The organism is Pseudomonas sp. JL2 (assembly GCF_031570495.1).
GTDB classification, from domain to species: Bacteria; Pseudomonadota; Gammaproteobacteria; order Pseudomonadales; family Pseudomonadaceae; genus Aquipseudomonas; species Aquipseudomonas rhizophila.
In genome coordinates, this window is record NZ_JAKUDH010000023.1 from 1 (window position 1) to 105,896 (window position 105,896).

The 105,896-nt window shown below is 60.7% G+C and carries 96 protein-coding genes, 4 tRNA genes and 1 pseudogene; 53 read left to right on the plus strand and 48 right to left on the minus strand.

Annotated features, from left to right (window positions below; all coding sequences use genetic code 11):
• Positions 1-223 precede the first annotated feature (223 nt).
• Positions 224-1,192 carry a GTPase gene (yjiA, locus tag MKS85_RS23430; protein ID WP_047230146.1) on the plus strand — a complete coding sequence of 323 codons (969 nt, stop codon included), beginning with the start codon at positions 224-226 and terminating at the stop codon, positions 1,190-1,192.
• Here the strand turns inward: yjiA and MKS85_RS23435 are convergent.
• From MKS85_RS23435 to MKS85_RS23460, 6 genes are all read right to left on the minus strand, one after another.
• Positions 1,184-1,903, minus strand: coding sequence for a GntR family transcriptional regulator (locus MKS85_RS23435; protein WP_188252351.1), 720 nt, complete (start codon positions 1,901-1,903; stop codon positions 1,184-1,186). The two genes, yjiA and MKS85_RS23435, sit on opposite strands and share 9 nt — an antisense overlap.
• A gap of 22 nt (positions 1,904-1,925) precedes the next feature.
• Positions 1,926-2,630, minus strand: a complete 705-nt coding sequence (locus MKS85_RS23440) for a FadR/GntR family transcriptional regulator (protein WP_047230147.1) — start codon at positions 2,628-2,630, stop codon at positions 1,926-1,928.
• 59 nt (positions 2,631-2,689) lie between these two features.
• Positions 2,690-4,003: a C4-dicarboxylate transporter DctA gene (locus MKS85_RS23445; protein WP_076386402.1), complete on the minus strand. Its 1,314-nt coding sequence runs from the start codon at positions 4,001-4,003 to the stop codon at positions 2,690-2,692.
• 292 nt (positions 4,004-4,295) lie between these two features.
• Complete coding sequence (locus tag MKS85_RS23450) at positions 4,296-4,826, minus strand: hypothetical protein (RefSeq protein ID WP_188252350.1); 531 nt, start codon at positions 4,824-4,826, stop codon at positions 4,296-4,298.
• A gap of 200 nt (positions 4,827-5,026) precedes the next feature.
• On the minus strand, positions 5,027-6,280 hold the full coding sequence (gene glyA, locus MKS85_RS23455) for a serine hydroxymethyltransferase (RefSeq protein ID WP_047230150.1): 1,254 nt from the start codon (positions 6,278-6,280) through the stop codon (positions 5,027-5,029).
• A 340-nt stretch (positions 6,281-6,620) separates the two neighbouring features.
• On the minus strand, positions 6,621-10,469 hold the full coding sequence (locus MKS85_RS23460; protein ID WP_188252349.1) for an EAL domain-containing protein: 3,849 nt from the start codon (positions 10,467-10,469) through the stop codon (positions 6,621-6,623).
• Positions 10,470-10,739: 270 nt separating this feature from the next.
• Between MKS85_RS23460 and ettA the strand changes: the two genes are divergently transcribed.
• Entirely contained in the window at positions 10,740-12,404 is a 1,665-nt protein-coding gene (gene ettA, locus MKS85_RS23465; RefSeq protein ID WP_188252348.1) for an energy-dependent translational throttle protein EttA, read from the plus strand.
• Positions 12,405-12,646: 242 nt separating this feature from the next.
• Here ettA and MKS85_RS23470 read toward each other — a convergent pair whose 3' ends face one another.
• From MKS85_RS23470 to MKS85_RS23485, 4 genes are all read right to left on the minus strand, one after another.
• Positions 12,647-13,138, minus strand: coding sequence for a GreA/GreB family elongation factor (locus MKS85_RS23470; protein WP_188252347.1), 492 nt, complete (start codon positions 13,136-13,138; stop codon positions 12,647-12,649).
• A 70-nt stretch (positions 13,139-13,208) separates the two neighbouring features.
• Entirely contained in the window at positions 13,209-13,562 is a 354-nt protein-coding gene (locus MKS85_RS23475) for a hypothetical protein (protein WP_047230154.1), read from the minus strand.
• A 118-nt stretch (positions 13,563-13,680) separates the two neighbouring features.
• The gene (locus MKS85_RS23480; protein WP_160893605.1) at positions 13,681-15,534 is read right to left on the minus strand and encodes a DUF4105 domain-containing protein; all 1,854 of its coding nucleotides are present in this window, start codon (positions 15,532-15,534) and stop codon (positions 13,681-13,683) included.
• An 89-nt stretch (positions 15,535-15,623) separates the two neighbouring features.
• Positions 15,624-16,112, minus strand: coding sequence for a DUF3015 domain-containing protein (locus MKS85_RS23485; RefSeq protein WP_047230156.1), 489 nt, complete (start codon positions 16,110-16,112; stop codon positions 15,624-15,626).
• A 272-nt stretch (positions 16,113-16,384) separates the two neighbouring features.
• Here MKS85_RS23485 and MKS85_RS23490 point away from each other — a divergent pair, with 272 nt between their 5' ends.
• The 4 genes from MKS85_RS23490 to MKS85_RS23505 all read left to right on the plus strand — a co-directional run bounded on the left by MKS85_RS23490 (position 16,385) and on the right by MKS85_RS23505 (position 20,955).
• Positions 16,385-18,823, plus strand: a complete 2,439-nt coding sequence (locus tag MKS85_RS23490) for a Lon protease family protein (RefSeq protein ID WP_047230157.1) — start codon at positions 16,385-16,387, stop codon at positions 18,821-18,823.
• A 346-nt stretch (positions 18,824-19,169) separates the two neighbouring features.
• Positions 19,170-19,511, plus strand: a complete 342-nt coding sequence (locus MKS85_RS23495; protein ID WP_047230158.1) for a hypothetical protein — start codon at positions 19,170-19,172, stop codon at positions 19,509-19,511.
• A gap of 132 nt (positions 19,512-19,643) precedes the next feature.
• Positions 19,644-20,132 (plus strand): TIGR00645 family protein, encoded by a 489-nt coding sequence (locus MKS85_RS23500; RefSeq protein WP_047230159.1) that lies wholly within the window; start codon positions 19,644-19,646, stop codon positions 20,130-20,132.
• Between the two features lie 205 nt (positions 20,133-20,337).
• Positions 20,338-20,955, plus strand: coding sequence for an FKBP-type peptidyl-prolyl cis-trans isomerase (locus tag MKS85_RS23505; RefSeq protein WP_025215564.1), 618 nt, complete (start codon positions 20,338-20,340; stop codon positions 20,953-20,955).
• A 127-nt stretch (positions 20,956-21,082) separates the two neighbouring features.
• Here MKS85_RS23505 and MKS85_RS23510 read toward each other — a convergent pair whose 3' ends face one another.
• The 3 genes from MKS85_RS23510 to MKS85_RS23520 all read right to left on the minus strand — a co-directional run bounded on the left by MKS85_RS23510 (position 21,083) and on the right by MKS85_RS23520 (position 23,041).
• Positions 21,083-21,340 carry a hypothetical protein gene (locus tag MKS85_RS23510; protein ID WP_047230160.1) on the minus strand — a complete coding sequence of 86 codons (258 nt, stop codon included), beginning with the start codon at positions 21,338-21,340 and terminating at the stop codon, positions 21,083-21,085.
• Between the two features lie 202 nt (positions 21,341-21,542).
• On the minus strand, positions 21,543-21,884 hold the full coding sequence (locus MKS85_RS23515; protein WP_076386396.1) for a zinc ribbon domain-containing protein YjdM: 342 nt from the start codon (positions 21,882-21,884) through the stop codon (positions 21,543-21,545).
• A gap of 188 nt (positions 21,885-22,072) precedes the next feature.
• Positions 22,073-23,041, minus strand: coding sequence for a polyprenyl synthetase family protein (locus MKS85_RS23520; RefSeq protein WP_076386394.1), 969 nt, complete (start codon positions 23,039-23,041; stop codon positions 22,073-22,075).
• A 239-nt stretch (positions 23,042-23,280) separates the two neighbouring features.
• On the opposite strand from MKS85_RS23520, the gene rplU reads away from it, so the two are divergent.
• The 5 genes from rplU (at position 23,281) to MKS85_RS23545 (ending at position 27,173) form a co-directional block, all read left to right on the plus strand.
• The gene (rplU, locus tag MKS85_RS23525; protein WP_003176051.1) at positions 23,281-23,595 is read left to right on the plus strand and encodes a 50S ribosomal protein L21; all 315 of its coding nucleotides are present in this window, start codon (positions 23,281-23,283) and stop codon (positions 23,593-23,595) included.
• Between the two features lie 35 nt (positions 23,596-23,630).
• Positions 23,631-23,888, plus strand: coding sequence for a 50S ribosomal protein L27 (gene rpmA / locus MKS85_RS23530; RefSeq protein WP_003205738.1), 258 nt, complete (start codon positions 23,631-23,633; stop codon positions 23,886-23,888).
• Positions 23,889-24,078: 190 nt separating this feature from the next.
• Complete coding sequence (gene cgtA, locus MKS85_RS23535; protein WP_047230163.1) at positions 24,079-25,302, plus strand: Obg family GTPase CgtA; 1,224 nt, start codon at positions 24,079-24,081, stop codon at positions 25,300-25,302.
• A 278-nt stretch (positions 25,303-25,580) separates the two neighbouring features.
• Positions 25,581-26,699, plus strand: coding sequence for a glutamate 5-kinase (proB, locus tag MKS85_RS23540; protein WP_047230164.1), 1,119 nt, complete (start codon positions 25,581-25,583; stop codon positions 26,697-26,699).
• A gap of 9 nt (positions 26,700-26,708) precedes the next feature.
• Positions 26,709-27,173 (plus strand): CreA family protein, encoded by a 465-nt coding sequence (locus MKS85_RS23545; protein WP_076386392.1) that lies wholly within the window; start codon positions 26,709-26,711, stop codon positions 27,171-27,173.
• Between the two features lie 182 nt (positions 27,174-27,355).
• Here MKS85_RS23545 and rpsT read toward each other — a convergent pair whose 3' ends face one another.
• Positions 27,356-27,634, minus strand: a complete 279-nt coding sequence (gene rpsT / locus MKS85_RS23550) for a 30S ribosomal protein S20 (RefSeq protein WP_003185593.1) — start codon at positions 27,632-27,634, stop codon at positions 27,356-27,358.
• Between the two features lie 254 nt (positions 27,635-27,888).
• On the opposite strand from rpsT, the gene murJ reads away from it, so the two are divergent.
• The 6 genes from murJ (at position 27,889) to ispH (ending at position 35,367) form a co-directional block, all read left to right on the plus strand.
• Positions 27,889-29,427 (plus strand): murein biosynthesis integral membrane protein MurJ, encoded by a 1,539-nt coding sequence (murJ, locus tag MKS85_RS23555; RefSeq protein WP_076386390.1) that lies wholly within the window; start codon positions 27,889-27,891, stop codon positions 29,425-29,427.
• Positions 29,428-29,557: 130 nt separating this feature from the next.
• On the plus strand, positions 29,558-30,496 hold the full coding sequence (gene ribF, locus MKS85_RS23560) for a bifunctional riboflavin kinase/FAD synthetase (RefSeq protein WP_047230167.1): 939 nt from the start codon (positions 29,558-29,560) through the stop codon (positions 30,494-30,496).
• A 13-nt stretch (positions 30,497-30,509) separates the two neighbouring features.
• On the plus strand, positions 30,510-33,341 hold the full coding sequence (gene ileS, locus MKS85_RS23565; protein WP_188252345.1) for an isoleucine--tRNA ligase: 2,832 nt from the start codon (positions 30,510-30,512) through the stop codon (positions 33,339-33,341).
• Complete coding sequence (gene lspA / locus MKS85_RS23570; RefSeq protein WP_047230169.1) at positions 33,334-33,855, plus strand: signal peptidase II; 522 nt, start codon at positions 33,334-33,336, stop codon at positions 33,853-33,855. The genes ileS and lspA overlap by 8 nt, the downstream gene beginning before the upstream one ends.
• Positions 33,848-34,291 carry an FKBP-type peptidyl-prolyl cis-trans isomerase gene (fkpB, locus tag MKS85_RS23575; RefSeq protein ID WP_173407395.1) on the plus strand — a complete coding sequence of 148 codons (444 nt, stop codon included), beginning with the start codon at positions 33,848-33,850 and terminating at the stop codon, positions 34,289-34,291. Before lspA ends, fkpB begins: the two co-directional genes overlap by 8 nt.
• Before the next feature lie 128 nt (positions 34,292-34,419).
• On the plus strand, positions 34,420-35,367 hold the full coding sequence (gene ispH / locus MKS85_RS23580; RefSeq protein WP_047230171.1) for a 4-hydroxy-3-methylbut-2-enyl diphosphate reductase: 948 nt from the start codon (positions 34,420-34,422) through the stop codon (positions 35,365-35,367).
• On the opposite strand, the gene MKS85_RS23585 is transcribed toward ispH, so the two are convergent.
• Complete coding sequence (locus tag MKS85_RS23585; RefSeq protein ID WP_047230172.1) at positions 35,344-35,859, minus strand: GspH/FimT family pseudopilin; 516 nt, start codon at positions 35,857-35,859, stop codon at positions 35,344-35,346. The genes ispH and MKS85_RS23585 overlap by 24 nt on opposite strands.
• A gap of 114 nt (positions 35,860-35,973) precedes the next feature.
• Between MKS85_RS23585 and MKS85_RS23590 the strand changes: the two genes are divergently transcribed.
• The 8 genes from MKS85_RS23590 to MKS85_RS23625 all read left to right on the plus strand — a co-directional run bounded on the left by MKS85_RS23590 (position 35,974) and on the right by MKS85_RS23625 (position 44,558).
• On the plus strand, positions 35,974-36,447 hold the full coding sequence (locus MKS85_RS23590; protein ID WP_188252344.1) for a GspH/FimT family protein: 474 nt from the start codon (positions 35,974-35,976) through the stop codon (positions 36,445-36,447).
• Positions 36,444-36,905 (plus strand): type IV pilus modification protein PilV, encoded by a 462-nt coding sequence (pilV, locus tag MKS85_RS23595; RefSeq protein ID WP_047230174.1) that lies wholly within the window; start codon positions 36,444-36,446, stop codon positions 36,903-36,905. Before MKS85_RS23590 ends, pilV begins: the two co-directional genes overlap by 4 nt.
• Positions 36,902-37,615 (plus strand): PilW family protein, encoded by a 714-nt coding sequence (locus MKS85_RS23600; RefSeq protein WP_160893358.1) that lies wholly within the window; start codon positions 36,902-36,904, stop codon positions 37,613-37,615. Before pilV ends, MKS85_RS23600 begins: the two co-directional genes overlap by 4 nt.
• A 9-nt stretch (positions 37,616-37,624) precedes the next feature.
• On the plus strand, positions 37,625-38,104 hold the full coding sequence (locus MKS85_RS23605; protein WP_076386379.1) for a PilX N-terminal domain-containing pilus assembly protein: 480 nt from the start codon (positions 37,625-37,627) through the stop codon (positions 38,102-38,104).
• Complete coding sequence (locus MKS85_RS23610) at positions 38,091-41,192, plus strand: pilus assembly protein (RefSeq protein ID WP_160893360.1); 3,102 nt, start codon at positions 38,091-38,093, stop codon at positions 41,190-41,192. Before MKS85_RS23605 ends, MKS85_RS23610 begins: the two co-directional genes overlap by 14 nt.
• 10 nt (positions 41,193-41,202) lie before the next feature.
• The gene (locus MKS85_RS23615; RefSeq protein ID WP_076386375.1) at positions 41,203-41,604 is read left to right on the plus strand and encodes a type IV pilin protein; all 402 of its coding nucleotides are present in this window, start codon (positions 41,203-41,205) and stop codon (positions 41,602-41,604) included.
• Positions 41,605-41,659: 55 nt separating this feature from the next.
• Positions 41,660-42,760 (plus strand): glycine oxidase ThiO, encoded by a 1,101-nt coding sequence (gene thiO / locus MKS85_RS23620; protein ID WP_047230179.1) that lies wholly within the window; start codon positions 41,660-41,662, stop codon positions 42,758-42,760.
• A 1,432-nt stretch (positions 42,761-44,192) separates the two neighbouring features.
• Positions 44,193-44,558, plus strand: coding sequence for a DUF6124 family protein (locus MKS85_RS23625; protein WP_188252343.1), 366 nt, complete (start codon positions 44,193-44,195; stop codon positions 44,556-44,558).
• Positions 44,559-44,654: 96 nt separating this feature from the next.
• Here the strand turns inward: MKS85_RS23625 and MKS85_RS23630 are convergent, their stop codons facing one another.
• The 4 genes from MKS85_RS23630 to MKS85_RS23645 form a co-directional block, all read right to left on the minus strand.
• Positions 44,655-46,001: a sigma-54 dependent transcriptional regulator gene (locus tag MKS85_RS23630; RefSeq protein ID WP_076386371.1), complete on the minus strand. Its 1,347-nt coding sequence runs from the start codon at positions 45,999-46,001 to the stop codon at positions 44,655-44,657.
• Complete coding sequence (locus MKS85_RS23635; protein ID WP_188252342.1) at positions 45,998-47,590, minus strand: nitrogen regulation protein NR(II); 1,593 nt, start codon at positions 47,588-47,590, stop codon at positions 45,998-46,000. The genes MKS85_RS23630 and MKS85_RS23635 overlap by 4 nt, the downstream gene beginning before the upstream one ends.
• Entirely contained in the window at positions 47,580-47,813 is a 234-nt protein-coding gene (locus MKS85_RS23640; protein ID WP_047229875.1) for a PP0621 family protein, read from the minus strand. Before MKS85_RS23640 ends, MKS85_RS23635 begins: the two co-directional genes overlap by 11 nt.
• Before the next feature lie 123 nt (positions 47,814-47,936).
• Complete coding sequence (locus MKS85_RS23645; RefSeq protein ID WP_047229874.1) at positions 47,937-48,953, minus strand: outer membrane protein assembly factor BamD; 1,017 nt, start codon at positions 48,951-48,953, stop codon at positions 47,937-47,939.
• 151 nt (positions 48,954-49,104) lie between these two features.
• Between MKS85_RS23645 and rluD the strand changes: the two genes are divergently transcribed.
• The 9 genes and pseudogenes from rluD to MKS85_RS29050 all read left to right on the plus strand — a co-directional run bounded on the left by rluD (position 49,105) and on the right by MKS85_RS29050 (position 55,982).
• Positions 49,105-50,067, plus strand: a complete 963-nt coding sequence (rluD, locus tag MKS85_RS23650; RefSeq protein ID WP_047229873.1) for a 23S rRNA pseudouridine(1911/1915/1917) synthase RluD — start codon at positions 49,105-49,107, stop codon at positions 50,065-50,067.
• Positions 50,064-50,789, plus strand: coding sequence for a peptidoglycan editing factor PgeF (gene pgeF, locus MKS85_RS23655; RefSeq protein ID WP_107322956.1), 726 nt, complete (start codon positions 50,064-50,066; stop codon positions 50,787-50,789). Before rluD ends, pgeF begins: the two co-directional genes overlap by 4 nt.
• 130 nt (positions 50,790-50,919) lie before the next feature.
• Positions 50,920-53,484 carry an ATP-dependent chaperone ClpB gene (gene clpB, locus MKS85_RS23660; RefSeq protein ID WP_047229871.1) on the plus strand — a complete coding sequence of 855 codons (2,565 nt, stop codon included), beginning with the start codon at positions 50,920-50,922 and terminating at the stop codon, positions 53,482-53,484.
• 316 nt (positions 53,485-53,800) lie between these two features.
• Positions 53,801-53,876: transfer RNA gene (locus tag MKS85_RS23665), tRNA-Asn, on the plus strand.
• A gap of 7 nt (positions 53,877-53,883) precedes the next feature.
• Positions 53,884-53,960: transfer RNA gene (locus tag MKS85_RS23670), tRNA-Pro, on the plus strand.
• A 5-nt stretch (positions 53,961-53,965) separates the two neighbouring features.
• Positions 53,966-54,041 (plus strand) — tRNA-Lys (locus MKS85_RS23675).
• A gap of 94 nt (positions 54,042-54,135) precedes the next feature.
• A tRNA-Pro gene (locus MKS85_RS23680) sits at positions 54,136-54,212 on the plus strand.
• Positions 54,213-54,356: 144 nt separating this feature from the next.
• Positions 54,357-55,127 (plus strand): annotated as a pseudogene (locus MKS85_RS29045) (MCP four helix bundle domain-containing protein); the annotation flags it as partial.
• Positions 55,119-55,982: a methyl-accepting chemotaxis protein gene (locus MKS85_RS29050; protein ID WP_409078026.1), complete on the plus strand. Its 864-nt coding sequence runs from the start codon at positions 55,119-55,121 to the stop codon at positions 55,980-55,982. The pseudogene MKS85_RS29045 and the gene MKS85_RS29050, both read left to right, overlap by 9 nt.
• Before the next feature lie 157 nt (positions 55,983-56,139).
• On the opposite strand, the gene MKS85_RS23690 is transcribed toward MKS85_RS29050, so the two are convergent.
• The 4 genes from MKS85_RS23690 to MKS85_RS23705 are packed head-to-tail and all read right to left on the minus strand — an operon-like array spanning position 56,140 to position 58,875.
• Positions 56,140-57,438 carry an NAD(P)/FAD-dependent oxidoreductase gene (locus tag MKS85_RS23690; protein ID WP_107322955.1) on the minus strand — a complete coding sequence of 433 codons (1,299 nt, stop codon included), beginning with the start codon at positions 57,436-57,438 and terminating at the stop codon, positions 56,140-56,142.
• Between the two features lie 60 nt (positions 57,439-57,498).
• A complete protein-coding gene (locus MKS85_RS23695; protein ID WP_188252340.1) occupies positions 57,499-57,672 on the minus strand; it encodes a DUF3094 family protein in 174 nt (57 codons plus the stop codon).
• Positions 57,673-57,724: 52 nt separating this feature from the next.
• Positions 57,725-58,252, minus strand: coding sequence for an MOSC domain-containing protein (locus MKS85_RS23700; protein ID WP_107322954.1), 528 nt, complete (start codon positions 58,250-58,252; stop codon positions 57,725-57,727).
• Positions 58,249-58,875 carry a DUF1780 domain-containing protein gene (locus MKS85_RS23705; RefSeq protein ID WP_047229866.1) on the minus strand — a complete coding sequence of 209 codons (627 nt, stop codon included), beginning with the start codon at positions 58,873-58,875 and terminating at the stop codon, positions 58,249-58,251. The genes MKS85_RS23700 and MKS85_RS23705 overlap by 4 nt, the downstream gene beginning before the upstream one ends.
• A gap of 145 nt (positions 58,876-59,020) precedes the next feature.
• Here MKS85_RS23705 and MKS85_RS23710 point away from each other — a divergent pair, with 145 nt between their 5' ends.
• Both MKS85_RS23710 and MKS85_RS23715 read left to right on the plus strand, forming a co-directional pair.
• Entirely contained in the window at positions 59,021-59,707 is a 687-nt protein-coding gene (locus tag MKS85_RS23710) for an energy-coupling factor ABC transporter permease (RefSeq protein ID WP_188252339.1), read from the plus strand.
• Positions 59,708-59,770: 63 nt separating this feature from the next.
• On the plus strand, positions 59,771-59,986 hold the full coding sequence (locus tag MKS85_RS23715; RefSeq protein ID WP_076386357.1) for a hypothetical protein: 216 nt from the start codon (positions 59,771-59,773) through the stop codon (positions 59,984-59,986).
• 32 nt (positions 59,987-60,018) lie between these two features.
• Here MKS85_RS23715 and yacG read toward each other — a convergent pair whose 3' ends face one another.
• Genes yacG through pilB form a run of 5 tightly spaced genes read right to left on the minus strand, consistent with a single transcriptional unit; the run spans position 60,019 to position 64,642 of the window.
• Positions 60,019-60,219, minus strand: a complete 201-nt coding sequence (gene yacG / locus MKS85_RS23720) for a DNA gyrase inhibitor YacG (RefSeq protein WP_047229863.1) — start codon at positions 60,217-60,219, stop codon at positions 60,019-60,021.
• Complete coding sequence (coaE, locus tag MKS85_RS23725) at positions 60,216-60,839, minus strand: dephospho-CoA kinase (protein WP_139051186.1); 624 nt, start codon at positions 60,837-60,839, stop codon at positions 60,216-60,218. Before coaE ends, yacG begins: the two co-directional genes overlap by 4 nt.
• 11 nt (positions 60,840-60,850) lie before the next feature.
• Positions 60,851-61,720: an A24 family peptidase gene (locus MKS85_RS23730; protein ID WP_047229861.1), complete on the minus strand. Its 870-nt coding sequence runs from the start codon at positions 61,718-61,720 to the stop codon at positions 60,851-60,853.
• 1 nt (position 61,721) lies between these two features.
• A complete protein-coding gene (locus MKS85_RS23735) occupies positions 61,722-62,939 on the minus strand; it encodes a type II secretion system F family protein (RefSeq protein WP_076386354.1) in 1,218 nt (405 codons plus the stop codon).
• 2 nt (positions 62,940-62,941) lie between these two features.
• Positions 62,942-64,642, minus strand: coding sequence for a type IV-A pilus assembly ATPase PilB (gene pilB / locus MKS85_RS23740; RefSeq protein WP_310663140.1), 1,701 nt, complete (start codon positions 64,640-64,642; stop codon positions 62,942-62,944).
• 225 nt (positions 64,643-64,867) lie between these two features.
• Here pilB and MKS85_RS23745 point away from each other — a divergent pair, with 225 nt between their 5' ends.
• A complete protein-coding gene (locus MKS85_RS23745; protein WP_047229858.1) occupies positions 64,868-65,287 on the plus strand; it encodes a pilin in 420 nt (139 codons plus the stop codon).
• 280 nt (positions 65,288-65,567) lie between these two features.
• Positions 65,568-65,921, plus strand: coding sequence for a BON domain-containing protein (locus tag MKS85_RS23750; protein ID WP_047229857.1), 354 nt, complete (start codon positions 65,568-65,570; stop codon positions 65,919-65,921).
• Between the two features lie 322 nt (positions 65,922-66,243).
• Here MKS85_RS23750 and MKS85_RS23755 read toward each other — a convergent pair whose 3' ends face one another.
• The 15 genes from MKS85_RS23755 to dksA all read right to left on the minus strand — a co-directional run bounded on the left by MKS85_RS23755 (position 66,244) and on the right by dksA (position 86,476).
• Positions 66,244-66,540, minus strand: a complete 297-nt coding sequence (locus MKS85_RS23755; RefSeq protein WP_047229856.1) for a DUF2845 domain-containing protein — start codon at positions 66,538-66,540, stop codon at positions 66,244-66,246.
• A 1-nt stretch (position 66,541) separates the two neighbouring features.
• Positions 66,542-69,475, minus strand: coding sequence for a DUF748 domain-containing protein (locus MKS85_RS23760; RefSeq protein WP_310663141.1), 2,934 nt, complete (start codon positions 69,473-69,475; stop codon positions 66,542-66,544).
• 119 nt (positions 69,476-69,594) lie between these two features.
• Positions 69,595-70,611 carry a class I SAM-dependent rRNA methyltransferase gene (locus MKS85_RS23765; protein ID WP_188252337.1) on the minus strand — a complete coding sequence of 339 codons (1,017 nt, stop codon included), beginning with the start codon at positions 70,609-70,611 and terminating at the stop codon, positions 69,595-69,597.
• A gap of 134 nt (positions 70,612-70,745) precedes the next feature.
• Positions 70,746-72,683 carry an acetate--CoA ligase gene (gene acs, locus MKS85_RS23770; RefSeq protein WP_047229853.1) on the minus strand — a complete coding sequence of 646 codons (1,938 nt, stop codon included), beginning with the start codon at positions 72,681-72,683 and terminating at the stop codon, positions 70,746-70,748.
• A gap of 205 nt (positions 72,684-72,888) precedes the next feature.
• Complete coding sequence (gene pgi / locus MKS85_RS23775) at positions 72,889-74,553, minus strand: glucose-6-phosphate isomerase (RefSeq protein ID WP_047229852.1); 1,665 nt, start codon at positions 74,551-74,553, stop codon at positions 72,889-72,891.
• A 316-nt stretch (positions 74,554-74,869) separates the two neighbouring features.
• Entirely contained in the window at positions 74,870-75,250 is a 381-nt protein-coding gene (gene panD, locus MKS85_RS23780) for an aspartate 1-decarboxylase (RefSeq protein WP_047229851.1), read from the minus strand.
• Between the two features lie 240 nt (positions 75,251-75,490).
• Complete coding sequence (gene panC / locus MKS85_RS23785; RefSeq protein WP_047229850.1) at positions 75,491-76,351, minus strand: pantoate--beta-alanine ligase; 861 nt, start codon at positions 76,349-76,351, stop codon at positions 75,491-75,493.
• Positions 76,348-77,148, minus strand: a complete 801-nt coding sequence (panB, locus tag MKS85_RS23790; RefSeq protein WP_188252336.1) for a 3-methyl-2-oxobutanoate hydroxymethyltransferase — start codon at positions 77,146-77,148, stop codon at positions 76,348-76,350. The genes panC and panB overlap by 4 nt, the downstream gene beginning before the upstream one ends.
• A 402-nt stretch (positions 77,149-77,550) precedes the next feature.
• Positions 77,551-78,036 carry a 2-amino-4-hydroxy-6-hydroxymethyldihydropteridine diphosphokinase gene (gene folK, locus MKS85_RS23795; protein ID WP_173407392.1) on the minus strand — a complete coding sequence of 162 codons (486 nt, stop codon included), beginning with the start codon at positions 78,034-78,036 and terminating at the stop codon, positions 77,551-77,553.
• Positions 78,037-78,039: 3 nt separating this feature from the next.
• Entirely contained in the window at positions 78,040-79,437 is a 1,398-nt protein-coding gene (locus MKS85_RS23800; RefSeq protein ID WP_047229847.1) for a polynucleotide adenylyltransferase PcnB, read from the minus strand.
• 715 nt (positions 79,438-80,152) lie between these two features.
• Complete coding sequence (locus MKS85_RS23805; RefSeq protein WP_047229846.1) at positions 80,153-81,583, minus strand: sigma-54 dependent transcriptional regulator; 1,431 nt, start codon at positions 81,581-81,583, stop codon at positions 80,153-80,155.
• Between the two features lie 22 nt (positions 81,584-81,605).
• Entirely contained in the window at positions 81,606-84,560 is a 2,955-nt protein-coding gene (locus MKS85_RS23810) for a sensor histidine kinase (RefSeq protein WP_160893587.1), read from the minus strand.
• Positions 84,544-84,720 (minus strand): hypothetical protein, encoded by a 177-nt coding sequence (locus MKS85_RS23815; protein WP_003176118.1) that lies wholly within the window; start codon positions 84,718-84,720, stop codon positions 84,544-84,546. The genes MKS85_RS23810 and MKS85_RS23815 overlap by 17 nt, the downstream gene beginning before the upstream one ends.
• Positions 84,721-84,797: 77 nt before the next feature.
• The gene (gene gluQRS, locus MKS85_RS23820; protein WP_047229881.1) at positions 84,798-85,688 is read right to left on the minus strand and encodes a tRNA glutamyl-Q(34) synthetase GluQRS; all 891 of its coding nucleotides are present in this window, start codon (positions 85,686-85,688) and stop codon (positions 84,798-84,800) included.
• Positions 85,689-86,032: 344 nt separating this feature from the next.
• Complete coding sequence (gene dksA, locus MKS85_RS23825) at positions 86,033-86,476, minus strand: RNA polymerase-binding protein DksA (RefSeq protein WP_047229844.1); 444 nt, start codon at positions 86,474-86,476, stop codon at positions 86,033-86,035.
• Between the two features lie 342 nt (positions 86,477-86,818).
• Between dksA and MKS85_RS23830 the strand changes: the two genes are divergently transcribed.
• Positions 86,819-87,991, plus strand: a complete 1,173-nt coding sequence (locus MKS85_RS23830; protein ID WP_139051179.1) for a pyridoxal phosphate-dependent aminotransferase — start codon at positions 86,819-86,821, stop codon at positions 87,989-87,991.
• On the plus strand, positions 87,991-88,731 hold the full coding sequence (sfsA, locus tag MKS85_RS23835) for a DNA/RNA nuclease SfsA (RefSeq protein WP_107322945.1): 741 nt from the start codon (positions 87,991-87,993) through the stop codon (positions 88,729-88,731). The genes MKS85_RS23830 and sfsA overlap by 1 nt, the downstream gene beginning before the upstream one ends.
• On the opposite strand, the gene MKS85_RS23840 is transcribed toward sfsA, so the two are convergent.
• On the minus strand, positions 88,681-89,004 hold the full coding sequence (locus tag MKS85_RS23840) for a Rieske (2Fe-2S) protein (protein ID WP_047229841.1): 324 nt from the start codon (positions 89,002-89,004) through the stop codon (positions 88,681-88,683). The two genes, sfsA and MKS85_RS23840, sit on opposite strands and share 51 nt — an antisense overlap.
• A 264-nt stretch (positions 89,005-89,268) precedes the next feature.
• Here MKS85_RS23840 and MKS85_RS23845 point away from each other — a divergent pair, with 264 nt between their 5' ends.
• From MKS85_RS23845 to MKS85_RS23860, 4 genes are read left to right on the plus strand one after another with little or no spacing between them, the layout of a single operon-like run.
• Positions 89,269-90,147 (plus strand): hemin ABC transporter substrate-binding protein, encoded by an 879-nt coding sequence (locus MKS85_RS23845; RefSeq protein ID WP_188252335.1) that lies wholly within the window; start codon positions 89,269-89,271, stop codon positions 90,145-90,147.
• Positions 90,148-90,197: 50 nt separating this feature from the next.
• A complete protein-coding gene (locus tag MKS85_RS23850; RefSeq protein ID WP_171061425.1) occupies positions 90,198-91,181 on the plus strand; it encodes an iron ABC transporter permease in 984 nt (327 codons plus the stop codon).
• The gene (locus tag MKS85_RS23855) at positions 91,181-91,948 is read left to right on the plus strand and encodes a heme ABC transporter ATP-binding protein (protein WP_139051177.1); all 768 of its coding nucleotides are present in this window, start codon (positions 91,181-91,183) and stop codon (positions 91,946-91,948) included. Before MKS85_RS23850 ends, MKS85_RS23855 begins: the two co-directional genes overlap by 1 nt.
• Before the next feature lie 21 nt (positions 91,949-91,969).
• Positions 91,970-92,857: a ChaN family lipoprotein gene (locus tag MKS85_RS23860; protein ID WP_188252334.1), complete on the plus strand. Its 888-nt coding sequence runs from the start codon at positions 91,970-91,972 to the stop codon at positions 92,855-92,857.
• Between the two features lie 182 nt (positions 92,858-93,039).
• On the opposite strand, the gene MKS85_RS23865 is transcribed toward MKS85_RS23860, so the two are convergent.
• The 3 genes from MKS85_RS23865 to MKS85_RS23875 form a co-directional block, all read right to left on the minus strand.
• The gene (locus MKS85_RS23865) at positions 93,040-93,312 is read right to left on the minus strand and encodes a TfoX/Sxy family protein (RefSeq protein WP_047229837.1); all 273 of its coding nucleotides are present in this window, start codon (positions 93,310-93,312) and stop codon (positions 93,040-93,042) included.
• 209 nt (positions 93,313-93,521) lie between these two features.
• Complete coding sequence (locus MKS85_RS23870) at positions 93,522-93,863, minus strand: pentapeptide repeat-containing protein (RefSeq protein ID WP_047229836.1); 342 nt, start codon at positions 93,861-93,863, stop codon at positions 93,522-93,524.
• A gap of 91 nt (positions 93,864-93,954) precedes the next feature.
• Positions 93,955-95,511: a bifunctional aminoglycoside phosphotransferase/ATP-binding protein gene (locus MKS85_RS23875; protein WP_076386338.1), complete on the minus strand. Its 1,557-nt coding sequence runs from the start codon at positions 95,509-95,511 to the stop codon at positions 93,955-93,957.
• A gap of 127 nt (positions 95,512-95,638) precedes the next feature.
• On the opposite strand from MKS85_RS23875, the gene mrcB reads away from it, so the two are divergent.
• From mrcB to MKS85_RS23890, 3 genes are read left to right on the plus strand one after another with little or no spacing between them, the layout of a single operon-like run.
• Positions 95,639-97,957, plus strand: a complete 2,319-nt coding sequence (mrcB, locus tag MKS85_RS23880) for a penicillin-binding protein 1B (protein ID WP_047229834.1) — start codon at positions 95,639-95,641, stop codon at positions 97,955-97,957.
• 16 nt (positions 97,958-97,973) lie between these two features.
• Positions 97,974-98,693, plus strand: a complete 720-nt coding sequence (locus MKS85_RS23885; RefSeq protein ID WP_047229833.1) for a M48 family metallopeptidase — start codon at positions 97,974-97,976, stop codon at positions 98,691-98,693.
• Entirely contained in the window at positions 98,693-99,022 is a 330-nt protein-coding gene (locus MKS85_RS23890; RefSeq protein WP_047229832.1) for a YqcC family protein, read from the plus strand. Before MKS85_RS23885 ends, MKS85_RS23890 begins: the two co-directional genes overlap by 1 nt.
• A gap of 7 nt (positions 99,023-99,029) precedes the next feature.
• On the opposite strand, the gene MKS85_RS23895 is transcribed toward MKS85_RS23890, so the two are convergent.
• Entirely contained in the window at positions 99,030-99,452 is a 423-nt protein-coding gene (locus MKS85_RS23895) for a DUF4124 domain-containing protein (protein ID WP_409078025.1), read from the minus strand.
• Between the two features lie 400 nt (positions 99,453-99,852).
• Between MKS85_RS23895 and MKS85_RS23900 the strand changes: the two genes are divergently transcribed.
• The 6 genes from MKS85_RS23900 to msrQ all read left to right on the plus strand — a co-directional run bounded on the left by MKS85_RS23900 (position 99,853) and on the right by msrQ (position 105,831).
• The gene (locus MKS85_RS23900) at positions 99,853-101,577 is read left to right on the plus strand and encodes an acetolactate synthase 3 large subunit (RefSeq protein ID WP_047229879.1); all 1,725 of its coding nucleotides are present in this window, start codon (positions 99,853-99,855) and stop codon (positions 101,575-101,577) included.
• A gap of 2 nt (positions 101,578-101,579) precedes the next feature.
• Positions 101,580-102,071, plus strand: coding sequence for an acetolactate synthase small subunit (gene ilvN / locus MKS85_RS23905; protein ID WP_003205610.1), 492 nt, complete (start codon positions 101,580-101,582; stop codon positions 102,069-102,071).
• Between the two features lie 45 nt (positions 102,072-102,116).
• A complete protein-coding gene (gene ilvC, locus MKS85_RS23910; RefSeq protein WP_003228216.1) occupies positions 102,117-103,133 on the plus strand; it encodes a ketol-acid reductoisomerase in 1,017 nt (338 codons plus the stop codon).
• A 143-nt stretch (positions 103,134-103,276) separates the two neighbouring features.
• Positions 103,277-104,134, plus strand: a complete 858-nt coding sequence (pssA, locus tag MKS85_RS23915) for a CDP-diacylglycerol--serine O-phosphatidyltransferase (protein ID WP_076386334.1) — start codon at positions 103,277-103,279, stop codon at positions 104,132-104,134.
• A gap of 63 nt (positions 104,135-104,197) precedes the next feature.
• A complete protein-coding gene (gene msrP / locus MKS85_RS23920; protein ID WP_188252333.1) occupies positions 104,198-105,211 on the plus strand; it encodes a protein-methionine-sulfoxide reductase catalytic subunit MsrP in 1,014 nt (337 codons plus the stop codon).
• Complete coding sequence (gene msrQ, locus MKS85_RS23925) at positions 105,211-105,831, plus strand: protein-methionine-sulfoxide reductase heme-binding subunit MsrQ (RefSeq protein WP_047229828.1); 621 nt, start codon at positions 105,211-105,213, stop codon at positions 105,829-105,831. Before msrP ends, msrQ begins: the two co-directional genes overlap by 1 nt.
• The last annotated feature ends 65 nt before the right edge of the window (positions 105,832-105,896 follow it).

The window sequence follows — 105,896 nt, forward strand, 5'->3', positions numbered from 1 at the left end:
CCACCGCCATCGCGAGCAGGCTCGCTCCCACAGTTGTTTTAGGATGGCCTCGGGATTTGCATATGCCACCGCTCCCACAGTTGTTTTGGGGGGATCTCAACATTTGCATACACCACCGATCCCCTTGTGGGAGCGAGCCTGCTCGCGATGGCGTCGCAACAGTTTGCCTCGCCTCCACATGGGTTCGGTGCTCTTCTTTTAATTTCGCAACAGGAGAATCACGTTGTCCTCTCCCATCCCGGTCACCATCCTCAGCGGCTTCCTCGGCGCCGGCAAGACCACGCTTTTGCGTCATTTGCTCAAGGCCGAGCACGGCCTGAAAATCGCCGTGATCGAGAATGAATTCAGCGATGCCGGCATCGACACCCAGCTGTTGGGCGATGAGCCGGTGCAAGTCATGACCCTGGCCAATGGCTGCGTGTGTTGCACCATTCACACTGACCTGACCAAAGCCCTGTACCTGCTACTCGAACGGCTGGACAGCGGCGAAATTGCCTTTGATCGCCTGGTGATCGAATGCACCGGTCTGGCCGATCCGGCCCCTGTGGCCCAGACATTTTTTATCGATGAGGACCTGCGCGAGCGCTACATCCTCGACGGTATCCTGACCCTGGTGGACGCCGCTCACGCCGAGATCCACCTGACCCAGGCCATTGCCCAGGCCCAGGTCGGATTTGCCGACCGTCTGCTGCTGAGCAAGACCGATCTGGTGGACGCAGCCCATGTCCAAGCCCTTGGCGAACGACTGACGCGGATCAACCGACGGGCGCCGATCAGGGTGGTGGAACACGGCAAGATCGATCTGGCCGAATTGCTCGACATCCGCGGCTTCAATCTCAACGCAGACCTGGGGGCGGGGTTCAGCCTGCGACCGGTGGGCAAGGCAAGCACCGGGGACCGCATCAGCAGCCTCGTGCTTCGCACCGATAAACCGCTGGATATCGACAAGCTCAGCGAGTTCATGAACCAGTTGCTGGAAGAGCACGGCAAGCAGTTGCTGCGCTACAAGGGGGTACTGAGCATCGCTGGCGAATCCCGTCGACTGGTGTTCCAGGGCGTACTCAAACTGTACGGTTTTGACTGGGACACCGAATGGGCGCCAGGCGAAGCACGGGAGAGCGTCATTGTGTTCATCGCCGACGAGTTGCCCGAAGAGAAGATCCGCGCAGGCTTCGAAGCCGCGCTACTTTGACGTCCCGGTGCCTGCGGCCATCAGCAGCTTTTGCTCAAGATGGTCCAGGTGCTCGCTCATCAGTTGCAACGCTTGATCAGCGTTGCCACGTTCTATCGCGTCTACGATCGCCAAATGCTCCTGCCAGGCGCAATGCCTGCGGGACTTGATCTCATGCCGCGCCAGGGCCAGCGAGGTTAATGGCACAAGGCTGCCGAGAAACTGCGCCAACGGCGCATTCCCGGCCATGGTCGCCAATTGCAGGTGAAACTCGCCGGACAGGCGAATCGCCGGGCCGCGTTCGCCGCGATCCAGGCACTGGCGCTCGCGCTCTATCAGATCGCGTAGGCGCTGCAGGTCCTTGGGCTGCGGCGCCTTGCAGGCCAGGCGCACCAGGGTCTGTTCGGCCAGGCGCCGGGCATGCAGGATTTGCCGGGTCTGTTCCAGGTCCGGTGCCGCCACCTGGGGCCGATGGTTGGGCCGCAGGATCACCACTTGCTGGTGGGACAGGCGCGCCAGGACACGGCGAATGATGCTGCGACTGACACCGAACACATCCCCCAGGCTTTCCTCGGTGAAACGGCTGGCCGGAGCAATGCGTTGTTCGAGGATGGCGTCGAAGATCCGCGGGTAGATATCGTCCACCGACGGTTTGCCGACCCGACCGGGCAGCGACAGGGACGCGAGCACGTTGCGCTCAGGCTGATCCGGGTGGGGCATGAGGTTGTTCATGGCGGTCTCCGCAGGGTGTGGCTCAAGTGCCGAGGTTGTCGTCCGGAATGTTCAGTTCGATGCCCATGCGCTGGCCTTCCCTGAGGATATGCCGGCGCATTTCGGTACTGGCCTGGGCGCTGTTCTTGGCGCGGATGGCGCGCACCACGGCTTCGTTTTCCTCCAGGCGTTCGGCCAGATGCTGGGGTGAATTGCGCAACACATCGGCGCTTTGCTTGAGCGCGTTGCTGGTCTGCTGGACCACGTTTTGAAAAATCGGGTTGGACGTCAAGGCAAACAGCTCTTCATGGAAGGCAATGTAGGCGTTGGCGCAAGCGTCGCTGTCGTTGGCCTCCAACGCTTCGCGCATGTCCATGAGGGTCAGGCGCAACTGGCCGACCTCCTTGCTGCTGATGGATTGCGCCACAAGACCGACGATGAAAGGCTCCAGGGTGTAGCGCAGTTGCAGCACGTCCTCCAGGCTGGCGCCGGCCATGGCGCTGCCTTCATTGGCGGTGTCGGTGAAGTTGGCCTCCAGCACCACGACGCCCTTGCCGGGCATCGAACGCACCAGCCCCAGGGTTTCCAGGACAATCACCGCTTCGCGCAGGCTTGGTCGGCTGATGCCCAATTGCTCGGCCAGCTCGCGTTGGCCGGGCAGCATGTCGCCCGAGCGCCATTGGCCCCGAGCGAGGGCGGCACGTAGTTTCTCCACCACGGAATTGACGACGGTTGATGAACTGATCACTGGTGACTCCTCGAAAATCAATCAGGCGGTACCGGTTCGCGGGCCGGCACCGCAGTCTTTCAGAATTGCTGCTGATGGGCAGTGCCCACCGGTTTCCTGGATTGGAAGGTATAACCGTGTTGGCCGGACAGTACCTTGCGCGCCCGAGGGACATCGATGTCTTTTTCCCAGCGGGCAATCGCCACGGTGGCCACGCAGTTGCCAATCAGGTTGGTCAGGGCCCGGCCGATGCCCATGAACCAATCCACCGCCAGTACCAGCACCAGGCCAACCACCGGGATCGCCGGGACGGCCGTCAACGTGGCAGCCAGGATCACCAGCGCCGAGCCGGGAATCCCGTGGGCGCCCTTGGAGGTGATCAGTGACACCAGCAGGATGGTCAGCAAATCACTCATGGCCAGAGGTGTGCCGGTGGCGTTGGCAATGAACACAATCGCCAGGGTCAGATAGATCGAAAAACCGTCCAGATTGAACGAGTAGCCGGTCGGAATCACCAGGCCGACGGTGGAACTGCCGATCCCCAGGTGCTCAAGCTTGCGCATGATCTGTGGCAGCACGGCGTCGGAAGAGGCCGTACCGAGCACGATAAGCAGCTCTTCACGCAGGTATTTGAGAAACGGCAACATCGGCAGGCCCGAGACACGCATCACCAAGCCGAGGATCAGTGCAACGAAGGCGATGCAGGTCAGGTAGAACAGGCCCACCAGGCTGCCCAGGTGTTGCAGCGAGTCCAGGCCATATTTGCTGGTAGTGAAGGCGATGGCCCCGAAGACCCCAATGGGGGCCAGACGCACGATCATACCCATGATGCGGAAGATCACGTGGCTCAGTTCGTTGATCAACCGCGAGATGCCGGACGCTGCATCGCCCACCAGGTTCAGGGCGCTGCCAAACAGCACGGAGAACAACAGCACTTGCAGAATGTTGTTTTCAGCGAAGGCCCCGAGCACCGAGGTTGGGATCAGGTTCATGAGGAACTGGGTGGTGGTGACCAGGTGCTCGCCACGCTGGGCGATATCCCCCATGTCCGCGCTGGAGAGTTGTTCCAGGTGGATGTTCGCACCACTGCCGATACCGGTGCTGAAGGCAAGCACCAGACCGATGACCAAGGCGATGGTGGTCAATACTTCGAAGTAGATGACCGACTTGAGGCCAATGCGCCCGACCTTCTTGAGGTCTCCGGCACCCGAGATGCCGCTGACTACCACACAGAACACGATCAGGCCGATGAGCATCTTGATCAGCTTGATAAAGCCGTCGCCGAGGGGTTTGAGCTGTGCGGAGTATTCGGGAAGGGTCAGTCCACAGACGATGCCGAGCACCAATCCGAGGACAACTTGAAGGAAGATCGAACGCGAGCACCATTTGAGCATGGGAGGGATTCCTGGTTCGGTGTCCTTTTCGCCGTCAATAGAGCTGTTGGCGTCAGGACTTCATTATTGTGGTCTTACCGGTTTGTCCAGTGCAGGCGCAGTCTAGGCCCTGTTTTCGCTGCTGCGCAAGCTGATCTGTAGAGATTTGGCATGACCGGTCTTACCAGTTAGGCCGGAACCCTTGTGCTTGAGCCGTTTGTTGCAGTGAAAAAAATGTGGGTGGCAAGCAGTGCGCCACAGCTCCCTGTGGCGAGGGATCAGCCCACTCGCCACAAAGATATCGACATGTTCTTTAAAGAACACTCAGGATGAATGTCACTTTCGATTTTTCTTCTGTCTCGGCGAGATAAATATAAGGCGAGCCTCGAACTTTCAATCCGCCGATATATTTTTTATTTTTTGTCATGAACGAGACAGGTAAATGCGGCGTGGAAATATTCTGCCGGGTGATGGCGTTGTTCTGATGATCAACGAGGGTAAAGAGCATCGGATCATCCGTGCCGGAGTCCTGTGCGCCGAGAACCTCAAGCCAGCGTTTACCGATAAGTTTGTTTTCATGTTCCCCCGTGTTTTTAATGACCAGGTTGTAGCCGTTCGGGGTGTGTCGTAAATGCAATTTCAATGGGTTGCTGAATTGACCCTGATTTTTGGGGCGCATGCCGAGCAGGCTGGAGTGGTCGTGGGTTTGCGGGCGGCCGGTAAAGAAGCCGCCGCTGAATAAACTCACGGTGGCCATCGCGGGTTTGCCATGAAGTATTTCAAGCAGGTTGACGTGGTTGTCAAACATTCGAAGTGTGGCGTTAAAAGATTGATCACGGTCCATGTGATTCGACTCCTCGTTGGGTTTATGAAGTGTGCAGTTATGGAGCGATATTATTGATTTATTAGCTGTCGGTGGTGGTGTGTGTATTGCAAGACATTAGATAAGCGTGGGGGTTAATTATTTGGGGTAATTGTTTGCGCCCATGAAAAAGGCCCCCATCTTTCAATGGAGGCCTTTCTTACTGAGGTGTAACGGGCTGATTAAGCGCCGTATACCGGCAGCTTTTTGCAGATCGCCTTGACCTTCTCGCGAACGGCGTCGATCACCGCTTCGTTGTTCAGGTCCGCCAGGATGTCGCAGATCCAGCCAGCCAGCTCCTTGCACTCGGCTTCTTTGAAACCACGAGTGGTCACGGCCGGGGTGCCAAAGCGCAGGCCGGAGGTGACGAACGGGGAGCGTGGGTCATTGGGCACCGAGTTCTTGTTCACGGTGATGAACGCCTTGCCCAGCGCTGCGTCGGCGTCTTTGCCGGAGATGTCCTGCTTGATCAGCGACAGCAGGAACAGGTGGTTCTCGGTCCCGCCGGACACTACGTCGAAGCCACGCTCGATGAATACGCCGGCCATGGCCTTGGCGTTTTTCACCACTTGTTGCTGGTAAGCCTTGAACTCAGGCTGCAGCGCTTCCTTGAAGCAGATCGCCTTGGCGGCGATCACGTGTTCCAGCGGACCACCCTGGGCGCCGGGGAATACGGCGGAGTTGAGCTTTTTCTCGATGTCGGCGTTGGCACGAGCCAGGATCAGGCCACCACGTGGACCGCGCAGGGTCTTGTGGGTGGTGGTGGTGACGACGTCGGCGAATGGCACCGGGTTCGGGTAGACGCCAGCGGCAACCAGGCCCGCAACGTGCGCCATGTCCACGAACAGGTAGGCACCGACCTTGTCGGCGATTTCGCGGAAACGTGGGAAGTCGAGGATCTGCGAGTAGGCGGAGAAACCGGCCACGATCATTTTCGGCTTGTGCTCGAGTGCCAGGCGCTCGACTTCGTCGTAGTCGATCAGGCCATTGCCGTCGATGCCGTACTGGATGGCGTTGTACAGCTTGCCCGAAGACGAAACGCTGGCGCCGTGGGTCAGGTGACCGCCGTGGGCCAGGCTCATGCCCAGAATGGTGTCACCGGCCGACAGCAGCGCCAGGTAGACAGCGGCGTTGGCCTGGGAACCGGCGTGAGGCTGGACGTTGGCATAGTCGGCACCGAACAGTTCCTTGGCGCGGTCGATGGCCAGTTGCTCGACCACGTCGACGAACTCGCAACCACCGTAGTAGCGCTTGCCTGGATAGCCTTCGGCGTACTTGTTGGTCAGTACCGAGCCTTGAGCTTCCATCACCGCGGGGCTGGTGTAGTTTTCCGAAGCGATCAGCTCAATGTGCTCTTCCTGGCGCTGAGCTTCTTGCTCCATGGCGGCAAAGAGATCGGCGTCGTACTTGGCAATAGTCAAATCACGGCTGAACATGGCGGTCCTCAAGGATCGGGGGCAGAAAAGGGGGGCATTCTAACCCAACCGGTTTTGGAAGGCATATGAAAGGACGTCATGTCGCGGACGAATGGGATTCACGCTGCCTGTACTGGCCTCATCGCGAGCAGGCTCGCTCCCACAGGGGGGCTGTGGCGTATGTCTATTCCAAGGACAGCCAAAAACAATTGTGGGAGCGAGCCTGCTCGCGATGAGGCCGGGATTCAGCGATGCCCGGACTGGCCCCTTCGCGAGCAAGCCCGCTCCCACATTTTGAAATGCGTTCCCCCTGTGGGAGCGAGCCTGCTCGCGATGAGGCCCGCCCGGCCAGCACAAGCTTTCAGTCGAGCATGAACAGCGCATCATTGCTGAACTGCGCCTCAAACCGGTTGGCCGGCATCGGCCGGCCGAACAGGTAGCCCTGGACTTCATCGCAGCCGTGCTCGCGCAGAAAGTCCAGTTGCTCGTGGGTTTCGACCCCTTCGGCAATCACCGCCAGGTTGAGGCTGTGGGCCATGGCGATGATCGCCCGGGCGATCTGGGCGTCCTGTTCGCCGGATGGCAGGCCATCGACAAAGGTGCGGTCGATTTTCAACACGTCGATGGGGAATTGCTTGAGGTAGTTGAGGGACGAATAACCGGTGCCGAAGTCATCCACGGCGATGCTCAGGCCCAGGTTTTTCAGCCCGGCCAGGATCTGCATCGCCTCGCTGACTTCACGCATCAGGATGCTTTCGGTCAGTTCCAGTTCCAGACAGGCCGGCGGCAGGCCGGTGCTACGCAGGATGTTGGCGATGCGCGTGCCGAGCTGGCCATCGGAGAACTGCCGGGCCGAAATGTTGACCGAGACTTTCGGCACCCGGACCTTGGCCTGGTGCCAGGTCTTGAGCTGCCGAGAGGCTTCGCTGATCACCCAGTCACCGACGTCCACCACCAACCCGAGCTCTTCGAGGACCGGGATGAAGTCCCCTGGCGGCACCAGCCCGCGTCGTGGATGGCGCCAGCGCAGCAAGGCCTCGGCGCCGGTCAGGCGTTTGCCGTCGCCGCTGAACTGTGGCTGGTAATACAGCACGAACTCGTTCTGCTCCAGGGCGTGGCGCAGGTCGCTTTCCAGCTCCAGTCGTTCCAGGGCGCTGGCGTTCATGTCGGCCTGGTAGAACTGGAAGTTGTTCTTGCCGCGCTCCTTGGCGTGATACATGGCCGTGTCGGCGTTCTTCATCAGCTGACTCAGCTCGTTGCCGTCCTGAGGGCTCAGGGCGATACCGATGCTGGCGGTGACGAAGAACTCCCGACCTTCCAGTACGAACGGTCGGACCAGGCTGGCGAGGATCTGCTCGGCCACGTTGATCGCCCGGTTGAGCGCCATTTCGCGGCTGGAACGCGGTTGCAGCAGCAGGGTGAATTCGTCGCCGCCCATGCGCGCCACGGTGTCGTCGTCGGCCACGCAGCCGAGCAGCCGCGTGGCCATTTCCTTGAGCATCCGGTCGCCGGCGGCGTGGCCCAGGGAGTCGTTGATCGGCTTGAAGCGGTCCAGGTCGAGGAACATCAGCACGACCCAGTTTTTCTGGCGCTCGGCCGATTGCAGCGCGGTGTGCAGGCGATCCTGAAACAGCGTGCGGTTGGGCAGGTGGGTCAACGCGTCGTAGTAGGCCAGGCGATGGATGCGCTGTTCGCTGGCCTTGCGTTCGCTGATGTCGCTGAAGAAGCACACGTAGCTGGCCAGGTCGCCTTCATCGTCCAGCACCGCCGTGATGCCGACCCAGGCCGGATAGTGCTCGCCATTGCGGCGCTTGAGCCAGACCTCGCCTTCCCACGTGCTGTGTTGCTGCAACTGCTTGAGCACGTAGCGCAGGTGGGCTTCCTGCTGCTCGTCCACGGTCAGCATGTTGGGCAACTGGTCCAGCACCTGCGACACCGCATACCCGCTGACGCGGCTGAAGGCTTCGTTGGCCTGGACAATGTAACCGGCCGGGTCGGTGATCAGGATCGCCGAGGTCGAATGCTCGAATACCGTGGCGGCCATGCGCAGGTCTTTTTCGGCGCGTCTTTGCTGGCTGATATCGCGGCCCACGCCCAGCACGCCTTCGAACGCGCCGTGCTCATCCCACACCAGTACCAGCCGCAGCTCGATGGGGATCTTGCGCCCGTCGGCGCGCAGGCAGTCGAACAGAAACAGCTGGGTCTGCATCTGGTTACGCAATTCGGCCAGTTGCTCAGGCTTGTCGAGGGCTTTGCTGACTCGATCCATCAAGGTGTAGATGCCGGTCAGTTGTTGCGGGTTGGCGATGGTCGATTGCCAGCCGTTCTGGAATATCCAGTCAGCGCTGTAGCCCAGCACTGCTTGCACCGAGGGGCTGACGTAGTTGAGCGAAAGCTTGCTGTTGGTGGAGAAAATCACGTCGCTGATGCTTTCGGCGAGCATCCGGTAGCGTTGTTCGCTGTCGCGCAGCGATTCGCTGGCTTCGATCTGTTCGGTGATGTCCTTGGCTACGCCGATGATGCGTGTCACCTGATCGTGCCGGTCCCGGGCCAGGGCTTGTTCGCGAATGTCGAAGCGCCGCCATTTGCCATTGCGATGGCGAAAGCGCAGCTGGCATTGCAGCAGTTGCGCATACCCGGCCTGGCGTTGTGCCTGGCGCAAGTTGTGATAGTGGTCGGCGTCTTCGCTGTGCAGCAGGATTTCCCAGAAGTATTCGCCCATCTGGTGCAGTTCGGTGCGGTCGTACCCCAGGGTCTGTCCCAGGTGATGGTTGCTGAAGATCATCCGCTGGCTGATCACGTCTTGCACATAGAGATGGTCCGGTACGGTGCGCACCACGTCGGACCAGAAGCCTTCGCGTTCGAGCAGCGACAGTTCGATCAGCTTGCGGCTGGTAATGTCGCTGATGCTCAGGATGACGGCGTTGTAGTCCTGTTGTTTTTCCGGCAGACGCAGCACCAGCCATAGGTGCTGATCACGGCCATGAGCGTCCTGCAGCTTGATTTCCAGCTCCAACTGCTTGTGCTGGTCGAGCAGCGCTTCGAGCAGCTTCGAACCCACCGGGTTGTTGTCCTGGGCAGCATTGCCGACCAGCAGTTGCCAGGCCCGTTCGCAGGAATTGACGTTGAGCAGCTTCAACGCCATCTGATTGACCTCGGTGACGTGAACTTCCTGCTGCAGTTGTTCAAGCTGGTGAGGGACTGCCAACCAGGCGCGCAACTGGTCGCCGTTGCGCAGGCCGGTCCTTTCAAAAAACGCCTTGAGGCTCGACAGGTCAAGCACGCAGAGCGCGACGCCGGTGCCTTCGAAAATATCCTGGTAGCGTCGGCGGCCCTCGTGCAACTGACGCTGGCGGCGGCGCATGCTCAAGAGCGCGATTACCGGCAGCATTGAAAACGCCAGGCCTAGCAGGCATTTGCCAATGAAGGCCGGCAGCAATTGCTCCAGCACCTGGCGCCGGTCGAACAGTCCACGCAACTGCCAGTCGCTGCTGCTCAGGGGCACGGTCAGCACGGTGTTGCTCAGATCATCCGGGGACAGCCGGGTAGGGCTGGCCGAGGGCAGGCTTTCGTCCCGGCTGATGATTTGCTGGTTGAGGCGGTTTTCCACCAGCCACAGTGGGCGCATGCCTGTATCGGCCTGCTTGGTCAGGGTCGAAAAGAAGGTTGGGGTCAGGCGCAGCGCCCAATAGCTGCGGCTGCTGCCGCTGGCCTGGTGCAACAACAGATGCACCACGGAGCCGTCATCGGCATTGCTGAAATAGTGCGCCTGGGCCCGACTGCGCCGTACCAGCTCTGCCAGGTAATCGGCATCGTGGCTGGCAGGATCACTGTCGCTGAGCACCCGGCCGGAAGGGCTCAGCAACGCCAGGCTGTGTAGCTCGGGCAACGATTGCTGGAGTTTGCGCAACAGGGCCTGCTGTTCGTCGGCGCTCTGCGGTTGTTCGACGATCGGTAGCAGGTTGAGGGCGATCTGCGCATTCAAGGCCATGTTCAGGCTGACTTGCGCGGCCAGGTCGGCGGTGTAATCGATGGTGTACTGGCGCTGTTGCTGCTGGGTTTCGCGCAATTGATCAAGCAACTGCCAGAAGAGCAACCCAAGCAGCAAGAGCACCAGTGTGGCCAGCGCGCCCTTCAATGTCCCGCGCAGGGGCGAGCCGCTCGCAGCAGTCGGTGCGCGTGGGGACAGGGTCGGCGTGACGTTGGACAAGCTGTAATCCTGCAGTTTGCTGGACTGGCGCGACGTGCACTATAAGCCGGACGCCCAAAGGGCGGCTAGCATGCCTTGACTTGTGGCAAAGTGCCAGCCCCTGGTGGCTGGACCTTGACCGATGGTTGAGGTAGCTTTGCCGGTCAAACAAGAGCGCGCAAGCTCCGATTCCCAGGCTTTATCTGCCCGCCGGCATTGATGACCGTCAAGCGCCGGCGCCGCGCATGGCCTGGCTCGTTCTTTTCACCTGTCACTGACGCTAGGTTCACCATGGCTCAATACGTCTTCACCATGCATCGGCTGAGCAAAGTTGTTCCGCCGAAGCGGGAAATCCTGAAAAACATTTCACTGTCGTTCTTCCCCGGGGCCAAGATCGGCGTACTGGGCCTCAACGGTTCGGGTAAGTCCACGCTGCTGAAAATCATGGCCGGTGTCGACAACGAGTTCGACGGTGAAGCCCGTCCGATGCCCGACTTGAACATCGGTTACCTGCCTCAAGAGCCTCAGCTGGATCCGACCAAGACCGTACGGGAAGTGGTCGAGGAGGCGGTCAGCGTGATCAAGGATGCCCAGACGCGCCTGGACGAGGTCTACGCGGCCTACGCCGAACCGGATGCCGACTTCGACAAGCTGGCCGCCGAACAGGCCAAGCTCGAAGCGATCCTGCAGGCCAGCGATGGCCATAACCTGGATCGCCAGCTGGAAGTCGCCGCCGATGCGCTGCGCCTGCCGGCCTGGGATGCCAAGGTTGAACACCTCTCTGGTGGTGAAAAGCGTCGTGTGGCTCTGTGCCGCCTGCTGCTGTCGGCGCCGGACATGCTGTTGCTCGACGAGCCGACCAACCACCTGGACGCCGATTCCGTCGCCTGGCTCGAACACTTCCTGCACGATTTCCCGGGCACTGTGGTCGCGATCACGCACGACCGTTACTTCCTGGACAACGTCGCCGGCTGGATCCTGGAACTGGACCGCGGCGCGGGTATTCCTTACGAAGGCAACTACTCGGGCTGGCTCGAAGCCAAGTCCGATCGTCTGGCCCAGGAATCCAAGCAGCAGTCGGCCCATGAAAAAGCCATGAAGGAAGAACTGGAGTGGGTGCGCAAAGGCGCCAAGGCCCGCCAGTCCAAATCCAAGGCACGTCTGCAACGCTTCGAGGAAATGCAGTCTCAGGAATTCCAGAAGCGCAGTGAAACCAACGAGATCTACATCCCGGCCGGTCCGCGCCTGGGCGACAAGGTCATCGAATTCAAGAACGTCACCAAGGGCTACGGCGACCGCGTGCTGATCGACAACCTGTCGTTCGCCATGCCCAAAGGCGCCATTGTCGGTGTGATCGGTGGTAACGGTGCGGGTAAATCCACACTGTTCCGCATGCTGATGGGCAAGGAAACACCGGATTCGGGCACCATCGAAATCGGCGAAACCGTGCAGCTGGCCTGTGTCGACCAGAGCCGTGAAGACCTGGACGGCAGCAAGACCGTGTTCCAGCAGATCTCCGACGGTTCCGACCAGATCCGCATCGGCAACTATGAAATTCCGTCGCGCACCTACGTGGGCCGCTTCAACTTCAAGGGCGGCGACCAGCAGAAGTTCGTCAAGGACCTGTCCGGTGGTGAACGCGGTCGCTTGCACCTGGCGTTGACCTTGAAGGAGGGCGGCAACGTCCTGCTACTCGACGAACCGTCCAACGACCTCGACGTCGAAACCCTGCGTTCCCTGGAAGAAGCCCTGCTGGACTTCCCGGGCGCAGCGATTGTGATCTCCCACGACCGGTGGTTCCTCGACCGTGTGGCGACCCACATCCTGGCGTACGAAGACGACTCGCAAGCGGTGTTCTTCGAAGGCAACTACACCGAGTATGAGGCCGATCGCAAGAAACGCCTGGGCGAAGCCGCTGCCCAGCCGCACCGCGTAAGGCACAAGAAGTTGGCCTGATTCGGCCGGCGACCGAGCGACAAACCCTGTGGGAGCGAGCCTGCTCGCGATAGCGGTGGATCAGCCAGCGTAAGTTGCCTGACCCGCCGCCATCGCGAGCAGGCTCGCTCCCACACTGGTTTGGGTCAGTCACAAGCTGCACGGTGGGGCTCGCTCCCACAGTGGTTTTGGGTCAGCCACAAGCTGCACGGTGAGGCGCGATTCCTGTGGGAGCGAGCCTGCTCGCGATGAGGCCGGCAAGATCACCCCGGTTCTATCGCCACCACTTCAATGGTCAAATCCCCCACCGGCCGTTTCCAGATCACTTCATCGCCAACTTTCGTCCCCAGCAACGCCCGCCCCAGCGGCGAGCCCCAATTGACCAGTCCGCTGGCCGCATCGGCCTGATCTTCACCCACCAACTGCACTCGCTGCTCGTGGTCATGCTCATCGACAAAGGTCACCCAATGCCCGATCCGCACCTGATCCAATGAGGTTGGCGTAACGACCTGCGCGCTTTGCAAACGCTGATTGAAATACCGCAGATCCCGTTCGATATCCGCGATTCGCTGCTTGTCCGCCAGTTCTCCCTTGGCCACCTGCTGGCTGTGCAGCGCCTGCAGCTCAGCGACCCGGGCCTGTAATTGGGCGAGTCCGGCGGGCGTGACGTAATTGGGTTGCGCGCTGACCTGGCGTTCGACCGGCTGATCTGCCTGGGCAGCGGCGTTGTCCTCATTGACGAAGGCGCGACTCATGATGTTCTCCTCTATTGGAGTTTGGGCCATGGTCGCAGGCTTTTGGTTTCAGCGGATGTCTGTACGCGACTCACTGTGAGCGATAAGCCCGGGCTGCGTCCTGGTCCTTCTGCTGCTGCCAGGCCCGTTCTCGCTCGTCCCAATGGCGTTCGCGGTAAGCGTTACGCTCCTCACTTTCGCGCATGGCCTGGCATTGACGGAAACCGTCGCTCCAGCCTTCGGCATAGGGAGCGTCCTTGAGATACCGTGGCACGTCCTTCCTGAACTGGCCGGTGATCACGCCGGCTGCCTGCCGGCCGCTGCTGCAACCGTCATCAAAGCCGTCGGCGAATGCCGGAGGGTAACCCCGGGCGATCAGGTTTTCGTGGGTGGTTTCGCAGCCACCGAGCAACATCACCACACTCAGCACCACCGCGCGCCTCATTTTTTTTGCATTCCTGCCTGATCCACTCATAAGAGAAGTTTAGAAGTGGATACGTCAGGCCGATGTGAAAGCGCTGTGATGAATCTGTTCGCTTAGGTGAGTGCGGGGTATGCCCCGGTCAATAGTGATACCACTTCACCTCCAGCATCACTTCGTTCTCCGGTGACGCCAGATGGCTGAATTCGCGCTGGGCACTCAGGCGCAGACCGAGGTTGCGTGACAGTTCCCATTGCTGGTTCAGGCTCACGCTACGGCGCACTTCGCCGTTGATGAAATAGTCGCCTTTGGCCTCCAGGCTCAAGTTGCCCAGCGGGTTTTTCCACAGCACGCCAGTGTTGAAGCCTGCGGCCGGAGCGATGAACTGGGCGAAGTCGTTGTTGTGTTCGACCCGCACCGTGCCCAAGGCAAACCCCAGCATGTCGTCACCCAGTGCCCAGGTGCCGCCGGCTCCGCCATTGACGTGGCTGACCAGGGTTTCGTCGTCGTGCTTGCCCGGCACCCGCTCCAGGCCGCCGGTGACTTGCCAGGACAGCGGCTGCAGCAGTTCGTTGCGCGGAGTCAGGGAGCGAATGGTTGCAAGGTCCAGCTGTTGCACCTGCCAGTCATTGCCTTCGTACTGGCGCAGCTTCAGTTGCAGGATCTCGATCTGTGCGCCCAACGGGAAACTCTCGGCGTTGTCGTTGAGGTCGTGATAGGCCATGCGCAGGCCATATTCGCCGAACGCCCGGTCGCCACGAGTGCCGAGGCCAGCCTGCCAGGTGCGCGACTCGTGGCCATCCTCGGGCAGGCCCGGTTGCGGGATGTCGAGTTCCGGCGCGGGGTTCTGGTTGATCGCCCGCAACAGTTCGAAACTGCGCTGGGCGCGCTGTGGGTCGCGTTCCTGGCCGTTGGCGCGGTAGCGCTCCAGGCGATAGGCGGCGTCGATGATCAGCGCCTGGCGAGCGCGAGGCAATGCCTTGAATGCTGAAGTCTGCAGTTGTTTCTGGTCGGCGCTGACTTTCAGCACCCATTGCTGCTCGTCGTCGGTGAGTGGTTCGGCGCGGCTGAGCAGTTCCCGCTCACGGGAGGGCCGGTATTCGATGCTTTCCACCAGCCCGGCTTCTTTCACCGCCTTCACGGTGTCGGTGGGAATCGCCGTCAACGGGAACTGTTCGGTCAGCCGCAGGCTGGGACGGGCCACTTGCAGCAGTTCGAGCAGGCGATAGGAGCAGTTTTCGTCGAAGAAAAAATAGTCGAACTCAATCTGCTTGAGTTCCCACACATGCTCGACCATGCGCTCGGTTTCCACCTGGCTCAGATTGAGGCGGTATTCCCACAGGTCGCGGTTTTCCAGGCTGCGGTACTCGGAGAGTTTTTCCTGATAGGGCACCAGGGCGAACAGGCCCGGGTAACCGCCCATCAGGCCTTTCCAGGCATACAGAATGCTGTTGTCCGAGCCTTCGATGTAGGCACCGAAGTTGATCGCATAGCTGAGCAGCGCGGTCTTGTCGCTTTGCACATCGGCCTGGTCGATGCGCAGCAGGGTGTGGCCAAACATCGAAGATGGGCTGTTCAGGTAGGCGGCCGGAAAAATCATCACCGCGCTGTGGGGCGCGACATCCTTGAACCATTGGGTGAATTCGCTGCAGTCAACCGTCGGCAGATCCGTCAGGTTGAGCTGCGCCTTCAGCCAGCGTGTTCGCGCCGGGTACACACATTGGGCGTGTTGCTGACCAGCACTGGCCGGGCCGTACAGCGCTTGCACCGTGGCGGCCAGTTCGTGGTCGGGATGTTCGTTGCCGTCGGGAGCGAGGAAAAACTCTTTGTCGCTGATATAGCTGCGCCAGCCACCGAGCTTGGCGGTTTCGTAGTGGCCCAGGGAAATCCAGAAACGGTCGTTGGCCAGTTGCTGCAAGCGTTGAGGGTCGACATGAGGTGCGGCGGACAACGGGGCGCACACACAGAGCGCCAGCCAGGCAAGGCGTTTGAGCATAGTTGGCTACTTGGACAATCGAAAAATAAAGACCGGAAGGGGCCCCAAAAAGAAAACCCGCTCCCCGAGAGGAGCGAGTGGTGTCGAGCTTAAGCTGGAGTGGCGTACTTGGCCAGGCGTGGGTCGCTTTTCAGCACGGCCAGGGTGTTGGTATGCACGTCTTCTGCGGTCACATCAGCCTTGCTGAAGATCTGCTGGAAGTGCTCGTGAGTGACAGCGGAGAAATGCGCACGGTCTTCCGGTGCCACGCCCAGTACTACGGCGTAGGTGGTGAGCGCTTCGCCTTGGCCCTTGGCCATGTCTTCGGACAGCTCGTTCATCATGCCATTCATGGCCAGCCAGGACTTGCCACCGTAGGTCAGTGCCGCGTTGGTCGAGCAACCGTTGGTGCCGGATGTCATGCCGAAGGTGGCGTTGCCCGAGGTGCCGTTGGTGGTGGATGCCAGGAAGTGAGCTGGGGTGCCACGCTGACCTTCGAACAGCATGTTGCCCCAGCCGCAATCCGGACCGCCTGGCGCCTGAGCCATGGCGTTGAGGGATACAGCGGTGAAGAGAGTACCGAGAAGAATCCGTTTCATAGCTATGTTCTCTTTTATGTGCATACCAATGGACAGGGTCTGACCCTACAGGCCAGTGGGCCGGTTATTGTTCCAGCCGCGCAATTTGGAGTTTAGGCACGATCCTGGGGTTCCGTGACATTTTGCAAAAAGTAACAGCAGTGTCATGAATTTACGGGCTCGGGCTCAGGGGATGCCCCTGGACTATGCTTTGGCCTGAGGCGCTTCTTGCCAGTCAGGTGCAGGCAGCGCCAGAATGCCGCTATCTGCCCCGCCTGATGTAAGGAAGCCCGATGCCTGATCCTGTTGCTGCCAGCTTGCGTCTAGCGCCCGAAGCGCTGACCCGCCCGTTTTCCGCTGAACAGTTCAGCTTCTCTACCACCAATGATCTGGAACCCTTCCGCGGTGTGCTTGGCCAGGAGCGTGCGGTCGAAGCATTGCAGTTCGGCGTGGCCATGCCGCGCCCCGGTTACAACGTATTTGTCATGGGAGAGCCCGGCACTGGCCGGTTTTCGTTCGTAAAGCGTTATCTCAAGGCCGAAGGCAAGCGTATGCAGACCCCGGCGGACTGGGTCTACGTCAATAATTTCGATGAGCCCCGCGAACCCCGCGCCCTGGAGCTGCCATCGGGTACGGCGGGGGCTTTCATCGCCGACATCAACGGCCTGATCGACAACCTCCTGGCGACTTTCCCGGCAGTGTTCGAGCATCCGTCCTATCAACAGAAGAAAAGCGCCATCGACCGTGCTTTCAACCAGCGCTACGACCGCGCCCTGGATGTCATCGAGCGCCTGGCGCTGGAGAAGGATGTCGCCCTGTACCGTGACAGCAGCAACATCGCCTTCACGCCGATGAGCGAGGGCAAGGCCCTGGACGAAGCGGAATTCGCCCAGTTGCCGGAGTCCGAGCGCGAGCGTTTTCATGACGACATCTCGGGCCTGGAAGAACGCCTGAACGAAGAGCTCGCCAGCCTGCCGCAGTGGAAGCGCGAGTCCAGCAACCAGTTGCGTCAACTTAACGAAGAAACCATCACCCTGGCCCTGCAACCGTTGCTGGCGCCGCTGTCGGAAAAGTACGCAGAGAACGCCGCGGTCTGCGGCTACTTGCAAGCCATGCAGGTCTACTTGCTCAAAACGGTGGTCGAGCAGTTGGTGGACGACAGCAAGACCGACGCCATTGCCCGCAAGCTCCTGGAGGAGCAATACGCCCCGAGCCTGATGGTAGGGCACCCAACCAGCGGTGGCGCGCCGGTGGTGTTTGAACCGCACCCGACCTACGACAACCTGTTTGGGCGCATTGAATACAGCACTGACCAGGGCGCGCTCTACACCACCTATCGACAACTGCGCCCGGGGGCGTTGCACCGGGCCAACGGTGGTTTCCTGATCCTTGAAGCAGAAAAAATGCTTGGCGAGCCGTTCGTGTGGGATGCACTAAAACGTGCCCTGCAATCGCGCAAACTGAAAATGGAGTCGCCACTGGGCGAGCTGGGGCGTCTGGCCACGGTCACCCTGACCCCGCAGCACATTCCACTGCAAGTCAAAGTGGTGATCATCGGCGCCCGCCAGCTCTACTACGCCTTGCAGGACCTGGATTCGGACTTCCAGGAAATGTTTCGCGTGCTGGTGGATTTCGACGAAGACATTCCGATGGGGGATGAAAGCCTGGAGCAGTTCGCCCAGTTGCTCAAGACCCGTACTTCGGAGGAGGGCATGGCCCCGTTGACCGCCGATGCGGTGGCGCGCCTGGCCACCTACAGTGCGCGCCTGGCCGAACATCAGGGGCGTTTGTCGGCGCGGATTGGCGATCTGTTCCAGCTGGTCAGCGAGGCGGATTTCATTCGTCAGTTGGCCGGTGACGAGATGACTGATGCCGGTCACATCGAACGCGCCCTCAAGGCCAAGGCCACCCGCACCGGGCGCGTCTCGGCGCGGATCCTCGACGACATGCTGGCGGGAATCATCCTGATCGACACCGACGGCGCGGCCGTAGGCAAGTGCAACGGCTTGACGGTGCTGGAGGTGGGGGATTCGGCGTTCGGCGTGCCGGCGCGGATTTCCGCCACGGTCTACCCCGGCGGCAGCGGCATCGTCGACATCGAGCGAGAGGTCAACCTCGGCCAGCCGATCCACTCCAAGGGCGTGATGATCCTCACCGGTTACCTAGGCAGCCGGTACGCTCAGGAGTTTCCTCTGGCGATCTCGGCCAGCATCGCCCTGGAGCAATCCTACGGCTACGTGGACGGCGACAGCGCGTCCTTGGGTGAGGCGTGCACGCTGATTTCTGCCTTGTCGAAGACGCCGCTCAAGCAGTGTTTCGCTATCACCGGCTCGATCAACCAGTTCGGTGAAGTGCAGGCGGTGGGCGGGGTCAACGAGAAGATCGAAGGCTTCTTCCGCCTCTGCGAAGCCCGTGGGCTGACCGGCGAGCAGGGGGCGATCATCCCCCAGGCCAACGTCGCCACCCTGATGCTCGACGAGAAGGTGCTCGCCGCCGTGCGCGCCGGGCAGTTCCACGTTTATGCGGTGCGCCAGGCCGACGAAGCCCTGAGCCTGCTGGTGGGTGAGCCGGCCGGCGAGCCGGATGAAAACGGTGAGTTCCCCGAAGGGAGCGTCAATGCCCGGGTGGTGGAACGGCTGCGGGTGATCGCGGAGATGATCAGCGAAGACGACATCAAGGAAGCGGAAAAGGAACTGGCGCAACAGGCGCTGGCGGAGGCCAAGCCGGCTTGATGCGTTCCAGGTCGGAGTAAGTCAATGTGGGAGCGAGCTTTGTGGGAGCAAAGCTTGCTCGCGATAGCGGTATTACAGCCAACAGAGGTGTTGTCTGTGACGACGTCATCGCGAGCAAGCTTTGCTCCCACAGGCTCGCTCCCACAATTGTTTGTGGTGATGGCTAAAAAGTGCCACCACTTTGGCGTCAATATTCACACTATGACCATTCGGCGCATTCTGGTCTCGGCGGGACTTGCGGCCGGAACTTTTCTTCTATCCTCAGTTCAAGGATAACGAGAGCCATCATCGGATCGAAACAGCCTTGTCCTGAGGCTGAATACCGGATCTATCGAGGGGCGCCGCCATGTCGCGCAACCTTTGCCTCACTCGTCAATGCCTGGGCCTTGTGACCCGTATCGAATGCGCCATCCGTCCGCTGGCGGGAGATACCGGTATGTGGACCTTGCTCTTCGCCGCCGGAATGGCTGGCGAACAACCTTCGGCCATCAAGGCCCAAGGCCCTTTTCCCGGCCCGAATGCCGCTGAGTCCATTCTCGACACCATTGTGCAAAGCCTGACAACGCATGGTTATGAGCTGGCCGACGACCCGCAGATCTGGTGCCTGCACATGCAGGCCCAATTGCGGGAAATCAATGGAGGCCGTTGTCGCAGCGTTGACGGCTTCGAGTTTCGCCCGTTGCATTGAAAGCCGTCATCGTGCGGGCGCTGGCAGTACGGTTTAGCTCCAAGGGCTGAAGTCGCGGATGGGCCTGGCGTTTATGACCCAGGTCGTGACTGATATACTCGCCGCGATTTTTCAGCCCTGGTGTGAGACTCAATGGAACGCTTTATCGAAAATGCAATGTACGCCTCCCGTTGGCTGCTGGCGCCGATCTATTTCGGGCTGTCCCTCGGCTTGCTGGCCCTGGCCCTGAAGTTCTTCCAGGAAGTCTTTCACATCATTCCCAATGTGTTTGCCATGGCCGAATCCGAGCTGATTCTGGTGCTGCTGTCGCTGATCGACATGGCGCTGGTGGGCGGCCTGTTGGTGATGGTGATGATTTCCGGCTACGAGAACTTCGTCTCGCAACTGGACATCGATTCCGACAAGGAAAAGCTCAACTGGCTCGGGACCATGGATTCGTCCTCGCTGAAGATGAAGGTCGCGGCCTCGATCGTTGCCATTTCCTCGATTCACCTGCTGCGCATCTTCATGGACGCCAAGAACGTCGATCCCGAGCACCTGATGTGGTACGTGATCATTCACATGACCTTCGTGGTTTCGGCGTTTGCCATGGGTTATCTGGATAAACTGACCAAGCACTGAGGTCCGTTCATCGCTGCGGCGCACCGCCCGTCTGTTGCAAAGCAGGCGGGCGTTGTCGTTTCTGGTGGCGGCGCTTTGATCAGGGGGCTCGTCACCCGCCGCGGCATCTGTGCTAGTCTGCTCGCCCTTTTGGTTCCGGGCGCTCCGGGAGGCGCTGTGTCAAGCACGGCAAATTCCCGAGCCGTCCGCACAGCGGAGCAGCATCATGTCCGAAGTTAACCTGTCCACCGACGAAACCCGCGTCAGCTACGGCATTGGCCGTCAGTTGGGTGACCAACTGCGCGACAACCCGCCACCGGGCGTGAGCCTGGACGCAATCCTGGCTGGCCTGACCGACGCTTTCGCCGGCAAGCCGAGCCGTGTGGGCCAGGACGAGATGTCCGCCAGCTTCAAAGTCATTCGCGAAATCATGCAGGCCGAAGCTGCCGCCAAGGCAGAAGCCGCCGCTGGCGAAGGTCGTGCATTCCTGGCTGAAAACGCCAAGCGCGAAGGCATCACCACCCTGGCCTCGGGCCTGCAATTTGAAGTGCTGACTCAGGGCGAAGGCGCCAAGCCGAGCCGTGAAGACCAGGTGCGTACCCATTACCATGGGACCCTGATCGATGGCACTGTGTTCGACAGCTCCTACGATCGTGGCCAGCCTGCCGAATTCCCGGTGGGTGGCGTGATCCCAGGCTGGACCGAAGCCTTGCAATTGATGAACGCCGGCAGCAAATGGCGTTTGTACGTGCCAAGCGAACTGGCTTACGGCGCTCAAGGCGTTGGCAGCATTCCGCCGCACAGCGTACTGGTGTTTGACGTCGAGCTGTTGGACGTTCTGTAAGGCATCAACGCTTAAGCAGGCTTTTGTGGGAGCGAGCCTGCTCGCGATGACGGTCGGTCAGTCAATATTGATGTTGAATGTCACACCGCTATCGCGAGCAGGCTCGCTCCCACAGGGTTTGCGCGCTTCATCCATGAAACCTGCCATTGAAATCCGCCGTAGGGCGCAACGCCCGGGCGTAACAGAACAGGAACAGATTGCGCACCAGTTCCTTGAGCACCAGCGGCTCGCTGGAATTGAGGCTGTTGAGGTCCAGATCCCCCTGGTCCTGCAGTTCGTTCAGGGCTTCTTCTTCAAGCACCGCACAGACTTCCCCGGTTTCCCGATGCAGGATTCTCAGGTAAGGGTGTGGGCGGTCCAGCCAGGCATCGATCAAATAAGTCATGGTTCTCATCTCCTTGATGGGCGTTATGAGAATAATTCTTATTCGCTAAATAGCAAGGCTCTATTGGTTTTCGAATTGTTTTTCTGACGGTGGGTTGCGGCAGCTCAATCGGCTCGCGCTTGGCTCGGAGGCGTAAATGGGGGGTGGAGCGGGGAGGGTGAAGCACCATCCCACGCGGGGCGTGGGATGGAATACGCACGGCTCAGACTTTTCTGACGAACTCGGACTTGAGCTTCATCGGGCCGATGCCGTCGATCTTGCAGTCGATGTCGTGATCACCATCGCACAAACGGATGTTCTTGACCTTGGTGCCCACCTTGACCACCAGCGACGTGCCTTTGACCTTCAGGTCCTTGATCACAGTGATGGTGTCGCCGTCCTGCAGGACATTGCCGACCGAATCCTTCTTCACCGTCTCATCGGACGCCGTTTCAGCTTCACCGCTGGCAGACCATTCGTGGGCACACTCCGGGCAGACCAGTTGAGTACCGTCTTCGTAGGTGTATTCGGAATTGCATTTCGGGCAGGGAGGCAACGTGCTCACTAAGGTTCCTTGGGTATCAGGAGGGTAAAAGGGCGCACATTATATAGGGTTTTAGGCCGCGAAGGGCAGGGCAGTGAAATACCCTTGTGGGAGCGAGCTTGCTCGCGATAGCGGTCTGCCAATCAGCATCAAGCTTACTGACCCAACGCTATCGCGAGCAAGCTCGCTCCCACAGGGGCTTCATGCCATCAATGGGTGCGAGCCACCGCAAACTCGCTCAGTTCCACCAACGCATCGCGGTATTCGCTGGCCGGCAGGGCGTCGAGGCATTTGATTGCGCGGGCGACGTAGTCGCGGGCCAGTTTTGCGGTGTAGTCCAGCGAGCCGGAGGCTTCAACCGCTTCCCGGATGCTCTCCAGGTCTTCGATCCCGCCTTTCTGGATCGCCTGGCGTACCAGTGCCGCCTGCTCAGGAGTGCCTTCGCGCATGGTGTAGATCAGCGGCAGGGTCGGCTTGCCTTCGGCCAGGTCGTCCCCGACGTTCTTGCCCAAAGTCTCGGCGTCGCCCTTGTAGTCCAGCAGGTCGTCCACCAACTGGAAGGCCACGCCCAGGTGATCGCCAAAGGTGCGCAACGCTTCGCTTTGCTCGGCGCTGGCGCCGGCCAGGGCGGCGGCGCTGTGGGTCGAGGCTTCGAAGAGCATCGCCGTCTTGCCGCGGATGACTTCCATATAGGTTTCTTCCGTGGTGCTGGCGTCGCGCACCTTGGACAGCTGCAGCACTTCGCCTTCGGCGATGATGCGCGTGGCCTGGGACAGGATCTTCATCACCGGCATCGAGCCCAGCTCGACCATCATTTCGAACGAGCGCGAATACAGGAAGTCGCCCACCAGCACGCTTGGGGCGTTGCCCCACATGGCGTTGGCGGTCGAGCGGCCGCGGCGCATGCCGGACATGTCGACCACGTCGTCATGCAGCAGGGTCGCGGTGTGCAGGAATTCGATGGTGGCGGCCAGCAGGCGCATGTCGTCGCCTTCGCGGCCCAAGGCCTTGCCACACAACAGCACCAACAAAGGACGCAGGCGTTTGCCCCCGGCCGAAGTAATGTAATCGCCGATTTTCGATACCAGCGGCACTCGGGAAGTCAGCTGCTTCTTGATGATGCCGTCGACGGCGCTAAAATCGTCCGCCACCGCGCGGTAGAAAGCTTGGGGTTGCATCAGCGACAGGTGCTCCAGAAGGGTTGCGCGGCATGCTAGGACCCACGCCTGGGCCTGTCAAGGCGCGATGGACGGCCTCTTGCAAGGCGCTTGCGGCTTGCGTACAATCGCGCACCCTGAACTTCCTGGGCAGCACCTGCCTTACGCAATTGCATCCGGGCCTTCCAGCCCATGCAGCCATGCCAGCCAATACCTCTTCTTATAAAGCGCTGGGTGAGCAGGATTATCGGAGAAATACCATGTCGTACGCAGTAATTGTTACTGGTGGCAAGCAATACAAGGTCGCCCCAGGTGAATACCTGAAGATCGAAAAACTGGAAATCGCTACTGGCGAATCCGTGACTTTTGATCGCGTTCTGTTGGTCGCCAATGGCGATGACGTGAATATCGGCGCTCCAGTCGTTGCTGGCGCTACCGTTGTGGCTGAAGTGATCTCCCAAGGTCGTCACGATAAAGTCCGCATCATCAAGTTCCGTCGCCGTAAGCACCACATGAAGCGTATGGGCCACCGCCAGTGGTACACCGAGATCAAAATCACCGGTATTCAGGCTTAATTTCAGCCTAATTCCTCACTAGGAGAATTGAACTCATGGCACACAAAAAAGCTGGTGGTAGTACCCGTAACGGTCGCGACTCAGAAGCCAAACGCCTTGGCGTCAAGATGTATGGCGGCCAGGCTATCAAAGCGGGCAACATCATCGTGCGTCAGCGCGGCACCCAATTCCACGCTGGCTACGGCGTAGGCATGGGTAAGGATCACACCCTCTTCGCTAAAGTCGAAGGCGTGATCAAGTTCGAAGTAAAAGGCGCCTTCGGTCGTCGTTACGTAAGCGTTATCGCAGCTTAATTGCGAGACCGCTGGAAAAGCCCTGTCTTGCGACGGGGCTTTTTCGTTTGTGGGGTGAGTCTCTTGCAAAACTGTTTGTATGGGCTGTCGGCGCTGCGGTTGGGGCGTGTCATCAGGTCGCTGCGCTCATTTTTGCAAGAGTCTTATGTCTTGTTTTTTTGGCTCGTCCGTATGGCGAGAGGCGTGTGTCATGAAGTTTGTTGATGAAGTATCGATTCGAGTAAAGGCCGGCGACGGCGGCAATGGTTGCATGAGTTTCCGTCGAGAAAAATTCATTGAGAACGGTGGTCCGAACGGTGGTGACGGCGGCGATGGCGGCTCGATCTACATGCTCGCCGACGAAAACCTCAACACCCTGGTGGACTACCGTTACACCCGTCACTTCGATGCTGAGCGTGGCTCCAATGGCGGCAGCACCGACTGCACCGGCAAAAAGGGCGAAGACCTGATCCTGCGCGTGCCGGTCGGCACCACGGTGATCGACTCCGCCACCCAGGAAGTCATTGGCGACCTGACCAAGGCTGGCCAGCGTCTGCTGGTGGCCCATGGTGGCTGGCACGGTCTGGGTAACACCCGTTTCAAGTCCAGTACCAACCGTGCGCCGCGCCAGACCACGCCAGGCAAGCCAGGCGAGCAGCGTGACCTGAAGCTGGAAATGAAAGTGCTGGCCGACGTGGGCCTGCTGGGTCTGCCGAACGCCGGCAAGAGCACCTTCATTCGCTCGGTATCGGCAGCCAAGCCGAAAGTCGCCGATTACCCGTTCACCACCCTGGTGCCGAACCTGGGCGTGGTCAGTGTCGACCGCTGGAAGAGCTTTGTGGTTGCGGACATTCCGGGGCTGATCGAAGGTGCGTCCGATGGCGCCGGCCTGGGGATTCGCTTCCTCAAGCACTTGTCCCGTACCCGGCTGTTGCTGCACCTCGTGGACATGGCGCCGCTGGATGAAACCAGTGCTGCTGATGCGGCCGAAGTCATTGTCAGCGAGCTGACCAAGTTCAGCCCGGCCCTGGCAGAGCGTGATCGCTGGTTGGTGCTGAACAAGTGCGACCAGATCCTCGAAGAAGAGCACGAGGAGCGGGTCAAGGAAATCGTCGATCGCCTGGAGTGGGAAGGTCCGGTCTACGTGATCTCGGCCATTGCCAAAGAAGGCACCGAGCGCCTGTGCCACGACATCATGCGTTACATGGAAGATCGTGCCGATCGCCTGGCCAATGACCCTGCCTACAAGGAAGAACTGGCCGAGCTCGATCAGCGTATCGAAGACGAGGCGCGTGCTCAGTTGCAGGCGCTGGATGATCAGCGTGCCCTGCGTCGCAGCGGCGTGAAGTCGGTCCATGACATCGGTGACGACGATTGGGACGAAGAAGACGTGGATGACGAAGACGGTCCGGAAATCATCTACGTTCGCGACTGATCGTGTGCTGATGTCACTCAGTTGAAGCCAGGACCTGTGGGAGCGAGCTTGCTCGCGATAGCGGTGTGACAGCCGGTATCAATATTGCTGACCCAATGCAATCGCGAGCAAGCTCGCTCCCACAGGTTTAAGTGTTTCAGCGCGGTGTTATCATCGCAACCAGCCAGTTTCCAAGGCGCCGCTCATTCGAGCGGCGTTTTGGTATCTGTAAAACGCAAATACGAATAATCCCATGGGCGGTGCTGGGTCGCGCCGTTCGCTGGCAAAGGTTGAAGATGATGCGGAGCAAGGTGACGGGTGCGCAGCGCTGGGTCGTGAAGATCGGCAGCGCATTGCTGACGGCGGATGGCAAGGGCCTGGATCGCAAGGCAATGGCGGTGTGGGTCGAGCAGATGGTGGCTTTGCATGAGGCTGGCGTCGAACTGGTCTTGGTCTCTTCGGGGGCTGTAGCCGCTGGCATGAGCCGGTTGGGCTGGACATCGCGACCCAGCGCGATGCACGAGTTGCAGGCCGCTGCCGCCATCGGTCAGATGGGGCTGGTGCAGGCCTGGGAGTCGAGCTTTGCCGAGCACGGTCGCCATACGGCGCAGATCCTGCTGACCCATGACGACCTGTCCGACCGCAAGCGCTACCTCAATGCCCGCAGTACCTTGCGGGCGCTGGTCGAGCTGAAAGTCATCCCGGTGATCAACGAAAACGACACTGTGGTTACCGACGAGATTCGTTTCGGCGACAACGACACCCTGGCCGCGTTAGTGGCGAACCTGGTGGAAGCGGACCTGCTGGTGATTCTCACGGATCGCGACGGCATGTTCGACGCCGACCCGCGCAACAATCCTGATGCCAAGCTGATCTACGAAGCCCGTGCCGATGATCCGGCGCTGGACGCGGTGGCAGGCGGTACCGGTGGTGCGCTGGGGCGTGGCGGCATGCAGACCAAGCTGCGCGCCGCCCGTCTGGCTGCTCGCTCCGGGGCTCACACCATCATTGTCGGTGGTCGGCTGGAGCGAGTGCTGGATCGCCTGAAGGCGGGCGAGCGCATCGGCACATTGTTGTCCCCTGAGCGCGGCATGCTGGCGGCGCGCAAGCAATGGCTGGCCGGGCATCTGCAAACCCGTGGCACGCTGGTGCTGGATGCGGGGGCGGTGTCGGCGCTGTCCCAAGGCAATAAAAGTCTGCTGCCGGTGGGCGTGAAGCTGGTCCAGGGCAGTTTTCGTCGCGGCGAAATGGTGGTGTGCGTGGCGCCGGATGGTCGCGAAATCGCTCGCGGCCTGGCCAACTACAGCGCGCTCGAAGCACAAAAAATCATCGGTCAATCGTCTGATGCGATTGTTGGTCTGTTGGGTTACATGGCCGAGCCAGAGCTGGTTCACCGTGACAACCTGATTCTCGTCTAAGGAAAAATCATGGGTTTGGCAAAAGGATTGATCGGCTTGCTGGTGGCATTGCCGCTGCTGGCCTCGGCTGAGGAAATTGGCCAAGTGTCGACGGTGTTCAAGTTTGTCGGGCCGAATGACCGGATCGTCGTTGAGGCCTTCGATGATCCGAAGGTGGACGGGGTGACGTGTTATCTGTCCCGGGCCAAGACCGGTGGTGTGAAGGGCGGCCTGGGCCTGGCCGAGGATCGCGCCGAGGCATCCATTGCCTGCCGCCAGGTCGGCCCCATCAGCTTCAAGGGGGAGCTCAAGGACGGCGAGGAGGTGTTCAGGGAGCGCACATCGCTGGTATTCAAGACCATGCAGGTGGTGCGCTTCCTCGACAAGAAGCGTAATACGCTGGTGTACCTGGTCTACAGCGACCGTGTGATCGAAGGCAGTCCGCAGAATGCGGTGACGGCGATCCCGATCCTGCCGTGGGCTCGTACCCAATAACCTGAGGCAAATCCCAGTGTGGGAGCGAGCCTGCTCGCGATAGCTATATAACAGTCAACTTGTATTGAGTGTTAGTCAGCTATCGCGAGCAGGCTCGCTCCCAAATTTTTTTGCGGTATGTGTGGTAAATCCCAGGCAATAAAAAACCGACCCTAAGGTCGGTTTTTTAACGAGCGCGTCGCTTAGGCAGCAGCGGCAACGTTCAGGGCCTTTACGTGGCCATTCAGGCGGCTCTTATGGCGAGCAGCCTTGTTCTTGTGGATGATGCCTTTATCGGCCATACGGTCGATAACTGGCACAGCCAGAACGTAAGCAGCTTGTGCTTTTTCAGCGTCTTTTGCGTCGATGGCCTTAACTACGTTTTTGATGTAGGTACGGACCATGGAACGCAGGCTGGCGTTGTGGCTGCGACGCTTCTCAGCCTGTTTTGCACGTTTTTTGGCGGAAGGTGTGTTGGCCACCGTCGAGCTCCTCGAAAGACTTTTTAGGAAATAGCAAACAAAATAGGCCGCGAATCATGCCGATGAGTTGATGTCTTGTCAAGGGCGGGTGACGCGTTCCGCTGAATGGCAGGTACAACGCACCGGATGATTTCTTTCCGGCGTGCGACCTGTAAACTCGCGGGCTTTGGCTCTGCACTGTTTAGCGGCGCGGAGTATCGCATAAGTGGGCGCGTTGTTCGCCTGCTGTTTATCGACAGGCAAAAACTCTTTTCATGAATCTGCTCAAATCGTTGGCTGCCGTCAGCTCTATCACGATGCTTTCACGCGTCCTGGGGTTCGTTCGTGACACGCTGATCGCTCGGATATTCGGTGCCGGGATGGCCACCGACGCCTTCTTCATCGCCTTCAAGTTGCCCAATCTGTTGCGGCGAATCTTCGCCGAAGGGGCGTTTTCCCAGGCATTCGTACCGATCCTGGCGGAATATAAAAGCCAGAAAGGCGACGAAGCGACCCGCACGTTCATTGCCTACGTCACGGGTTTGCTGACGCTGGTGCTGGCGCTGGTTACGGTCGCCGGCATGCTCGCGGCGCCCTGGGTGATCTGGGCCACGGCACCGGGTTTTACCGATACCCCGGAAAAATTCCAGCTCACCTCGGACCTGTTGCGGGTGACCTTTCCTTATATATTGCTGATTTCCCTGTCGTCCCTGGCCGGGGCGATCCTCAATACCTGGAACCGTTTCTCGGTGCCAGCCTTCGTGCCGACCCTGCTCAACGTCAGCATGATCGTCTTTGCGGTGTTCCTGACACCGTACTTCGACCCGCCGGTGATGGCACTTGGTTGGGCGGTGCTGGTGGGTGGCCTGGCGCAGTTGCTGTATCAGCTGCCTCACCTGAAGAAAATCGGCATGCTGGTGCTGCCGCGCCTGAATCTGCGCGACAGCGGCGTGTGGCGGGTGATGAAGCAGATGTTGCCGGCGATCCTCGGGGTTTCGGTGAGTCAGATTTCCCTGATCATCAACACCATTTTCGCCTCGTTCCTGGTGGCCGGCTCGGTGTCGTGGATGTACTACGCCGACCGCCTCATGGAGTTGCCGTCCGGTGTGTTGGGCGTGGCCCTGGGCACGATCCTGTTGCCGACCCTGGCCAAGACCTACGCCAGCCAGGACCGCCAGGAATACTCGCGCATCCTCGACTGGGGCCTGCGCCTGTGCTTCGTGCTGGTGTTGCCTTGTGCCCTGGCGCTGGGCATCCTGGCTGAGCCGTTGACCGTCTCGTTGTTCCAGTACGGCCAGTTCAACGCTTTTGACGCGCTGATGACCCAGCGTGCGCTGATCGCTTACTCGGTGGGCTTGCTCGGGATCATTGTGATCAAGGTGCTGGCGCCAGGCTTCTACGCCCAGCAGAACATTCGCACGCCGGTGAAAATCGCCATTTTTACCCTGGTGATGACCCAATTGTTCAACCTGTTGCTGATCGGCCCGCTGGCCCACGCTGGCCTGGCCCTGGCGATCAGTGCCGGCGCGTGCCTCAACGCCGGGCTGCTGTTTTACCAACTGCGCAAGCAGAAGATGTATCAGCCGCAGCCGGGCTGGGGCAAGTTCGGCCTCAAGCTGCTGGTGGCCGTGGGGGTGATGTCGGCGGTGCTGCTGGGGGCGATGCATTTCATGCCAGCCTGGGGTGAAGGACAGATGCTCGAGCGTTTCCTGCGCCTGGGTGTACTGGTCGCGGCGGGTGTGGTGGCGTATTTCGGCATGCTGCTGCTGATGGGCTTTCGCCTGCGCGACTTCAACCGCAAGGGCTTGAGCTGAGGGGTTTACCCTCGATAATCCCGGGCCGGGCAGTGGTTTTGTCGGCTCGATCACTTTGGGTTACGGTGTTGCCTGTCGTCGGCCGCCGGGTGTGGTTATAATCGGCCACTTTATGAGCAAGAAGCGCGTTATGCAGCTGGTTCGAGGCCTCCACAACCTGCGCCCCCAGCATCGGGGCTGTGTCGCCACTATTGGCAACTTTGACGGTGTTCACCGTGGCCACCAGGCTATCCTGGCGCGGTTGCGCGAGCGTGCCCAGGAATTGGGCGTGCCCAGTTGCGTGGTGATCTTCGAGCCGCAACCCCGGGAATTTTTCGCCCCGGACACCGCGCCGGCCCGTCTGGCCCGGCTGCGGGACAAGCTGCATCTGCTGGCCGCCGAAGGCGTCGACCGGGTCTTGTGCCTGGCCTTCAATCAGCGCCTGAGCAAGCTCAGTGCCGCCGAATTCGTCGAGACCATCCTGGTGGGCGGTCTGGACATAAAACATCTGGAAGTCGGTGATGATTTCCGTTTCGGCTGCGACCGGGCAGGGGATTTCGATTACCTGCAACAGGCCGGCAAGGCCCGGGGCTTTACCGTCGAAGCGGCGCAGACCGTCGAGATGGATGGCATGCGCGTCAGCAGTACCCAGGTCCGCAATGCCCTGGCGGCTGCCGACTTCGAATTGGCCGAGCGTTTGCTCGGCCGGCCGTACCGGATTGCCGGACGGATCCTGCACGGGCAGAAACTGGCGCGCCAACTGGGCACGCCGACGGCCAACGTGCAACTCAAGCGTCGTCGTGTACCGCTGACCGGGGTGTTCCTGGTGAGTGTCGAGATCGACGGCAAGACCTGGCCCGGTGTCGCCAATATCGGCGTCCGGCCCACGGTCCAGGGGGATGGCAAGGCCCACCTCGAAGTACATGTTCTGGATTTTGCCGGCGATCTGTATGACCGGCGTTTGACGGTGGTTTTCCACCAAAAGCTGCGTGAAGAGCAGCGTTTTGCCTCTCTGGAGGCGCTCAAGACGGCGATCCATGCAGATATCGCCGCCGCCCGTGCCCTTGTCGCAACCAGCGCCAATCGCTAATGAAGAGCCTTAAATGACCGACTATAAAGCCACGCTAAACCTTCCGGACACCGCCTTCCCTATGAAGGCCGGCCTGCCTCAGCGCGAACCACAGATTCTGCAGCGTTGGGACAGCATTGGCCTGTACGGAAAGTTGCGCGAGATTGGCAAGGATCGTCCGAAGTTCGTCCTGCACGACGGCCCTCCGTACGCCAACGGCACGATCCACATCGGTCACGCGTTGAACAAGATTCTCAAGGACATGATCGTGCGCTCCAAGACCCTGTCGGGTTTCGACGCGCCGTATATCCCAGGCTGGGATTGCCATGGCCTGCCGATCGAGCACAAGGTTGAAGTGACCCACGGCAAGAACCTGGGCGCGGACAAGACCCGCGAATTGTGCCGTGCCTACGCCACCGAGCAGATCGAAGGGCAGAAGTCCGAATTCATCCGCCTCGGCGTGCTGGGCGACTTCGCCAACCCTTACAAGACCATGGACTTCAAAAACGAAGCCGGCGAAATCCGGGCCTTGGCGAAAATCGTCGAGGGCGGCTTTGTGTTCAAGGGCCTCAAGCCCGTGAACTGGTGCTTCGATTGCGGTTCGGCCTTGGCCGAGGCGGAAGTCGAGTACGAAAACAAGAAGTCGTCGACCATCGACGTCGCGTTCCCGATCGCCGATGAAGACAAGCTCGCCGCCGCTTTCGGCCTGGGCAAGCTGAGCAAACCGGCGTCGATCGTGATCTGGACCACCACCCCGTGGACCATCCCGGCCAACCAGGCGTTGAACGTTCACCCGGAATTCAACTACGCCCTGGTCGATGTTGGCGACAAGCTGCTGGTATTGGCCGAAGAACTGGTCGAGTCCTGCCTGGCCCGCTACAACCTCGAAGGCTCGGTGCTGGCTACCGCGCCAGGTTCGACGCTGGAACTGATCAATTTCCGTCATCCGTTCTATGACCGCCTGTCGCCGGTGTACCTGGCCGACTACGTAGAGCTGGGCGCAGGCACTGGTGTGGTTCACTCCGCGCCGGCCTATGGCGTTGACGACTTCGTGACCTGCAAGAAGTACGGCATGGTCAACGACGACATTCTCAACCCGGTACAGAGCAATGGCGTGTACGTGCCGTCGCTGGAGTTCTTTGGCGGCCAGTTCATCTGGAAAGCCAACCCGGCCATCGTCGACAAACTGACCGAAGTCGGCGCGCTGCTGCACACCACCGTCATCGAACACAGCTACATGCACTGCTGGCGCCACAAGACTCCGCTGATCTACCGCGCCACCGCGCAGTGGTTCATCGGCATGGACAAGCAGCCAGCCACTGGCGACACCCTGCGCCAGCGCTCCCTCAAAGCCATTGAGGACACCAAGTTCGTGCCGGCCTGGGGCCAGGCGCGGCTGCACTCGATGATCGCCAACCGTCCTGACTGGTGCATCTCCCGCCAGCGTAACTGGGGCGTACCGATCCCGTTCTTCCTGAACAAGGAAAGCGGCGAACTGCACCCGCGCACCGTCGAGCTGATGGAAGAGGTGGCCAAGCGCGTCGAAGTCGAAGGCATCGAAGCCTGGTTCAAGATGGACGCCGCCGAACTGTTGGGCGACGAAGCGCCGCTGTACGACAAGATCAGCGACACCCTGGACGTCTGGTTCGATTCCGGCACCACCCACTGGCATGTGCTGCGTGGCTCGCACCCGATGGGCCATGAAACCGGCCCGCGTGCCGACCTGTACCTGGAAGGTTCGGACCAGCATCGCGGCTGGTTCCACTCCTCGTTGCTGACCGGTTGCGCCATCGACAACCACGCACCGTACCGCGAGTTGCTGACCCACGGCTTCACCGTCGATGAGTCCGGCCGCAAGATGTCCAAGTCCCTGGGCAACGTGATCGCCCCGCAGAAGGTCAACGACACCCTGGGCGCCGACATCATGCGCTTGTGGGTCGCCTCCACCGACTATTCCGGCGAGATGGCCGTTTCCGAGCAGATCCTGCAGCGCAGCGCGGACGCCTACCGGCGGATCCGTAACACCGCGCGCTTCCTGCTCTCGAACCTGACCGGTTTCAACCCGGCCACCGACCTGCTGCCGGCCGAAGAAATGCTCGCGCTGGACCGCTGGGCCGTGGACCGTACCCTGCTGCTGCAACGCGAATTGCAGGAGCATTACGGTGAGTACCGTTTCTGGAACGTCTACTCCAAGATCCACAACTTCTGCGTGCAGGAGCTGGGTGGTTTCTACCTCGACATCATCAAGGACCGTCAGTACACCACTGGCACCAACAGCAAGGCGCGCCGTTCGTGCCAGACCGCGCTGTTCCACATCAGCGAAGCGCTGGTGCGCTGGATCGCGCCGATCCTCGCATTCACCGCCGACGAGCTGTGGCAGTACCTGCCGGGCGAGCGCAACGAGTCGGTGATGCTCAACACTTGGTACGAAGGCCTGACCGAACTGCCGCAAGGTTTCGAGCTGGACCGTGCCTATTGGGACCGGATCATGGCGGTCAAGGCGGCGGTCAACAAGGAAATGGAGATCCAGCGCGCGGCCAAGGCCGTCGGTGGCAACCTGCAGGCCGAAGTGACGCTCTACGCCGAAGAAGCCCTGAGTGCCGATCTGGCCAAGCTGAGCAACGAGCTGCGTTTCGTGCTGATCACTTCCACCGCCAGTGTCGCACCGTTGGTGCAGGCGCCGGCCGATGCGGTCGTCACTGAAGTCAGCGGCCTGAAGCTGAAGATCGTCAAGTCGAACCACACCAAGTGCGCCCGTTGCTGGCACTGCCGCGAAGACGTCGGCGTGAATCCGGAGCATCCGGAGATCTGCGGCCGTTGCGTCGACAACATCAGCGGCACTGGTGAGGTTCGTCACTATGCCTAGTGCGTCTAACGTGGCGAGCCGTTTCGGCCGGCTGAGCTGGCTGTGGTTGAGCTTGCTGGTGCTGGTCATTGACCAGGCCAGCAAGTTCCACTTCGAAAACTCGCTGACCATGTACCAGCAGATCGTGGTCATCCCCGACTACTTCAGCTGGACCCTGGCTTACAACACGGGCGCGGCGTTCAGCTTCCTGGCCGACAGTTCGGGCTGGCAGCGCTGGCTGTTTGCCCTGATCGCTGTCGTGGTCAGCGGCGTGCTGGTGGTCTGGCTCAAACGCCTGGGTCGCGATGAGACCTGGCTGGCCGTGGCGCTGGCATTGGTGCTTGGGGGCGCGCTGGGCAATCTTTATGACCGGATTGCCTTGGGCCACGTGATCGATTTCATCCTGGTGCATTGGCAGAACCGCTGGTATTTCCCGGCGTTCAACTTTGCCGACAGCGCCATCACCGTGGGCGCCGTAATGCTCGCCCTGGACATGTTCAAGAGCAAGAAACCCGGAGAAGCCGTCCATGACTGAGCAGCGTATCGCTCAAAACACTGAAGTGAAGCTTCACTTCGCCCTGCACCTGGAAAACGGCGACACCGTCGACAGCACCTTTGACAAGGCTCCGGCCGTGTTCAAGGTTGGCGACGGCAACCTGCTGCCGGGCTTCGAGGCGGCGATCTTCGGTTTCAAGGCCGGTGACAAGCGCACCGTGGTGGTTCCACCGGAAAACGCCTTTGGTCAGCCCAACCCGCAAAACGTGCAGACCATGCCACGCTCGCAGTTCCAGGACATGGAACTGTCCGAAGGGTTGCTGGTGATCTTCAACGATGCGGCCAATACCGAACTGCCGGGCGTGGTGAAGGCGTTCGACGACGCCCAGGTGACCGTGGACTTCAATCATCCGTTGGCGGGCAAGACCTTGAACTTCGAAGTGGAAATCCTCGACGTCAAGGCAGTTGAGATTTAACGGCAGTTACCGCCCCCACCATACCTGTGGGAGCGAGCCTGCTCGCGATGGCTGAATCACAGCCACCATCGAGTTGACTGTTCTGCCGCATCGCGAGCAGGCTCGCTCCCACAGACACGAGGCACAGCATGCAAATCAAACTCGCCAACCCCCGTGGCTTCTGTGCCGGCGTGGACCGGGCGATCGAAATCGTCAACCGCGCCCTGGAAGTCTTCGGGCCGCCCATCTATGTGCGCCATGAAGTGGTCCACAACAAATTTGTCGTCGAAGACCTGCGTAGCCGCGGGGCGATCTTCGTCGAGGAACTGGACCAGGTGCCAGACGACGTCATCGTGATCTTCAGTGCCCACGGGGTTTCCCAGGCAGTGCGTACCGAAGCCGCCGGCCGTGGCCTGAAGGTATTCGACGCGACCTGCCCCTTGGTGACCAAGGTCCATATCGAAGTGGCCCGTTACAGCCGTGACGGTCGTGAGTGCATTCTGATCGGCCACGAGGGCCATCCGGAAGTCGAAGGCACCATGGGCCAGTACGACGCCAGCAATGGTGGCGCGATCTACCTGGTCGAGGATGAAGAGGACGTCGCCGCCCTTCAGGTGCGTAACCCGGAAAAGCTGGCGTTTGTCACCCAGACCACCCTGTCCATGGACGATACCAGTCGAGTGATCGACGCCCTGCGTGCGCGCTTCCCGGCCATCGGTGGGCCACGCAAGGATGACATCTGCTACGCCACCCAGAATCGTCAGGATGCGGTCAAGCAACTGGCCGACGAGTGTGATGTCGTGCTGGTAGTCGGTAGCCCGAACAGCTCCAACTCCAATCGCCTGCGTGAGCTGGCCGAGCGCATGTCCACTCCAGCGTACCTGATCGACGGCGCTGAAGACATGCAGCGCAGCTGGTTTGACGGCGTCGAGCGTATCGGCATTACCGCCGGTGCCTCAGCGCCGGAAGTGTTGGTGCGTGGCGTGATCCAGCAACTGCAGGCTTGGGGTGCAACCGGTGCCGATGAGTTGTCCGGTCGCGAGGAGAACGTCACCTTCTCCATGCCCAAGGAACTACGTGTGCGCTCCTTGCTTTGAGTCCATTTCGCACAAGGCCTGCTCGGTTTCCTCGCTGCGCAGGCTGACGCGGCCGCTGCGCGACAGGACCACCTGGTGGTGACTGACCGGCTTATGGTGTGCACAAACGTGTAACGTCCCCGCCTGAAATGCGCCGCTGGGCAGGAGCGGCTCCCCCTGGCTTGCGAATCTCACCGAGTGTTTTACCGGCCCGTTGCCAATGATTCGAGCATGGCGGCTGTGCTGCGTCAGCAGTGGCTGGTCATCGCCGTCCAGCATGATTTGCCACCCCAGGCTCCAATCGTTGTCTATTCCTTGAATCGTCACTGTCCGATTGCGCGTGATCGCTTCGCTGCGGGCGCTGCGCAGACCGCTGGCCAGCAGCCGTGCGGCGTCGTCGCGGTCAGTGGATTCCACCAGGGCTTTGTATCCGGAACCGGCCCACGGCAGAACAATCGCGGCAATCGCCAGTCCCATGAGCAGTTCGATCAGGCTAAAGCCCTGTTGATACATGACGTCTCCTCCCTGGAGAGCTTGTTGTGGCGAGGGAGCAAGCTCCCTCGCCACAGGCAGTCGTTTGTTCTAGCGTGTAGAAGCAGGTATAGCCAACGGCGACGGAGGGCATCGATGGATCTTCGTACAAAAGGTTTCACGCTGATTGAGGTGCTGGTCGCCCTTGGCGTGCTGCTGCTCCTGATCACCCTGGCGGTACCGGCCCTTATCGGTTCGGTGCAGGGCACCAAGGCCGATACCGATATTGACGACCTGCGCCGGGCACTGAACTTCGCCCGGATGACGGCGATCGACCGTGGGGTGAGCACACGGATTCGCCCCACGGTCCAGGGCAGCGTATGGAGCAGCGAGCTGACGGTATATGACAGTACTGGCGCTGAGCCCAATGTATTGCGGGTTGTTCCAGCGATGAGCAGCGGCGCGACTCTGACGCTAACCTCAGACGTGACCAGCATTGATTTCAACAACCTCGGCGGGTTGTCGGCACCGGCCACGCCGGTGACTTTCAATTATGTAAGGGGGGCGCAGAGCAGGACACTGAGTGTTTGCCTCAATGGACGAATCGTATTGGGTGGAAGTTGCGGATGAAGGGTTGCAGTAAACAGGCACAGGATGGCATGACACTGATCGAGGTGCTGGTGGCGGTGCTGATTCTTGGCGTGGGCTTGTTGGGAGCGGCGATGGTTCAGCTCAATGCGCTCAAATATACCGACAGCTCGCGCATGACCAGCCAGGCCAGCTTCATCGCCTACGACATGCTCGACCGCATTCGCGCCAACTCCGGCGCCGATTACACGGTTACGCCGCCCAGTTCACCCAATCTCAACGTAGCCCGGGACCAGGATCTCTACGATTTCAAGACCAACATCGTCAGCTTCGGCGGCGCCACGGCCACCGGCACTGTTGCGCTGCACCAGCGGGTCTACACCATTACCATCTCCTGGGATGACGCCCGGGCCGCCAACACGACCAACGCCGCCGAGGCGCGACGCAGTTTCGTGCTGACCAGTCGCGTCGCCGTCGACCCACCCGGGGCGACGCCATGAACAGGCATTGCCGGGGATTCGGCCTGATTGAGCTGATGATCGCTTTGGTGCTCAGCCTGATTGTCGTGCTGGGTGTGGTGCAGATTTTCATCGCCGCCAAAAACACCTACGTCAGCCAGGGTGCGGCGGCGGTGATGCAGGAGGATGCGCGGTTCGCTCTGAGCAAGATGGTCCAGGAGCTTCGTATGGTGGGCATGTTCGGTTGCCTGGAGACCGTCCTCGACGCGTCCTCGGCGGGGGATTTCAATGCCAGCAAGGTCACGCCGATCAGTTGGGACAATGCCAATCTGAAGCTGACCCTGGTGACGACGGATGTCGGCAACAGCGGCGGCGTGCCGACCTGGACCGTGATCTCGGATTGTCGCAACACGGCGACCGCCTATACCGGGGCGCGGATACCGGCGGCCGGGCAAATGGCGTTTCCGATACGGCGGCTGGTCTACAGTTTCAGCAATAACCAGTTGTTGATGGGCACCGGGGCTGGCAACCCGACCCAGGCGGTGCTGGTGGATAACGTCCGGGCATTCGATGTGACATTTGGGGTGGCCAGCAGCGCGACAGACATCGCGGCATCGAGCTACAGCCGCAACCCGAGCAATCCGGCCCTGATCCGCAGCGTGCGCCTGACCCTCACGCTCTTTGATCCGAAGAACAACGTGCGTGAGCAGACCTTCAACGTGGTTGCCGCTTTGCGCAACCGGCTTCTGTGAGGGCGACTGATGAATTCAACGCCCATCAAGCATCGCCAGCGCGGTATGGCATTGCTGGTCAGCCTGGTTTTCCTGCTGCTCCTGACGCTGATCGGCCTGTCGTCGATGCAGAGCGCCACCCTTCAGGAAAAAATGACCAGTAGCGTCATGCTACGCAACCAGTCCTTCCAGTTGGCCGAGGCAGCGCTGCGGGTTGGTGAAAGCGCGGTACAGGCCGAGGCCTACTCCCTGCCGGTGTGTACCACCGCGACCCAGTGTGCGCCGCCGGCTGAATCGGCAACCCTCACGACGGCCGGGCGCAATTCATCGTCGGGGGTGACCTGGATCGCCGTCCCTGGCGGGTTCTATGGCGTGCAGAATCTGGGCACCACGCTGACGGCGGTCAACGTGCCGATCAATACGTCGGCGACGCTGTACCGGATCACGGCGGTGGCCGTGGTGGGAAATAACCAGCGCAGCGTCGTGGAGAGCATCTATGCGAAATATTAAGGTGCGTCGCGATTGGAAGCAGGCGTTGTGGGGTGTGCTGCTCAGCCTGTACCTGGCTGCACCGGCCTATGCTTTCACGCCTTCGGATTCGCCGTTGCTGAGTGCCGCCGCAGTCACGCCCAACGTGATGCTGCTGATCGATGACTCGGGGAGTATGAACAACATCATTTGGGCGTCGGGGTTTGATCCGACGGTGACGCAAACGCGCACTTATGCATGCAGCGCCAGTAGCAATTGCAACGATAGGTATGAACTGGATCTGGATGACTCGAACATTCTGTTAATGAGCCTGTTGCGGGGCGGTTGCTCGTCTGGCTGGTACGGTTTCTACCGGCCCGGCCTTGGTCGGATCTGTCTGCGGCTGCCAGACCCGGTGGGTGGGGGCGATACACGCTACACCGCCAAGTACCTGGCGTATCTGGTAACCCTGGCCAACGGCTCGAACCGGGACTACACCAATGGCTCAATCCCCAGGGATTATCGAATCAACGTGGCACGGGATGTCTCCAACGACCTGGTCGCCAACAACCGTGCCTTGCGCATCGGGCTTGCCACCTTCAATCCTCCCAACTTCAGCAACTCCGGCCCGGGGGGCTACATCGCCCGTGTCGTCAGCGATCTGTCACCCGTCAGCGGCAGCGTGACCCAGACCCAGGCCAACGCCAACTACAGTGCCCTGATCAACGCCATCAACGGTCTGGGCGCGGTCGCCAATACGCCATTGGCCGAGAGCTATTACGAGGTCACCCGTTATTTCAGGGGCATGGCGCCGTACCACAACAATAGCCCCAGCACCTACACCAGCCCGATCCAGTACCGGTGCCAGAAGAATTTCGGTGTGGTGATCACCGACGGCTTGCCCACCTACGACCGTACCTTTCCCACCAACGATCCGTTAGGCGGATCCCGTCTGCCGAACTGGGATGGCATCAGTACCAACGATGGTGCTGACCGCAACGGTGACGCTGAGGGCGATACGCTTTATCTGGACGACATCGCCAAGTTCGCTTTCGACATCGACATGCGTTCCACCGGCACCGACGTCACTGGCCAGAGCTGGAATGCCACGGATTTTCCCCGGCAGTACCTCAATACCTACACCGTGGGTTTTGCGGTTACCAATACGATGCTGTCCGACGCCGCTCGCTACGGCGCGGGTAAGTATTATCCAGCGTCCGACAGCGAAGGCCTGAACTCGGCCTTGTCATCGGCCTTGAGTGACATCACCTCCAAGGCTGGATCGGGGGGCGGCGGCACCACCAACGGTGCAACGTTGTCCACCACCTCCAGCTATTACCAGACCACCTATGACCCCAAGGACTGGCGAGGCACCATCCGCGCATTCGGTTTTACCTCGGCGGGGACGGTCGATACGGCGGCCGTGCAATGGACCACCAACACCAGCATCGTGCCGGGTGCCACGGCACCGACCTATCAGTCCTGGAACACCGCGACCAACACGCCGGTAACCCTGGCCTACGGCAACTTTTCACCGGCCCAGCAAACCAGCCTCAGCCAGGGCCTGCCCACGGGGATCACCGGCAGCGATCTGGTGGAATGGAGCAAAGGTGTCAATAAAACCGGGCTGAAGGTGCGCAGCGCGTTGCTGGGGGACATTATCAACTCGCCACTGCTCCTGGCCTCGCCGAACGACCAGACCGCCTCGGACCTGCTGAACGACACCAGCTACAGCACTTACCTGGCAACCAAGGCGGCGAACATGAACGCCAATCTCGTGGTGAATGCCAACGATGGTTTCTTCAGCGTCATCAACAGCGCAAACGGCACGCGGCGTTACGCTTATATGCCCTCGAGCGTCCTGCCCTCGTTGCGGGACATCGCTGACACCAATTACATCAACGGCGTGAGTCACAAGTTCCTGGTGGATGGGCAGATCGGCGTATTCGATGCGCAATTGGGCAATGCCTGGAAGACCGTTGCCCTGGGCGGGACCGGAGCCGGGGGCAAAGCGTTCTATGCGGTGCAATTGTTCGACGCAGCGGCAGGCAATGCGCTCCGGGCGTTGTGGGAAATCAGCGCACCGACCGTCGCCAATACGGCCAACGCCTTCAATGACCTGGGCTACGCCTATGCGCGTCCCGAAGTCGCGCGCCTGGCCGATGGTCGCTGGGCCGCGTTCATCGCCAATGGCTATGGCAGCAACACCGGCGTGGCGGCGCTGTACGTGGTGGATATCCGAGATGGTTCGCTGATCAGGAAAATCACGGTCAATAACAGCGAGACGGGTAACGGCCTGTCGTCGGTCAAGCTTCGGGTCAATTCCCAGAACGTGGTGCAGGCCGCGTACGGTGGCGACTTGAAAGGGCGGATGTGGAAATTCGACCTCAGCGGCACTTCCCCCACCGCCTGGGGCGTTGCGTTTGCCGGGCAGCCGTTGTTCACCGCGCCCGGTGGTGCAACCCAGCCCATCACCGTCCAGCCGTTGCTGGCGGAAAACCCTCAGGGCGGGACCCAGGTTTTTTTCGGCACGGGCAAATTCAACGAAGCGGTGGACAAGCTCAATAAGGATCTGCAGGGGTTCTATTCGATCTGGGACGCCGTCGGCGGTACCGGACAAATCCCGGTTTCGAGCCTGCAAGCCCAGTCGATCACCGGGGTGTTCTCAGGCAGCACCGGGCAATTCGTGACGACCAGCCAGACCGACGTGACGTATCCTGCAAAAAATGGCTGGTATCTGCCCTTGGTGTACAACAACGCATTGACTGGGGAACGGGTGATCAACCCGGCCAGTCTGGTGCTCGGGCGCGTGGTTTTCACCACGGCCGCGGTGGACACCACCGATCCCTGCGCCAGCTTTGGTACTGGCAAACTGATCGAGGTGGATGCGTTCAACGGTAAGATGCTCAACTACGCGGTGCTCGACACCAACGGTGACGGCATGCTCAACAGCCTCGACACGGTCTCCAGCGGAGTGATTTTCACGGGCGGGATCCCGACCTTGAGCGCTGTCGTCAGTGCCAACGGGGCCACCAACATGATCGTGAACGACTCCGGTGGCGGTATCACCGACCTGCTGGGGAAATCCGTCGGCGGCAGCCGCCGCATCATGTGGCGGCAAATACAATGAGAGATAAGGTATGCGCAGATCCAACCGGGGTTTCACCTTGATCGAAATCATGATCGTGATCGCCATCATCGGTATCGTGATCACCGTCGGCTATCCGAGCCTGACCGAATACATGAAAAAGGGCCGAAGGGCCGAAATCGCCGGGCTGCTATCGGAGCAGGCGCAGATTCTTGAGCGCCATTACTCCAAGAACAATGTCTACACCAACGCGACCGGGCTGAGCAGCGGTAATGATTTCTACACCATTACCCAGACGCTCATGGATCAGAGTTTCACCCTGACTGCCGTGCGCAACAGCGCCTCGTCCATGGCCACCGACAAGTGCGGTGATTTCACCATCAACAACACGGGCGCGCGAAGCATCATCAACGCTGCTGCCGGGCTGACTGCCAAGGATTGCTGGGGTCGCTGAGTTTATTTTTTCGGGCGCTGTCCTGCGCCCTTTGTCTTGTGAGTTGAAATAGAACATGACCAGGCAACAGCAAGTGGTGATTGTCGGCGGCGGAGTCATTGGCCTGCTGACGGCGTTCAATCTCGCGTCCGAAGGGCAGCGCGTGGTGCTGCTGGACCGCTCCAGTGTCGGCCAGGAATCGTCCTGGGCCGGCGGCGGTATTGTTTCGCCGCTGTACCCCTGGCGCTACAGCCCGGCGGTCACCGCACTGGCCCACTGGTCGCAGGACTTTTATCCACAGCTGGCCCAGCGTCTGTTCGCGGCCACGGGGGTTGATCCGCAGGTGCATGTCACCGGTCTGTATTGGCTGGACCTGGACGATCAGGCCGAAGCACTGGCCTGGGCCGAGCGGGAAGGGCGCCCGTTGCGGGCTGTGGAAATCTCGGCTGTCCATGACGCGGTGCCAGTACTGGGCGCGGGTTTCTCCCGGGCGATCCACATGGCCGATGTGGCCAATGTGCGCAATCCCCGGTTGGTGAAGTCCCTCAAGGCTGCGTTGCTGGCGCTACCCAATGTCACGCTGCATGAGCAATGCGAGGTCGGCGGGTTCATCCGCGACGGTGGGCGTATTGTGGGGGTTAACAGCTCCGAGGGGCCGATCCTTGGCGATCAGGTGGTCCTGGCGGCGGGCGCCTGGAGCGGTGAATTGCTCAAGACTCTGGGGCTGAAGTTGCCGGTCGAGCCGGTCAAGGGCCAGATGATTCTGTACAAATGTGCGTCGGATTTTCTATCGAGCATGGTCCTGGCCAAGGGCCGTTATGCGATTCCGCGTCGCGACGGGCATATTCTGGTGGGCAGTACGCTGGAGCGCGAAGGCTTCGACAAGACCCCGACCGATGTTGCGCTCGATAGTTTGAAGGCGTCGGCGCAGCAGCTGATTCCTGCGCTGGCGGACGCCGAGGTGGTCGGGCATTGGGCCGGCTTGCGGCCTGGATCGCCGGAGGGCATTCCCTATATTGGTGAAGTGCCGGGGTTTTCCGGGTTGTGGTTGAACTGTGGGCATTATCGCAATGGGTTGGTGTTGGCTCCGGCGTCGTGTCGGTTGTTTGTTGATGTGATGTTGGGGCGTGAGCCGGTGATTGATCCTGCGCCGTATGCGCCGGCGGGGCGGTTGTAGGGTTCGGCTTTGGCTTGGGGGTGAGCTTGGTGACGAGGCGGCCTGACAGCCGGCCTGTCTCTCACGGTTGTACCCGGATCCAACTGTGGGAGCGAGCCTGCTCGCGATGGCGGCCTGACAGCCGGCCAGGGTTTTGTTGGTTGGGTATATATCCGTTTCTGCGGTAACGGCTACTTATGGTTCCGCCCTTACGGCGGGTCACTTTTGAAGAGCGCAAAAGTAACCAAAACGCTCTTGCCCCACCACTCGGTGCCTCGCCTAGGCTCGGCATGCCCTCACTCCGGCATTGCTCCGTGGGCCCGCCGCGAAGGGCCATCCATGGCCCAGCGCGGCTACCTCGGCATCCATGCCGAGGTGCCCACTCCACAATACCTGCGTTCGGCCAGCGTGGTTAACGGGGCGCCCCAGATCAAAATCAAAAGCGAGGCGGCCTGACAGCCGGCCTGTATATTGCGGGTGTACACCCATCAGACCGGTGAGCCGGACCTGTGGGAGCAAAGCGTGCTCGCGAGGCGGCGTGTCAGCCGGCCTGTTCTTGAGGGGGTACACCCATCAGACATGTTGAGCCGGACCTGTGGGAGCAAAGCTTGCTCGCGAGGCGGCCTGACAGCCGGCCTGTTTTTTGCGGGTGTACACCCATCAGACCTGTGAGCCGGACCTGTGGGAGCAAAGCTTGCTCGCGAGGCGGCCTGACAGCCGGCCTGTTCTTGCGGGTGTACACCCATCGGATCTGTTGAGCCGGACCTGTGGGAGCAAAGCCTGCTCGCGAAAGCGGTCTGACAGCCGACCTGTCTCTTGCGGGCGTAGCCCTATCCCAGTGTGGGAGCGAGCCTGCTCGCGATGTCAGCCCATCCACCCTCGATGCAACCGAGGTGTCGCTATCGCGAGCAGGCTCGCTCCCACAGGAGAAACGCGTTCGCCCAAAACCAGGCCGGCTGTCAGGCCGCCTCGCGGAGGACGTTGATCTCGGCGCCCCGTTAACCACGCTGGCCGAACGCAGGCATTGTGGAGTGGGCATCCCGGCATGGATGCCGGGATAGCCGCGCTGGGCCATGGATGGCCCTTCGCGGCGGGCCCACGGAGCAATGCCTTCGTTCGGGCACACCGAGCCTAAGCGAGGTGCCGAGTGGTGGGGCATGAGCGCTTTGGTTACTTTCGCGCTTTTCGAAAGTGACCCGCCGTAAGGGCGGAACCCTAAGTAGCCGTTACCGCAGAAATGGATATACACACTCACAATAGCGCCTTCACAGCCAACCAGAATTTGTGGGAATGGTCGGACAAGGCCCCTAATTCGAGCCGAATTTTCCGACGAGTTCTGGCGGTTGCCGGGTGGGAAGGTCTCTCGTTAACCTTTTCCCGTCGCTGCCAATTCAGCGACCGGGCGTCGCGGCCCGCAAACTTGGTAATCCATTCCTTCCTTTGGAGTACCGCAATGTGTGACAAATCTCCATCCGCTTCAGAAACCAATAACGAGTCCCCATACTCCAGCCTTAACCCAAAACAGCTTGATGAAGCCGCCAAGCGCGCCCTCGACTATTACCTCGGCCCAAAGCCCGAAGCCAAAAAGAAACCCGCCTCAAACCATCTATTCACCGTCGTGGACGGCATCGACACCGAATGCCTGCTCGCCAACCTCAGCGAAACCCTGGCCTCAGCCAACGCAACCGTCAGCGACCTGGCCTTCGAGCTTGAAGGCTCGCGACGGCATATCGCCTTGGGGGTACAGCAGTTGATTGAGTTGAGTGAATTACTGGCCAATCGTGTTCTGGACGAACGGGTACCAGTGCCGGAGGGCTAGAGAAGGGGTGCAAATCAGCCAAGGCGAACGCCGAACCTGTGGCGAGGGAGCAAGCTCCCTCGCCACAGGTTAAGTAGGGGGCTTCAGGACCGCGCCTCAATCCAACCCCAACTTCTTCAACCGATACCGCATCGACCGAAACGACAACTTCAACCGCTGGGCCGCCGCCGTGCGGTTCCAGCGGGTTTCCTCCAAAGCCTGGAGGATGAGTTTGCGTTCGACGTCCTCCAGATAGTCTTCCAGGTTATCGACCCGCATCAGGTCGGGGCTGCCTGCGTCGGTGGTGCTGATGCCCTCGGCCAGGCGCAGGTCGTGGGCTTCGATCAACTGGTGCTCGCAAAGGGTGTAGGCGCGTTCGAGCATGTTTTCCAGTTCCCGAACATTGCCCGGGAAGCGGTAGTTTCGAAGGGCGTCCAGGGCTTGGGGATGGAGCTTGACCGCGGGGCTGCCGGTGTTGGCGGCCAGGCGCTGGAGGGTGTGATTGGCGAGCGATTCGATGTCTTCGCGGCGTTCGCGCAGCGGCGGGACGCGCAGTTCGATGACGTTGAGTCGATAGTACAGGTCCTGGCGAAAGCGCCCGGCGGTGACTTCGGCGTCCAGGTCCTTGTGGGTGGCGCAAAGAATTCGTACATCCACCACTTCTTCCTGCTGGCCACCAACGGCCCGCACGGCTTTTTCCTGGATGGCGCGCAGCAATTTGACTTGCATCGCCAGGGGCAGGTCGGCCACTTCGTCAAGGAACAAGGTCCCGCCGTGGGCGGCCTGGAACAGTCCGGGTTTGTCTTCGATGGCGCCGCTGAAGCTGCCTTTTCGATGGCCGAAAAACTCGCTTTCCATCAGCTCCGTGGGAATCGCCCCACAGTTGACCGGCACAAAACGCTGGGCGGAACGCGGGCCTTGCTCATGGATCAACCGGGCGACCAGTTCCTTGCCGCAACCCGATTCCCCGCTGATGTAGACCGGCGCCTGACTGCGAGCGAGTTTTTCGATCTGTTTGCGGACGTTGTGCATCGGCGGGGAATCGCCCAGCAGACAGCGCTCGATGGACGCCGCCGGGATGGCGACCGACGGCAGGCGTAATGCGCTGGTGACCAGCTCACGCAGCCGACCCAGGTCGACCGGTTTGGTCAGGAAGTCGAAGGCGCCGGCCTTGAGGGCGTCGATGGCGGTTTCCAGGCTCCCGTAGGCGGTGATCATTGCCACGGGCAATTGCGGGTAGCGTTGCTGGATATGTTGCACCAGCTCCAGGCCAGTGCCGTCGGGCAGGCGCATGTCGGTCAGGCACAGGTCAAAGGTGTCTTCAGCCAGCAGGGCCCGGGCCTGGGCAAGGTTCTCGGCGCTGCGGGTGTCGAGTTTCATCCGGCCCAGGGTAATGTCCAGGAGTTCGCGGATGTCCGGTTCGTCATCGACGATCAGGATTCGTTGCCGTGAGCGCGTAGTCAAATCTGTTTCCGTCCGTGAGCAAAAGTGATGCGAAAGCAGCCGCCGCCTTGGCGTGGTTTGAAGTCTAGGCGGGCCTGGTTGCTTTCGCACAGCTCACGGGACAGATAGAGCCCAAGGCCGGTGCCCTGGCTGCTGGTGGTGAAGAAAGGTTCGAACAAATGCGCTTGCTGGTCCGGTGTCACGCCGGGGCCGTTGTCGATAATGTCCAGCGTGGACAGCTGGCTGTGGGGATCGACGAACAGCTTCAGCCAGACCTCGGCCTCTTCATGGGCCATCGCGCTGTGACGCCAGGCGTTGCGCAGCAGGTTGTCGAGCACCTGGGTCAACTGATCGGGGTCCATCAGCGTGAGGTAGTCACCCGGGTCGATGCTCAGGTGCAAGTGCTGATGCTCAGCCGCGTTTTCCCGGGCTTGTCGGACGAACTGGTCGAGCCAGATCCGCAGATCCAGGCGCTGCGGCGTGGTCTGCTGGCGGCGGGACAGTTGCAGGACGTTTTCAATGACGCGGTTCATTCGTTGGGAGTGATCCTGGATGATCTGCGTCAGACGCCGATCCGCGCTGTTCAGTTCCTCGGACTCGCGCAGCAATTGCGCCGCATGGCTGATCGCCCCCAACGGGTTGCGGATTTCATGGGCGATACCGGCGGTGAGGCGCCCCAGGGAGGCGAGTTTCAACTGCTGGGCGTGTTGGGCCACTTGGGCCAGGTCTTCGAGGAAGACCAGGATCTGATGCTGATCGTGATGCCCCAGGGCAATGAAACTCGGTTGCAAGGTCAGGCCGGTGCCGTTAATGGTCAGGCTTTGCGGACGCAGGCTGGGGTTGTTCAACCACAGCTGCAGCCGCTCCACCAGGGCGCCGGAGCAGTCGTCGAGCCGCTGGCCGACCAGGTCGTGCATGCCCAACAGGTTCAATGCGCTTTCGTTAGCCAATTGCACCCGGCGCTGGCGATCGAGCACCAGGATGCCGGTGCGCATGCGTTGCAGGATCAGTGCGTTGAGCGCTTCCAGACCGACTACTTCGCTGGCCCGTTGTTCGGCGAGGATTTCACTGGCTTCCAGGCGTCGGGTCAGGCCTTGCACCAGCAGCGCGGCGGCAAAACACAAGGCCCCCAGGGTGCCGGCTTGCAGATAACTGCTGGGACGGCTCGAATCGCTGAGGTCGAGGAAGAAGCTCGATCCAACGATGCCCAGCGTGGCGACAGCGGCAATCAACAGGCCGATTCGGCCTCGCAACAACGTATTGCCGATGGCCACCGAGACGATGAGCAGGTTGCCGATGGCGCTGGGGGCGCCGCCGGCAGCGTAGAACAGCCACGACAACAACAGCACGTCGGTCAGAGCCAGGCCGAACAGCCGGGCTGGGCGGCGGGTATTTTCAAGAAACACCACCAGCAGGATATTCAGCACCAGGTACAACCAGCTGCCGCTACGCAGCAAATCGTCGTTGGCGAACTCCAGCAGGCGGTTGTCCATGTTGCTGGAGATCAGCAACACCAGGGTGATGCCGATGCTTAGACGGTACAGGTGATAGAGACGCAGCAGGCGCTGCGCCTGTTTGACGCGAGGGCTTGAGGCTTGCTCAGCGGTCACGAGTGCCCGGGCCTTGCTCGAGGTGAGCCTGGCTGCAATACCACTGTTGTTCGAGGGCCAGTGCCCGATCTCGCGGCAGGTGCACGCCGCAATGGGCGCAACGGACCATGGGCGGTGCGTCCTGTTCCCGAGGGGAGTTCGGCGCGGCAGAGGTCCCCTTGAACTTGCGCCACAACCATATCGCGGCGGCAATCAGGGCGATCCAGAACAGTAAACGAAGCATGATGGGCGGCTTTTTGGCTAATGATCAGGCAGTTTAGCCAAGGACAGGAACGGCGCACAGCGCTATAAAATCCAGGCACAAAAAAGGGAGACCCGCGGGCCTCCCTTTTGCTGACACCTGGCCTCAGTCGAACAGGCCGAAGGTCATGTAGCTGAACCAGGAGCGATCGCTGGATTCGCTCTCAGGCTCTTCTTCTTCGAGCACGTCGCCATTTTCGTCCTTGGGCTTGAGCTCGTTTGGAATGGCTTCCTTGGCATCCTGGAACTGGCGCTGAACGTCCTGGTTGGCGCGGGTTTCGCCCGGCGGCAGAGGTGGACGGGATTCGATCAGGCCCAGGGTCGCCTTGCTCAGCCACGAACGGTTGTCGGCCTCGTCAACTCGCGGAGTGAACTGACCATCCTCCAGGGACGGGTGATCCGGGTAGTTGAGCTTGAGGGTTTCCAGGCTGGTGGCGGCCAGGTCGTCCAGGTGCAGGCGCTGGTAGGCTTCGGTCATCACTGCCAGGCCGTCGCCCACCGAGGGGGTTTCCTGGAAGTTTTCCACCACGTAGCGGCCACGGTTGGCGGCAGCGACGTAGGCCTGACGGGTCAGGTAGTAGTCAGCCACGTGGATTTCGTAGGCGGCCAGCAGGTTGCGCAGGTAGATCATGCGCTGCTTGGCGTCCGGCGAATAACGGCTGTTGGGGAAACGGCTGGTCAGCTGGGCGAACTCGTTGTAGGAGTCGCGCGCGGCGCCCGGGTCCCGCTTGGTCATGTCCAGCGGCAGGAAGCGCGCCAGCAGGCCGACGTCCTGGTCGAAGGAGGTCAGGCCCTTGAGGTAGTAAGCGTAATCGACGTTCGGGTGCTGCGGATGCAGACGAATGAAGCGCTCGGCGGCGGATTTCGCAGCTTCCGGCTCGGCGTTCTTGTAGTTGGCGTAGATCAGCTCCAGCTGGGCCTGATCGGCATAGCGACCAAACGGATACCGCGACTCCAGGGCCTTGAGCTTGGCCGTGGCGCTGGTATAGCTGTTGTTGTCCAGGTCGGTCTGCGCCTGTTGGTACAGTTCGACTTCGCTCAGGTTTTCGTCTACGACTTCCTTCGACGAGCAAGCAGCAGTCAATGCGAGGATGGCGATCAGCAGCAGGTGTTTCACTTGCATGGCGGCTTGCGTCCCTATGACGGCCGCTGTCTTGGGCGGGGCCGTCCTGTTATGATGAGCGCCCCGTTGAGAAGCCTCGGGGCAAAAGACGCCGTATTTAACCACAAGCGCGCAGCCGAAACCAAAGGCTGTGCCGACGCCTAGTCCGAGCATGTCCGATAAAATAGAACTTCGCGCAGAGGTGCCGTCCGAATTGGGCGGCCAACGCCTCGATCAAGTCGCCGCACAACTCTTCGCCGAGCACTCGCGCTCGCGCCTTTCCGCCTGGATCAAGGACGGCCGCCTGACTGTGGATGGGGCGGTGATCCGCCCGCGCGACATCGTCCATGGCGGCGCCATCCTCGAACTGACTGCCGAGCAGGAGGCCCAGGGAGAATGGGTCGCCCAGGACATTGCCCTGGACATCGTCTATGAAGACGACGACATCCTGGTGATCAACAAGCCTGCGGGCCTGGTGGTGCATCCGGCCGCCGGTCATGCCGATGGCACCCTGCTCAACGCCTTGTTGCACCACGTGCCGGACATCGTCAACGTGCCCCGCGCGGGCATCGTGCACCGCCTGGACAAGGACACCACCGGTCTGATGGTGGTGGCCAAGACCATTCAGGCGCAGACACAACTGGTCACACAGCTGCAAAGTCGCAGCGTCAGCCGCATTTATGAATGCATCGTGATCGGCGTGGTCACCGCCGGTGGCAAGATCAACGCCCCCATCGGTCGTCACGGCCAGCAGCGCCAGCGCATGGCGGTGATGGAAGGCGGCAAGCAGGCGGTCAGCCACTACCGCGTGCTGGAGCGTTTTCGTTCCCATACGCATGTGCGAGTCAAGCTGGAAACCGGTCGTACCCACCAGATCCGCGTGCACATGGCCCACATCAACTTCCCGTTGGTGGGCGATCCGGCCTATGGCGGACGTTTCCGCATTCCGCCGGCCGCGAGTATCACCATGGTCGAGTCGTTGAAAAACTTCCCGCGCCAGGCGCTGCATGCACGTTTCCTGGAGCTGGATCATCCGACCACCGGCAAGCGCATGAGCTGGGAATCGCCGCTGCCGGATGACTTCGTCTGGCTGCTGACGTTGCTCAAGCAGGACCGCGAGGCGTTCATCGGATGAATGACTGGCTGATACCCGACTGGCCCGCGCCGGCCTGGGTAAAGGCCTGCGTCACTACCCGTACCGGCGGCGTCAGCCTGGCGCCGTTCGACAGCCTCAACCTGGGCGACCATGTGGGCGATGAGCCCACGGCCGTCGCTGAGAACCGTCGCCGCCTCACCGATCGATTTGCCATTCGTCCGGCCTGGTTGCAGCAGGTCCACGGTATTACCGTGGTCGAGGCTGATCCGGCTCAGGTGGCCATCGCCGATGCCAGCTGGACCGCCACACCGGGTATCGCCTGTACGGCGATGACGGCGGACTGCCTGCCGGTGCTGTTCTGCAACCGTGCCGGCACCCGCGTCGCGGCAGCCCATGCCGGTTGGCGCGGGCTGGCCAACGGCGTACTGGAAGCGACTCTCGACAGTCTCCAGGTCCCGGCCGACGAAATCCTCGCCTGGCTCGGCCCGGCCATCGGTCCGCAAGCCTTTGAAGTGGGGCCAGAGGTGCGTGAAGCGTTCATGGCGCAACTGCCTAGGGCGGCAGACGCCTTCGTGCCTGGCGACACTGCCGGCAAGTTCCTGGCCGATATTTATGCACTGGCCCGCCAACGGCTGGCGGCGCGCGGTGTCACGGCGGTCTATGGGGGCGGCCAGTGCACGGTGACCGACCCACGCTTCTTTTCCTATCGGCGCAACTCGCGTACCGGTCGCTTCGCCTCCCTGATCTGGCTCGACCGCTAGACTTCTCTGATCTGTATCAATAGCGCACTGCTTGAATCTTCCAGAATCGTCCACATCTATAGCGGTATCTGGCAGGTTTCTTCATTCAGGATGTTTTTAAGGTCCGGCCTGCTCAAAAGGAAGGTGACCCATGCGTATTGACCGTTTAACCAGTAAGTTGCAATTGGCCCTGTCCGATGCCCAGTCATTGGCTGTCGGCCTGGACCATCCTGGCATTGAGCCGGCGCATCTGATGCAAGCCATGCTCGAGCAGCAGGGCGGCTCCATCAAGCCACTGCTGATGCAGGTGGGCTTTGACGTGAGCAGCCTGCGTAAAGAGCTGGCCAAAGAGCTCGACCAGCTACCCAAGATCCAGAATCCGACAGGGGACGTGAACATGTCCCAGGATCTGGCGCGCCTGCTCAACCAGGCCGACCGCCTGGCCCAGCAGAAGGGCGATCAGTTCATCTCCAGTGAGTTGGTGCTGCTTGCCGCCATGGACGAGAACAGCAAGCTGGGCAAGCTGTTGCTCGGCCAGGGCGTGAGCAAGAAGGCCCTGGAAAATGCCATCAACAACCTGCGTGGCGGCGAAGCGGTAAACGACGCCAACCACGAGGAGTCCCGCCAGGCGCTGGACAAATACACCGTCGACCTGACCAAGCGTGCCGAGGAAGGCAAGCTTGACCCGGTGATCGGCCGTGACGACGAAATCCGCCGCACAATCCAGGTGCTGCAGCGTCGCACCAAGAATAACCCGGTGCTGATCGGTGAGCCTGGCGTGGGTAAAACCGCCATCGCCGAAGGCCTGGCCCAGCGCATCATCAATGGCGAAGTGCCGGATGGCCTCAAGGGCAAGCGACTGTTGTCCCTGGACATGGGTTCGTTGATTGCCGGTGCCAAGTACCGCGGCGAGTTCGAAGAGCGGCTCAAAGCCTTGCTTAATGAATTGTCCAAGCAGGAAGGGCAGATCATTCTGTTCATCGACGAGTTGCACACCATGGTCGGTGCGGGCAAAGGCGAAGGCTCGATGGACGCCGGCAACATGCTCAAGCCTGCGCTGGCCCGTGGCGAGCTGCATTGCGTCGGTGCGACAACGCTCAACGAGTACCGCCAATACATAGAGAAGGACGCGGCGCTGGAGCGGCGTTTCCAGAAAGTGCTGGTGGAAGAGCCCAGCGAAGAAGACACCATTGCCATCCTGCGTGGCCTTAAAGAACGCTATGAGGTTCACCACAAGGTGGCGATTACCGATGGCGCGATCATTGCGGCGGCCAAGCTCAGCCATCGCTACATCACCGACCGTCAGTTGCCGGACAAGGCCATTGACCTGATCGACGAAGCCGCCAGCCGCATCCGCATGGAAATCGATTCCAAACCGGAAGTGCTGGATCGTCTGGAGCGGCGCCTGATTCAACTCAAGGTCGAATCCCAGGCCTTGAAGAAAGAAAGCGACGAAGCGGCGAAGAAGCGCCTGGAAAGGTTGCAGGAAGAGATTGTTCGCCACGAGCGCGAGTATTCCGATCTCGAGGAAATCTGGAATTCGGAGAAAGCTGAAGTCCAGGGCTCGGCGCAGATCCAGCAAAAGATCGAACAGTCCCGCCAGGAACTGGAAGCGGCCCGTCGTAAAGGCGACCTCAACCGCATGGCCGAGCTGCAATATGGGGTGATCCCGGATCTGGAGCGCAGCCTGCAAATGGTCGACCAGCACGGCAAGAGCGAAAACCAGTTGCTGCGCAGCAAGGTCACCGAAGAAGAAATTGCCGAAGTGGTTTCCAAGTGGACCGGCATTCCGGTGTCGAAAATGCTCGAAGGCGAGCGCGACAAACTGCTGAAGATGGAAAGCCTGCTGCACCAGCGCGTGATCGGTCAGGAAGAAGCGGTAGTGGCGGTTTCCAACGCCGTGCGCCGGTCTCGAGCCGGGCTGTCGGACCCTAACCGTCCGAGTGGCTCGTTCATGTTCCTCGGCCCGACCGGTGTCGGTAAAACCGAGCTGTGCAAGGCGCTGGCCGAGTTTCTCTTCGACACCGAAGAGGCCATGGTGCGCATCGACATGTCCGAGTTCATGGAGAAACATTCCGTGGCGCGGCTGATCGGTGCGCCACCGGGCTATGTCGGCTACGAAGAGGGCGGTTACCTGACCGAGGCTGTGCGACGCAAGCCGTACTCGGTGATCCTGCTCGATGAAGTCGAGAAGGCCCACCCGGATGTGTTCAACATCCTGCTGCAAGTGCTGGAGGATGGTCGTTTGACCGACAGCCACGGACGCACGGTGGACTTCCGCAATACCGTGATCGTGATGACGTCCAACCTGGGCTCGGCGCAGATCCAGGAGCTGGTGGGTGATCGCGAGGCGCAACGCGCGGCGGTGATGGATGCAATCTCCACTCACTTCCGACCGGAGTTCATCAACCGGGTGGACGAAGTGGTGATCTTCGAGCCGCTGGCTCGTGATCAGATCGCGGGCATCACCGAGATCCAGCTGGGACGTCTGCGTAGCCGTCTGACCGAGCGCGAGCTGAAGCTGCAATTGAGTGACGAGGCACTGGATAAGCTGATCGCGGTGGGTTACGACCCGGTCTATGGCGCGCGGCCACTCAAACGTGCCATCCAGCGCTGGATCGAAAACCCGCTGGCACAGTTGATTCTGTCCGGGCGCTTCATGCCGGGCGAAACCGTGACCGGCACGGTGGAGAACGACGAAATCGTCTTCAACTGAAAGCCTGCGGATCGGGTGATTGGAATGGCCTCGCACTGCGAGGCCATTTTTTTCATCAGGCCGTTGAACTCAAAGGAAAAGGCTTGTAAAGTGCGCCCCGCAGTACGTCACCCCCAAGGGCCACTTCTCTGTGAGAAGCAACCCGAAATAAGTTGCAAATCATTGTCTTGAAAGCAATTTAAGGGGTTGACAGAGGTTTTTAAGATTGTAGAATAGCGCGCCTCAGACACACGAACGCAGCGATGCGAACGGGTAGAAGAGGTTGAAGCTGGCTTCAATGTTGTAGCTTCAAATAGCAGTAACTTGAAATATCAGTTCCGTGATAGCTCAGTCGGTAGAGCAAATGACTGTTAATCATTGGGTCCCAGGTTCGAGTCCTGGTCACGGAGCCATTTCAATCGGGGTATAGCGCAGTCCGGTAGCGCGCCTGCTTTGGGAGCAGGATGTCAGGAGTTCGAATCCCCTTACCCCGACCATTTTTGGGTCGTTAGCTCAGTTGGTAGAGCAGTTGGCTTTTAACCAATTGGTCGTAGGTTCGAATCCCACACGACCCACCATTTTTGAAACCAGTTCGCTGGAATCGAATCTTAAGATCAGAGGCCAAAAGCGCTGATCGAGGAAGGCGACTTGCGAAGGTCGCCTTTTTTTTACCGGGGTATAGCGCAGTCCGGTAGCGCGCCTGCTTTGGGAGCAGGATGTCAGGAGTTCGAATCCCCTTACCCCGACCATATTAAAAATCCTCGTATCGAAAGATACGGGGATTTTTTTTGCCTGCGATAAAGCAGATTGCCTTAGGTCATCGTACAACCTGCCGATAACCCACCGACAGGGGCATGGCCCCACTTCAGGCCAAAATAAAAAAGGCGCTCCCCATGGTTCTTCGTCAACTGAATATCGCCCCCCGTGCCGCGTTGGGTTTCGCTTTGATCGCCGTGCTGGTGGCGTTGCTCGGGGTGTTTGCGCTAGGACAGATGTCGAGTATCCGTGACAGTGAAGTCGCGGTAGAAACCCAGTGGTTGCCCAGTATTCGCGGCGGTGACGAGATCCGTGAATTGATGTTGCGCATCCGCACCATTTCCCTGCGCATGGCCCTGGACCAGGACCCGAAGAACATCCCGGTGTACCGTGGGCAAATGGACACCCGCGACAAAGAACTGAGCGAAAAAATCGTCAGTTACGAAAAGCTCGTTATCACGCCTGAAGGCAAGGCGCTTTATGACCAGTTCAAGCAAACCTTTGCCGCTTACCGCACGGGCATCGCCCAATCCTTCGCCCTGGCAGAGCAGGGGCGTCGGGACGAGTTGATCAAGCTGCTGCTGGTGGACATGAAGACCGTGGTGGACGGTTCCGGCAAACAGCTCAACGATCTGGCGGAGCTGTTCTCCAGACAAGTCTCCATCGAGAGCCAGAAATCCCAGGAACACTACGTCAATTCCCGGATGATCGTCAGCCTGTTCATTGTGCTCGCCGCCTTGGCGACGGTGGCCCTGGCCATGCTGCTTACTCGCAGTATCGTCAAGCCTTTGGGCGAGGCGTTGAATGCCGCCGAAAACGTCGCCCGAGGCGACCTGACCCGACCGATCAAGACCCACGGCAGCGACGAAGTCAGCCGCTTACTCAAGGCGCTGGCGACCATGCAGCAGAACCTGCGTGAAACCTTGCAGGGCATCAGCGGCTCAGCTACCCAACTGGCGACCGCCGCCGATGAGCTGAACGCGGTCACGGTCGATAGCACCCACAGCCTGCAACAGCAGAATAACGAAATTGAACAGGCCGCCACCGCCGTCACCGAGATGACCACCGCCGTGGAGGAAGTCGCGCGCAATGCGGTTTCCACCTCCGATGCCACGCGTCAGTCCAGTGAGTCGGCGTCCCTTGGGCAGCAGCGGGTCAGCGACACGGTCGACGCCATCGGCGCCCTGGCCAGTGATGTGCAGGTGACTGGCGGCCTGGTGCAGTCCCTGGCCAACCAATCGCAGGATATCGGCAAGGTGCTGGACGTGATCCGGGCCATCGCCGAGCAGACCAACTTGCTGGCCCTCAACGCGGCCATCGAGGCGGCCCGGGCTGGCGAAAGCGGTCGTGGGTTTGCGGTGGTGGCCGATGAGGTGCGGGCGCTGGCTTATCGCACGCAGCAATCGACCCAGGAAATCGAGCAGATGGTCCAGGGCATGCGCAGCGGCGCCACCCAGGCGCTGGATTCGATGCAGGCCAGCTCCAGTCGCGCCGCCCGCACTCTGGCAATGGCGGAGCGGGCAGGGGAGGCGCTACAGACCATCACGGCGTCGGTCAACGAGATCCACGAACGCAATCTGGTGATCGCCAGCGCCGCTGAAGAACAGGCGCAAGTGGCTCGGGAGGTGGATCGCAACCTGGTGAACATTCGGGATCTGTCGGTGCGCTCGGCCACCGGTGCGGACCAGACCAGCGCGTCCAGCCATGAGTTGTCGCAACTGGCGAATTCATTGCGCACCATGGTGCAGCGGTTTCAGGTTTGATCGATGGATGGCTCGGACAGTGATCCTGCCCGAGCTCAAGTATTGACTGTACCGCCCCCATCGCGAGCAAGCTCGCTCCCACAGGATGACCGCGATCAACTGTGGGAGCGAGCTTGCTCGCGATGACGGTGGATCATTCGATGTCAGTACTGCTGACTCAATGCAGCTTCAGCCGAGGCTCGGTCCCACGCCCGATCTTGCTGCCCAGCATCAGCATGGCCGTGCGGAACAGGCCGTACAGCGCCATCTGGTGCATGCGGTACAGCGATACATAGAACATCCGCGCCAGCCAACCTTCGAGCATCACACTGCCGGTCAGGTTGCCCATCAGGTTACCCACCGCTGAGAAGCGCGACAGCGAAATCAATGAACCGTAGTCGGTGTATTTGTATTCCGGCAGGGCCTTGCCTTCGATCCGCAGCTTCAGGGATTTGGCCAGCAGCGAGGCTTGCTGATGCGCGGCCTGGGCACGGGGCGGAACGTTGCGATCGCTGCCGGGTTGCGGGCAGGCGGCGCAATCGCCGAAGGCGAAGATGTTCTCGTCACGGGTGGTCTGCAGCGTCGGCAGCACCTGCAGCTGGTTGATCCGGTTGGTCTCCAGACCGTCGATTTCCTTGAGGAAGTCCGGGGCGCGAATCCCGGCGGCCCAGACTTTCAGGCTCGCGTCGATGACCTTGCCATCGACGGTGATCAGGCTGTCGGCTGTCACCTGGCCAACAGCGGCGTTGGTCATGACATTGACCCCAAGTTTCTCCAGGGTCTTGTGCACAGGGCCGCCGATGCGCTCCGGCAAGGCCGGCAGGACCCGCGGTCCGGCTTCGATCAGGGTGATGTGCATGTTCTCCGGTTTGATCCGGTCCAAGCCATAGGCTGCCAGCTCATGGGCGGCGTTGTGCAGCTCGGCCGCCAGTTCAACCCCCGTCGCCCCGGCGCCGACGATGGCAACGCTGATGCGTTCGACCACGTCGGTTTGCCCGGCATGGGCGCGCAGATAATGGTTGAGCAGTTGCTGATGGAAACGCTCGGCCTGTTTGCGCGTGTCGAGGAACAGGCAATGCTGCGCCGCGCCTTCGGTGCCGAAGTCATTGGTGGTGCTGCCGACGGCGATCACCAGAGTGTCGTAACCCAGTTCACGAGCCGGCAGTAGTTCCAGGCCCGCCTCGTCATAGGTGGCGGCCAGTTGGATGCTCTTGCGCTCGCGATCCAGGCCACTCATGCGCCCCAGCTGGAACCCGAAATGGTTCCATTTTGCCTGGGCGACGTAGTTGAGTTCGTCTTCAGAGGAGTTCAGGGAACCGGCAGCCACTTCGTGCAACAGCGGTTTCCAAATATGGGTCAGGTTCGCGTCGACCAGCATCACACTGGCCGTGCCGCGCTTGCCCAGAGTCTTACCCAGACGGGTAGCCAACTCCAGACCGCCGGCGCCGCCGCCAACGATGACAATACGATGAGTCATGGGGATATCTCGCAAGGCTAAAGGAAATCGGTGCCGTTACCCGCGCGAGCATCAAGCGGCTCATAGCGTCAGGTAACTGATCAGTCGGCTCAACAGGCCCAGGCCGATGGTGATGGCCAGTACCACCATCAGGAGCATCCACGGCCGGAAAGGCCGGCGCTCGACTCGGTGCTGGGACAGTTGCAGGTACTCTTCGACATGCTTCTGGTCTTCCGGGTTCAGGCGGCTGGTCATAAAGGCCTCGGCAGGTAGACGTTGCGAAAGGTATAGACGCTACAGCGTCTGGCTATCCGGCATTGAAAGCAGCGTAGCCGCTCGCCGGAACAGGTTCGACACTCAAGCTGTCGTCCAGGCGAATGATTCCACTTTTTAACACCCGTGCGGTGATTCCGCCATGGCCGCGCACGGCCTGGAACGTCCCTTCGCCGAGGTTACGCTCCAGTCGCGCGCACGGCTGGCACCAGCCGGTGGTTTCGAAGATGGCCTGGCCGATGCGAAAGCGCCGGCCCTTGAGGCTGAACAGATTGATACCGCTGACCACCAGGTTGCGTCGCAGCTCTTGCGGCAACACCGGCTGATCCACCGGGCGGCCCATCAGTGAACCGATCACGGCCAGGTGTTCCCACTGAATCAAGGTGACTTGCCGTGCATTGCGCACGCCGGGACGGGCATGGTCGCCCGTCAGGCCGGCCTCCAGACGGGCCTCCACGGCGTCGAGTTCAATCATGGGTGCATGGCCCTGGGGTCGCACGCCTATCCAGCGTACGCGGCCTTGCTGGGGCACGGCGGCAATCAGTTCCTGCAACGGGCTCACAGGCTGATCCCGACATCGAACACGATGCTGCGCCCCAGATTGCTGCGCAGGAAATCCGGCGCATCGGGATGGGCGAACAGCACCCGGGCAAACGTCGGCCCCACCAGCGACAGCGAGCGCCAACCCTGGCGCAGGTATTCGGTCGGCGGCGGGAAATGGCTGTTGAGGTCCAGCACCTCGCGCTTGAGGCTGGCGAAGGCGATGATGTCCAGCTCCCCCAGATCCATGCCGCGTTCGGTGTAGTTGTGGGCTTTCTTGCGCAGGGTCGGGGCCAGGCGCAGCAGGAATTCATTGGCCGGGATGCGTCGGGGCTTGGCTTCGCGGCGCACCAGTTGGCTCAGGGAGAAAGCGCTACGGCGGCGCTGCAGCTCGTCGCGCCATTCGTCATTGAGGCGACGGCCTTCGTCGAGGACAAAAAACACCTCGAAGTTGGCATCGCGAAACAATACGTCCGGCGGCTCTCCCGCAGGGGCGAACTCGTCGGCGCGATAGGGTACGTTCAGCCCTTGCAGCAGACGCTGGCAGACCCAACGCTCACGCTCCCATTTGCGGGCATTGGAGAGAAAGGCGTTGGCTTGCTCGGCCGCGATGGTCAGCAGGCGTAAATAATCGGAATCATCCATGAGCCCAAGCTTAGCGTTCAATTGCGACAAGCTGGAAGCGTTGCATTGATTTATGGCCGGTTAAGGGTGGGGTGTAGACTGCTGGCTTGAATCCTGAGGTGATCATGGAGTCTTTGATGCAAGGACAAGCCAGAGGAGTAGCGCCATGATCGGTGCCGAACTGCTGTCTGCGCGGACGTTGACGGTCGGCTGGCTGATTTATGTGCCGGTGCTGGCCTGGGCCGTAGCACGGGCGCCATGGGTGGAGCTGTTCACCGACAGCCGTCGCCAGCACTTGCTGTTTGGCACGGTCCTGGCCGTGTTCATGTTGTGGCTGGTGCGACGGGATTTCGATACCGGCGTCTCGTATCACTTCATCGGCATGACCGCCGTGACACTGCTGCTGGACTGGCCGCTGGCGATTCTCGGCGGCCTTTGTGCCCAGCTTGCCCTGGTGCTGCTGGGGCGCCAGGACATGGCGGCGGTGGGTATCAACGGTGCGTTGCTGATTTTGCTGCCGGTGCTGGTGACCGAGTGCTGCGCGATCCTGGTGGAACGCGCCCAACCGCGCAATCTATTCGTGTACATCTTCTGTTCGGGATTTCTCGCCGCCGCGCTTTCGGCGTTGTTGTGCCTGCTGGTGGGGCTTGGCCTGCTGTGGTACGACGGAGTGTTCGCCATGCCTTACTGGCTGGAAGATTTCATCGGCTACCTCTGGCTGATCATCTTTCCCGAGGCGTTTATCAACGGCATGGTGGTCAGTGCGTTGGTGGTGTTCAGCCCCGAATGGCTGGAGACCTTCAACCGTACGCGCTATCTGTCGGCCCCCTGGAAGGATGACGACAAGCCTTGATTCACATCAAGGCTGAGCAGCCGGGTGCGCTTCATGCTCTGGAAAAATTCCAGGAGCACAACCATGAGTGTTTATGAGTGGGCGAGACAAGAGATCAGGCGCAGCCAGGATGCGGCAGTGGAAATCGGCTTCGACCCGGGCCTTAGCCTGCGGGCCTTGCTCAGTGCGATCGTGCAGCAGAGCAAGGCGGTGCGCAGTGCTGAAGACCTGGCCGATGAACTGAGTTTCCTGGCGGAGAATCTCGACGATGAACAGGACTATGGCTTCATGCGGCCTTAAGGCGACAACGCGGTGGGGAAACTCATGGCTCCCTAGTGGCGAGGCTCGAACTCTTCGCTGAACAGGTCGTCCTCGGCATCGGGGCTGACCGGGATCTTGTGTTCTTCCGACGCCCAGGCGCCCAGGTCGATCAGTTTGCAGCGGTCGGAGCAGAAGGGCCGGAAGGTGTTTTCCGGGCTCCATTCCACAGGGGCGCCACAGGTTGGGCAATCAACGGTTGGGGTTTGGCTCATGACTGGCCTCCACGCAAAGTAAGGTAAAAGTGATGCAGGCGCTCGACCTCGCTGTGCAGCCAGGCGAGGTCGCGGTCATTGACCACCACGTCGTCGGCATGGCTCAAGCGATCCTGACGGCTGGACTGGGCCTTGAGGATCGCCTGGACCTGTTGCTCGCTGGTCTTGTCGCGCTGCAAGGTGCGTTCGATCTGTAGTTGTTCCGGTACATCGATCACCAGGATCCGCTGGGTCATGGCGTACTGGCCGGACTCGATCAACAGCGGCGACACCAGAATCGCGTAGGGTGATTGTGCCTGGGCCAGATGATGAGCGATTTCCTCGGCGATCAACGGATGCAGCAGCGCCTCGAGCCAGCGGCGTTGCTCGGCATTCTCGAAAATCAGTTGGCGCAGCGCCGCTCGGTCCAGTGTGCCGTCGGCCTGCAATACGCCGGGGCCAAAATGTTCGGCGATCTTGGCTAGCGCCGGGCGTCCGGGTTCGACCACCCAGCGGGCCGCGTGATCGGCGTCGACGACGTGTACGCCCAGGTCGATAAAGTGCTGGGCCGCCGCGCTTTTGCCGCTGCCGATACCGCCAGTCAGGCCGAGAATCCAGGGTTTTTCTGCGGGGCTATTCATTAAAATCGACATTAGGAACCGACAGACTGCCAATAGAAGTCGGTTATTTGACCACCCCAGAGCAAGGCAATCCAGCCGGCAATGGCCAGATAGGGCCCAAAGGGGATTTGCGTCGATGTCGGAGCATCACGCAGGCGCAGCACAATGACCCCGATAACGGCGCCCACCAGCGATGACAACAGCAACGTCAGTGGCAGGATCTGCCAGCCACCCCAGGCGCCCAGCATCGCCAGCAGCTTGAAATCCCCGTAGCCCATGCCTTCCTTGCCAGTGATCAATTTGAACACCCAGAACACCGACCACAGCGCCAGATAGCCGGCCACGGCGCCCCACATCGCCTGATTCAAGGGGACGAACAAGCCGAAGCTGTTGACGATCAAGCCCAGCCACAACAATGGCAGCACCAGGGTGTCGGGCAACAATTGGTGCTCGGCATCGATCAGGCTCATGCCCAGTAGGCCCCAGGTCAGCACCATCACCATTGCGGCCTGCCAGCCAAAGCCGAAATACCAGGCGACGAACGCCGACAGGATGCCGCAGGCCAGTTCGGTCAGGGGATAGCGCCGGCCGATGGGCGCGGCACAACTGGAGCAACGACCGCGCAATGCCAGGTAACTCAATAGCGGAATGTTTTCCCAGGCCCGGATGCGGTGGCCGCAGTGCGGGCACTGGGAATGCGGCAGCATCAGGTTGTAGACCGGGCCAGGGGCTTCGGCGGGCAGGCCCAGCAAGTCATGGGCTTGCAGCCGCCATTCGCGCGAGAGCATCTTGGGCAGGCGCCACACCAGGACGTTGAGGAAACTGCCGATGATCAGTCCGAGCAGTAAAGCGGCGAGCACAAAGGCCAGGGGATACAGCGCGAAAAATTCGGTCAGGGGCATGTCAGATCGCAGAGCCGAGTTGAAAGATGGGCAGGTACATGGCAACCACCAGGCCGCCGACGACCACCCCCAGGACCACCATGATGAACGGTTCCATCAGGCTGGTGAGATTGTCCACCAGATTGTCCACCTCGGCTTCATAAAAGCTCGCCACTTTGTCGAGCATGTCGTCCAGCGCGCCGGACTCCTCGCCGATGGCGGTCATCTGGATCGCCATGTTCGGGAATATGCCTGAAGCACGCATGGAAAAATTCAATTGCATGCCGGTCGAGACATCCTGCCGGATGCGTTGTACCGCGCGTTTGAACACCACGTTACCGGTGGCGCCTGATACCGAGTCCAGGGCTTCCACCAGCGGCACGCCGGCCGCGAATGTCGTGGACAGGGTCCGGGCGTAGCGGGCCACGGCGGATTTGTACATCAGGGTGCCGATCAGCGGCAGTTTGAGCAGCCATTTATCGCGCCAGTCACGCAAGCCCTGGGAGCGCTTGAGTGCATGTTTGACACCGAAGAACGCCGCCACCGCGCCGCCCAGCAGCATCCACCACCACTGCTGCATGAACTCCGACAGGCCGATGACCATCACCGTGAAGGCCGGCAGTTGGGCGCCGAACCCGGAGAATACCGATTCGAACTGCGGCACCACCTTGACCAGCAGAATACCCGTGACCACGGCGGCGACGAGCACCACGGCCGCCGGGTAGGTCATGGCCTTCTTGATCTTGGCCTTGAGGGCTTCGCTTTTTTCCTTGTAGGTCGCGACGCGCTCCAGCAGCGTATCCAGGGCGCCGGCTTGTTCACCGGCGTCCACCAGGTTGCAGTACAGTTCGTCGAAGTATTGCGGGCTCTTGCGCAACGACGCGGCGAAGCTGTTGCCGGCGGCGACTTCCTGTTTCACCTCGTCCACCAGCTTGCGCATGTTGGCGTTGTCGAAGCCTTCGCCAATGATGTCGAACGCCTGCAACAAGGGCACGCCGGCCTTGAGCATGGTCGCCATCTGACGAGTGAACAGGGCGATATCCAATGGCTTGATACGCTTGCCCTTGCTGAATATCGAGGTGGACTTCTTGCGAACCTTGCCTGGGTTGATGCCTTGTTTGCGCAACTGGGCCTTGACCAGGGCCGGGCTCTGCCCAGTCAGTTCGCCGGTCATTTTCGTGCCTTTGCGGTCTTTGCCTTCCCACGTGTAAACGTCGGTTTTTATTGCCTTGACCGCCATGTTCAAACCTTGGTGACCCGGTTGATTTCTTCGAGGCTGGTGATGCCTTGCATCACTTTGAGCAGTCCCGAGGCGCGCAGGTCATTAAAACCGTCCTTGCGCATTTGCAGGTCGATTTCCAACGAGTTGCCCTCGGCCATGATCAGCCGTTGCAGCTCGGGCGTATTCCTGACCACTTCGTAAACCCCCACGCGCCCCTTGTAGCCGTTGTTGCACTGTTCGCAACCGACCGGCTCATAGATCGTGAACGAGCCGATGCGTTCCCGGGGGAAGCCTTCCTTGAGCAGGGTTTCCTCGGGAATCTCGATGGCCCTTTTGCAATGCGGGCACAGCTTGCGCGCCAGTCGCTGGGCGATGATCAGGTGGACCGCTGTGGCGATGTTGAAGCCGGGAATGCCCATGTTGTGCAGGCGGATCAGGGTTTCGGCGGCGCTGTTGGTGTGCAGGGTGGAGAGCACCATGTGTCCGGTCTGGGCGGCCTTGATGGCGATTTCGGCGGTTTCCAGGTCGCGGATCTCGCCCACCATGATCACGTCCGGGTCCTGGCGCAGGAACGAGCGCAGGGCCTGGGCGAAATCCAGACCCTGGCGCGGATTCACGTTGACCTGGTTGATGCCTTCCATGTTGATTTCCACCGGATCCTCAGCGGTGGAAATATTGATGTCCACAGTGTTGAGGATATTGAGCCCGGTATAGAGCGACACGGTTTTGCCAGAGCCGGTGGGCCCGGTCACCAGAATCAACCCTTGTGGTTGTTTGAGCGCCGCCATGTACAGCTCTTTCTGGTCCGGCTCGTAGCCCAGGGCATCGATACCCATCTGCGCGCTGGAGGGGTCGAGGATCCGGATCACCACTTTTTCACCCCAGAGCGTCGGCAGGGTGTTGACCCGGAAGTCGATGGACTTGTTTTTCGACAGGCGCATTTTCAGGCGCCCGTCCTGGGGTTTGCGCCGCTCGGAAATATCAAGGCTGGCCATGACCTTCAGGCGCGCGGCGATGCGGGTGGCCAACTGGATCGGCGGGCGGGCCACCTCTCGCAGCATGCCGTCGGTACGCACCCGCACCCGGTAGATTTTTTCATAGGGTTCAAAGTGCAGGTCGGAGGAGCCGCCCTTGATCGCGTCCAGCAGCATCTTGTTGACGAACCGCACCACCGGCGCATCGTCGGTGTCCTGGCCGGCGATGGAGTCTTGCTTGTGATCATCGATCGACTCGATGTCCAGGCCGTCGAGGTCGACATCGCCCATGCCTTCCAGGCCGGTGCTGGTGGATTCGAAAAACTTTTCGATGGCGTCGCTGAGCTTGTCGTCCTCCACCAGAATGGCTTCGGTGGTCAAGCCGGTGCTGAACTGAATGTCATTGATGGCCTGGTGATTGGTGGGGTCGGAGATGCCCACGAACAGCTTGTTGCCACGCCGCCACAGCGGCAGGGCGTGGTGCTGGCGCACCAGTTTTTCGCTGACAAGGCCGGTGGGTTGGGTTTCCTTGTCCAGGCTGTTGAGGTCCAGCAGGGCCACGCCGAAATGCTCCGAGGCAATTTCCGCCACCTGGCGACTCTGGACCAGTTTGTTCTGCACCAGGTAACTGACCAGGGGCATGCGACTGCTTTGGGCTTGTTGGTACGCCTGCTGCGCACTTTGCTCGGTGATCAGTTCGGCCAGTACCAATTGCTTGGCCAGACCGCTTAAGGCGATGTCATTCATGGGAATTCCGGACGCGGACAGTTCATGACTTATAGCCTAGTCAAGCATCCAGACCAAACCAGCGGGGCGCAGTGACAAAAAACGTCAGATAGTGCGCTTGTTGGGGTAGGACATAGGGACGCGGCGGGTCGAAGTCCCTTGCCAGCGGGCGCGACAGGGTTGGCACATGCCATGCAATGGCCTCCTCAGGTCATGAGACTCCACCTCATGCTTTGGAGATTATCTATGAATAAGCAAAACGGTTTTACCTTGATCGAGTTGCTGATCGTTGTGGCGATCATCGGCATCCTGGCGACGTTTGCGTTGCCGCAGTATTCCAAGTATCAAGCGCGGGCGAAAGCTACGGCGGGGCTGGCGGAAGTCTCCGCGTTGAAGGTGCCGTTCGAGGACGTCATGAACCAGGGAACCAACCCGACGTTAGCCAATATCGGTGGAACATCGCCCACCAGCAATTGCACCCTGACCGCTTCAGGTACTGCAGCGGACGGAACCGGAACCATTGCATGCACCCTGCTGAATGCGCCAGCTCCCGTTCTCGGCAAGGCAATCACCCTTTCCCGTTCAGCAGCCGGTGTCTGGACCTGCGCTTCGACGGCCGTCCAGGAATTCTTGCCCGCCGGTTGCACGGGGGCCGCTGCACCCTGATTTTGGGTCTGGTTGAGCCGGTGGCGAGGGGCTTTTCCCCTTGCCCAGGAAAACCTCAACAATTCATAAACTTAGGGAGCGCCGAAAAAGCCGCAACTTGCATGTCCCAAATCAGCAGGCCATGCATTTTGCATGATTGTGAAAATTGCCGTTTCGCTTAACTAGTTGATTTTAAAAGAATTAATTAATTCGTGAAAACTGGCACAGCCTTCGCACTACTCCTGATAACCCTGCCGGGAAACACCTCCGGCAGTTTTTGAGAAAAACAGGAGTTACTCGTATGAAGAAGTTCGCTATCACTGCCGCAGCTGCCACCGCCCTGACTCTGACCATGGCTAGCGCTTTCGCCGAGACCACTCAAGCAACTCAGGCTCCGATGATGCTGGCTGCTGGTGAAGTGACAGAAGCCAAAGAAGATGTTTCTGATACCTGGATCACCACCAAGGTCAAAGCCGATCTGGTCACTGAAAAAGGCATCCCAGGTTCCGATATCAAGGTAGAAACCAATAAAGGCGTAGTGTCGCTGTCGTCGACTACTGTCCTGACCGACGCGCAAAAAGACACCGCCGTGGCGATTACCAAGAAAATCAAAGGCGTCCGAGACGTTTCGGCTGACGGCCTGAAATCCGAGTAAGACTCAAGGCTTCTCGCCTGGACCGGGAGAAGGCACGGCAAGCGGGCTGAGACATACGTTTGCCGTTGCTTTGGAGTTCATGCGAAGGCCACACGGAAGTGGCCATTACAGGCCCCCGGCATTCGTGCCGGGGGCCTGTTCTATTGCGCAATGGAAAAGTATTCAGGGACCCATCTGGGAAATCGACTGGCCGATTTCGCGAGCAGGCTCGCTCCCACAGTGGACGAGCTTCTTCGGCAAGATGCGTTCGAATGTGGGAGGGAGCCTGCTCGCGATTGGCGGCGGCACATCCCACGCCATCTCAACTGAATGACAGAACCGCTCAGCGCCCCCGCTTGCTGGTGATTTGCACCAACCGATTCCCCTCGAAACGCAGGTACTGGTACATGCCACTGTTGGGGCCGTAGGTCCATTCTTCCACCGGGTATTCTTCCCGGCGATTGACGCTGCGTTTGTAGCCCAGGTCATCCCGCGCCGCGGGTTGCCCGCATTTTTGCAGGACTTCGCTGGAGCGGTCGCCGACGCTGATCAACTGGCTGCCACAGCGCAATGTATCGGCTGCCGACGTCTGGCCGCTGGCGAGCAGCAAGATCAGGCTAAGCCCGTACAGACGTTTCATCTTATTCGGCATCCAGATGCATGGGGGTGATCACGCGCCCGTCGCTTTCGGCCTGACCGAGGCTGGCGTCGATGAAATACACACGGTCATCGGCCAATTGCCCTTTGTCCACCAGGAAATCCTTGATGCTGCTGGCGCGCTCCTGTCCCAGCTGGCGCAACAGCACTTCGTTGCCACTCCAGAACGAGATCACGCCTTCGCGCAGTTTTTCCGTGCGCGCCTTTTTATCCAGTTGCGTCCATTCGACCGGTGGCTGGGTCTTGAGACGGGTGCGATAGATGCCTTCGAGCAGCGGTGCCTTTTCATCCTCGGGCACCTCCAGCAGCGAGGCCTTGGCAGGGACTTTGTCGCCTCTGCGCTGCAGCATCTTGTAGTAGTTGTACTGGTATTCGCGTTCCAGACGCTGGGCGGCGAGCAGCGGACCGTCGCTGCTTTGGGCGGCGGTGCCTTCGATCTCCAGGCGCAACTCCGGACGTTTACCGAGGGCTTCGGACAACTTGAGCAGCGTGCCTTCGTTGTCCGGGTTCAGTTCGCTTGAGCCCGGGGCGAATGACACGCTGCCCAAGTCTTGCGAGGCACCCCCGGCCACCAGCCCACCGATGAGTTTGAATGGCGCCTGGGCCGCCCGTACCACCAGGTTGCGCAGGGTTTGCCAGACAATTGGCATCACGCTGAATTGCGGATCATTGAGGTCGCCGGAAACCGGCAGCTCGATGGAAATCCTGCCTTCGGAGTCCTTCAGCAGCGCGACGGCCAGCTTGAGCGGCAGGCTCACGGCGTCCGGGCTGTCGACCTTTTCCCCCAGCTGCAGTTGCTCGACCACCACTTTGTTGTCGGCCAGCAACTTGCCTTTGGTGATCCGGTAGTGCAGGTCGAGGTTGAGTCGGCCCTTGCGGATGCGATAGCCGGCGAATTTGCCGGAATAGGGTGTCAGGGTCGTCAGTTCGACCCGTTTGAAACTGGTGGCGATGTCGAGGCTGGCCATCGGGTCGAAGGGGTTGAGCGCCCCTTTGATGGTGACAGGCGCGTAGCGGTCGACCTTGCCGTTGATGTCCACGGTGGCCGGCTTGGCCTGGCGGCTGTCGATGGTGCCGATTTGGCCGTTGAGCTGCTGGATGGCCGTGGCGAAGTTCGGCGTCAGGCTGAAGTCGGCGAAGTTGGCCGAGCCATCGTTGATGGCAATGCCGCCGACGTGGATGCCCAGCGGTTTCTCCTGGGATGCCGGTTTTGCCGGGCTGTTGTTCGTACCACTGTCGGCCGGTTGCGGGATCAGCAGGTCATCGACGTTGGTGGTGCGGTCTGGGTTGATCATGAATCGCGCGTAAGGCTGGTACAGGTTGACCTTGTCGATCGATAGGCTGTCGCCGTGCTGATAGTTGAGCCCTTCGAGCACCAACTGTTTCCACTTGATGAAGTCCCGGGTCCTGAGGGTATCGAGGGTGTGCAGTTGATCGACCTGGGCGCGACCGGTGACGGCGAATGCCAGTGGCTCGGTGCTCTTGAGGTCCACCGCCAGGTCGCTGCCGAGCATCCCGGAGCGCAGTTCCAGGCGAATGAACGGGTTGATGTAGGCCTGGGCGACCCGCAGGTCGATGTCCTGGGTCTTGACCTTGAGCCGGGCGGTGATCGGGTTCAGGTTGACCTCGCCGTCAGCCAGGATCTTGCCCTGTTTGCCTATCCCGGTATCCAGCTTGAGGGTAAAGGGTGAGCCGTTGAGGGTGTCGTAGTTCTGCAGGTCGAGGTTCAGCGGGCCCACGTCCAGGGCTACGGCAGGTTGCGCCTGACGGTCGGCCAGGTGCACCTGGTAATTGCGCAGTTGCACGTCCTTCAACAGCACCTGCCAGGGCTTGCTCGGTGCCTGGGGGGCAGGCTCGGGCGAATCGGCGGCTGCCGGGGCCGACGCCGGTTCGACCTTGACCTGCGGTTTGGCCGGCTGACTGGCGAAGAGTTTTTGCCAGTCCAGTTGCCCATCCGCCTCGCGCGCGGCCCAGGTTTCCAGCTTCTGGCTGCGGATCTTGCCGACGATGACTTGTTGCTTGGCCAGGTCGACGGTTGTATCACTCACATCCAGGCGTTCGAGCTTCGCCAATGGACGGCCATCCGGCGCCTTGATGGAGAAGGGGGCCACGCTGACGGCCACGTTGTTGAGCAGCAGTTCGGTGCCCTTGGCCAGGTTGAGCTTGTAGTCGGTACTCAGGTTCAGCACGCCGTTTTCCAGCACCAGCGGTACCGCGTCGCGTACGTAGGGCCACCAGACTTTCATCTGGCCGTCGGTGACTTTGATCTTGCCCTCGGAGGCGATCGGCGTGAGGCTGAAGTTGCCGGTCCAGTCGACCCGGCCGCCTTGAGGGCTGACGGCCACCAGGGTCATGTCGGCGTTGTCGTCGGGCAGTGTGCTGAGGTTCTTGAGCTCGAAATCAAGGGTGTCGTACAGAAACTCGATGGGCTCGCTGGGACGCAGGTCCTGAAAATGCAGGTAACCGCCGGCCAGTTTGATCCGGTCGATTCGCAGGGGAAACGGCTTGGCGTCGGGGTCGGCCGGGGTGGGTTCGCTGGCCGGCAGCTTGAACAGGCCCAACAGGTTCAACTGACCGTCCTTGGCGAACATGATCTCGGTCTTGGGCTTGTCCAGCTCGATATCGGTCAGGTGCAGGGCACCGGACCAGAGGCTGTCGAGCTGCAGGTTGGTGTACAGCCGCTCGAAGGCTATCTGCTCCTTGCCCGGTTCGCCGACATTCAGGCCCCAAAGCGTGACTTCGAGGCTGAAGGGATTGAGCTCGATACGCTGAATCTGGGCTGGCACCGTTGCATGGTCGGCCAGTTGTTGATTGGCGATCCGCAAGGCGACACCGGGTAATATCAGAAAACCCAGCAGGCTGTAGAGGGCCAGTACGGTCAACAGGGCGCCGAAAGCGCGAATCAATCCTTTGGGCATGTGCGGCTTCATCTGGTGTGAATTCGGAGTGCCTTGGAGTATGGCATGCGTTTACGGTTCCGAAGCCACTGTGATTTATCAGATTTGTCCGTTTTCGGCGTAGGAGTTGAACCGCTGGTTCAGAGCTGAAGGATCAACGTCTTGAGTGGTGGCTGCTGGTCCAGCGAGGGGAAATCGCTGCCGGGTGTCAGTATTTTCCATTCGCGCACCGGGCGGCCGGCCTTTTCCGCGCAGCGCAGCACCTGCTCGCGCCAGTCGTCCATGGAGACTTTTGCCAGGTTGTTGCAGCAGATCAGCACGCCATTTTCAGCGGTGGTGAGCAGCGCCGGCTTGAGCAGGCTCTGGTAATCGCGCAAGAGGTCGACAGTGCCGAACGCGCTCTTGGCCCAGGCGGGCGGGTCGAGCAGCACCAGGTCGTACTGGCGTTGCTCCAGGCGCACATAACCTGGCAGCTTCTGCCCGCGTCGCTGACTGATGGGCAGGCCGGCCAGTTGGCGGATGGCCGGGAAGTAATCCGATTGCACGAAATCCATGGGCGGCAGATCAGGGTTGAGCAAACCGTTCTCGCGCCCCACCGCCAGGTTGCCTTCGGCAAAGTCCAGGTTGCACACCTCGCGCGCGCCACCGGCCGCGGCGCTCAGGCCGACGCCGCAGGTGTAGGCGAACAGGTTCAGCACGCTTTTGTGACGGCTGTGTTCCTTGACCCAGCCCCGGGCGTTGCGCAGGTCGAGAAACAGCAATGGATCCTGCCCGGCATGGCGCCCGCGCACGCGGTAGTTCAGACCCCATTCATGGCCGACGAGGTCTTGCAGGGCGGTTTCGTCAGCCTGGTAAACGGTGTCCTGGCGGTCGACGCGCGAATTGCCCCGGGCGCGATCGTTGTAGACCAGCAGGGTGTCCAGGCCCAGGCACTCGTTGACGATACCGTGCAATTGCAGCAAGGCATCGCGTTCCAGTGACTGATGGAAACTTTGCACCAGCAATTGCGGGCCGTAGCGGTCGACCGTCAGGCCAGGGGCGCCTTCCTGGCTGCCATGGAACAAGCGATAGCAATCGGTGCCTTGCTGGTGCAATTGGCCGAGCAGGTCCTGACGCTGATCGAGGGCGGCGCGCAGCGCCTGATTCAAGGAAGACATGCCGGGCGCGCCTTAAGGAAATGAGGCGCGGGAGTTTAGCAGTTTCTGTGGCGAGGGGATTTGTGGGAGCAAGCTGTGCTCCCACAGTCCAGCGACGCAAGGACTCGATGCCTCAGGGGAACCGAGTCATTCGCTCAGCGATTAAGGCGCTTGTCGATCAGCCCCTCCACCACGCTTGGATCGGCCAGGGTCGAGGTATCACCGAGGCTGTCGAGCTCGTTGCAGGCAATCTTGCGCAGGATGCGCCGCATGATCTTGCCCGAGCGGGTCTTGGGCAGTGCCGGCGCCCACTGGATCAGTTCCGGTTTGGCGAAGCTGCCGATCTCCTTGCTGACGTGGTCCAGCAATTCCTTTTTCAACGCGTCGTTGGCCTCGATTCCGTCCATCGGCGTGACGAAAGCGTAGATGCCCTGGCCTTTGAGGTCGTGGGGGTAACCGACCACTGCCGCTTCGGCGATGTTGTCGTGCAGCACCAAGGCACTTTCTATTTCGGCAGTGCCGATGCGGTGACCGGAGACGTTGATCACATCGTCGATGCGCCCGGTGATCCAGTAATCGCCATCTTCGTCTCGACGGGCGCCGTCGCCGGTGAAGTAATAGCCGGGGTAGGGCTTGAAATAGGTGTCGACCATGCGGGAGTGGTCGCCATAAACGCTGCGAATCTGCCCCGGCCAGCTCGCCTTGATCGCCAGCACACCGCTGCCGGCGCCATGGATTTCCTTGCCGGTTTCATCCAGCAACACCGGTTGCACGCCAAACATCGGTCGGGTGGCGCAGCCCGGCTTGAGCCGCGGCGCACTCACCAGCGGGCTGAGCATGATGCCGCCGGTCTCGGTCTGCCACCAGGTGTCGACAATCGGGCAGCGCTGTTCGCCGACCACGTTGAAGTACCATTCCCACGCTTCCGGGTTGATCGGCTCACCGACGCTGCCGAGCAATCGCAGGCTTTTGCGCGACGTTTCCTGCAACGGTCCGGCACCTTCGCGCATCAGCGCTCGCAGGGCCGTCGGCGCGGTGTAGAAAATATTGACTTGATGTTTGTCGATCACCTGCCAGAAGCGCGAACTGCTGGGGTAGCTCGGTACGCCTTCGAAGATCAGCGTGGTGGCGCCGTTGGCCAGCGGGCCGTAGACGATGTAACTGTGACCGGTGACCCAACCGACGTCGGCGGTGCACCAGAACACTTCGTTGTCGCGGTAATCGAGCACGTACTTGAACGTCATCGCCGCTTGCAGCAGATAACCACCTGTGGTGTGCAGTACGCCCTTGGGCTTGCCGGTGCTGCCGGAGGTGTAGAGGATGAACAGCGGGTCCTCGGCGTCCATCGGTTCCGGCGGGCAATCGTCGCTCATGTCGTGCATGGCCTGGTGGTACCACAGGTCGCGGCCTTCGACCCAGGCCACTTCGCCCTGGGTGCGCTCGACCACCAGCACGGTGCTGACGTTCGGGCAACTTTCCAGGGCCTTATCGACGTTGCGTTTGAGCGGTATGAATCGTCCGCCGCGCACGCCTTCGTCGGCTGTGATCACGGTGCGGCAATCGGCGTCGAGAATCCGGTCGCGCAGCGAGTCCGGTGAAAAACCGCCGAACACCACCGAATGCACCGCGCCAATCCGTGTGCAGGCAAGCATGGCGTAGGCCGCTTCAGGGATCATCGGCATGTAGATGCAGACCCGATCGCCTTTCTTCACGCCGCGGCTTTTCAGCACGTTGGCCAGGCGGCAAACATGGTGATGAAGTTTTTTGTAGGTGATTTCTGCCGATTCGGCGGGGTTGTCGCCTTCCCAGATGATCGCCGTCTGGTCGCCACGTGTCTCCAGGTGGCGGTCGATGCAGTTGGCGCTGACGTTCAGCTTGCCCCCGGCGAACCAGGTGGCGTCGCCGATCTTGAGGTCATAGCGCTGGACGGTTTGCCAAGGCGTCATCCAGTCGAGAAAGCGCGTGGCCTGCTCGCCCCAGAAAGCGCTGGGATGTTCGATGGATTCTTTGTAGAGCCGCGTGTACTCGTCCTGACTCAGTTGCGCAGCCCGGCGGACGGCATCGGCTTGGGGGTACTGGCTGATATCGAACATGACGGTTCCTTATTCTTGTTTTTGCGACAAGTCATAAAGATGCGCCGAGTAGCCGGAGGGTTCAAGTCATGTACAAATCAACTGTGGGAGCGAGCCTGCTCGCGATGGCGCTGTGTCAGTCAACATCTGTGTCAACTGATCCACCGCCATCGCGAGCAGGCTCGCTCCCACAAAGGTAACGCGGGCCTTGATAACTACTTGAGGATCAGCCGCGATGACGCCCGCGGAAGTAGTTGATCAAGCCCTGGGTCGAAGGGTCTTCGGCCGCGCTTTCTTCGCTGCCCACCAGACGGTTGTAGACGCCCTTGCCCAATTCCTTGCCCAGCTCCACGCCCCATTGGTCGAACGCGTTGATACCCCAGACCACGCTTTGCACGAACACTTTATGTTCATACAGCGCTACCAATGCGCCAAGGCGACGTGGGCTGATGCGTTCGACCACCAAGGTGTTGCTCGGACGGTTGCCCGGGATCACCTTGTGGGAGGCCAGTTTCTGCACGTCTTCTTCGCTCGCACCTTTGTCACGCAGTTCCGCTTCGGCTTCGGCGCGGGTCTTGCCCAGCATCAGTGCCTGGCTCTGGGACAGGCAGTTGGCGTACAGCCACTGGTGGTGATCGGAAACCGGGTTGAAGCTGACGATCGGCACGATGAAGTCTGCCGGGATCAACTGGGTGCCCTGGTGCAGCAACTGGTGGTAGGCGTGCTGACCATTGCAACCGACGCCGCCCCAGATCACAGGACCTGTGTCGGTAGACACCGGAGTGCCGTCCTGGCGCACACTCTTGCCGTTGGATTCCATGTCCAGTTGCTGCAAGTGCTTGGTGATGTTGCGCAGGTAGTGGTCGTACGGCAGGATCGCGTGGCTTTGCGCGCCCCAGAAGTTGCCGTACCACACGCCCAGCAGCGCCAGCAGTACCGGCATGTTCTGTTCGAACGGCGCGCTCTGGAAATGCTGGTCCATGGAATAGGCGCCGGAGAGCAATTCCTTGAAGTTCGACATGCCGATGGCCAGGGCGATCGGCAAGCCGATGGCCGACCACAGCGAGTAGCGCCCGCCGACCCAATCCCACATCGGGAAGATGTTTTCTTCGCGGATGCCGAAGGCCACGGCGGCGGCGTTATTGCTCGATACGGCGATGAAGTGGCGGTACAGCTCGGCTTCGGAACCGCCCTGGGCCAGGTACCAGGCACGGGCAGCCTGGGCGTTCTTCAGGGTTTCGAGGGTGTTGAAGGATTTCGACGAGACGATGAACAGCGTGGTCTCGGCGCGCAACTTCATGGTCAGTTCATGGAACTCGCTGCCGTCGATGTTCGCCAGGTAGTGACAGCGCACGCCTTTTTGCGCGTAAGACAGCAGCGCTTCGGAGACCAGTTCCGGGCCGAGGAAAGAGCCACCGATGCCGATGTTCACCACGTCGGTAATCGGTTTCTCGGTGTAGCCGCGCCACAGGCCGTCATGGATGCGCCCCACCAGATCAGTGATCTGGTTCAACACCTTGTGTACGTCGGGCATGACGTCGGCGCCGTTCACCAGCAGTTTATCGCCCACAGGGCGGCGCAGCGCGGTATGCAGGGCCGGGCGGCTCTCGGAGGCATTGACGATTTCGCCTTCGAACAGCGCCTTGATCGCGCCCTTGAGGTCGACTTCATTGGCCAGGCACACCAGCAGGTCACGGGTCTGGGCGTTGATCAGGTTCTTTGAGTAGTCGAGAAACAGGCCGCAGCTCGACAGAGTGAATTGATTGAAACGCTGCGGATCGGCATGGAACGCTTCGCGCATGCTGAAATCCTGCATGGCTTTGCGGTGGTCATTCAGCGCTTGCCAAGCAGGCAGAGCGGTCACGTCGTGAGGGGTTCGGTAATACGCCATCGCTGCGGGTTTCCTTTTTACTTGAACGACCTTTTGTACACTAAAAATTCCGGCATGGCCTCTGGGGGCGTCCGGACAACTGCGTCGACACGATCTATGGGCACAGGGCGACTACAGTAAACCTCGCGTTGCGATCTGTCTTGGCTTTGTCAGACCGTTTCCCGGTACTTTTTTATACAACAGGGGCGGGATTGGTCCGACAGACGGAAGCGCGGCGATGTTCCCTGGCACAAAGTCCCTATTCTGGGGAATGCCCGCTGTGGGAGCAAAGCGTGCTCCCCAAGCTTGCACACCGAGGGAGCGGCACAGGGTTCGGTCAGGCGACCTGAACCGGGATGGCATTGCTGGTGTGGCTCAGTTCGTTGCCCGGGGCCATGTACAGCATGCGGGGCTTGAAGTTGGCCAGTTCGGCTTCGCTGTAATGGGCGTAGGCGCAGATGATCACCCGGTCACCCACCTTGGCCTTGTGCGCCGCAGCGCCGTTGACCGAAATCATTCGCGAGCCTTCTTCGCCACGGATTGCATAGGTGGTGAAGCGTTCACCGTTGTCGACGTTGTAGATCTGGATCTGTTCGTATTCGCGGATACCCGACAGGTCCAGCCACTCACCATCAATGGCGCAGGAGCCTTCGTAGTCGAGCACGGCGTGAGTGACTTCGGCGCGGTGCAGCTTGGCCTTGAGCATGATGGCGTGCATGAATGTTTCCTCTGGTCGGGTCCGAACGGCGGGCAGTTTGCCCGAAGGCTCTGGAGGCAGCAATACACAAGAGATGTGAGAATGCAGTCTGTAAAACACCGTCTATCCCTTGTGGAAGCGAAGGCTGTGGGAGCAAAGCTTGCTCGCGATGACGCCGTCAAATTCAACACATATGTCGACTTTTAGACTGCTATCGCGAGCAAGCCTGGCTCCCACAAGGCCCCCATTGGGCTAGGGTGTTCAGGCGAGTGCGTCGAGGTCCAGGTGCAGGTTATCGATCAACCGGGTGGTGCCCAGGAAAGCGGCAACCAGAATCACCAGATCACGATCCTCGGCCGTGGCCGGACGCAAGGTACGGGCGTGGCGGACTTCCAGATAATCAGGACGCAAGCCGGCAGTTTCCAGTTGCTTGACCTGCTCGGCCACCAGCACCGGGAAATCCCGCCGCCCCAGCCTGATCGCCTCGGCAATCTGGCTCAGGCTGCGATAGACCACGGGTGCCACCGCGCGTTGTTCAGGGCTGAGGAAGCCGTTGCGTGACGACAGCGCCAGGCCATCTTCGGCGCGAACGGTCGGCTCACCGATGATCTGAATCGGCATGTTCAGGTCATGGACCAGCGCGCGGATCACCGCCAGTTGCTGGAAGTCCTTCTGGCCGAACACCGCAAGGTCAGGCTGGACCATGTTGAACAGTTTGCTGACCACCGTTGCCACGCCCTCGAAATGCCCCGGACGGCTGGCGCCGCACAGGCCTTCGGACAGTTGCGGGACACTGACCCGGGTCTGTCCGGCCATGCCGTCGGGGTACATTTCTTCGACGGTTGGAGCGAACAGCAGATGGCAGCCGGCCTGGAGCAGTTTTTCCTGATCGGCAGCCAAAGTGCGCGGGTATTTGTCCAAGTCTTCGCCGGCACCGAATTGCAGCGGGTTGACGAAAATGCTCGCCACCACGAAGTCGGCCCGCTGCGCCGCTTTGGTGATCAGCGCCATATGGCCGCTGTGCAGGTTGCCCATGGTCGGCACGAAAGCAATGCGTTTGCCTTCGCTGCGGGCGCGGGCCACGGCGGCCCGCAGTTCGCGTACGGTTTTGACGGTGTTCATGCAGAAAATCCGTGCTCGACGCCAGGGAAGGTCGCCGCTTTGACTTCGGTAACGTAGGCGCCCAGGGCGGCCTGGATGGTCGCTTGCCCGGCCATGAAGTTCTTCACGAACTTGGGTACGCGACCGGTGATCGACAAGCCGAGCATGTCATGCAGCACCAGTACCTGGCCGTCGGTGGCGCTGCCGGCGCCGATGCCGATGACCGGGATCTTCACCGCCTGGGTGATTTCCTCCGCCAGTTCGCTGGGCACGCATTCGAGCAGCAACATCGCGGCACCCGCCTGCTCCAGCGCGATCGCATCGGCGCGCATCTGACGGGCCTGGTTTTCATTGCGGCCCTGAACCTTGTAGCCACCGAGGATGTTCACCGCTTGGGGCGTCAAGCCCAGGTGTGCGCACACCGGGATGCCGCGTTCGGCCAGCAGGCGAATGGAATCGGCCAGCCACAACGCGCCTTCTACTTTCACCATGTGGGCGCCGGCCTGCATCAGCATGGCGCTGTTGGTCATGGTTTGTTCGAGGGTGGCGTAGGCCATGAATGGCAGGTCGGCAAGGATCAGTGCATCGGTGTTACCGCGTTTGACGGCGGCCACGTGATAGGCCATCTCGGCGGTGGTCACCGGCAGCGTGCTGTCGTGACCTTGCAGCACCATGCCGAGGGAATCGCCCACCAGCAGCACTTCGACACCGGCCTCATTGCAGGCGTGGGCGAAAGTTGCGTCATAGCAGGTCAGCATGGTGATTTTTTCACCTTTTTGCTTGAGACCTTGCAGCGTGGTCAGGGTAATAGCTGGCATGAAAAAGTCCTCATTAGGCGCCAGGGGATGTTCTCAATCGGTTTCCCTGACTGAGAACACCTCCTTGAACTACTGCGAGTAACGCGCATGATTCGTCATTTATACAGGCGCACCCTCTATGCGTGGTGCTTGTAAGGCCTGGATTGCGCCCTTTAGCGCCGCGTTGGCGGCGACGGGACGCCTATAGTCGTGAGGAGTACCCGGGAAGTCAATTGGATGTGTTACCGCCGGGTGTTACCGGGGTTACTGATGCGTTTCAGCGTGGGGGAGAGTCTCGAAAGTGACTGTAGGGTCCGAATCTTGTGGGAGCGAGCCTGCACGCGGTTGCGGTGTGTCAGTCGACATTTGCATTGGCTGAATCACCGCTGTCGCGAGCAGGCTCGCTCCCACAGGCTATCTACGTCAGTTGGAGGGCAAGCGTTCCAGGCCGACAAACGGGCACGCTGCAAGCAGGTCCTTGAGCAGCCTTCCATCGGCCAGGCGCAGGTCGGCGGGTGCCAGTTCTGCGAGGGGATAGAGTACGAAGGCCCGGGCGTGCATGTGGTAGTGAGGGACTTTCAGGCGGGGCTCGTCGATCAGGCGATCGCCGAACAGGAGAATGTCCAGGTCCAGGGTGCGCGGACCCCAGCGCTCCAGGCGTTCGCGACCTTGCCCGGTTTCGATGGCTTGCAGCGCATCGAGCAGGTCCAGCGGCGCCAGGCGACTGTCCAGCGCCGCGACCGCATTGGTGTAGCGTGGCTGGCCGGGCAGCAGGGAGTCGCTCTGGTAGAACGCTGACACGCCCGCCAGTTGCGTGTCGGGCAGTTGCGCCAGCGCCTGGACAGCGCTGCGCAATTGTTCGGCGGGCTCGGCGAGGTTGCTGCCCATGCCGATGTAGATGCGCTCCATCGATTACTCGTCCGAAGCGCTCGGGACACCGGCACGTTTACGCTTGGCGCCGCTGCTGCGACGACGCTTGCGCGGGCCGCTGGCACCGTCGTCCTTACCACTGAGTTCGCGGATCATGTCGCGGCGCTCGCTGTCGTTGGCGTCCTGGTAGTCAGTCCACCATTCACCGAGGCCATCGGTTTGTTCGCCGGCGCTTTCACGCAGTAGCAGGAAGTCGTAGCCGGCCCGGAAACGCGGGTTGTCCAGCAGCAGGTCGGCACGTTTGCCGCTGCGCCGTGGCAGGCGTTCCTGCATGTCCCAGATTTCGCGGATCGGCATCGTGAAGCGTTTCGGAATCGCGATGCGCTGGCACTGTTCGCTGATCAGCTCGTGGGCGGCTTCCTGCATGGCAGGGATCGGCGGCATGCCGCGCTCCTGCAGGCGCAGCACCCGGGCCGGGAGGGCAGGCCAGAGCAGTGCGGCAAACAGGAAGGCCGGGGTCACCGGTTTGTTCTGCTTGATGCGCAGATCGGTGTTGATCAACGCTTCGCTGATCAGGGTGTGGGTGTAGGTCGGGTTGTGCTCCAGCGCTTCGGCGCTGGCCGGGAACAGCGGGTCGAACAGTTGCAGGTCCACCAGCATTTCAAAGGTGTCCGCCGCGTTGCCCGACAGGAACAACTTGAGCACTTCCTCGAACAGACGGGCCGACGGGATTTCCCGCAGCATCGGCGCCAATTCGCGGATCGGCGTGGCGCTGTGTTTTTCGATGCCGAAATCCAGCTTGGCGGCGAAACGCACGGCTCGCAGCATGCGCACCGGGTCTTCCTGGTAACGCTGCTTGGGGTCGCCGATCAGGCGGATCAGGCGATTGCGGATGTCGTGTACGCCATTGGCGTAGTCGAGGATGCGTTCGCTGACCGGGTCGTAATACAGGGCGTTGATGGTGAAGTCGCGGCGTTGCGCGTCTTCTTCCAGCGTGCCGTAGACGTTATCGCGCAGGATGCGCCCGCTCTCGTTGCGCGAAGACTGGCTACTGTCTTCTTCTTCATCGTTTTGCGGGTGGTTGGCGCGAAATGTCGCCACTTCGATGATTTCGCGGCCGAAGTGGATGTGGACCAGCTTGAAGCGCCGACCAATGATCCGTGCGTTGCGAAATTCGGCGCGGATCTGTTCCGGCGTGGCGCTGGTGGCGACGTCGAAATCCTTGGGCGTGATGTTGAGCAGCATGTCACGCACACATCCGCCCACCAGATAAGCCTGGTAGCCGGCGTTCTGCAGGCGTTCGACGATGTTCACCGCGTAACGGCTGAACTGGGCCTTTTGCAACGAATGCTGGCCACTGTTGAGCACTTCAGGCGTGCTGCGAATGTGTTGCGTACGACGCAAGGGAGAACGGAATGACTGGAACAGCTTCTTCAGCATGGGATGCACTGTTTGAAGGAATATTCGGCCAAAAACGAAGAGTGACCGCATGATGGGCGGGGATTCTAGCATTTAGTCGAGGGATGGTGTAGGACGGAGCAGTTTTGAGCTGCAAGCTTGAGCGACAAGCCTTGTAGGCTTTAAGGGAAGGGGAATGCCGGAAACCACAGGGGGAGCCGAAGCTCCCCCAGAATTAGTTGCGTGCTCTGTTTTTATTATTGATTTCGGGCTTCTTGTTTTTGTTGAGTGCCCGCGCCACGAGGTTTTCCCTGCGTGACACTCCCATTCGGGAGTCAAGAGCAAACGGATTGCTTTGGTCGCTGTGTTGCAGTGATCAATCGATCCAACCAGTTCAGGCACCTGTCTTGGGACAGTTTTATTGTTCTCGGCCTGGTTGTGGGGCAAGCCCCAAATACAACGCCTCTCCAAAAGAATCAGTTAGCTGCGCCTCTCGCCGTCTTGTTTTTATTGTGCGTGAGTCGATTCGTCTTATTTTTATTGTCGTTTACACGGTTTGTTATTGTTCTTGTACCAAAGCTATAGCAGGGTGCGTGCCAACTTTTGCGAACCCTAGCAAAGTCGGGGGGCTGGCGGGGTTGCTGGTTTTTTCGGGGCGAAAAAAAGCCGGGGTTTCGTTACCGTAAACCCCGGCTTCTGTTACGTGAAAAAGCTGAGGTAACAGTTTTTTCACATTGGGCGGTGTTACCCGCGCACCTCAGCTTTCGCTGGCGACCCCGGTCTTGCGGCGTGGGATACCCAGGCGCTGGCGGCGTTCCCACAGGCATTTGCGGCTAACCCCCAGCTTGCGCGCCAGTTCGGTCTCAGTCATGTGGTCCTGGTGTTCGAGGACGAAATGCTGGAAGTAATCTTCCAGGGACAAGTCTTCGGTAGGCTCGTGACTGGAGTTGTTGGCACCACCCTGTTGCGGGGCCAGGCCGATGAACTCGTCATCGTCCAGGTCACTGAGCTCGATGTCGATGCCTAGCAGGTCGGCCGAGATTTCCGGGCTCTCGCAGAGGATCACTGCTCGCTCTACCGCGTTTTCCAGCTCTCGAACGTTACCCGGCCAGGCGTAGTGACGGATGGCCTGCTCGGCATCCGGGGCGAACTTGAGATCGGTGCGGTTGACCCGCGCGCTCTGGCGGGCAAGGAAAGCATTGGCGATTTCGTTGACGTCGGCGCCACGCTCGCGCAGGGCCGGCAGCTTCAAGGCGATGACGTGCAAACGGTAATACAGGTCTTCACGGAACTGGCCGATCTTCGCCAGGCTCTTGAGATCGCGGTGCGTGGCCGCGATCAGGCGCACGTCGACTTTCTGCGACTGCACCGACCCGACCCGACGGATCTCGCCTTCCTGAAGCACCCGCAGCAAACGTGCCTGGGCTTCAAGGGGTAGTTCACCGATTTCATCGAGGAACAGCGTCCCGCCGTCCGCCGCTTCCACCAGCCCGGCGCGCCCGGCGCTGGCACCCGTGAACGCACCCTTTTCGTGACCGAACAGTTCGGACTCGATCAGGCTTTCCGGGATCGCCGCGCAGTTCACCGAAATCATCGGGGCCTTGGCCCGTCGGGACAGGTTATGCAGCGCACGGGCTACCAGCTCCTTGCCGGTGCCGGACTCGCCCTGGACCAGGACATTGGAGTCGGTGGGCGCCACTTTGCGGATCTTGCTGTACAAGTCCTGCATGGGCGGGCAGGAGCCGATGATGCCGATTTCGCCGTTATGGTTGCCGGCGCCACCTTTGGCGGAGGCTGTCGCCTTGCTCGCCGGTTCCGGCGCATGGCTGGCCGCCGTCTGTCGGTCGCGCAGGATGCGGGCCACGGCCTGGAGCATCTCGTCGTGGTCAAACGGCTTGGCGATGTAGTCCACCGCGCCCATTTTCATGGAGTCCACCGCCGAGCGCAGGCTGGCGTAACTGGTCATGATCAGCACCGGCGTGCCCTGGCCGAGCTTGATCAGTTCGGTGCCGGGGGCGCCAGGCAAGCGCAGGTCGCTGACGATCAGGTCAAACGTTGGAATGCTGAAACGTTCTTGTGCTTCCTGCACTGAACCGGCTTCGCTGACCTGGTACTGATTGCGTTCCAGCAGGCGGCGCAAGGCGGAGCGGATAATTGTTTCGTCTTCGACGATCAAAATGTGCGGCATTGATTCGATTCTCTCGACGGTCTCAGTTCACAGCGGACGTCGCTTCGACATGACGCGGCAAGGTCACCCGTATACGGGTGCCGCGTTGGCTTTGTACATCGGCCGGGCTGTCGATGGTGATTTGTCCATAATGCTCTTCAACGATGGAATAGACCAGTGCAAGGCCCAGACCGGTGCCTTCGCCCGGGTCCTTGGTGGTGAAGAAAGGTTCGAACAATCGGTCCATGATGTTCTGGGGGATACCGCTGCCTTCGTCTTCGACGATCAGGTCGATCGTGTGTTCGCTGGCTTCGCTCTTGACCCGCACCGCGCTGCCCGCAGGTGAGGCGTCGCGGGCGTTGGAGAGCAGGTTGATCAGTACCTGGGCGAGCCGCTGGGGATCGCCGTCGACCCAGTGATCCGGGTCGCACAGGTTGAAGAATTGCACCTCGAAATTGCGCCGGTTCAGGGCCAGCAGACCAATGGCGTCCTGGGCCACTTCGGCCAGACAGACGGGCTCGTCGTTGTGCTGGTGGCCGCCGGCATGGGCGAAGCTCATCAGTGACTGGACGATACGCGACACACGCTTGGTCTGTTCGAGGATCTGACCGCTGATTTCCGTCAGTTCGCCGTCGTCCTCGCGCTCTTCGCGCAGGTTTTGCGCCAGGCAGGCGATGCCGGTGATCGGGTTGCCGATTTCGTGGGCCACCCCGGCGGCCAGCCGACCGATGCTTGCCAACCGTTCGGAGTGGACCAGCTTGTCTTCGAGCATCTGAGTATCGGTGAGGTCTTCCACCAGCAATACCAGGCCACTGTTACCCGGCGCCAGCGGCTCGTCGATCGCCGCCTTGTGCAGGTTCAACCAGCGAGTCTGGCCGTCGAGGGCCAGGTGCTGCTTGTGCAAATGCTCATCCGGCAGGTCGATGAAGCCTTGCAGCAGGCCTTTCCACGGCTCACTCAGGGTACTCAGGCGTGAACCAACCACGCGCTGGGCGGCGATTCCAGTCAGTTCCTCCATGGCCTTGTTCCACATCAGGATTTCCTGGTCCTTGGCCAGGGAGCACACGCCCATCGGCAGTTCCTGCAAGGTCTGGCGGTGATAACGGCGCAAGGCGTCCAGTTCGGCGGCCAGGCCGGTGAGGCGCGAGTGGTAGTCTTCCAGACGGCTCTCGATGAAGTGGATGTCTTCAGTGACATAGTTCTCGCCGCCGGCCTTGTAGGGCAGGAACGTCTCGACCATGTCCTGGGCCACGCTGGGGCCCATCAGGCCGGACAGGTTGGCTTCGATCCGGTCCCGCAGGCGACGCAGGGCATATGGACGGCGTTCATCGAAGGGCAGGTAGAGGTCGCGCAGGGCCTGTTCGACTTCTTTTTGCGCGGCCTTGGCGCCCAGGGGCTTGGCCAGTTGCGTGGCGAACTCCTGGGGTGAGGCGGCGTGCAGTTCCCGGCGCTGAGGGCGGCGAACGTTGTCCACCGCGCAGGCTTCGGCGGCGCTGGCCTCTTCGCTGCTGGCGTTGGTGAACAGTGAAATCAGGGTGAACATCAGCACGTTCGCCGCCAGTGAGGCGATGGCCGCCATGTGCCAACTGGTGTCGTCGAGCACGTAGATCATGTTCAGCAACGGGATATAGAAGCCCTGCATGTTGCCCAGCAGTGGCAACAGCATGGCGACCAGCCACACCAGGATCCCCGCGAGCAGACCGGCGATAAAACCACGGCGGTTGGCTGTTGGCCAATACAGCACCGACAGTACGCCGGGCAGGAACTGCAAGGTGGCGACGAACGCGACAATGCCGAGGTTGGCCAGGTCCTGTCCGTCGCCCAGCATCAGGTAAAAGCCGTAGCCGGCCATGATGATGGCGACGATCAGTGCGCGGCGGGTCCATTTCAGCCAGCGGTAGATATTGCCCTCGGCTGGCGGCTGGTAGAGCGGCAGCACCAGATGGTTGAGCGCCATGCCCGACAGCGCCAGCGTGGTAACGATGATCAGGCCGCTGGCCGCCGACAGGCCACCGATGTAGGCCAGCAACGCCAGGGCCTTGCTGTTGGCGGCGATGCCGATGCCGAGGGTGAAATACTCAGGATTGGTGCTGGCTCCCAGCTTCAGTCCGGCCCACAGGATCAGCGGCACCGCCAGGCTCATCAGCAGCAGGAACAGCGGCAGGCCCCAGCTCGCGCTCACCAGCGAGCGCGGGTTGAGGTTTTCGGTAAAGGTCATGTGGTACATGTGCGGCATGACGATCGCTGACGCGAAGAACACCAGCAACAGCGTGCGCCACGGGCCTTCCTGCAGGGGTGTGTGCAGGGCGGCGAGGGCGGTCTGGTTCTGCAGCAGCCACAGCTCCAGTTGTTGCGGGCCATCGAATACGCCGTACAGGGCATAGAGGCCGACGCCGCCGATGGCGATCAGTTTGATCACCGATTCGAAGGCGATGGCGAACACCAGGCCTTCGTGTTTCTCCCGGGTGGCGATGTGGCGGGAACCGAAGAAAATCGTGAAGAGAATGATCAGCGCGCAGAAACTCAGTGCGACCCGGTGCTGCACCGGTTCGCGGGTGAGGATGCTGATGGAGTCGGCCACCGCCTGGATCTGCAGGGCCAGCAACGGCAATACGCCCACCAGCATGAAAATCGTGGTCAGCGCGCCGGCCCAGGTGCTGCGAAAGCGAAAGGCGAACAGGTCGGCCAGGGATGATAGCTGGTAGGTGCGGGTGATTTTCAGGATCGGGTAGAGCAGCACCGGTGCCAGCAGGAATGCCCCCGATACACCCAGGTAGCTGGACAGAAAACCGTAGCCGTACTGATAGGCCAGCCCGACCGTGCCATAGAACGCCCACGCGCTGGCGTAGACGCCCAGCGACAGGGTGTAGGTCAGCGGGTGGCGGATGATCGCCCGGGGGATCATGCCCCGTTCGCTGATCCAGGCGACGCCGAACAGCACTGCCAGGTAGGCTGCGCTGATCAGGATCATCTGGGTCAGGCTAAAGCTCATCGGCATCTTTTTGGCTCTGCAGGATGAAGGTCACGACGATCAGGATCAGCCAAAGCAGATAGGGCCGATACCAGGCACCCGTGGCGTCGATCCACCAATCCATGATGGCCGGGGAGAACAGATAAATCCCCACTACCAGGAGCAGGACCAAGCGATAGATGTACATCCCGGCCTCTCTTTTTTAAACGCGTGCCCGAAAACGTGCGGCGATGGTAACGGATGGGGGCCAAGCTGCAAGCGCCGTCAACGTATTTGCGCCTCTGGCAGGGTCAAAGTGCGCGGTATCTTCCCCGCATCCCAATGGCGAATGCCCCAGTCCAGCAGGTCCCGGGGGCTGGCGTCGACCCGTTCGGGGCCTGGCTGTTGGCCCAGCGCGCGCAGTGCCCGCAACAACAATGGCGTGGCCTGATCGGCCGCCAGCGGTGGCGAGCGGTAGGACTTGCCGAGTTTGTGTCCGTCCGGTTGGGTGATCAGCGGCACATGCAGGTAGCGCGGTTGTGGCAAGCCAAGCAGCTCTTGCAGGTACAGCTGACGTGGTGTGGAGTCCAGCAGGTCGGCACCGCGCACGATATCGGTGACCCCCTGCCAGGCGTCGTCCAGCACCACCGCCAGTTGATAAGCATAGAGCCCGTCGCGACGGCGAATCACGAAATCGCCGACTTCACGGCCCAGGTGCTGGCGGAACGGGCCTTGTACACGGTCGTTGAAGTGATACGCCAGCTCGGGAACGCGCAGGCGGATGGCCGCGTCTTTGGTGTCGTGACCGGCGTTGCGGCACAGGCCCGGATAAATGCCCTGATACGGCTCCAGTTGTTTGCGCGAGCAGGTGCAGGCATAGGCCAGACCCTGGCTGAGCAGGCGATTGATGACCTGGTCGTAGGCCTCATGGCGCTCACTCTGACGGACCATCTCGCCGTCCCATTCAAACCCGTAGCTTTGCAGTGCCTTCAAGATTGCCGCTTGCGCGCCAGGCTCTTCCCGTGGTGGGTCAAGGTCCTCCATGCGCAGCAACCAGCGCCCGCCCGCGGCCCGGGCATCCAGATAGGACGCCAGCGCGGCGACTAGGGAGCCAAAGTGCAGGTGGCCGCTGGGTGTGGGGGCGAAGCGGCCGATGTAGGGGGCAGTGGCGGTCATAAAGCGAATGTTACTGGGTCCGGGCTGTTAGAATACATATCCTGCTGACGAAGCCACCCCTCTGTGGGAGCGAGCCTGCTCGCGATAGCGTCTTATCAGTGGGCATTGATGTGGCTGACCCACCGCTATCGCGAGCAGGCTCGCTCCCACAAGGGAACCGGGTGTGCGGGAAGTATCAGAAACAAAAAACGGAGCGTGTGAACGCTCCGTTTTTCGATGACAGCCCAGGCAATTTACTTGCCGACCTGTTTTTCCTTGATTTCCGCCANCGGGTGTGCGGGAAGTATCAGAAACAAAAAACGGAGCGTGTGAACGCTCCGTTTTTCGATGACAGCCCAGGCAATTTACTTGCCGACCTGTTTTTCCTTGATTTCCGCCAGGGTCTTGCAGTCGACACACATGTCGGCGGTCGGACGTGCTTCCAGCCGCTTGACGCCGATCTCGACGCCGCAGGACTCGCACCAACCGTATTCTTCGTCTTCGATCAGTTGCAACGTCTTGTCGATTTTCTTGATGAGCTTGCGCTCACGGTCACGGGCGCGTAGTTCGAGGCTGAATTCTTCTTCCTGGCTGGCACGGTCGGCCGGGTCAGGGAAGTTCGCCGCTTCGTCTTTCATGTGATCCACAGTGCGGTCGACTTCCTGCATCAAGTCCTGTTTCCACTTGTTCAGGATCTTGGTGAAGTGCGCGCGCATGGGGGCGCCCATGTACTCTTCGCCAGCTTGCGGCACGTACGGCTCAAACCCGCTGAGCGACTGATTTTGATTCTGCTTTGCTTGGGTGGGCATGAATGGACCGCCTCTACTCTTGTAATCCACTACGCAGGATTGCTCCATCACCGACACCTGCCGGCCCTGCGGCTGCAAGCGGGCGAACTTACCAGATCAAATCGGGCCGCGCTACTCCCGGTTGTCGAGCCTGCGGTGGCCGGGGCTTGCAAAGCGTGGTCAAGTTCAGTCCGGTGGAGTGACAAACCTGCTCAATGCTTGATTCTAGTCAAGCCTGAGCCGATCGCTGGAGACATTTGCTGCAAGCGGCCGGGCCCTGAGTTCGTGCTCGCTTGCGCGGTTGTTTCTGGGTTGGCCGGAGAGTTAGGTAGAATCGGTTCTTTTTTACCAGAAGGAAGGCTAATGGCTCAGCCCTACAGTGCGCGTAGCCGCGCCATCGAACCTTTCCATGTGATGGCGCTCCTGGCCCGTGCCAATGAGCTGCAGGCCGCCGGGCACGATGTCATCCACCTGGAGATCGGCGAGCCGGACTTCACCACGGCTGAGCCGATCATCCAGGCCGGCCAGGCCGCGCTGGCGGCGGGAAAGACCCGTTACACGGCGGCCCGTGGCATCCCCGAGCTGCGCGAAGCCATCGCCGGTTTCTATGGGCAGCGCTACGGTGTGGACATAGACCCACGGCGCATCCTGGTCACGCCGGGCGGATCCGGCGCGTTGCTGCTGACCAGCGCGTTGCTGGTGGACCCGGGCAAGCACTGGCTGTTGGCGGACCCCGGTTACCCCTGCAATCGCCACTTTCTGCGGCTGGTGGAAGGTACGGCTCAATTGGTGCCGGTAGGCCCGGACGTGCGCTACCAGCTGACCCCGGACCTGGTGAACCGCTATTGGGACTCGAACAGCGTGGGTGCGCTGGTCGCGTCGCCGGCCAACCCGACCGGGACGATTCTCAGCCGGGACGAACTGGCCGGCCTGTCCAAGGCAATCAAGGGCCACAACGGTCACTTGGTGGTGGATGAGATCTATCACGGCCTGACTTATGGCACCGATGCCGCGAGCGTGCTGGAAGTCGACGACGAAGCTTTCGTCCTTAATAGCTTTTCCAAGTATTTCGGCATGACCGGCTGGCGGCTGGGCTGGCTGGTGGCCCCTTCGGCGGCTGTTGGTGAGCTGGAGAAGCTGGCGCAGAACCTTTACATCAGTGCGCCGAGCATGGCCCAGTACGCGGCGTTGGCCTGTTTCGAACCGGCGACAATCGAGATATTCGAGCAGCGCCGGGCCGAGTTCGCGCTGCGGCGCGACTTTCTGCTACCGGCCTTGCGTGATCTGGGGTTCGGCATCGCAGTGGAGCCGGAAGGGGCGTTTTACCTGTATGCCGACATTAGTGCATTCGGCGGCGATGCTTTTGCGTTCTGCCAGCACTTTCTGGAGACCGAGCATGTGGCGTTCACGCCGGGGCTGGATTTCGGTCGCCATCAGGCTGGGCACCATGTGCGTTTCGCCTACACCCAGAGCTTGCCGCGGCTCCAGGAAGCGGTGGAGCGAATCGAGCGCGGACTGCGGAGTTGGCAAGGCTGATGCTTTTTTCACCTGCGCTGGAAGAAGGCCGGCTGATTCGACGTTATAAGCGTTTTCTTGCCGATATCGAGACCGTTCATGGCGAACTGCTGACGATTCATTGCCCCAACACCGGTTCGATGCTCAATTGCATGGCCGAAGGTGCGCGAGTCTGGTTCAGTCGTTCCAGCGACCCCAAGCGCAAATTGCCCGGCACCTGGGAAATAGGCGAAACCCCCCAGGGGCGGTTGGCCTGCATCAATACCGCGCGAGCCAACCCGCTAATCGAAGAGGCCCTGCGTGCCGGGGTCATCAGCGAGCTGAACGGTTTTACCGGGCTCAAGCGTGAAGTGGCTTACGGTCAGGAAAACAGTCGTATCGATTTTCGACTGGACTACGACGAAGGCTCCGCCTGGGTCGAAGTCAAAAGTGTCACGTTGGGTTTTGACGGCACGACCGTGGCGGCGTTTCCTGATGCGGTGACCCAGCGGGGAGCCAGGCATCTGCGCGAACTCGCTCACCTGGCCCGGGACGGCGTGCGGGCGGTGCAGTTGTATTGTGTCAACCTGAGCGGGATCGACGCCGTGCGCCCGGCACAGGAAATCGACCCGCTGTACGCGGCGGCGTTGCGCGACGCTGTGGCCGCGGGCGTGGAAGTGCTGGCCTACGGGGTGACGCTGACGCCCGAGCAAATGTGGGTGGATCGGCCGTTACCGGTGCTGCTCGACCCAGATGCCTTGCTCGTCCTCCCGGCTCTCTAACGCAGCCAGGGACTGCCCGGCACAGGGGCCGGCGACGCATTCACCGCTTTCAATCAGAAACAGTGCGCCGTGGGTGGCGCACTGGATCAGGCTGGCGCTGGGGTCGAGAAACTCATCGGGCCGCCATTCCAGCGGTACGCCGCGGTGCGGGCAGCGGTTGAGATAGACATACACCTGGCCGGCGCGACGCACCGCCAACAACTTGCGCCCATCGAGGTCGAAACCGCGACTGCTGTTGTCGGGCAATTCGGCGCCGGTACAAAGAAACTTCATGTGGGTCTCTATGGTTATGAGTGGGCGAGTTTGTGTGGGAGCGAGCCTGCTCGCGATAGCGGTCGATCAGCCAGCAGCAATGGGTCGACACACCGCTAATCGCGAGCAGGCTCGCTCCCACAGAGGCAACCCCCCCAAAGGTTCATGCTTGACGTCCAAATGAAAACAATTATCAAATGGCGCCTCCTTCGCAGGGGGCTGAGGATACTTTGCCTGCGGGGTTCATGCCCGGCCCTGTGAACATTTCTTCGAGGAAGCTGCCCGATGCGCCTGAATATCCGTGTTGTCACGCTCTGTGTTGTCATGTTAGCCAGCCAGGGCTTGGTGGCGGCTGAACTGCCGCAGCGCTGGGTCAGTGCCGGCGGGGCAGTGTCCGAATGGGTCAGCGCGCTGGGCGGTGAGTCGAAACTGGTGGGCGTGGACACCACCAGCCAGCATCCCGAAGCCTTGCGGGATTTACCCAGCATCGGTTATCAGCGACAACTCTCGGCCGAGGGGGTATTGAGCCTGCGTCCGCAGATCCTCGTAGGCACCGAAGAAATGGGGCCGCCACCGGTGCTGTCGCAGATCCGCAGCGCCGGGGTACAGGTTGAACTGTTCTCGGCCACGCCCGACCTGTCGACCCTTCAGGGCAATCTGCGGCACCTGGGTCAACTGCTGGGCGCCGAGGCCAAAGCCGCGCAGTTGTTCGACAGTTATCAACAGCAGCTCAGCCAACAGAAAGCTCGAGTGAGTAAAATCCAGCTTGAGCAACAGGCCCCCGGCGTGTTGCTGTTGGTCGCAAGCTCCGGCGGCAAGCCGATGGTCGCAGGCCTGGGCACCTCCGCCGATTGGCTGGTGCAGCAGGCCGGCGGTCACAACTTGGCGACACACCATGGTTACAAGGCATTTTCGGTGGAGAGCCTGGCCAGCCTGAATCCCGAAGTACTGGTGTTCGCCGATCGCGCGTTGAGTGGCGAAGAAGCGCGTGCGGCGTTGTTCAGGGAAAATCCGATTCTTTCCTCCACCCGTGCCGCCAGGACCGGGCGCGTTATCGAGCTTGACCCGACACTGTTGGTCGGCGGGCTAGGCCCCCGGTTACCGCAAAGTCTGGTGAAGCTGACGGCCGGTTTTTACCCGACCGAACCGGCCAAGGCACCATGACCCCTCTGGTCAAACCGCGCACCTTGTTCATTGGCCTGGCCCTGTTGTGTCTGCTGGCGATCTGGCTGTCCCTGGCCCTGGGGCCGGTGAGTTTGCCGCTGTTCGATACCTTGCGCGCGGCGTTGCGCTTGATGGGCTTGCCAGTGGCCGCCGAAGGTCTGGAGCAGGCCGAACTGATCCTCGGCCAGATCCGTCTGCCACGCACCCTGCTGGGGCTGGCGGTGGGCGGGGTATTGGCATTATCCGGGGTGGCGATGCAGGGGCTGTTCCGCAACCCGTTGGCCGACCCGGGGCTGGTCGGGGTGTCCAGCGGTGCGGCACTGGGCGCGGCGTTCGCCATTGTTGGCGGCTCGGCGCTGGGCGGCTTGCCCGAAGCGTTCGGCCCCTATGTGTTGTCGTTGTGTGCGTTCCTCGGCGGGCTTGGGGTTACGGCATTGGTTTATCGCCTCGGCCGGCGCAACGGCCAGACCCATGTCGCGACCATGCTCCTGGCCGGTATCGCCCTGACCGCGCTGTCCGGCTCGGCGGTGGGCTTGTTCACTTACCTGGCGGACGACGCGACCCTGCGCACCTTGACGTTCTGGAACCTGGGGAGCCTGAATGGTGCCAGCTATGCGCGGTTGTGGCCGCTGTTGCTGGTCAGCGTTGGCGTAGCACTCTGGCTGCCACGACGGGCCCGGGCACTCAATGCTCTGTTGCTGGGTGAATCCGAAGCCGCCCATTTGGGCGTTGATGTCGAAGGGCTCAAGCGTGAACTGGTGTTTTGCACGGCCCTGGGGGTTGGCGCGGCAGTGGCGGCGGCGGGCATGATCGGCTTTGTCGGGCTGGTAGTGCCGCATCTGGTACGGTTGATGGCCGGCCCCGATCATCGCGTTCTGTTGCCGGCTTCGGTGCTGGCGGGGGCGAGCCTGCTGTTGTTCGCCGATCTGGTGGCGCGTCTGGCGCTGGCTCCGGCGGAACTGCCGATCGGCATCGTCACGGCATTCATCGGGGCGCCGTTCTTCCTCTATTTATTGCTGCGAGGACGCGCCTGATGTTACGAGCGCAGAACCTGCACATCCAGCGGGGTCGCAAGACCGTGTTGGCTGATGTCAATCTTGATCTGCATCCCGGCCAGGTGCTGGGCGTGCTCGGGCCCAACGGTGCAGGTAAAAGTACTTTGCTGGCGGGGCTGTGCGGTCAATTGCCTCCTGCGCAGGGACAGGTCTGGCTCGATGATCGGCCTTTGTCCCAGTGGGACGGCGCCGAGCGTGCCCGCCGCCTGGCGGTATTGCCGCAGTCATCGACCCTGGATTTTGCTTTCCGAGTCGAGGAAGTAGTCGGCATGGGGCGCCTGCCTCATCAGTGTGGTCGAGTGCGTGACGAGCAAATCGTTGCCTTGGCGTTGCACGCTGCAGACGCGGCGCATCTGCACGGTCGCAGTTACTTGGCGCTGTCGGGCGGCGAGCGTCAGCGGGTGCACCTGGCGCGGGTCTTGGCACAGTTGTGGCCAGGGGAAGCGGGGCAGACCCTGCTGCTCGACGAACCGACCTCGATGCTCGATCCACTGCACCAGCACACCATCCTGCAAGCGGTGCGTGAGTTTGCCGATCGCGGCGCGGCCGTATTGGTGATCCTGCATGACCTGAACCTGGCAGCGCGTTATTGTGATCGCCTGTTGTTGCTCGCGTCCGGCCGGCCGGTGGCCCTGGACACGCCGCAACAAGTGCTGCGCCCGGAACCGCTCAAAGCAGTGTTTGGCCTGGAAGTGCTGGTGCAACCCCATCCGGAGCGCGGACATCCATTGATCATCGCCCGCTGAGGGTTGCCTGAGGATGTAGACGTGCGCCTGATCCTGATTCTGGCATTGAGTGTGCTGACGGCCTGTCAGAGCACCGCGCCGCCCCCGGTCGACGGGCAGATCCTTGATTTGCACAATGGCCGGGCCGTCACGCCCCAAGCGTTGATCGAGCGTCTGGCACGGGCGCCGCGAGTGGTGGTCGGCGAGCAGCACGACAATCCGGATCACCACGCGCTGCAGCTATGGCTGCTTCAGGCCCTGGCCGCGCAACGGGCCCAGGGCAGCCTCCTGCTGGAAATGCTGACACCCCACCAGCAGCCTCGCGTTGACGCGGTCCGCCAGTTACCTGCCTTGCCAACTGATCTTCCCGGTGCCCTGGGTTGGTCGCCGGGATGGGACTGGAGCCTGTATGGTCCGGTCGTGGAGTTTGCCCTGACGCAACGCTATCGGTTGTTGGCCGCCAATCTGGACGCCGCCGAGATCCAGCGCGTCTACCGGCAGGCGCCGGACTTGCGAGGCGCCCGTGCGAATGCGGCAAGTGTGAAGGATCAGTTGCTGGAGCAGATTCGCCAATCCCATTGCGGCCTGCTGCCCGAATCTCAGATGCCGGCGATGCTGGCTGTCCAGCAACAACGTGACCGACGCATGGCCGAACGTCTGCTGGCTGCGCCATTGCCTGCGTTGTTGTTCGCCGGTGCCTGGCATGGACGAAAAGACGTCGGGGTGCCGCTGCATGTGCTGGACTTGGGGGCCAGTGAGGCGCCCACCGTCCTGATGCTGGCCGAGGAGGGCAGCGAGATGACATCGGTCATGGCAGATTACGTGTGGTACACCAAGGCCGCTCCCCCTCAGGATTACTGCGCGCAGATGCGTGAACACAGCGCATTTCCTCCAGACAAAAAAAGACCCGACAAAAGTCGGGTCAAATAACCGTGATTAGCCTGATGAGGAGATATCTGAGAGTCCGAACCAAGGGCTTTTCAAATATCGACCAGTCTCGCGACCGGATGTGCTAATCATAGCGATTCTCATTACCATGTCAAACGTTGTTTTTTGGATTGGCCCAAATAACTTTCAAGCGCAGGCCGTGTGGCGACAAACAAGGAGAATGGTCAGGCTTTGTGACGCGTCGAAACGGCGTCCAATTGTTTGTTCAAGGCTTCCTTGCGTTCGGCGGGGATGTCATTCCAGTGCACATCCATCAATGCGCCCTCAATGGCATAGAGCAACACCTTCGAAGCTCGGAACCCGCGAGTGCGTACTGCGCGATAGGCATCAACCGCTCCGAGGCGGCGCAGATCCGAGGCGCTGTGGATGCCCACGGCATGCAGCCACTGGGCTGATGTCTTGCCCAGGTTCTTCAGGTGTTGCAGTTCATCATTCATCGAACCTCCTTGCGACGGCCGACAGGTGCAGTGGGCAAGCTTCTCAGGAGTGTAGCGGTCAGTAGGAAAAACGTGATTCTTTGGTGGGATTTGAAGCAAAAGCTTCTAATGCATTACGCACGATAGGTGGGGGCGCGCGGCAAAATGCAGCGTCCAGCGCAGGCGGGGGCGCTGGAGATCAATTGGGTTGACGGCAGATTCGGCCCGATTCAGCGGGTGCGGTAGCGCAGCCGGGTGCCGAAGTTCATCGACATCAGAATCTCGTCGGCAGACAGTTCTGCCGGGAAATAGGCACCCGATATTTGCGCATGGGCCAGGCTGGCACCTTCCAGGGACGACTTGCGAAAATCGATGCCGCGCAAATCCGCGGAGCGGAAGTAAGCGTCGGTGAAATCCACGTCGTCGGCATTGAGCTCTCGCAGATCCAGACCGCGAAAATCGCCGCCACGCATATCAACCGGGCCTTGTGGCCGTTCGTTGTTGAAACCGGCAATGTCGTCTTCGCGCAGCAAAGCATAAAGCGGGGTACTGAGAAGCTTGGGTAGGCTCATTTCATATCACCTGTTGGTTTTATGACGCCAGTATAGTGCCACTGTTTGACGGCCGTGAAGGGTGGGCAGACTCCACGGCCGAAATAGTTTTTTACAGGCCTGGCAAGCGTTGACGAATCTGCGCGACCACGATGTCGAGCGTGCCGCTTTCATTGGTCTGGACCCGTTTGCTGCACAGGATTTCCGCAGGGGTGAGTGCTTCGCGGCTGGCCTGTTGGGCGGCGATAACGGCCAGATTTGCGTCGGACGGATCTGTCTGATCGGCCTGACGCTGCGCCAGCCTGCTCTCGATAACCGCTTGTGGCGCATTGCAATCGAGGATCAGGAACGGAGCGCCCGTGGCCTCGGCAACTTTCGCCGCAGCATCGCGCTGATCGTGTTTGAGGTACGTGGCGTCGATCACTGCTGGGAAGCCGGCATGCAGGATGACACTGGCGATTTCATGCAAGCGGGCATAAGTGGCGTCGCTGGCGCCGCTGCTATAGATGCCGGCTTGTGGATCATTGGGCACTTGCTGCTCACCAAACAGACGCTTGCGCTCAACGTCCGAGCGCAAGCGAATGGCGCCCAGGGCTTCCACCAGGCGCATCGCGACATGGCTTTTGCCAACGGCCGAAACGCCGTGGGTGATGGCCAGAAAGCGCGAGGGAATGGTGCTGTAGCTTTCGGCCAGGTTCGCGTAGTTGCGGTATTGGCGCAGGGTTGTGGCGCGCTGCACCGGGTCGGCTTCGGCCGGCATGCTGAACAGCGCGACCTTGGCGCGGACCAGGGCGCGGTAGGCTTTGTAGAAGTTCAGCAGTTCCAGGCCTTGATAGTCGCCGGTCAGCTCCAGGTATTGGCTGACGAAACGTCGCGCCAGCGACTTGAGGCCGCGGTCTTCCAGGTCCATCGCCAGGAATGCAGTGTCGGCATAGACATCGGTGAAGCGGAACGGCTCGTTGAACTCGATGCAGTCGAAAATCACTACCTTGCCATCGATCACCGTGGCGTTGCCCAAGTGGATGTCACCGTGGCATTCGCGGATGAAACCTTCGGCTTTGCGTTGGGTGAACAGCGGTTTGAGGCGTTCGAAGCTGCTTTCGGCCCAGGCTTGCAGGGCTTCGAGCTGCAACAGGTCAGCCTTGTCACTGAGGAACGGACGAATCTGTTCGAAGTTCTGCCGCACCGGTGCCATAACGCTGTCGGGGGTGCCGGCGGCGTTTTCGGCAGGCACGGTGGGCGTAGAGAGATGGAAGCGGGCGATCTGCGCGGCCATTTCGTCAACGTGCGCGGTGGTCAGTTCGCCGTTGGCCTGGAGCGTGCTGAGCAGTTGGCTCTGGGGAAACTGACGCATCTTCAGGGCGTATTCGATGGCCGGACCTTCGCCACCCAGTTGCGGCACTTGCGGGGTGCCGGTAATCGGCATGACTTCCAGGTACAGATCCTGGGTCAGGCGCTGGTTCAAGCGCAGTTCTTCCCCGCAGAAATGCTTGCGTGCCTCGAGGCTGGTGAAATCAAGGAAGCCGAAATTGACCGGTTTTTTGAATTTGTAGGCATACGGCCCGGTGAGCAATACCCAGGAAATGTGGGTCTCGATGACCTGGAACCCTTCGACGGGATGCGGATAGAGGGCCGGGTTTTGCAGGGCAGCGATCAGGGACTGGCTCACGGGCGATCCTTCAGAGACTGGGAAAATTCAAGGCCGTCATTATGGCGGCAAGCCGCGTTAACGCAAACAGGAGGGGGCCGTTGTGTGGTCATGTTGAACCGCGGCAAAGTGCGTATAATCCGCCGCCATGACTCGTACCCGATCCCCCCGTACCCCCAAGAAACCACCCGCCAGTCGCTTGCGGCCCTGGCTGGGCTGGGCCCTTAAACTCAGCCTGGTGGGCCTCGTCGTGCTCGCTGGCTTTGCGGTCTACCTCGATGCCGTGGTCCAGGAGAAGTTCTCCGGCAAGCGCTGGACCATCCCGGCCAAGGTCTACGCCAGGCCCCTGGAGCTGTTCGTCGGACAAAAGCTGAGTCGGGACGATTTCCTGACCGAGCTCGATGCTCTCGGCTATCGCCGTGAAAGCGTTGCCAATGGCCCGGGTGCTGCGTCCGTCAACGGCAATACCGTCGACCTCAATACCCGTGGTTTCCAATTCTATGAAGGCATGGAGCAGGCACAGGCGGTGCGAGTGCGTTTCTCCGGCGACTACGTGGCTGCGCTGACCGGTGCCAACAATGCGAAGCTGTCAGTGGTGCGCCTTGAACCGCTGCTGATCGGTGGCCTCTACCCCAAGAACCTTGAAGACCGGATCCTGATCAAGATCGACCAGGTGCCGCCGTTCCTGCTCGATACGCTGATCGCTGTCGAGGACCGCGATTTCTACCATCACTTCGGCGTCTCGCCCAAGTCGATTGCCCGGGCCATCTGGGTCAACACCTCCTCGGGCCGTATGCGCCAGGGCGGCAGTACCCTGACCCAGCAATTGGTCAAGAACTTCTATTTGACCAACGAGCGCAGCCTCAGCCGCAAGCTTACCGAAGCCATGATGGCGCTGTTGCTGGAACTGCACTACGACAAGCGGGAGATTCTCGAGGCGTATCTCAACGAAGTCTTTGTCGGCCAGGACGGCCAGCGGGCGGTTCACGGTTTCGGCCTAGCCAGCCAGTTCTTCTTCAGCCAGCCGCTGTCCGAGCTCAAGCTGCATCAAGTGGCATTGCTGGTGGGGATGGTGAAAGGGCCGTCCTCCTACAACCCGCGGCGTAATCCGGAGCGTGCCCTCGAGCGGCGCAATCTGGTACTCGACTTACTGCAACAGCAAGGCGTGGCAACGGCCGAGCAAGTCGAAGCGGCGAAGAAGATGCCTTTGGGTGTGACCAAGCGTGGCAGTCTGGCAGACAGCTCGTTCCCTGGTTTCATGGACCTGGTCAAGCGTCAACTGCGTGAGGACTACCGCGACGAAGACTTGACCGAAGAAGGCCTGCGGATCTTCACCAGTTTCGACCCGATCCTGCAGATGAAGGCCGAAGCATCGGTCAATGACACCTTCAAGCGACTGGCCGGGCGCAAGGGCTCTGATGAAGTGGAAGCCGCGATGGTGGTGACCAACCCGGAAACCGGCGAAGTCCAGGCCATGATCGGCAGTCGGCAGGCCAGTTTTGCCGGTTTCAACCGGGCGCTCGATGCGGTCCGCCCGATCGGCTCCCTGATCAAGCCGGCGGTCTACCTCACCGCCCTGGAAAAACCGAGCCAGTACACCCTGACCAGTTGGCTGTCCGACGAGGCGTTCTCGGTCAAGGGCGCGGACGGTCAGGTGTGGAAGCCGCAGAATTATGATCGCCGCTCCCACGGTACGGTGTTCCTGTACCAGGGGCTTGCGCATTCCTACAACCTGTCGACGGCTCGCCTCGGGCTTGAAATCGGCGTGCCGAATGTCCTCAAGACCTTGGCCCGCCTGGGTGTCAGTCGCGAATTCCCGGCATTCCCATCGATGCTGCTGGGAGCCGGTGGCCTCACGCCGATTGAAGTGGCAGCCATGTACCAGACACTGGCCAACGGTGGCTTCAACACGCCGATGCGCGGCATTCGCAGCGTGCTTACCGCCGACGGCGAGCCGCTCAAGCGCTATCCGTTCCAGATCCAGCAGCGTTTTGATCCCGCGTCCATTTATCTGATCCAGAGCGCCATGCAACGGGTCATGCGTGAAGGCACCGGCAGTTCGGTTTATAACGTACTACCGCGTAACCTGACCCTGGCGGGCAAGACCGGTACCAGCAACGACTCGCGCGACAGCTGGTTTGCCGGTTTCAGCCAGGACCTGCTGGCAGTGGTCTGGCTCGGCCGTGACGACAATGGCAAGACCCCGTTCACTGGCGCCACCGGGGCATTGCAGGTCTGGACCAGTTTCATGCGCAAGGCCGATCCGTTGCCGCTGGACATGCCGCAACCAGACAATATCGTTCAGGCCTGGGTGGATTCGCGCACCGGCCAAGGCTCCGACGCCAGTTGCCCGGGCGCGGTGCAGATGCCGTATATTCGCGGCAGCGAACCACCACCCGGTGCAGCCTGTGGCATTCCAAACCCCGCCGAATCGGTCATGGATTGGGTCAAGGACTGGATGAATTAAGCAAAGAGGGTTTCAAGTGAACAAGTGGTTGATTCCAGCGGTTACGGCCGTGGCATTGCTCAGCGGTTGCTCTACCGTACAACGCGGTTCGATTCCGGTTGTCGACTCCGGCACTGCCGTTTCCAATAGCGAGCGGGTCTCGGCCAATGGCGGCTTCCGTCAAACGACGGTGCAGCGGCCGGTGCAGGGACAGGTCCAGGCGATTCCCCAGGGCGATACCGGTGTCGTCGTGATGGTGCCCGGTGGCGGCGCCACGACGTCGGCACCGATCAGCAGCACACCGATCACGCCAGGGCCGATCACGCCGGGCCCTATCGATACTTCACCAATCGACCAGGGCAGCTTCAACATGCCTTCTGCACCGAGCAGCATTCCCTCGACCAGTTCGGGAGGTCTGTCCGCTGATGAACAATTGGACGGTCCAGTACTGGCATTGCTCACCACAGCCCAACAGCAACAGGCCGGTGGTGACCTCAATGGTGCGTCCTCCAGCCTTGAGCGAGCCCAGCGTGTTGCGCCGCGTGAACCCCAGGTTCTCTATCGCCTGGCCCAGGTGCGCATGGCCCAGGGCGATGCGCCGCAAGCCGAGCAACTGGCCCGCCGTGGCCTGACATTCGCCAACGGTCGTCCGGCGCTTCAGGCCAGCCTGTGGGAATTGATCGCTCAGGCCCGTGAGAAACAAGGCGACTCCGCCGGCGCGGCATTGGCCCGTCAGAAGGCCAAGGTTTCGCTCTGATGGATACGCGTTTTCCCAAGATCGCCGATCAGTTGCTGCTGATTGAGCGGGAGTTGCGGGTCCAGGGCTGGTGGAGCAGCGTTTCGCCGTCGGCCGAGGCGTTGGCCAGTGTCGAGCCGTTCGCGGTCGACACGCTGGACTTCGAGCAATGGCTGCAATGGATTTTCCTGCCGCGCATGAAAGCCATCCTGGAAAATGACCTGCCGCTGCCCAACGCCTCGGGCATCCTGGAGATGGCTCAAATGGTCTATGCCCAGCGGCCGGGCCAAGGCGTGGAGTTGCAGCGACTGTTGGCGCAGTTCGACCAATTGATCAGCGACGTTAACTGACCGCCATTTATTGGCAGTGCTCCTCGATCTGCTTGCGGGTTTCGTCGATGCGCTGGCGCCGCTCCTCTTCTGTGAGGCGGCGCATTTCCCCTTCCACATCCTCGCGTACCCTCGGGTTGTTCTGCAGTTGCGCCAGATTGGTCCGAGTCTGTTCGCAGAAGGCCTTGAGCTGGGCTTGCTGCTCGGCAATCTGTTGCTTGACCTGTTGGTCAATCGCCTTCTGGTCGCCAATGACCCCGGCAGGCGGGGGGGCTGCTGGCTTGGCGGCGGAAGGGGAGGACTTGATCACCGTCGTGGCCTGTCCTTCAGGCGGTGGCTGGGAGCCAAAGTGGGTAACCCCTTGGGCGTCCACCCATTTATAGACCTGACCGGCCATGCACATCGGGCTCAGGCCAACCAGCAGGCTGGCCGTCAAGAAGAACATTCGCATGCTGTTTCCTTGTCATGGGTTGCGCAATTGAAGCTAACACAGTTGCTGTTTAAAGGTTTTTTCTTGCGTTCTCATGCGCTTACTTCGAATAAAGCACATTGACGGCTTGACTTGCAGAGGGCGAAACAGAAGAATCCAAAGTCCGCTGTAGAGGGACTGCCAGAAGCAGGCCCACTCGGCAGATCATGAGGCGCACATCCGCGCCGACCTGTTACACCCGCAACGCGTTACCTCGCGCTGGGTGGGAAAGGCCCGCAACACTTGGGACGATCCCAATACTTGCTCAGTCAGTGCTGACGTAGTCGGCGACCACCGTCGCTCATGCTCTGCCGAGAAGTAAACCTATTAAGACCCGTCCCTTTTTGTGGGCCGGTATTCTGGCGTTTTAGAGGTGAACAACGTGGAGCTTTTATCTGGCGGTGAGATGCTCGTCCGCTTTTTGCGTGACGAAGGCGTCAAATATATCTACGGGTACCCCGGTGGTGCTCTTCTTCATGTCTATGATGCCCTGTTCAAAGAACCGGAAGTGACCCACATCCTGGTTCGTCATGAGCAAGCGGCGACCCACATGGCTGACGGTTATGCCCGTGCCACCGGTAAAGCCGGCGTGGTCCTGGTGACTTCCGGCCCTGGCGCCACGAACGCCATCACCGGTATCGCCACAGCGTACATGGACTCTATCCCGATGGTGATCATCTCCGGTCAGGTGCCCAGCACCATGGTCGGCACCGACGCGTTCCAGGAAACCGACATGATCGGTATTTCCCGGCCGATCGTGAAGCACAGCTTCATGATCAAGCACGCTTCGGAGATCCCGGAGGTCATGAAGAAGGCGTTCTACCTGGCTGAATCCGGTCGTCCGGGCCCGGTTGTGGTCGATGTCCCGAAAGACATGACCAACCCGGCCGAGAAGTTCGAATACATTTTCCCCAAGAAAGCCAAGCTGCGTTCCTACAGCCCGGCTGTGCGCGGTCACTCCGGGCAAATCCGCAAGGCAGCCGAAATGCTGCTGGCGGCCAAGCGTCCGGTGCTGTACTCGGGTGGCGGCGTCATCCTCGGTGGTGGCTCCGCGCCGCTGACCGAATTGGCGAAAATGCTCAACCTGCCGGTCACCAATACGCTGATGGGGTTGGGCGCCTACCCGGGCACTGACCGTCAGTTCATCGGCATGCTCGGCATGCACGGCAGCTATACCGCCAACCTGGCGATGCACCATGCCGATGTGATTCTGGCGGTCGGCGCGCGTTTCGACGACCGTGTCATCAACGGCCCGGCGAAGTTTTGCCCGAACGCCAAGATCATCCATATCGACATCGACCCGGCGTCGATCTCCAAGACCATCAAGGCAGACGTGCCGATTGTCGGTCCTGTGGAGAGCGTGCTGAGCGAAATGGTCGCCATCCTCAAGGAAATCGGCGAGGCTCCGAACAAGGAGTCCGTGGCCAGTTGGTGGAAGCAGGTTGATGAGTGGCGCGGTGATCGTGGCCTGTTCCCTTACGACAAGGGCGACGGCAGCGTGATCAAGCCGCAGACCGTGATCGAAACCCTGTGCGAAGTGACCAAGGGCGATGCCTTTGTGACCTCCGACGTGGGCCAGCACCAGATGTTCGCCGCGCAGTATTACAAGTTCAACAAGCCCAACCGCTGGATCAACTCCGGTGGTCTGGGCACCATGGGCTTCGGTTTCCCGGCGGCCATGGGCGTCAAGTTGAGCTTTCCGGATAGCGACGTCGCCTGTGTCACGGGCGAGGGCAGTATCCAGATGAACATCCAGGAGCTGTCGACCTGCCTGCAGTACGGTTTGCCGGTGAAAATCGTCAACCTGAACAACGGCGTACTGGGCATGGTTCGCCAGTGGCAGGACATGAGCTACGGCAGCCGTCACTCGCACTCCTACATGGAGTCGTTGCCGGACTTCGTCAAGCTGGTCGAAGCCTATGGTCACGTGGGCATCCGCATCACTGACCTGAAGGACTTGAAGTCCGGGCTCGAAGAAGCTTTCGCCATGAAGGATCGCCTGGTGTTCCTCGATATCAAGGTCGATACCAGCGAGCACGTCTACCCGATGCAGATCAAAGACGGCTCCATGCGCGATATGTGGCTGAGCAAGACGGAGCGTACCTAATCATGCGACATATTATTTCCCTGCTTCTGGAAAACGAACCGGGTGCTCTGTCTCGCGTAGTGGGCCTGTTTTCGCAGCGCAACTACAACATCGAAAGCCTGACCGTGGCGCCAACCGAAGACCCGACCCTGTCGCGTCTGACGCTGACCACTGTGGGGCACGATGAAATCATCGAGCAGATCACCAAGAACCTGAACAAGCTGATCGAGGTGGTCAAGCTGGTGGACCTGTCGGAAAGCGCGCACATCGAGCGCGAGCTGATGCTGGTCAAGGTCAAGGCCACCGGTGCCCAGCGCGCCGAGATCAAACGCACTACCGATATTTATCGTGGGCAGATCGTCGATGTCAGCGCCAGCGTCTATACCGTTCAGTTGACCGGTACCAGCGACAAGCTCGACAGCTTCATTCAATCGATCGGCACTGCCTCGATTCTGGAAACCGTACGCAGTGGCGTCACCGGGATTGCCCGTGGCGACAAAGTACTGAGCATCTAAACCAAATTAGCGAATGGCCTGAATGGCCGGAAATAGGGGTAATTCATGAAAGTTTTCTACGATAAAGACTGCGACCTGTCGATCATCCAGGGCAAGAAAGTCGCCATCATCGGTTACGGTTCCCAAGGCCACGCCCAGGCGTGCAACCTCAAGGACTCCGGTGTTGACGTGACCGTCGGCCTGCGTAAAGGCTCGGCCACCGTTGCCAAGGCCGAGGCCCATGGTCTGAAAGTCACCGACGTGGCTTCTGCCGTTGCCGCCGCCGACCTGGTCATGATCCTGACCCCGGACGAGTTCCAGTCTTCGCTGTACAAGAACGAAATCGAACCGAACATCAAGAAAGGCGCCACCCTGGCCTTCTCCCACGGTTTCGCGATTCACTACAACCAGGTAGTGCCACGCGCCGACCTCGACGTGATCATGATCGCGCCGAAGGCCCCGGGCCACACCGTTCGTTCCGAATTCGTGAAGGGCGGCGGTATCCCTGACCTGATCGCGATCTATCAGGACGCCTCCGGCAACGCCAAGAACGTCGCTCTGTCCTACGCTGCCGGTGTTGGCGGCGGCCGTACCGGCATCATCGAAACCACCTTTAAGGACGAAACCGAAACCGACCTGTTCGGCGAACAAGCCGTTCTGTGCGGCGGTACTGTCGAGCTGGTCAAGGCCGGTTTCGAAACCCTGGTTGAAGCTGGCTACGCGCCGGAAATGGCCTACTTCGAATGCCTGCACGAACTGAAGCTGATCGTTGACCTCATGTACGAAGGCGGTATCGCCAACATGAACTACTCGATCTCCAACAACGCTGAATACGGCGAGTACGTGACGGGTCCGGAAGTGATCAACGCCGAATCCCGCCAGGCCATGCGTAACGCCCTGAAACGTATTCAGGACGGCGAATACGCCAAGATGTTCATCAGCGAAGGCGCTACCGGCTATCCTTCGATGACCGCCAAGCGTCGCAACAACGCCGCTCACGGTATCGAAATCATTGGCGAGCAGCTGCGCTCGATGATGCCGTGGATCGGTGCCAACAAGATCGTCGACAAAGCCAAGAACTAAGTCGCGAGCTTGATCGGAAAACGCGGCCCTGGCCGCGTTTTTTCGTTTGGGCGGTGGCTTCTGGTATAAAGCTGCATCGTTTGCGGCCGAACCCTCGTCCCAGACACCTGTCGAATTTTTCACACCGTTGCAAGGTACTGTCCATGAGCGAACGCCCCGACGAGCCCAACCAGGCTCCTGACGCCGAAAGCCTGCTGCCCATCGATGAGCACGTCGAAGAAGGACATGACGCTGAAGGCCGTAAGGTCCGGCACCGTGGCATCTATCTGCTGCCGAATCTGTTCACCACCGCGAACCTGTTCGCCGGTTTCTATTCCATCATCAGCTCCATGAGCGCCCAAGCGGCCTTGAGCGCCGGCGATAGCGCCGGGGCGAGTCGTTACTTTGCCTTCGCTGCCATCGCGATCTTTGTCGCCATGGTGCTCGATGGCCTGGACGGGCGTGTGGCCCGCATGACCAATACCCAGAGCGCGTTCGGTGCCGAGTACGATTCGCTGTCGGACATGGTCGCTTTCGGCGTGGCCCCGGCCTTGCTGGCGTTCGGTTGGGCGCTGGGGGACATGGGCAAGGTCGGCTGGATGGTCGCCTTCATCTATGTTGCCGGTGCCGCGTTGCGTCTGGCACGTTTCAATACCCAGGTCGGTACGGCTGACAAGCGCTACTTCATCGGCTTGGCGAGTCCTGCCGCTGCGGGTGTCGTAGCCGGTGTTGTTTGGGCTTTCAGCGACTACGGTATCCAGGGATCGAAGATGTCGTTCCTTGTGGCGCTGCTGGTAGCGGCGGCCGGTATGCTGATGGTCAGCAACATCAAGTACAACAGCTTCAAGGAGCTGGATCTCAAAGGGCGGGTGCCGTTCGTTGCGATTCTGGCGGTGGTGCTGGTGTTCGCGGTGGTCTTCAGTGATCCGCCACGTATCTTGTTGCTGGTATTCCTCGCCTATGCCGCTTCCGGCCCGGTTCAATACCTGTTGCGCCTGCGCCGACACAAAAAAGCCGAGTGATGTAATTTCCCTCATACTCCGCAGTCTATTGGTGCATCTGCCCTCCAATGCTGCGGAGTTGTCATGCTGATCAAGATCCCCAAGTCGTCCGACTGCCTTGAGTCGGACGTCACGCCAGAATCCCTCTATCTATCCCGTCGCCAAATGCTTGGGGCCGCCATGGCGGGGCTTGCCGTCAGCGGTCTTCCGCGTTGGGCCAGTGCTGGCGATGTTGCGCGTTATGCGGATGTCGAGCCCGGCAAGGCGCCGTCCTGGTTTGCCGAGAAGCTGCCGTCCACCCAATGGGGCGCGGTTACGGTCAAGGATGAGTCCATCACCCCTTTTAAAGACGCCACCCATTACAACAATTTCTATGAGTTCGGAACCGGCAAAGGTGATCCGGCGGCCAATGCCGGATCCTTGAAAACCGAGCCCTGGAGCGTGGTGGTCGATGGGGAAGTGGGCAAGCCGGGGCGCTATGCGTTGGAAGACTTCATGAAACCTTACCAGTTGGAGGAGCGAATCTATCGCCTGCGGTGCGTGGAGGCCTGGTCCATGGTTATCCCATGGATTGGCTTTCCCATTTCGGCGTTGCTCAAGCAGGTCGAGCCGACCTCCAAGGCCAAGTACATTCGTTTCGAAACCCTGCAGGATCCCAAGACTATGCCAGGGCAGCGCTCAGGGTTTGCTTTGATCGACTGGCCTTATGTCGAGGGCTTGCGACTGGATGAAGCGATGAATCCGCTGGCAATCATGGCGGTTGGGATGTATGGGCGAGAGTTGCCGAATCAGAACGGTGCACCGTTGCGCTTGGTGGTGCCGTGGAAGTACGGTTTCAAAAGTGTGAAGTCCATTGTGCGCATCAGTCTGGTCAGCGAGCAGCCCAAGACGACCTGGCAGAGCATTGCGTCCGACGAGTACGGCTTTTACGCCAACGTCAATCCGACGGTCGATCACCCGCGTTGGACCCAGGCACGGGAGCGCCGTCTGCCGAGCGGGCTGTTCAGTCCTAACGTGCGCGATACGTTGATGTTCAACGGCTATCAGGATGAAGTCGCTTCTTTATATGCAGGGATGGACTTGAGGAAGGACTACTGATGCGTTTTCCAGTCTGGCGAATCGGCGTCTTTGTCGCGGCGGCGGTTTGGCCGTTGCTCTGGCTCTACGAAGCGTTGATGAATAAGTTGGGGCCTGACCCAGGCAAGGTGCTGGTGGATCGGCTCGGGTTGGGCACGCTTATTTTGTTGTTGATCACCTTGAGCATGACGCCGTTGCAGAAACTCACGGGGTGGGCAGGGTGGATCGCGGTCAGGCGTCAGCTGGGATTGTGGTGCTTTGCTTATGTGGTGCTGCATTTGAGTGGGTATACGGCGTTCATCCTGGGGTTCGATTGGTCGCAACTGGGCGTCGAGCTGAGCAAGCGACCTTACATTATCGTCGGAGCGCTCGGGTTTCTTGGGCTCTTGGCGCTGGCGATTACTTCCAATCGCTACAGTCAGCGGCGACTGGGCGCGCGCTGGAAAAAACTGCATCGCCTGGTTTATCCGATCTTGGGCCTTGGATTGCTGCATATGTTGTGGATTGTGCGGGCGGATCTTAAGGAGTGGTCGATTTACGCCTTTATAGGTGCTGTGCTTTTGATGCTTCGAATTCCTGTGGTTACGCGCCGGATACCGCGTTTAATTGGACGCAAAGCACCTTCTGCAACAAAAGCGTAATTAACGCTTGACGGCAAATCCTGGAAGTCTATAATTCGCCCCACTTCCGGCGCAGTCGAAACGGA

What these genes read in the sequence shown, in the direction of transcription:
- coaE (WP_139051186.1), bottom strand. Translation starts at nt 60,839, where the DNA reads ATGAATAGCCCCGCAGAAAAACCCTGGATTCTCGGCCTGACTGGCGGT.
- MKS85_RS23500 (WP_047230159.1), top strand. Translation starts at nt 19,644, where the DNA reads ATGGAACGCTTTATCGAAAATGCAATGTACGCCTCCCGTTGGCTGCTG.
- ileS (WP_188252345.1), top strand. Translation starts at nt 30,510, where the DNA reads ATGACCGACTATAAAGCCACGCTAAACCTTCCGGACACCGCCTTCCCT.
- MKS85_RS23645 (WP_047229874.1), bottom strand. Translation starts at nt 48,953, where the DNA reads ATGCAAGTGAAACACCTGCTGCTGATCGCCATCCTCGCATTGACTGCT.
- MKS85_RS23745 (WP_047229858.1), top strand. Translation starts at nt 64,868, where the DNA reads ATGAATAAGCAAAACGGTTTTACCTTGATCGAGTTGCTGATCGTTGTG.
- rplU (WP_003176051.1), top strand. Translation starts at nt 23,281, where the DNA reads ATGTCGTACGCAGTAATTGTTACTGGTGGCAAGCAATACAAGGTCGCC.
- ilvC (WP_003228216.1), top strand. Translation starts at nt 102,117, where the DNA reads ATGAAAGTTTTCTACGATAAAGACTGCGACCTGTCGATCATCCAGGGC.
- ispH (WP_047230171.1), top strand. Translation starts at nt 34,420, where the DNA reads ATGCAAATCAAACTCGCCAACCCCCGTGGCTTCTGTGCCGGCGTGGAC.
- MKS85_RS23715 (WP_076386357.1), top strand. Translation starts at nt 59,771, where the DNA reads ATGAGTGTTTATGAGTGGGCGAGACAAGAGATCAGGCGCAGCCAGGAT.
- MKS85_RS23615 (WP_076386375.1), top strand. Translation starts at nt 41,203, where the DNA reads ATGCGCAGATCCAACCGGGGTTTCACCTTGATCGAAATCATGATCGTG.
- MKS85_RS23810 (WP_160893587.1), bottom strand. Translation starts at nt 84,560, where the DNA reads ATGCCGATGAGCTTTAGCCTGACCCAGATGATCCTGATCAGCGCAGCC.
- MKS85_RS23605 (WP_076386379.1), top strand. Translation starts at nt 37,625, where the DNA reads ATGAATTCAACGCCCATCAAGCATCGCCAGCGCGGTATGGCATTGCTG.
- MKS85_RS29050 (WP_409078026.1), top strand. Translation starts at nt 55,119, where the DNA reads ATGCAGCAGAACCTGCGTGAAACCTTGCAGGGCATCAGCGGCTCAGCT.
- MKS85_RS23705 (WP_047229866.1), bottom strand. Translation starts at nt 58,875, where the DNA reads ATGGATGATTCCGATTATTTACGCCTGCTGACCATCGCGGCCGAGCAA.
- MKS85_RS23585 (WP_047230172.1), bottom strand. Translation starts at nt 35,859, where the DNA reads ATGTATCAACAGGGCTTTAGCCTGATCGAACTGCTCATGGGACTGGCG.
- MKS85_RS23485 (WP_047230156.1), bottom strand. Translation starts at nt 16,112, where the DNA reads ATGAAACGGATTCTTCTCGGTACTCTCTTCACCGCTGTATCCCTCAAC.
- MKS85_RS23750 (WP_047229857.1), top strand. Translation starts at nt 65,568, where the DNA reads ATGAAGAAGTTCGCTATCACTGCCGCAGCTGCCACCGCCCTGACTCTG.
- MKS85_RS23815 (WP_003176118.1), bottom strand. Translation starts at nt 84,720, where the DNA reads ATGTACATCTATCGCTTGGTCCTGCTCCTGGTAGTGGGGATTTATCTG.
- pilB (WP_310663140.1), bottom strand. Translation starts at nt 64,642, where the DNA reads ATGAATGACATCGCCTTAAGCGGTCTGGCCAAGCAATTGGTACTGGCC.
- proB (WP_047230164.1), top strand. Translation starts at nt 25,581, where the DNA reads ATGCGGAGCAAGGTGACGGGTGCGCAGCGCTGGGTCGTGAAGATCGGC.
- cgtA (WP_047230163.1), top strand. Translation starts at nt 24,079, where the DNA reads ATGAAGTTTGTTGATGAAGTATCGATTCGAGTAAAGGCCGGCGACGGC.
- MKS85_RS23830 (WP_139051179.1), top strand. Translation starts at nt 86,819, where the DNA reads ATGGCTCAGCCCTACAGTGCGCGTAGCCGCGCCATCGAACCTTTCCAT.
- folK (WP_173407392.1), bottom strand. Translation starts at nt 78,036, where the DNA reads ATGGAGCGCATCTACATCGGCATGGGCAGCAACCTCGCCGAGCCCGCC.
- MKS85_RS23480 (WP_160893605.1), bottom strand. Translation starts at nt 15,534, where the DNA reads ATGCTCAAACGCCTTGCCTGGCTGGCGCTCTGTGTGTGCGCCCCGTTG.
- MKS85_RS23520 (WP_076386394.1), bottom strand. Translation starts at nt 23,041, where the DNA reads ATGCAACCCCAAGCTTTCTACCGCGCGGTGGCGGACGATTTTAGCGCC.
- lspA (WP_047230169.1), top strand. Translation starts at nt 33,334, where the DNA reads ATGCCTAGTGCGTCTAACGTGGCGAGCCGTTTCGGCCGGCTGAGCTGG.
- MKS85_RS23490 (WP_047230157.1), top strand. Translation starts at nt 16,385, where the DNA reads ATGCCTGATCCTGTTGCTGCCAGCTTGCGTCTAGCGCCCGAAGCGCTG.
- glyA (WP_047230150.1), bottom strand. Translation starts at nt 6,280, where the DNA reads ATGTTCAGCCGTGATTTGACTATTGCCAAGTACGACGCCGATCTCTTT.
- rpmA (WP_003205738.1), top strand. Translation starts at nt 23,631, where the DNA reads ATGGCACACAAAAAAGCTGGTGGTAGTACCCGTAACGGTCGCGACTCA.
- fkpB (WP_173407395.1), top strand. Translation starts at nt 33,848, where the DNA reads ATGACTGAGCAGCGTATCGCTCAAAACACTGAAGTGAAGCTTCACTTC.
- MKS85_RS23730 (WP_047229861.1), bottom strand. Translation starts at nt 61,720, where the DNA reads ATGCCCCTGACCGAATTTTTCGCGCTGTATCCCCTGGCCTTTGTGCTC.
- MKS85_RS23865 (WP_047229837.1), bottom strand. Translation starts at nt 93,312, where the DNA reads ATGAATGATGAACTGCAACACCTGAAGAACCTGGGCAAGACATCAGCC.
- MKS85_RS23610 (WP_160893360.1), top strand. Translation starts at nt 38,091, where the DNA reads ATGCGAAATATTAAGGTGCGTCGCGATTGGAAGCAGGCGTTGTGGGGT.
- MKS85_RS23475 (WP_047230154.1), bottom strand. Translation starts at nt 13,562, where the DNA reads ATGAGGCGCGCGGTGGTGCTGAGTGTGGTGATGTTGCTCGGTGGCTGC.
- MKS85_RS23755 (WP_047229856.1), bottom strand. Translation starts at nt 66,540, where the DNA reads ATGAAACGTCTGTACGGGCTTAGCCTGATCTTGCTGCTCGCCAGCGGC.
- MKS85_RS23805 (WP_047229846.1), bottom strand. Translation starts at nt 81,583, where the DNA reads ATGCCGCACATTTTGATCGTCGAAGACGAAACAATTATCCGCTCCGCC.
- MKS85_RS23890 (WP_047229832.1), top strand. Translation starts at nt 98,693, where the DNA reads ATGGATACGCGTTTTCCCAAGATCGCCGATCAGTTGCTGCTGATTGAG.
- sfsA (WP_107322945.1), top strand. Translation starts at nt 87,991, where the DNA reads ATGCTTTTTTCACCTGCGCTGGAAGAAGGCCGGCTGATTCGACGTTAT.
- rluD (WP_047229873.1), top strand. Translation starts at nt 49,105, where the DNA reads ATGTCCGATAAAATAGAACTTCGCGCAGAGGTGCCGTCCGAATTGGGC.
- thiO (WP_047230179.1), top strand. Translation starts at nt 41,660, where the DNA reads ATGACCAGGCAACAGCAAGTGGTGATTGTCGGCGGCGGAGTCATTGGC.
- MKS85_RS23765 (WP_188252337.1), bottom strand. Translation starts at nt 70,611, where the DNA reads ATGTCTTCCTTGAATCAGGCGCTGCGCGCCGCCCTCGATCAGCGTCAG.
- MKS85_RS23695 (WP_188252340.1), bottom strand. Translation starts at nt 57,672, where the DNA reads ATGACCAGCCGCCTGAACCCGGAAGACCAGAAGCATGTCGAAGAGTAC.
- MKS85_RS23470 (WP_188252347.1), bottom strand. Translation starts at nt 13,138, where the DNA reads ATGAGTCGCGCCTTCGTCAATGAGGACAACGCCGCTGCCCAGGCAGAT.
- MKS85_RS23450 (WP_188252350.1), bottom strand. Translation starts at nt 4,826, where the DNA reads ATGGACCGTGATCAATCTTTTAACGCCACACTTCGAATGTTTGACAAC.
- mrcB (WP_047229834.1), top strand. Translation starts at nt 95,639, where the DNA reads ATGACTCGTACCCGATCCCCCCGTACCCCCAAGAAACCACCCGCCAGT.
- MKS85_RS23590 (WP_188252344.1), top strand. Translation starts at nt 35,974, where the DNA reads ATGGATCTTCGTACAAAAGGTTTCACGCTGATTGAGGTGCTGGTCGCC.
- ettA (WP_188252348.1), top strand. Translation starts at nt 10,740, where the DNA reads ATGGCTCAATACGTCTTCACCATGCATCGGCTGAGCAAAGTTGTTCCG.
- MKS85_RS23600 (WP_160893358.1), top strand. Translation starts at nt 36,902, where the DNA reads ATGAACAGGCATTGCCGGGGATTCGGCCTGATTGAGCTGATGATCGCT.
- MKS85_RS23435 (WP_188252351.1), bottom strand. Translation starts at nt 1,903, where the DNA reads ATGAACAACCTCATGCCCCACCCGGATCAGCCTGAGCGCAACGTGCTC.
- MKS85_RS23625 (WP_188252343.1), top strand. Translation starts at nt 44,193, where the DNA reads ATGTGTGACAAATCTCCATCCGCTTCAGAAACCAATAACGAGTCCCCA.
- MKS85_RS23760 (WP_310663141.1), bottom strand. Translation starts at nt 69,475, where the DNA reads ATGCCCAAAGGATTGATTCGCGCTTTCGGCGCCCTGTTGACCGTACTG.
- MKS85_RS23895 (WP_409078025.1), bottom strand. Translation starts at nt 99,452, where the DNA reads ATGCGAATGTTCTTCTTGACGGCCAGCCTGCTGGTTGGCCTGAGCCCG.
- MKS85_RS23505 (WP_025215564.1), top strand. Translation starts at nt 20,338, where the DNA reads ATGTCCGAAGTTAACCTGTCCACCGACGAAACCCGCGTCAGCTACGGC.
- MKS85_RS23690 (WP_107322955.1), bottom strand. Translation starts at nt 57,438, where the DNA reads ATGACTCATCGTATTGTCATCGTTGGCGGCGGCGCCGGCGGTCTGGAG.
- panC (WP_047229850.1), bottom strand. Translation starts at nt 76,351, where the DNA reads ATGAACACCGTCAAAACCGTACGCGAACTGCGGGCCGCCGTGGCCCGC.
- MKS85_RS23855 (WP_139051177.1), top strand. Translation starts at nt 91,181, where the DNA reads ATGTTACGAGCGCAGAACCTGCACATCCAGCGGGGTCGCAAGACCGTG.
- pgeF (WP_107322956.1), top strand. Translation starts at nt 50,064, where the DNA reads ATGAATGACTGGCTGATACCCGACTGGCCCGCGCCGGCCTGGGTAAAG.
- gluQRS (WP_047229881.1), bottom strand. Translation starts at nt 85,688, where the DNA reads ATGACCGCCACTGCCCCCTACATCGGCCGCTTCGCCCCCACACCCAGC.
- msrQ (WP_047229828.1), top strand. Translation starts at nt 105,211, where the DNA reads ATGCGTTTTCCAGTCTGGCGAATCGGCGTCTTTGTCGCGGCGGCGGTT.
- ribF (WP_047230167.1), top strand. Translation starts at nt 29,558, where the DNA reads ATGCAGCTGGTTCGAGGCCTCCACAACCTGCGCCCCCAGCATCGGGGC.
- MKS85_RS23640 (WP_047229875.1), bottom strand. Translation starts at nt 47,813, where the DNA reads ATGCTTCGTTTACTGTTCTGGATCGCCCTGATTGCCGCCGCGATATGG.
- MKS85_RS23870 (WP_047229836.1), bottom strand. Translation starts at nt 93,863, where the DNA reads ATGAGCCTACCCAAGCTTCTCAGTACCCCGCTTTATGCTTTGCTGCGC.
- acs (WP_047229853.1), bottom strand. Translation starts at nt 72,683, where the DNA reads ATGTTCGATATCAGCCAGTACCCCCAAGCCGATGCCGTCCGCCGGGCT.
- MKS85_RS23445 (WP_076386402.1), bottom strand. Translation starts at nt 4,003, where the DNA reads ATGCTCAAATGGTGCTCGCGTTCGATCTTCCTTCAAGTTGTCCTCGGA.
- ilvN (WP_003205610.1), top strand. Translation starts at nt 101,580, where the DNA reads ATGCGACATATTATTTCCCTGCTTCTGGAAAACGAACCGGGTGCTCTG.
- MKS85_RS23800 (WP_047229847.1), bottom strand. Translation starts at nt 79,437, where the DNA reads ATGCTGAAGAAGCTGTTCCAGTCATTCCGTTCTCCCTTGCGTCGTACG.
- MKS85_RS23735 (WP_076386354.1), bottom strand. Translation starts at nt 62,939, where the DNA reads ATGGCGGTCAAGGCAATAAAAACCGACGTTTACACGTGGGAAGGCAAA.
- yacG (WP_047229863.1), bottom strand. Translation starts at nt 60,219, where the DNA reads ATGAGCCAAACCCCAACCGTTGATTGCCCAACCTGTGGCGCCCCTGTG.
- panD (WP_047229851.1), bottom strand. Translation starts at nt 75,250, where the DNA reads ATGCACGCCATCATGCTCAAGGCCAAGCTGCACCGCGCCGAAGTCACT.
- MKS85_RS23845 (WP_188252335.1), top strand. Translation starts at nt 89,269, where the DNA reads ATGCGCCTGAATATCCGTGTTGTCACGCTCTGTGTTGTCATGTTAGCC.
- pgi (WP_047229852.1), bottom strand. Translation starts at nt 74,553, where the DNA reads ATGGCGTATTACCGAACCCCTCACGACGTGACCGCTCTGCCTGCTTGG.
- MKS85_RS23545 (WP_076386392.1), top strand. Translation starts at nt 26,709, where the DNA reads ATGGGTTTGGCAAAAGGATTGATCGGCTTGCTGGTGGCATTGCCGCTG.
- MKS85_RS23495 (WP_047230158.1), top strand. Translation starts at nt 19,170, where the DNA reads ATGTCGCGCAACCTTTGCCTCACTCGTCAATGCCTGGGCCTTGTGACC.
- pssA (WP_076386334.1), top strand. Translation starts at nt 103,277, where the DNA reads ATGAGCGAACGCCCCGACGAGCCCAACCAGGCTCCTGACGCCGAAAGC.
- MKS85_RS23840 (WP_047229841.1), bottom strand. Translation starts at nt 89,004, where the DNA reads ATGAAGTTTCTTTGTACCGGCGCCGAATTGCCCGACAACAGCAGTCGC.
- msrP (WP_188252333.1), top strand. Translation starts at nt 104,198, where the DNA reads ATGCTGATCAAGATCCCCAAGTCGTCCGACTGCCTTGAGTCGGACGTC.
- clpB (WP_047229871.1), top strand. Translation starts at nt 50,920, where the DNA reads ATGCGTATTGACCGTTTAACCAGTAAGTTGCAATTGGCCCTGTCCGAT.
- pilV (WP_047230174.1), top strand. Translation starts at nt 36,444, where the DNA reads ATGAAGGGTTGCAGTAAACAGGCACAGGATGGCATGACACTGATCGAG.
- dksA (WP_047229844.1), bottom strand. Translation starts at nt 86,476, where the DNA reads ATGCCCACCCAAGCAAAGCAGAATCAAAATCAGTCGCTCAGCGGGTTT.
- MKS85_RS23710 (WP_188252339.1), top strand. Translation starts at nt 59,021, where the DNA reads ATGATCGGTGCCGAACTGCTGTCTGCGCGGACGTTGACGGTCGGCTGG.
- panB (WP_188252336.1), bottom strand. Translation starts at nt 77,148, where the DNA reads ATGCCAGCTATTACCCTGACCACGCTGCAAGGTCTCAAGCAAAAAGGT.
- murJ (WP_076386390.1), top strand. Translation starts at nt 27,889, where the DNA reads ATGAATCTGCTCAAATCGTTGGCTGCCGTCAGCTCTATCACGATGCTT.
- MKS85_RS23510 (WP_047230160.1), bottom strand. Translation starts at nt 21,340, where the DNA reads ATGACTTATTTGATCGATGCCTGGCTGGACCGCCCACACCCTTACCTG.